Annotated in this window: 110 protein-coding genes and 1 rRNA gene (1 of these 111 cut by a window edge); 65 read left to right on the top strand and 46 right to left on the bottom strand. The window is 70.6% G+C overall.

Translation table 11 applies throughout. The annotated features are described in order from the left end of the window. Positions 1-85: ribosomal RNA gene (gene rrf / locus FVP77_RS00005) — 5S ribosomal RNA — on the top strand; the annotation flags it as partial. Positions 86-216: 131 nt separating this feature from the next. Here rrf and FVP77_RS00010 read toward each other — a convergent pair. Beyond that, on the bottom strand, positions 217-1,248 hold the full coding sequence (locus FVP77_RS00010) for a methionine synthase (RefSeq protein ID WP_147892676.1): 1,032 nt from the start codon (positions 1,246-1,248) through the stop codon (positions 217-219). A gap of 20 nt (positions 1,249-1,268) precedes the next feature. Then, complete coding sequence (locus FVP77_RS00015; protein WP_147892677.1) at positions 1,269-2,261, bottom strand: putative oxygenase MesX; 993 nt, start codon at positions 2,259-2,261, stop codon at positions 1,269-1,271. A gap of 122 nt (positions 2,262-2,383) precedes the next feature. Between FVP77_RS00015 and FVP77_RS00020 the strand changes: the two genes are divergently transcribed. The 4 genes from FVP77_RS00020 to FVP77_RS00035 all read left to right on the top strand — a co-directional run bounded on the left by FVP77_RS00020 (position 2,384) and on the right by FVP77_RS00035 (position 7,986). Beyond that, entirely contained in the window at positions 2,384-3,325 is a 942-nt protein-coding gene (locus FVP77_RS00020; protein WP_147892678.1) for a LysR family transcriptional regulator, read from the top strand. A 220-nt stretch (positions 3,326-3,545) separates the two neighbouring features. Further along, positions 3,546-4,754, top strand: a complete 1,209-nt coding sequence (locus tag FVP77_RS00025; RefSeq protein ID WP_147892679.1) for an LLM class flavin-dependent oxidoreductase — start codon at positions 3,546-3,548, stop codon at positions 4,752-4,754. After that, on the top strand, positions 4,751-6,115 hold the full coding sequence (locus FVP77_RS00030; RefSeq protein WP_147892680.1) for an NtaA/DmoA family FMN-dependent monooxygenase: 1,365 nt from the start codon (positions 4,751-4,753) through the stop codon (positions 6,113-6,115). Before FVP77_RS00025 ends, FVP77_RS00030 begins: the two co-directional genes overlap by 4 nt. After that, positions 6,112-7,986 carry an FAD/NAD(P)-binding protein gene (locus FVP77_RS00035; protein ID WP_147892681.1) on the top strand — a complete coding sequence of 625 codons (1,875 nt, stop codon included), beginning with the start codon at positions 6,112-6,114 and terminating at the stop codon, positions 7,984-7,986. The genes FVP77_RS00030 and FVP77_RS00035 overlap by 4 nt, the downstream gene beginning before the upstream one ends. A 16-nt stretch (positions 7,987-8,002) precedes the next feature. On the opposite strand, the gene FVP77_RS00040 is transcribed toward FVP77_RS00035, so the two are convergent. After that, on the bottom strand, positions 8,003-8,749 hold the full coding sequence (locus tag FVP77_RS00040) for a GNAT family N-acetyltransferase (RefSeq protein ID WP_147892682.1): 747 nt from the start codon (positions 8,747-8,749) through the stop codon (positions 8,003-8,005). A gap of 182 nt (positions 8,750-8,931) precedes the next feature. Here FVP77_RS00040 and FVP77_RS00045 point away from each other — a divergent pair, with 182 nt between their 5' ends. Both FVP77_RS00045 and FVP77_RS00050 read left to right on the top strand, forming a co-directional pair. Continuing rightward, positions 8,932-9,474, top strand: a complete 543-nt coding sequence (locus tag FVP77_RS00045; RefSeq protein WP_246133909.1) for a GNAT family N-acetyltransferase — start codon at positions 8,932-8,934, stop codon at positions 9,472-9,474. Continuing rightward, positions 9,471-10,574 (top strand): FAD-dependent oxidoreductase, encoded by a 1,104-nt coding sequence (locus FVP77_RS00050; RefSeq protein WP_147892683.1) that lies wholly within the window; start codon positions 9,471-9,473, stop codon positions 10,572-10,574. Before FVP77_RS00045 ends, FVP77_RS00050 begins: the two co-directional genes overlap by 4 nt. 62 nt (positions 10,575-10,636) lie before the next feature. Here the strand turns inward: FVP77_RS00050 and FVP77_RS00055 are convergent, their stop codons facing one another. The 3 genes from FVP77_RS00055 to FVP77_RS00065 are packed head-to-tail and all read right to left on the bottom strand — an operon-like array spanning position 10,637 to position 13,567. Beyond that, entirely contained in the window at positions 10,637-11,647 is a 1,011-nt protein-coding gene (locus tag FVP77_RS00055) for an ABC transporter substrate-binding protein (protein ID WP_147892684.1), read from the bottom strand. 46 nt (positions 11,648-11,693) lie between these two features. After that, positions 11,694-12,482, bottom strand: coding sequence for an amino acid ABC transporter ATP-binding protein (locus tag FVP77_RS00060; RefSeq protein WP_147892685.1), 789 nt, complete (start codon positions 12,480-12,482; stop codon positions 11,694-11,696). After that, positions 12,479-13,567, bottom strand: coding sequence for an amino acid ABC transporter permease (locus FVP77_RS00065; protein WP_147892686.1), 1,089 nt, complete (start codon positions 13,565-13,567; stop codon positions 12,479-12,481). The genes FVP77_RS00060 and FVP77_RS00065 overlap by 4 nt, the downstream gene beginning before the upstream one ends. Positions 13,568-13,796: 229 nt before the next feature. Here FVP77_RS00065 and FVP77_RS00070 point away from each other — a divergent pair, with 229 nt between their 5' ends. The 5 genes from FVP77_RS00070 to FVP77_RS00090 all read left to right on the top strand — a co-directional run bounded on the left by FVP77_RS00070 (position 13,797) and on the right by FVP77_RS00090 (position 17,558). Then, the gene (locus FVP77_RS00070; RefSeq protein ID WP_147892687.1) at positions 13,797-14,651 is read left to right on the top strand and encodes a sulfurtransferase; all 855 of its coding nucleotides are present in this window, start codon (positions 13,797-13,799) and stop codon (positions 14,649-14,651) included. A 113-nt stretch (positions 14,652-14,764) separates the two neighbouring features. After that, positions 14,765-15,598, top strand: coding sequence for a DUF4397 domain-containing protein (locus FVP77_RS00075; RefSeq protein ID WP_147892688.1), 834 nt, complete (start codon positions 14,765-14,767; stop codon positions 15,596-15,598). Positions 15,599-15,626: 28 nt separating this feature from the next. Then, positions 15,627-16,262 (top strand): class F sortase, encoded by a 636-nt coding sequence (locus tag FVP77_RS00080; RefSeq protein ID WP_246133910.1) that lies wholly within the window; start codon positions 15,627-15,629, stop codon positions 16,260-16,262. Continuing rightward, entirely contained in the window at positions 16,259-16,849 is a 591-nt protein-coding gene (locus tag FVP77_RS00085) for an RNA polymerase sigma factor (RefSeq protein WP_147892689.1), read from the top strand. Before FVP77_RS00080 ends, FVP77_RS00085 begins: the two co-directional genes overlap by 4 nt. Next, entirely contained in the window at positions 16,830-17,558 is a 729-nt protein-coding gene (locus tag FVP77_RS00090; RefSeq protein ID WP_147892690.1) for an anti-sigma factor, read from the top strand. Before FVP77_RS00085 ends, FVP77_RS00090 begins: the two co-directional genes overlap by 20 nt. A gap of 30 nt (positions 17,559-17,588) precedes the next feature. Here FVP77_RS00090 and FVP77_RS16660 read toward each other — a convergent pair whose 3' ends face one another. Beyond that, the gene (locus tag FVP77_RS16660; RefSeq protein WP_187266755.1) at positions 17,589-18,104 is read right to left on the bottom strand and encodes a hypothetical protein; all 516 of its coding nucleotides are present in this window, start codon (positions 18,102-18,104) and stop codon (positions 17,589-17,591) included. A gap of 150 nt (positions 18,105-18,254) precedes the next feature. Here FVP77_RS16660 and FVP77_RS00100 point away from each other — a divergent pair, with 150 nt between their 5' ends. The 3 genes from FVP77_RS00100 to FVP77_RS00110 all read left to right on the top strand — a co-directional run bounded on the left by FVP77_RS00100 (position 18,255) and on the right by FVP77_RS00110 (position 20,889). Then, positions 18,255-19,958 carry a long-chain-fatty-acid--CoA ligase gene (locus tag FVP77_RS00100; protein ID WP_147892692.1) on the top strand — a complete coding sequence of 568 codons (1,704 nt, stop codon included), beginning with the start codon at positions 18,255-18,257 and terminating at the stop codon, positions 19,956-19,958. 57 nt (positions 19,959-20,015) lie between these two features. Beyond that, positions 20,016-20,552, top strand: coding sequence for a MarR family winged helix-turn-helix transcriptional regulator (locus FVP77_RS00105; protein WP_147892693.1), 537 nt, complete (start codon positions 20,016-20,018; stop codon positions 20,550-20,552). A gap of 85 nt (positions 20,553-20,637) precedes the next feature. Further along, on the top strand, positions 20,638-20,889 hold the full coding sequence (locus tag FVP77_RS00110) for a hypothetical protein (RefSeq protein ID WP_147892694.1): 252 nt from the start codon (positions 20,638-20,640) through the stop codon (positions 20,887-20,889). 9 nt (positions 20,890-20,898) lie between these two features. On the opposite strand, the gene FVP77_RS00115 is transcribed toward FVP77_RS00110, so the two are convergent. Beyond that, positions 20,899-21,219 (bottom strand): DUF7882 family protein, encoded by a 321-nt coding sequence (locus FVP77_RS00115; RefSeq protein WP_147892695.1) that lies wholly within the window; start codon positions 21,217-21,219, stop codon positions 20,899-20,901. Positions 21,220-21,318: 99 nt separating this feature from the next. On the opposite strand from FVP77_RS00115, the gene FVP77_RS00120 reads away from it, so the two are divergent. Then, the gene (locus FVP77_RS00120; protein WP_147892696.1) at positions 21,319-21,636 is read left to right on the top strand and encodes a DUF7882 family protein; all 318 of its coding nucleotides are present in this window, start codon (positions 21,319-21,321) and stop codon (positions 21,634-21,636) included. A 14-nt stretch (positions 21,637-21,650) separates the two neighbouring features. Here the strand turns inward: FVP77_RS00120 and FVP77_RS00125 are convergent, their stop codons facing one another. Then, positions 21,651-21,980, bottom strand: coding sequence for a DUF7882 family protein (locus FVP77_RS00125; protein ID WP_147892697.1), 330 nt, complete (start codon positions 21,978-21,980; stop codon positions 21,651-21,653). A 120-nt stretch (positions 21,981-22,100) separates the two neighbouring features. Here FVP77_RS00125 and FVP77_RS16665 point away from each other — a divergent pair, with 120 nt between their 5' ends. Continuing rightward, a complete protein-coding gene (locus tag FVP77_RS16665; protein ID WP_187266756.1) occupies positions 22,101-22,247 on the top strand; it encodes a hypothetical protein in 147 nt (48 codons plus the stop codon). Between the two features lie 9 nt (positions 22,248-22,256). Here FVP77_RS16665 and FVP77_RS00130 read toward each other — a convergent pair whose 3' ends face one another. After that, complete coding sequence (locus FVP77_RS00130; protein ID WP_147892698.1) at positions 22,257-23,282, bottom strand: LacI family DNA-binding transcriptional regulator; 1,026 nt, start codon at positions 23,280-23,282, stop codon at positions 22,257-22,259. Between the two features lie 170 nt (positions 23,283-23,452). On the opposite strand from FVP77_RS00130, the gene FVP77_RS00135 reads away from it, so the two are divergent. Genes FVP77_RS00135 through FVP77_RS00150 form a run of 4 tightly spaced genes read left to right on the top strand, consistent with a single transcriptional unit; the run spans position 23,453 to position 28,956 of the window. Next, complete coding sequence (locus tag FVP77_RS00135) at positions 23,453-24,739, top strand: ABC transporter substrate-binding protein (RefSeq protein WP_147892699.1); 1,287 nt, start codon at positions 23,453-23,455, stop codon at positions 24,737-24,739. 10 nt (positions 24,740-24,749) lie between these two features. Further along, positions 24,750-25,769, top strand: a complete 1,020-nt coding sequence (locus FVP77_RS00140) for a carbohydrate ABC transporter permease (protein WP_147892700.1) — start codon at positions 24,750-24,752, stop codon at positions 25,767-25,769. After that, positions 25,766-26,647, top strand: coding sequence for a carbohydrate ABC transporter permease (locus FVP77_RS00145; RefSeq protein ID WP_147892701.1), 882 nt, complete (start codon positions 25,766-25,768; stop codon positions 26,645-26,647). Before FVP77_RS00140 ends, FVP77_RS00145 begins: the two co-directional genes overlap by 4 nt. 26 nt (positions 26,648-26,673) lie before the next feature. Further along, positions 26,674-28,956: a beta-xylosidase/alpha-l-arabinosidase gene (locus tag FVP77_RS00150; protein WP_147892702.1), complete on the top strand. Its 2,283-nt coding sequence runs from the start codon at positions 26,674-26,676 to the stop codon at positions 28,954-28,956. Positions 28,957-28,963: 7 nt separating this feature from the next. Here the strand turns inward: FVP77_RS00150 and FVP77_RS00155 are convergent, their stop codons facing one another. Then, positions 28,964-30,124: an ROK family transcriptional regulator gene (locus FVP77_RS00155; protein WP_147892703.1), complete on the bottom strand. Its 1,161-nt coding sequence runs from the start codon at positions 30,122-30,124 to the stop codon at positions 28,964-28,966. A 109-nt stretch (positions 30,125-30,233) separates the two neighbouring features. Between FVP77_RS00155 and xylA the strand changes: the two genes are divergently transcribed. Together xylA and xylB are read left to right on the top strand one after the other, a co-directional pair. Continuing rightward, positions 30,234-31,424, top strand: coding sequence for a xylose isomerase (gene xylA / locus FVP77_RS00160; RefSeq protein ID WP_147892704.1), 1,191 nt, complete (start codon positions 30,234-30,236; stop codon positions 31,422-31,424). A 112-nt stretch (positions 31,425-31,536) separates the two neighbouring features. After that, positions 31,537-32,934 carry a xylulokinase gene (xylB, locus tag FVP77_RS00165; RefSeq protein ID WP_147892705.1) on the top strand — a complete coding sequence of 466 codons (1,398 nt, stop codon included), beginning with the start codon at positions 31,537-31,539 and terminating at the stop codon, positions 32,932-32,934. A gap of 100 nt (positions 32,935-33,034) precedes the next feature. On the opposite strand, the gene FVP77_RS00170 is transcribed toward xylB, so the two are convergent. Beyond that, positions 33,035-33,607 carry a TetR/AcrR family transcriptional regulator gene (locus FVP77_RS00170; RefSeq protein ID WP_147892706.1) on the bottom strand — a complete coding sequence of 191 codons (573 nt, stop codon included), beginning with the start codon at positions 33,605-33,607 and terminating at the stop codon, positions 33,035-33,037. 106 nt (positions 33,608-33,713) lie between these two features. On the opposite strand from FVP77_RS00170, the gene FVP77_RS00175 reads away from it, so the two are divergent. Together FVP77_RS00175 and FVP77_RS00180 are read left to right on the top strand one after the other, a co-directional pair. Then, positions 33,714-36,224 carry an MMPL family transporter gene (locus FVP77_RS00175; RefSeq protein WP_147892707.1) on the top strand — a complete coding sequence of 837 codons (2,511 nt, stop codon included), beginning with the start codon at positions 33,714-33,716 and terminating at the stop codon, positions 36,222-36,224. Positions 36,225-36,312: 88 nt separating this feature from the next. Beyond that, positions 36,313-36,987 carry a GTP pyrophosphokinase gene (locus FVP77_RS00180; protein WP_147892708.1) on the top strand — a complete coding sequence of 225 codons (675 nt, stop codon included), beginning with the start codon at positions 36,313-36,315 and terminating at the stop codon, positions 36,985-36,987. 24 nt (positions 36,988-37,011) lie between these two features. On the opposite strand, the gene FVP77_RS00185 is transcribed toward FVP77_RS00180, so the two are convergent. Together FVP77_RS00185 and FVP77_RS00190 are read right to left on the bottom strand one after the other, a co-directional pair. Beyond that, on the bottom strand, positions 37,012-38,139 hold the full coding sequence (locus FVP77_RS00185) for a Gfo/Idh/MocA family protein (protein WP_147892709.1): 1,128 nt from the start codon (positions 38,137-38,139) through the stop codon (positions 37,012-37,014). Next, entirely contained in the window at positions 38,136-38,951 is an 816-nt protein-coding gene (locus FVP77_RS00190) for a sugar phosphate isomerase/epimerase family protein (RefSeq protein WP_147892710.1), read from the bottom strand. The genes FVP77_RS00185 and FVP77_RS00190 overlap by 4 nt, the downstream gene beginning before the upstream one ends. Before the next feature lie 118 nt (positions 38,952-39,069). On the opposite strand from FVP77_RS00190, the gene FVP77_RS00195 reads away from it, so the two are divergent. The 9 genes from FVP77_RS00195 (at position 39,070) to FVP77_RS00235 (ending at position 50,862) form a co-directional block, all read left to right on the top strand. Beyond that, positions 39,070-39,669, top strand: a complete 600-nt coding sequence (locus tag FVP77_RS00195; RefSeq protein WP_147892711.1) for a TetR/AcrR family transcriptional regulator — start codon at positions 39,070-39,072, stop codon at positions 39,667-39,669. Between the two features lie 38 nt (positions 39,670-39,707). Then, positions 39,708-40,568 (top strand): transposase, encoded by an 861-nt coding sequence (locus tag FVP77_RS00200; RefSeq protein ID WP_147892712.1) that lies wholly within the window; start codon positions 39,708-39,710, stop codon positions 40,566-40,568. A gap of 39 nt (positions 40,569-40,607) precedes the next feature. Continuing rightward, on the top strand, positions 40,608-41,864 hold the full coding sequence (locus tag FVP77_RS00205) for a cation:proton antiporter (protein WP_147892713.1): 1,257 nt from the start codon (positions 40,608-40,610) through the stop codon (positions 41,862-41,864). Next, positions 41,861-42,337: a glutaminase gene (locus FVP77_RS00210; protein ID WP_147892714.1), complete on the top strand. Its 477-nt coding sequence runs from the start codon at positions 41,861-41,863 to the stop codon at positions 42,335-42,337. The genes FVP77_RS00205 and FVP77_RS00210 overlap by 4 nt, the downstream gene beginning before the upstream one ends. An 80-nt stretch (positions 42,338-42,417) precedes the next feature. Continuing rightward, entirely contained in the window at positions 42,418-44,631 is a 2,214-nt protein-coding gene (glgX, locus tag FVP77_RS00215) for a glycogen debranching protein GlgX (RefSeq protein WP_147892715.1), read from the top strand. A 3-nt stretch (positions 44,632-44,634) separates the two neighbouring features. Then, positions 44,635-47,070, top strand: coding sequence for a malto-oligosyltrehalose synthase (gene treY / locus FVP77_RS00220; protein ID WP_147892716.1), 2,436 nt, complete (start codon positions 44,635-44,637; stop codon positions 47,068-47,070). Next, entirely contained in the window at positions 47,067-48,803 is a 1,737-nt protein-coding gene (gene treZ, locus FVP77_RS00225; RefSeq protein ID WP_147892717.1) for a malto-oligosyltrehalose trehalohydrolase, read from the top strand. Before treY ends, treZ begins: the two co-directional genes overlap by 4 nt. Before the next feature lie 138 nt (positions 48,804-48,941). Next, positions 48,942-49,985 (top strand): isopenicillin N synthase family dioxygenase, encoded by a 1,044-nt coding sequence (locus tag FVP77_RS00230; protein ID WP_147892718.1) that lies wholly within the window; start codon positions 48,942-48,944, stop codon positions 49,983-49,985. A gap of 61 nt (positions 49,986-50,046) precedes the next feature. After that, positions 50,047-50,862 (top strand): tryptophan-rich sensory protein, encoded by an 816-nt coding sequence (locus FVP77_RS00235; protein ID WP_147892719.1) that lies wholly within the window; start codon positions 50,047-50,049, stop codon positions 50,860-50,862. 6 nt (positions 50,863-50,868) lie between these two features. Here FVP77_RS00235 and FVP77_RS00240 read toward each other — a convergent pair whose 3' ends face one another. Together FVP77_RS00240 and FVP77_RS00245 are read right to left on the bottom strand one after the other, a co-directional pair. Then, positions 50,869-51,603, bottom strand: coding sequence for a glutamine amidotransferase-related protein (locus tag FVP77_RS00240; RefSeq protein ID WP_246133912.1), 735 nt, complete (start codon positions 51,601-51,603; stop codon positions 50,869-50,871). A 64-nt stretch (positions 51,604-51,667) separates the two neighbouring features. Next, positions 51,668-52,402, bottom strand: a complete 735-nt coding sequence (locus FVP77_RS00245; protein WP_147892720.1) for a LysR family substrate-binding domain-containing protein — start codon at positions 52,400-52,402, stop codon at positions 51,668-51,670. A gap of 33 nt (positions 52,403-52,435) precedes the next feature. On the opposite strand from FVP77_RS00245, the gene FVP77_RS00250 reads away from it, so the two are divergent. Further along, complete coding sequence (locus tag FVP77_RS00250; protein ID WP_147892721.1) at positions 52,436-52,834, top strand: DUF1304 domain-containing protein; 399 nt, start codon at positions 52,436-52,438, stop codon at positions 52,832-52,834. 17 nt (positions 52,835-52,851) lie between these two features. Here FVP77_RS00250 and FVP77_RS00255 read toward each other — a convergent pair whose 3' ends face one another. Continuing rightward, positions 52,852-53,259 carry a transferase gene (locus tag FVP77_RS00255; RefSeq protein WP_147894371.1) on the bottom strand — a complete coding sequence of 136 codons (408 nt, stop codon included), beginning with the start codon at positions 53,257-53,259 and terminating at the stop codon, positions 52,852-52,854. Between the two features lie 151 nt (positions 53,260-53,410). Here FVP77_RS00255 and FVP77_RS00260 point away from each other — a divergent pair, with 151 nt between their 5' ends. Further along, positions 53,411-54,088: a YitT family protein gene (locus FVP77_RS00260; RefSeq protein ID WP_147892722.1), complete on the top strand. Its 678-nt coding sequence runs from the start codon at positions 53,411-53,413 to the stop codon at positions 54,086-54,088. A gap of 5 nt (positions 54,089-54,093) precedes the next feature. Here FVP77_RS00260 and FVP77_RS00265 read toward each other — a convergent pair whose 3' ends face one another. Next, complete coding sequence (locus tag FVP77_RS00265; protein ID WP_147892723.1) at positions 54,094-54,870, bottom strand: DNA-formamidopyrimidine glycosylase family protein; 777 nt, start codon at positions 54,868-54,870, stop codon at positions 54,094-54,096. Further along, positions 54,863-59,632 (bottom strand): ATP-dependent helicase, encoded by a 4,770-nt coding sequence (locus tag FVP77_RS00270; RefSeq protein ID WP_147892724.1) that lies wholly within the window; start codon positions 59,630-59,632, stop codon positions 54,863-54,865. The genes FVP77_RS00265 and FVP77_RS00270 overlap by 8 nt, the downstream gene beginning before the upstream one ends. Positions 59,633-59,752: 120 nt before the next feature. Between FVP77_RS00270 and FVP77_RS00275 the strand changes: the two genes are divergently transcribed. Further along, positions 59,753-60,094 (top strand): hypothetical protein, encoded by a 342-nt coding sequence (locus FVP77_RS00275; protein WP_147892725.1) that lies wholly within the window; start codon positions 59,753-59,755, stop codon positions 60,092-60,094. A gap of 3 nt (positions 60,095-60,097) precedes the next feature. Here FVP77_RS00275 and FVP77_RS00280 read toward each other — a convergent pair whose 3' ends face one another. Continuing rightward, complete coding sequence (locus FVP77_RS00280) at positions 60,098-61,744, bottom strand: ABC-F family ATP-binding cassette domain-containing protein (protein ID WP_147892726.1); 1,647 nt, start codon at positions 61,742-61,744, stop codon at positions 60,098-60,100. A gap of 160 nt (positions 61,745-61,904) precedes the next feature. Then, the gene (locus FVP77_RS00285) at positions 61,905-62,627 is read right to left on the bottom strand and encodes an alpha/beta hydrolase (protein ID WP_147892727.1); all 723 of its coding nucleotides are present in this window, start codon (positions 62,625-62,627) and stop codon (positions 61,905-61,907) included. 89 nt (positions 62,628-62,716) lie between these two features. On the opposite strand from FVP77_RS00285, the gene FVP77_RS00290 reads away from it, so the two are divergent. Further along, a complete protein-coding gene (locus FVP77_RS00290) occupies positions 62,717-63,337 on the top strand; it encodes an NUDIX hydrolase family protein (protein WP_147892728.1) in 621 nt (206 codons plus the stop codon). A gap of 3 nt (positions 63,338-63,340) precedes the next feature. On the opposite strand, the gene FVP77_RS00295 is transcribed toward FVP77_RS00290, so the two are convergent. Then, a complete protein-coding gene (locus FVP77_RS00295) occupies positions 63,341-64,402 on the bottom strand; it encodes a threonine aldolase family protein (protein WP_147892729.1) in 1,062 nt (353 codons plus the stop codon). Between the two features lie 85 nt (positions 64,403-64,487). On the opposite strand from FVP77_RS00295, the gene FVP77_RS00300 reads away from it, so the two are divergent. After that, entirely contained in the window at positions 64,488-65,954 is a 1,467-nt protein-coding gene (locus FVP77_RS00300) for an MFS transporter (RefSeq protein WP_147892730.1), read from the top strand. On the opposite strand, the gene FVP77_RS00305 is transcribed toward FVP77_RS00300, so the two are convergent. Then, positions 65,955-66,671, bottom strand: coding sequence for an SDR family NAD(P)-dependent oxidoreductase (locus FVP77_RS00305; RefSeq protein ID WP_147892731.1), 717 nt, complete (start codon positions 66,669-66,671; stop codon positions 65,955-65,957). Positions 66,672-66,726: 55 nt separating this feature from the next. Next, positions 66,727-67,446, bottom strand: a complete 720-nt coding sequence (locus FVP77_RS00310) for an NRDE family protein (protein WP_246133914.1) — start codon at positions 67,444-67,446, stop codon at positions 66,727-66,729. A gap of 57 nt (positions 67,447-67,503) precedes the next feature. Between FVP77_RS00310 and coaBC the strand changes: the two genes are divergently transcribed. Continuing rightward, positions 67,504-68,718 carry a bifunctional phosphopantothenoylcysteine decarboxylase/phosphopantothenate--cysteine ligase CoaBC gene (gene coaBC / locus FVP77_RS00315; RefSeq protein WP_147892733.1) on the top strand — a complete coding sequence of 405 codons (1,215 nt, stop codon included), beginning with the start codon at positions 67,504-67,506 and terminating at the stop codon, positions 68,716-68,718. A 54-nt stretch (positions 68,719-68,772) separates the two neighbouring features. Here coaBC and FVP77_RS00320 read toward each other — a convergent pair whose 3' ends face one another. Together FVP77_RS00320 and FVP77_RS00325 are read right to left on the bottom strand one after the other, a co-directional pair. Beyond that, positions 68,773-70,239, bottom strand: coding sequence for a DUF6421 family protein (locus tag FVP77_RS00320; protein WP_147892734.1), 1,467 nt, complete (start codon positions 70,237-70,239; stop codon positions 68,773-68,775). A gap of 106 nt (positions 70,240-70,345) precedes the next feature. Next, on the bottom strand, positions 70,346-70,786 hold the full coding sequence (locus FVP77_RS00325) for a MarR family winged helix-turn-helix transcriptional regulator (RefSeq protein WP_147892735.1): 441 nt from the start codon (positions 70,784-70,786) through the stop codon (positions 70,346-70,348). Between the two features lie 207 nt (positions 70,787-70,993). Here FVP77_RS00325 and FVP77_RS16670 point away from each other — a divergent pair, with 207 nt between their 5' ends. Then, positions 70,994-76,150 (top strand): lamin tail domain-containing protein, encoded by a 5,157-nt coding sequence (locus FVP77_RS16670; RefSeq protein WP_187266757.1) that lies wholly within the window; start codon positions 70,994-70,996, stop codon positions 76,148-76,150. Positions 76,151-76,395: 245 nt separating this feature from the next. Here the strand turns inward: FVP77_RS16670 and FVP77_RS00340 are convergent, their stop codons facing one another. From FVP77_RS00340 to FVP77_RS00370, 7 genes are all read right to left on the bottom strand, one after another. Then, entirely contained in the window at positions 76,396-77,655 is a 1,260-nt protein-coding gene (locus tag FVP77_RS00340) for an HNH endonuclease signature motif containing protein (protein ID WP_147892736.1), read from the bottom strand. Positions 77,656-77,975: 320 nt separating this feature from the next. After that, complete coding sequence (locus FVP77_RS00345; RefSeq protein WP_246133915.1) at positions 77,976-78,401, bottom strand: nuclear transport factor 2 family protein; 426 nt, start codon at positions 78,399-78,401, stop codon at positions 77,976-77,978. Further along, on the bottom strand, positions 78,392-79,198 hold the full coding sequence (locus FVP77_RS00350; protein WP_147892737.1) for an MBL fold metallo-hydrolase: 807 nt from the start codon (positions 79,196-79,198) through the stop codon (positions 78,392-78,394). The genes FVP77_RS00345 and FVP77_RS00350 overlap by 10 nt, the downstream gene beginning before the upstream one ends. Positions 79,199-79,327: 129 nt before the next feature. Further along, a complete protein-coding gene (locus FVP77_RS00355) occupies positions 79,328-79,822 on the bottom strand; it encodes a MarR family winged helix-turn-helix transcriptional regulator (RefSeq protein ID WP_147892738.1) in 495 nt (164 codons plus the stop codon). Continuing rightward, positions 79,819-80,493, bottom strand: a complete 675-nt coding sequence (locus tag FVP77_RS00360; RefSeq protein WP_246133916.1) for a cation diffusion facilitator family transporter — start codon at positions 80,491-80,493, stop codon at positions 79,819-79,821. Before FVP77_RS00360 ends, FVP77_RS00355 begins: the two co-directional genes overlap by 4 nt. Next, positions 80,490-80,837, bottom strand: coding sequence for an ArsR/SmtB family transcription factor (locus FVP77_RS00365; RefSeq protein ID WP_147892739.1), 348 nt, complete (start codon positions 80,835-80,837; stop codon positions 80,490-80,492). Before FVP77_RS00365 ends, FVP77_RS00360 begins: the two co-directional genes overlap by 4 nt. 112 nt (positions 80,838-80,949) lie before the next feature. Further along, entirely contained in the window at positions 80,950-81,396 is a 447-nt protein-coding gene (locus FVP77_RS00370; RefSeq protein ID WP_147892740.1) for an SRPBCC family protein, read from the bottom strand. Between the two features lie 98 nt (positions 81,397-81,494). On the opposite strand from FVP77_RS00370, the gene FVP77_RS00375 reads away from it, so the two are divergent. After that, positions 81,495-82,319: a phosphotransferase family protein gene (locus FVP77_RS00375; RefSeq protein WP_147892741.1), complete on the top strand. Its 825-nt coding sequence runs from the start codon at positions 81,495-81,497 to the stop codon at positions 82,317-82,319. A 36-nt stretch (positions 82,320-82,355) separates the two neighbouring features. On the opposite strand, the gene FVP77_RS00380 is transcribed toward FVP77_RS00375, so the two are convergent. Continuing rightward, positions 82,356-82,973 carry a GNAT family N-acetyltransferase gene (locus FVP77_RS00380; RefSeq protein ID WP_147892742.1) on the bottom strand — a complete coding sequence of 206 codons (618 nt, stop codon included), beginning with the start codon at positions 82,971-82,973 and terminating at the stop codon, positions 82,356-82,358. 77 nt (positions 82,974-83,050) lie between these two features. Here FVP77_RS00380 and FVP77_RS00385 point away from each other — a divergent pair, with 77 nt between their 5' ends. Beyond that, complete coding sequence (locus FVP77_RS00385; protein WP_147892743.1) at positions 83,051-83,650, top strand: TetR/AcrR family transcriptional regulator; 600 nt, start codon at positions 83,051-83,053, stop codon at positions 83,648-83,650. A gap of 6 nt (positions 83,651-83,656) precedes the next feature. On the opposite strand, the gene FVP77_RS00390 is transcribed toward FVP77_RS00385, so the two are convergent. Continuing rightward, positions 83,657-83,977, bottom strand: a complete 321-nt coding sequence (locus tag FVP77_RS00390; protein ID WP_147892744.1) for a hypothetical protein — start codon at positions 83,975-83,977, stop codon at positions 83,657-83,659. A gap of 40 nt (positions 83,978-84,017) precedes the next feature. Then, complete coding sequence (locus FVP77_RS00395; protein WP_147892745.1) at positions 84,018-85,013, bottom strand: GTP-binding protein; 996 nt, start codon at positions 85,011-85,013, stop codon at positions 84,018-84,020. Between the two features lie 84 nt (positions 85,014-85,097). Here FVP77_RS00395 and ykgO point away from each other — a divergent pair, with 84 nt between their 5' ends. From ykgO to FVP77_RS00410, 3 genes are all read left to right on the top strand, one after another. Then, positions 85,098-85,220 (top strand): type B 50S ribosomal protein L36, encoded by a 123-nt coding sequence (gene ykgO / locus FVP77_RS00400; RefSeq protein ID WP_147892746.1) that lies wholly within the window; start codon positions 85,098-85,100, stop codon positions 85,218-85,220. Positions 85,221-85,465: 245 nt separating this feature from the next. Further along, positions 85,466-86,407: a DMT family transporter gene (locus FVP77_RS00405; protein WP_147892747.1), complete on the top strand. Its 942-nt coding sequence runs from the start codon at positions 85,466-85,468 to the stop codon at positions 86,405-86,407. Between the two features lie 9 nt (positions 86,408-86,416). Continuing rightward, complete coding sequence (locus FVP77_RS00410) at positions 86,417-86,860, top strand: GNAT family N-acetyltransferase (RefSeq protein ID WP_246133917.1); 444 nt, start codon at positions 86,417-86,419, stop codon at positions 86,858-86,860. Positions 86,861-86,866: 6 nt separating this feature from the next. Here the strand turns inward: FVP77_RS00410 and FVP77_RS00415 are convergent, their stop codons facing one another. Continuing rightward, positions 86,867-87,088 (bottom strand): hypothetical protein, encoded by a 222-nt coding sequence (locus tag FVP77_RS00415; RefSeq protein ID WP_121149851.1) that lies wholly within the window; start codon positions 87,086-87,088, stop codon positions 86,867-86,869. Positions 87,089-87,166: 78 nt separating this feature from the next. On the opposite strand from FVP77_RS00415, the gene FVP77_RS00420 reads away from it, so the two are divergent. Further along, entirely contained in the window at positions 87,167-88,003 is an 837-nt protein-coding gene (locus FVP77_RS00420; protein WP_187266758.1) for a siderophore-interacting protein, read from the top strand. An 18-nt stretch (positions 88,004-88,021) separates the two neighbouring features. Here FVP77_RS00420 and FVP77_RS00425 read toward each other — a convergent pair whose 3' ends face one another. From FVP77_RS00425 to FVP77_RS00435, 3 genes are read right to left on the bottom strand one after another with little or no spacing between them, the layout of a single operon-like run. Then, entirely contained in the window at positions 88,022-88,438 is a 417-nt protein-coding gene (locus FVP77_RS00425) for a VOC family protein (RefSeq protein ID WP_147892748.1), read from the bottom strand. A 45-nt stretch (positions 88,439-88,483) separates the two neighbouring features. Continuing rightward, on the bottom strand, positions 88,484-89,458 hold the full coding sequence (locus FVP77_RS00430; protein ID WP_147892749.1) for a DNA-3-methyladenine glycosylase family protein: 975 nt from the start codon (positions 89,456-89,458) through the stop codon (positions 88,484-88,486). Positions 89,459-89,467: 9 nt separating this feature from the next. Then, positions 89,468-90,064 carry a TetR/AcrR family transcriptional regulator gene (locus FVP77_RS00435; RefSeq protein ID WP_246133918.1) on the bottom strand — a complete coding sequence of 199 codons (597 nt, stop codon included), beginning with the start codon at positions 90,062-90,064 and terminating at the stop codon, positions 89,468-89,470. 23 nt (positions 90,065-90,087) lie between these two features. Here FVP77_RS00435 and FVP77_RS00440 point away from each other — a divergent pair, with 23 nt between their 5' ends. Further along, positions 90,088-90,807 (top strand): MBL fold metallo-hydrolase, encoded by a 720-nt coding sequence (locus tag FVP77_RS00440; protein WP_147892750.1) that lies wholly within the window; start codon positions 90,088-90,090, stop codon positions 90,805-90,807. Between the two features lie 36 nt (positions 90,808-90,843). Here FVP77_RS00440 and FVP77_RS00445 read toward each other — a convergent pair whose 3' ends face one another. Next, entirely contained in the window at positions 90,844-91,563 is a 720-nt protein-coding gene (locus FVP77_RS00445) for a winged helix-turn-helix domain-containing protein (RefSeq protein WP_147892751.1), read from the bottom strand. A gap of 375 nt (positions 91,564-91,938) precedes the next feature. On the opposite strand from FVP77_RS00445, the gene FVP77_RS00450 reads away from it, so the two are divergent. The 16 genes from FVP77_RS00450 (at position 91,939) to FVP77_RS00525 (ending at position 110,280) form a co-directional block, all read left to right on the top strand. Beyond that, a complete protein-coding gene (locus FVP77_RS00450) occupies positions 91,939-93,108 on the top strand; it encodes an ROK family transcriptional regulator (RefSeq protein ID WP_187266759.1) in 1,170 nt (389 codons plus the stop codon). A 163-nt stretch (positions 93,109-93,271) separates the two neighbouring features. Further along, on the top strand, positions 93,272-94,558 hold the full coding sequence (locus tag FVP77_RS00455; protein WP_147892753.1) for an ABC transporter substrate-binding protein: 1,287 nt from the start codon (positions 93,272-93,274) through the stop codon (positions 94,556-94,558). A 65-nt stretch (positions 94,559-94,623) separates the two neighbouring features. Next, positions 94,624-95,553: a carbohydrate ABC transporter permease gene (locus tag FVP77_RS00460; protein ID WP_246133919.1), complete on the top strand. Its 930-nt coding sequence runs from the start codon at positions 94,624-94,626 to the stop codon at positions 95,551-95,553. Continuing rightward, complete coding sequence (locus tag FVP77_RS00465; protein WP_147892754.1) at positions 95,553-96,470, top strand: carbohydrate ABC transporter permease; 918 nt, start codon at positions 95,553-95,555, stop codon at positions 96,468-96,470. Before FVP77_RS00460 ends, FVP77_RS00465 begins: the two co-directional genes overlap by 1 nt. Before the next feature lie 23 nt (positions 96,471-96,493). Continuing rightward, positions 96,494-98,533 carry a beta-galactosidase gene (locus FVP77_RS00470; RefSeq protein ID WP_147892755.1) on the top strand — a complete coding sequence of 680 codons (2,040 nt, stop codon included), beginning with the start codon at positions 96,494-96,496 and terminating at the stop codon, positions 98,531-98,533. Then, positions 98,530-100,752: an alpha-xylosidase gene (gene yicI / locus FVP77_RS00475; protein ID WP_147892756.1), complete on the top strand. Its 2,223-nt coding sequence runs from the start codon at positions 98,530-98,532 to the stop codon at positions 100,750-100,752. Before FVP77_RS00470 ends, yicI begins: the two co-directional genes overlap by 4 nt. Beyond that, positions 100,749-102,179: a GH1 family beta-glucosidase gene (locus FVP77_RS00480; protein WP_147892757.1), complete on the top strand. Its 1,431-nt coding sequence runs from the start codon at positions 100,749-100,751 to the stop codon at positions 102,177-102,179. The genes yicI and FVP77_RS00480 overlap by 4 nt, the downstream gene beginning before the upstream one ends. Positions 102,180-102,323: 144 nt before the next feature. After that, positions 102,324-102,623 (top strand): GNAT family N-acetyltransferase, encoded by a 300-nt coding sequence (locus FVP77_RS00485; protein WP_147892758.1) that lies wholly within the window; start codon positions 102,324-102,326, stop codon positions 102,621-102,623. Positions 102,624-102,656: 33 nt separating this feature from the next. Beyond that, a complete protein-coding gene (locus FVP77_RS00490; protein WP_147894378.1) occupies positions 102,657-103,067 on the top strand; it encodes a DUF1622 domain-containing protein in 411 nt (136 codons plus the stop codon). Positions 103,068-103,145: 78 nt separating this feature from the next. Then, positions 103,146-103,382, top strand: a complete 237-nt coding sequence (locus FVP77_RS00495) for a hypothetical protein (protein ID WP_246133920.1) — start codon at positions 103,146-103,148, stop codon at positions 103,380-103,382. Position 103,383: 1 nt separating this feature from the next. After that, positions 103,384-103,725: a hypothetical protein gene (locus tag FVP77_RS00500; RefSeq protein ID WP_147892760.1), complete on the top strand. Its 342-nt coding sequence runs from the start codon at positions 103,384-103,386 to the stop codon at positions 103,723-103,725. A gap of 160 nt (positions 103,726-103,885) precedes the next feature. After that, entirely contained in the window at positions 103,886-104,200 is a 315-nt protein-coding gene (locus FVP77_RS00505; protein WP_147892761.1) for a DUF2277 domain-containing protein, read from the top strand. 113 nt (positions 104,201-104,313) lie between these two features. After that, a complete protein-coding gene (locus FVP77_RS00510) occupies positions 104,314-105,468 on the top strand; it encodes an exonuclease SbcCD subunit D (RefSeq protein WP_147892762.1) in 1,155 nt (384 codons plus the stop codon). Further along, positions 105,465-108,509 carry an AAA family ATPase gene (locus FVP77_RS00515; protein WP_147892763.1) on the top strand — a complete coding sequence of 1,015 codons (3,045 nt, stop codon included), beginning with the start codon at positions 105,465-105,467 and terminating at the stop codon, positions 108,507-108,509. The genes FVP77_RS00510 and FVP77_RS00515 overlap by 4 nt, the downstream gene beginning before the upstream one ends. A gap of 22 nt (positions 108,510-108,531) precedes the next feature. Next, the gene (locus FVP77_RS00520; RefSeq protein WP_147892764.1) at positions 108,532-108,714 is read left to right on the top strand and encodes a hypothetical protein; all 183 of its coding nucleotides are present in this window, start codon (positions 108,532-108,534) and stop codon (positions 108,712-108,714) included. 60 nt (positions 108,715-108,774) lie between these two features. Further along, positions 108,775-110,280 (top strand): MFS transporter, encoded by a 1,506-nt coding sequence (locus FVP77_RS00525; protein WP_147892765.1) that lies wholly within the window; start codon positions 108,775-108,777, stop codon positions 110,278-110,280. Here the strand turns inward: FVP77_RS00525 and FVP77_RS00530 are convergent. The 3 genes from FVP77_RS00530 to FVP77_RS00535 are packed head-to-tail and all read right to left on the bottom strand — an operon-like array spanning position 110,268 to position 111,170. Continuing rightward, entirely contained in the window at positions 110,268-110,825 is a 558-nt protein-coding gene (locus FVP77_RS00530; protein ID WP_147892766.1) for a phosphorylase family protein, read from the bottom strand. The two genes, FVP77_RS00525 and FVP77_RS00530, sit on opposite strands and share 13 nt — an antisense overlap. A gap of 12 nt (positions 110,826-110,837) precedes the next feature. Continuing rightward, positions 110,838-110,969 carry a hypothetical protein gene (locus tag FVP77_RS17120; RefSeq protein WP_259460095.1) on the bottom strand — a complete coding sequence of 44 codons (132 nt, stop codon included), beginning with the start codon at positions 110,967-110,969 and terminating at the stop codon, positions 110,838-110,840. A gap of 6 nt (positions 110,970-110,975) precedes the next feature. Next, entirely contained in the window at positions 110,976-111,170 is a 195-nt protein-coding gene (locus FVP77_RS00535) for a hypothetical protein (RefSeq protein ID WP_147892767.1), read from the bottom strand. A gap of 87 nt (positions 111,171-111,257) precedes the next feature. Here FVP77_RS00535 and FVP77_RS00540 point away from each other — a divergent pair, with 87 nt between their 5' ends. Beyond that, positions 111,258-111,752, top strand: coding sequence for a DUF427 domain-containing protein (locus FVP77_RS00540; protein WP_147892768.1), 495 nt, complete (start codon positions 111,258-111,260; stop codon positions 111,750-111,752). 20 nt (positions 111,753-111,772) lie between these two features. Here the strand turns inward: FVP77_RS00540 and FVP77_RS00545 are convergent, their stop codons facing one another. Together FVP77_RS00545 and FVP77_RS00550 are read right to left on the bottom strand one after the other, a co-directional pair. Then, positions 111,773-112,405: a LysE family translocator gene (locus FVP77_RS00545; RefSeq protein WP_147892769.1), complete on the bottom strand. Its 633-nt coding sequence runs from the start codon at positions 112,403-112,405 to the stop codon at positions 111,773-111,775. A gap of 48 nt (positions 112,406-112,453) precedes the next feature. After that, on the bottom strand, positions 112,454-112,930 hold the final stretch of the coding sequence (locus FVP77_RS00550; RefSeq protein WP_147892770.1) for an NAD(+) synthase. Its footprint extends 1,578 nt past the window's final position; 477 of the gene's 2,055 nt are visible here — the last part of the coding sequence; its start codon lies beyond the right edge, outside the window — the gene reads right to left on this strand; it ends in the stop codon at positions 112,454-112,456.

Consider the following 112,930-nt stretch of genomic DNA (forward strand, 5'->3'; position numbering starts at 1 on the left):
TTACATTCCGAACCCGGAAGCTAAGCCTCACAGCGCCGATGGTACTGCAGGGGGGACCCTGTGGGAGAGTAGGACACCGCCGGACTTCTTTTCAGTGAAATGGCCACCCAAAGCTGGGTGGCCATTTCCATGTGCGGACTGTTTCGCAGTCCGAGAGAAAGGCCCCGCCATCGGCGGGGCCTTTCTGCGTTAACGGACGTCACGCGTCGTTGTGTGTCACACGGCTTCGAGTTCGCCGCGCACGATCGCGGTGCCTGCCGACAGAGCGCTCAGCTTGTCGAACGCTATGCTCCGCGGCAAAGGTGCCATGCCGCAGTTCGAGCTCGGGATGAGCTTGTCGGGCGCCACGAATTCGAGAGCTCTCCGAAGGGTACCGGCTACCTCCTCCGGGGTCTCGACTCGCTCGGTGGCGACGTCGATCGCGCCGAGCATGACTTTCTTGCCGCGGAGGAGTTCGACGAGGTCCATCGGTACGTGGGAGTTGTGGCTCTCCAGCGACACGGTGTCGATGACGGATCGCTGCAGGAGCGGGAACGACTCCTCGTACTGGCGCCACTCCGACCCCAGGGTGGCCTTCCACGCGGTGTTCGCGGCGATCCCATAGCCGTAGCAGATGTGCACGACGGTCTCCGCACGGAGTCCTTGGGCCGCCCTCTCGAGTGTCGCGACGCCCCAGTCGCGCATGTCGTCGAAGAAGACATTGAATGCGGGTTCGTCGAACTGGATGATGTCGACTCCCGCCGCCTCGAGTTCCCTCGCCTCCTCGTTGAGGATCGTCGCGAACTCCCAGGCCAGCTTCTCTCGGCTTCGGTAGTGGCGGTCGTACAGCGTGTCGATCATCGTCATCGGCCCGGGGAGCGCCCACTTGATCGGCTGATCGGTCTGCGTCCTCAGGAATGCCGCGTCGCGCACGAACACGGGCTCGCGGCGGCTGACGGCGCCGACGACGGTCGGTACGCTCGCGTCGTATCGATCACGGATCCGCACCGTCTCGCGCTGCTCGAAATCGACCCCGCTCAGGTGCTCGATGAATGTCGTGACGAAGTGCTGGCGGGTCTGCTCCCCGTCGCTGATGATGTCGAGGCCGCGGCGATGCTGTTCGTGCACCGCGATCCGCAAGGCGTCGTGCGTGCCCTCGCGCAGCGCCTCACCCTGCAGCGCCCACGGAGACCAGAGGGTCTCCGGCTGCGCGAGCCACGCGGGTTTCGGCAGACTGCCCACGATCGAGGTGGGAAGGAGCGTGTGCATGATCGAGGATCCTCCGTCGCTCATCGGGCCGGTACCGCGTCGCCGGCGGCCCACTGGTCAAGCACGTGTCCGTACGGCCTCATGAAATGCTCCTCCGCGTAGGTGCCCTGCGTGATCGCCAGCTGACTGCGCTCCACCCGGTCGTAGGCGATCTGCGTCCGCGAGAAGTCCTGGTGCTCCAGGCTCGGTCGATAGATGCGGCCGGCGAACGAGTTCGAGTTGTAGATCTCGGGCCGGTAGATCTTCTGGAACGTCTCCATCGTGCTGATCGTGCCGATCAGCTGCAGGTCGGAGTAGTCGCTCAACAGATCGCCACGGAAGTAGAAGGCCAGCGGCGCGACGCTGCCGCGAGGCATGAAGTATCGGACCTGCAGTCCCATCTTGGCGAAGTACTGGTCCGTCATCGAGAACTCGTCCTGCTCGTACTCGACGCCGAGCACTGCGTGCCGGTTCTCGGTGCGGCGATACGTCTTGCTCGTCGAGACGCTGATGCAGATCACGGGCGACATCGGGAATCGTTCCCGGTACGCCTCCGACTGGAGGAAGCGTCGGAACAGCTTGCCGTGCAGATCTCCGAAGTCGTCGGGCACGGTGGCGCCGGTCTCGGTAGCGCGGGATCGGGGCAGGAGCACGCTGAAGTCGTAGTCGCGGATGTACGACGAGAAGTTGTTCCCCACGATTCCCTGGTGGCGTTCGCCGGTCCGGAGGTCGACGATCCGGATGTCAAGCACCTCGAGCAGCGGGAAGTCCTGGTCGCCGCTGCCGTCGCCGAACCGCAGGTACACCGAGACGATCTCGAGCTCGACGGTGTATCGATCCTGCGTCGGGTTGTCCGAGCGTGCGAGATCGTTGAAGCGTCGGTCGATCATGTTCAGCGCGTTGCGGAGGTTCTGCTGACGATGCTCGCCCCGTGCGAGATTCGCGAAGTTGGTCGTCGCGCGCGAGCTGTGCGACGGGGCGTAGTCGTCGTCGAAGCTCGTGGTGGTGATGCGGAATGCGAGTGCGTTCGCCATGACTGGCCAATCCGGTAACGGGAGGCCGGCCTGGCCTCGCGGACGTCGATGCCCCCATCGTGCGATGACACCGGAGCCATCGGGTAACTCGCTCGATCTATGGTTGCCTATAGGCTTGATCTATGGCTCGAAGAGGAAGCGGCATCACGCTGCAGCACCTCCAGGCGTTCGTCGAGGTGGCCGCCGAGGGGTCGATCACAGCGGCCGCCGACCTGCTCTACGTCGCCCAGCCGACCATGTCCGCCGCGATGAAGGATCTCGAGTCACGGGTGGGTCGCCCCCTGCTCGCGCGGTCCGCCCGCGGTGTCACGCTCACGGCCGACGGCACGGAGTTCCTCGGCTACGCGAAACAGGTCGTCGAGCAGGTCGCGCTCCTGGAGCAGCATTACCTGGGTCGTCCGCCGTCGCGACGTCTGCTCGGTGTGTCGACGCAGCACTACTCCTTCGCGGTCGACGCGTTCGTCAGGATGGTCCGAGCGACAGGAGTGGCCGAATACGAGTTCTCGCTGCGCGAGACCCGCACCTGGGACATCATCGAGGACGTCAGAACGCTCCGCAGTGAGCTCGGCATCCTCTATCGGAACGACTTCAACCGGAATGTCCTCGACAAACTGCTGCGGGACTCTGGTCTCGTCTTCCACCCGCTCTTCGTCGCGGAGCCGCACATCTTCATCTCACGGAGGAATCCGCTCGCCTCCCGAAGCCGCGCGACGCTCGACGACCTCGCCGACCTGCCGCGGCTCACGTTCGACCAGGGGGCGAACAACTCGTTCTACTTCGCCGAAGAGATCCTCTCGACGCTGTCGAGCAAGCAGGAGATCCGGGTGTCCGATCGTGCGACGATCTTCAACCTGATGATCGGTCTCGACGGCTACACGATCTCGACGGGCATCATCAGCGACGACCTCGACCCCGAGATCGTCGCCGTCCCCCTCGACGTCGACGAACGCATCGAGATCGGCTGGATCGGCCATTCCGCGATCCCCCTCACCGAGCAGGCGCAGCGGTATCTCGCCGAGGTGCGGGCCGTGGTCACCGGCTTCGGCGTGGCGGTGCTCGGGTAGCGGCGACGGCGAGCAGACGCGCGGGCGTCGGGAAGCGCGCGTCGTCCACCGACGCGACGAGCCGCACGCGCGGAACGTGGTCGGCGGGCGTCAGGCGGGTCGCTCGCGCGTTACGGCATCTGGCGTCGTGAGTCGTCGTGTGTCACGCAACGTTGGCGCGTGCCGGCGCGCGCGGCGAGGGTGAATCCTGCGGACAGTCGCACGGAGGAAGGACGCGTTCATGACCGATCAGGTGCATCTGGCCATCGCCCTCGAACGGGCGGGCTGGCATCCCGCCGCGTGGCGCGAGTCCACCGCGCGTCCGCACGAACTGCTGTCGCCGCGCTACTGGGCGGAGCTGCTGCGGACGGTGGACGACGCCGGCATCGCGCTGGCGACGATCGAGGACGCCCTGTCGCTTCCCGACAGGTTCGACGCATCCGAGCCCCTCCGGCGCGACCGCGTCCGCGGGCGCCTGGACGCATCGCTGATCGCGTCGTTCGTCGCGCCGCTCACGCGCCGCATCGGTCTCGTGCCGACGGTCACGACGTCGCACACCGAGCCCTTCCACGTCGCGACCGCCCTGCAGACGCTCGACTTCGCGAGCCGGGGGCGTGCGGGTGTGCGACTGGTCGCCGGTGCGTCGTCGGCCGAGCGAGCCAATTTCGGCCGCCGTTCGTCGGGTGTCGACACCCTGCCGCCATCGGGCCGCGTCGAGGACTCCCCGGAGCTGCTCGCCGCGTTCCGGGAGGCCGGCGAGTTCGCCGACGTGCTCTCGCGCCTCTGGGATTCCTGGCAAGACGACGCGATCATCCGCGACGTCTCGTCCGGCCGTTTCCTCGACGCCGATCGCGTGCACGCCATCGAGTACGAGGGGGAGTTCTTCTCGGTCACCGGTGCCTCGATCGTGCCCCGTTCGCCGCAGGGGCGACCCCTGATCACGGTGCTCGCACACCAGAGCGTCCCCTACCGCCTCGCCGCGGAACGCGCCGACCTCGTCTACATCACGCCGCACGACGAACGCGGACTCGCTGCCATCCGCGCGGAGCTCCAGGCTGCATCGGACGAGCTCCGCGGCCCGGGGGAGCGCCTGCGTGTCTATGCCGACCTGCTCGTGCTGATCGAGGAGACGTCCTCCGCGGCCCGCGACGCCGCCGCGAGGCTGGACGATCGGGCAGGCGAGCCTCTCGCCTCCGACGCACGCATCGTCGTCGGATCCGCGGCCGACGTCGCCGAGGCCGTGCGCGAGCTCGCCGCTGCGGGGGTCGACGGAGTGCGGTTGCGCCCGGCCCGCCAGCCCGCCGACGTCGCGGCGATCGCCGAGCAGGTGGTGCCGCTCCTCCGATCCACCCAGACCCTCCGCGAGGACGACGGCGCCGGAACACTCCGGGCCCGCCTCGGTCTCGCCCGACCGGAGAGCCGTTACGTCCGAGAGAAGGTCGCGCTGTGAGCAGCCCCGTACGTCAGATCCACCTCGCCGCGCACTTCCCCGGCGTCAACAGCACGACCGTGTGGACCGATCCGACCGCCGGCAGCCAGGTCGACTTCGCGTCGTTCGAGCACTTCTCCCGCACCGCCGAACGCGGGTTGTTCGACTACGTCTTCCTCGCGGAAGGTCTGCGGCTGCGCGAACACAAGGGCCGCGTTCACGAGCTCGATGTGCTCGGACGACCGCACACGCTGTCGATCCTCGCCGCGATCGCGGCGATCACCGAGCACGTCGGCCTCGTCGGCACGCTCAACACGACTTTCAACGAACCGTACGAACTCGCTCGCGCCCTCGCGACCCTCGACCACCTCTCGGGAGGCAGGGCCGGGTGGAACGCGGTGACGAGCTCGGACGCGTTCCACGGCGCGAACTTCCGCCGCGGCGGATACCTCGACCACGCCGACCGGTACGAGCGCGCGAGGGAGTTCGCCTCACTCGCGAAGGAGCTGTGGGACTCGTGGCCCGACGACGGCGTACGGGCGGATGCGTCGGGCGGCGTCTTCCTCGACGACGGGGTTCCCTCGCGGGTGCGTCACCGCGGGGCGCAGTTCGACGTCGACGCCGTGTTCGACGTGCCGCGTTCGCCCCAGGGCCGCCCGGTCATCGTGCAGGCGGGCGACTCCGCCGACGGGCGCGGCTTCGGTGCCGAGCACGCGGAGGTGATCTTCTCGCTGCACACGAGGTTCGATGACGCCCGCGCGTTCTACGACGATGTCAAAGGGCAGCTGGGTGCGTGGGGACGCGACGAGGAGTCGCTCAAGATCCTGCCGGCGGCGACCTTCGCCATCGGCGACACCGCGGAGGAGGCGCGCGAGAGGTCGCGGGAGATCGCGCTCTCACAGGTACGCCCGGAGACCGCGCTCACGTACGTCGAGCAGGTCTGGGGGAGCGACCTGTCGGGCTACGATCCCGACGGACCGCTCCCCGACATCGATCCCGACACCGGGGCCGAGACGGCGAAAGGCTGGGCCAACCGGCACGCGTCGGCGCGGAAGCGCGTCGCGGCGCTGCGCGAGCTGTCCGAGAGCGAGGGCCTCAGCATCCGCGAGACCGTCATCCGTCTCACGGCCAACCACACCTTCGTGGGCACGCCCGACCGCATCGCGGCGGAGATCGACCGGTACGTGCAGGAGCGCGCCACCGACGGCTTCACGCTCGTCGGGCACCTCACCCCGCACGGGCTCGACGAGTTCGCCGATCGCGTCGTGCCCCTGCTGCAGGAGCGGGGTTCGTACCGCGAGTCGTACCCCGAGGGCGCGACGCTCCGAGACCTCCTGGGTCTCCCGGCAGCCCGTCGGGTGCCCGCGTTCGCGACGCCGTGACCGGCCGCGCGCGCCTGCTGATCGTGGGGGCCGGTCCTCGAGCGGCGATGCTGCTCGAGCGCCTTCTGGCACGTGCGGATGCGCATACGCGGCTCGACATCGACCTCGTAGACCCCCACCCGCCGGGTGCCGGCCGCATCTGGCGCCACACCCAGTCGCCGCTCCTGAAGCTCAATTCGATGACGCGTGACGTCACGGTGTTCACCGACGACACCTCGACCATCGAGGGACCGGTGCGCCCGGGACCGTCGTTGAGCCAATGGATCGAGCAGTGGCGCGAGGGCGCACTCCCCGACGTCGAGCTCGACGAGCTGTCGGCGGCCGAGGCCCGGTCGCTCAGCTCCGACGGGTTCCCGTCGCGGCGACTGCACAGCCACTACCTCGACTGGTTCTTCCGGCAGACCGTCGCGAGCGCCCCCGGCGGCGTCACCGTACGTCTGCATGTGGGTGCCGTCCGCAGCGTGCGGTCGACCAGCGGCGGGCGGTACGCGGCCTCGATCTCGAACGGTGCAGAGGTGGAGGCGGATGCTGTCGCCTACTGTCTCGGCCACACCGAGCGCGATCTCGACGCGGGCTCCGCGTCGTTGGTCGAGGCGGCCGCGAACTTCGGGCTCGCCTACGTACCGCCGGCCTTCACCGCGGACGCCGATCTGTCGGACGTGCCGGAGGGCGAGGACGTGATCGTCCGCGGCATGGGGCTGGCCGCGATCGACCTCGTCGTACTCCTCACCCAAGGACGCGGCGGTCGATTCGACCGGGCCCCCGACGGGACGCTGCGATACGTCGCGTCGGGGCGCGAACCGAGACTGCACCTGGGCTCGCGCCGCGGCGTGCCGTACCGCTCGAAGGCCACCTCGACGATCCAGGGCGAGCCGCCGCGACGAGACGTGCTGACTGCCGAGGTGATCGCGGAGCTCGCCTCGTCCGACGTCCCGCTCGACTTCGAGCGCGACGCCTGGCCCCTCATCGCCTCGGAACTGCTGCACGGGCATTATCGCGAGCTGTTCACCGGGCATCCCGATCGCGTCACGACGACGTGGGCGGACTTCCGACCCGTGCTGGCCGCGCACCGTTGGGACGATCCGGAGCTGCGCACACGGATCGAGTCGGTCGTACCCGACCCGCTCGACCGGTTCGATGTCGCCCTTTTCGACCGGCCGTTCGCCCACGCACGCTTCGTCGACGCGGACGACGTGCAGCGCAGGGTCCGTGCGCACATCGTCGAGGATCTGCGGCTGCGCACCGAGCAGCGGCACAGCCCGTCGCAGGCCCTCTTCATCGCCGCGCTCCTGTCGTTCATGGCACTCGCGGAGATTCCCAAGGACCGATGGAACGCCCGCTCGCGCGCCCACGCACTGCCGGTGCGCTGGCACACCTTCTTCAGCTACCTCGCGAGCGGTCCGCCGCCGCACCGTCTCGAGGAGCTGCTCGCGCTCGCCGAGGCCGGGATCGTGGCCTTCCTCGGACCGGACGTCGCCGTCACCGTCGACGACGGCGGCTTCGCCGCATCCAGTCCTCAGGTTCCGGGCAGGACCACGGCGAGGGTCATGATCGACGCGTGGCTGCCCGCCGCCGACGCCACACTCAGCACCGACGGGGCGCTGCGCGAGCTCGCGACGGTGCACGGCAGCGAGCTGCGCGTCGCGGACTCCGACTACCAGGGCTCGCTCGGACGCGTGCGCGTGACCGAGGACGGTCGAGTCTTGAGAGCCGATGACACGGCGCACGACGCACTGTTCGCGATCGGACCGTTCACGTCGCTCCCCGAAGCGGGGGCCTTCACCCGCCCCGCGTCGGATTCGCTGTCTTTGCGGCAGACCGACCGGGTCGCCGGGGCGCTCTCCGCGCGACTGGGGGTCGCGAGCGTCTGACCGGGAACGACGGATGCTACGCGCGCGCCGCCTGTGAGTCGACGGGGGTCCGCACGCCCGCGAAGGTCGTGGTGCGGCGCAGCGCGAAGCCGAGGCGCTCGTAGGTCGCGATGGCGTTCACGTTCGTGGCGGCGGCGTGCATGAGCGCGCGGTCGCCGCGCTCGCGGATATGGAAGGCCACGTCGAGGACGAGGCGCGAGGCGAGCCCGCGCCGACGGAAGTCCGGATCGGTCGAGACGGCACTGATCTCGGTCCACCCGGTGGGGTGCAGGCGTTCGCCGGCCATCGCGACGAGGCGCCCCTCCCGTCGGATGCCGACGTAGCGGCCGAGCTCGTACGTGCGAGGGCGGAAGGGGCCGGGCTGGTTGCGCTCCACGATCGCGAGCATCTCGGCGACGTCGGCGGCGCCGAGCTCGACGGCCTCGTCGTCGGGGCGGGGGTCGAGCGCCGGCGTCTCGACGAGCTGCACCCCTGCGCCGCGCCACAGGACGTCCCACCCCGGCGGAAGATCGGGGTCGGCGCCCGAGAACCCGACCTCGCCGCCGGGACCGACGAGGTCGATGAGGGCGTCCCACACATCGGGGTCGTCCCACGAGCGCACGGCCAGGAAGGGCGCGACGTCGTCGGGATACTTGCGCACCAGATCGTTGCCGATGGCGAAATGCGCGTGCGGGCCGGTGAGGGCGTGCCAGGCCGGATTGTCGAGAACCGTCGCCTCGGCGTGAGGTGATGCGTCGTCGGGGGCTCGGGGAGGAAGTGCCACGCCCCCAGCATCCGCGCCTGCCCCCCGCCTGGCAAACCGGCGTCGTCATCGCGGGCAACGAGGCGACGGATCCGCGCCCGCCGTTACGGCCCGTGAAGCGGAGTGACGGGCTGTGACGCCCGCAACCGGTTCATCGTGACCGTCGACGCCCGCGATCGCCGCGGCGTGGCACACTCTCTCCGGTGAGCTCGAATCCTCTGACCGGCGGCGGCGTCCCTCCCGTGCGCGGCTCCGTGTCGTTCGAGGTCGTCCCCTGGGCCGACCCGCGTGCGGTCGCGTTGCGCGCATCGATGGACGACGAGATCGCACCGCGCTACGCGGGACGGCTCGATCACGTCGACCCCGTCGAGGCGGAGCGGATGTCTCGCGCGCTCGCCGTCGACCCCGACACGATCGCGGCGACCGTGCTCGTGCTCGCGGACGGGCGTGCGGTCGGTCATGCGGCGCTCCGCGATCTGGGCGACGACTTCGCCGGATCGCTGGAGGTCAAGCGCGTCTACGTCGTGCCCGATGCGCGGGGGACGGGGATCAGCCGGCGACTCATGGCAGAACTCGAACGGCTCGCGGCGGTCGCCGGCGCGCACCGGCTCATCCTGCAGACGGGCGATCGGCAGCCCGAGGCCGTCGCGCTCTACGAGCGGATCGGCTACTCCCGCATCCCGATCTACCCGCCCTACCTGCCCATCTCGTTCTCGCAGTGCTTCGAGAAGACGATCGGACGATGAGGCTCGATGCGCAGGTCGTCATCGTCGGCGGCGGCGTGATGGGATCAGCCACCGCCTGGCAGCTCGCCCGCCGCGGCGTGGACGTGCTGCTGGTCGAACGGTTCCGCATCGGCCACGCGCACGGCGCCTCGCACGGGACGTCACGGAACTTCAACATCGCCGCGTACACCGACCCGACCTCGCTCGCCTGGCTGCATGAGGCGGCGCGCGACTGGCGCGAGCTCGAGCGCGCCAGCGGCGCGACCATCCTCACCCGCACGGGCATCGTCAATCACGGCACGGGGCGCGAGGCGGACGTGGCGGCGGCGATCACCGCCGGCGGCTTCGCCGCCGAACTCCTCGACCCGCCCGCAGCAGCCGCTCGCTGGCCGGGGCTGCGATTCACGGGTGCGGTGCTCCACACGCCCGAGGCGGGTCGGCTCCACGCCGACCGCGCCGTGGGCGCGTTCATCGCCGCGGCGAGGGCCCTGGGCGCGCGCGTGGTCGACGAGACACGGGTCGTGGGCGGATCGATCGAGGACGACCGAGCGACGCTGCTCGTGCAGGACGCCTCCGGCGACGAGACCGAGATCGCGGCCCGGCGGGTCGTCGTGACCGCCGGTGCCTGGACGACGAGCGTGCTCCACACGCTCGGTGCCGTCTTCGCTCTGCCGCCGCTGAGGGTGACGCAGGAGCAACCGGCGACGTTCGCTGCGCTGTCACCGCCGGACGGCTGGCCCGGCTTCAACCACGCCCCCACCGTCGACCATCCCGATACCGCGTGGTTTCCGAGCGGCGTGTACGGCATGGGCGTCCCCGGTGAAGGGGTCAAGTTCGGCTGGCACGGCGTAGGCCCCGAGGTGCACCCCGACCGTCGGTCGTATCTCCCCGATCCGGAGCTGGCGGCGCTTCTGCGCCGCTACGCGCGCGAGTGGGTGCCCGGTGTCGACCCCGACCGGGCCGTCGACATCTCGTGCACCTACACGTCGACGCCCGATTCCGCGTTCGTGTTCGACCGGATCGGACCGGTCAGTCTCGGCGCGGGCTTCTCGGGTCACGGCTTCAAGTTCGCCCCCACGGTGGGGCGGATGCTGGCCGACCTCGCCACGCGCGACTCCTGAGACGGGTCCCGGGGGACGAGAAGGGCGGGGCGACGCCGTAGCGCCGCCCCGCCGCATCCGCCTCAGGACTTCGGGAGTCCTGCCGGATTCACGTCGGACTCCTCGACCGCCTCGCTGTCGAGACCCCAGAACTCCAGCAGATCGGTGTAGGTGCCGTCCTCGATGATCGTGTTGAGCACGATGCTCACGGCGTCGATGAGGCCGTTGCCCTTCGCCGTGGCCGCGGCGATCGACGCCGTCTGCGGCCAGCCGCCGGGCACGATGCCCACGAGCTTCGTGTCACCGGTCTCGCGCGCCGCCCAGGCCGACGTCGCATTCGGGCCGAAGTTCGCGTCGGCGCGTCCCGACTGGATCGCCAGCGTCGCGGCCGCCGTGTCGTCGAAGTACTGCAGTTCGGCCGGCGGCTCGCCCGAGGCCTCCAGCTCCTCGTTCCAGGCCAGGAGCACCTGCTCCTGATTCGTGCCCGAGCCGACGATGATCTTCAGACCCGAGATGTCAGCGGCCTCGGTGATGGAGTCGATCGCACTGTCGGCCTTCACGTAGAAGCCGAGGAGGTCCTGCCGGTAGCTCGCGAAGTCGTAGAGCTCCTTGCGCTCCTCGGTGACCGTCACGTTCGCTGCGATGAGGTCGTACTTGCCCGACTGGATGCCCAGCGGCCAGTCGGCCCACGCGACGACCTGCGGGTTGTACTCGAGACCCAGACCCTCGGCGATGAGCGAGCCGATGTTCGGCTCGGTGCCCGCGACCTCGGTCGGGGCGGAGGTGCCGTCGGGCTGGTAGCTCAGCGGTGGTGTGAAGGCCCCGACGGCGACGGTGAGCTTCCCCGCTTCGATGGGTTCGAACCCGCTCGCCTCGAGCGCTTCGACGGCCTCGGGGACGGGGCCGTCGAGGTGGAACCACTCGATCTCGTCGGTGGTGGTGTTAGCCGCCTCCGCGATCGCCCCGTCGGCGGGCGCCGCCGCTTCCGCGGTGCCGCCGTTCAGGTTGACCGCGGCGATGACGCCGCCCACGATCGCCGCCACGACGACGACACCCGCTCCGAGGGCGATGCCTTGCTTCGTGCTGATGGCCATGCTGTGTCTCTCTTTCACTGATGGATGCCGGAACCCGCGCGACGCGTCAGGCCAGGACTTTGGCGAGGAACTCCCGCGTACGCGGGTGCTCCGGGTCGACGAGCACCCGGCTCGGCGGGCCTTCCTCGAGGATTCGGCCGGCGTCGATGAAGACGATCCGATCGGCGACCTCCCGGGCGAACCCGATCTCGTGCGTGACGATGACGAGGGTCGTGCCGCTCTGCGCCAGGGCGCGGATGACGTCGAGCACCTCGCCGACGAGCTCGGGGTCGAGCGCGCTCGTGGGCTCGTCGAAGAGCAGCACCTTCGGGTCCAGCGCGAGGGCACGGGCGATGGCGACGCGTTGCTGCTGGCCCCCGGACAACTGCCTCGGGAAGTGGTCGGCCTTGTCGCTCAAGCCCACGCGGCCCAGCAGCCGCTCTGCGAGGTTCCGCGCCCCGGCTCTCGTGGTGCGCCCGAGGGCCAACGGCGCCTCGACGATGTTCTCGAGCGCGGTCAGGTGCGGGAAGAGGTTGAAGTTCTGGAACACGATGCCGACCTGGGTGCGACGGCGCAGGATGTCCTTCTCGCGGAGCTCGTGGAGCCTGCCGCCGCGCAGTTCGTAGCCGATGAGCTGCCCGTCGACCGTGACCGATCCGCGGTCGACGCTCTCGAGGTGGTTGATCGTGCGCAGCAGGGTGGACTTGCCCGAGCCACTCGGACCGAGGATCGCCACGACCTCGCCGGGCGCGATCGTCAGGTCGATGCCGGCGAGCACCTCGACGCCCCCGTAGCTCTTGTGCACGTTGTGGATCTCGACGAGCCCCGTGGTGGGGGCGGGTGCGGCGATGCTCATCGTGTCTCCTCGGTGGCGTCGATGCCGGCACCCGGGCGGGGCGGCGGGCTCGGGGCTGCGGGAGGCTTCGCCGAGGGGGCGGGCGAGTCCCCGAGACGCGCCCACTGCGCGGCGATCCAGCGTCGGACGCGCTGGAAGGGCGTCGGCGGCAGCGTGCGCACCGATCCCCGGGCGTAGTGCCGCTCGATGTAGTACTGCGCGACGCTGAGGATCGTCGTGATGATCGTGTACCAGACGACGGCGACGAGCAGGAGCGGGATGACGCGGCTGTTGCGCATGTAGATCACCTGGACGGCGTAGAAGAGCTCGGGGATCGCGATGACGAACACCACCGAGGCGCCCTTGACCAGGCCGATCACCTCGTTCGTCGCGTTCGGCACGATCGAACGCATCGCCTGCGGCAGGATGATGCGGCGCAGCCGTTTGCCGGCGGGGATGCCGAGGGCCGCAGCTGCTTCGAGCTGGCCCTGATCGACGGAGAGGATGCCGCCTCGGACGATCTCGGCGGAGTAGGCGGCCTGGTGGAGGCTGAGTCCGAGGATCGCCGCGGCGAAGGCGCTGATCAGCTGAACGGTCGGGAACTCCACGATCCAGAAGTCGGTGGTGAAGGGTGTGCCGAGGCCCAGCGTCGGGTAGAGGTACCCCAGGTTGTACCAGACGACCAGCTGCACCACGAGGGGCACCGAGCGGAAGAACCAGATGTACAGCCACGCGGCCGACTGCAGCAGCGGCGACTTCGACAACCGGCCGAGGGCGAGCACCGTGCCCAGGACGAAGCCGATGGACGCGGAGATCGCCGTCAGCGAGAGCGTGTAGCCCACGCCGATGAGCACCGGCTCGGTGAAGAAGTATCCGGCGAAGACCTCCCACTCGTAGTTCGGGTTCGTGATCAACGACCAGACGAACTGCGCGACGGCGAAGGCGATGATCGCGCTGAGGGTCCACCGGAACCAGTGGCGGGTGTGGATCACGCGGACCGTGCCGAGGTCGACGCGGTCGCGGTCGAGCACCGGGGCGTCGTCGGCGGCGCCGCGGTCATCGCCGCGGGCGTTCTCACGCAGGCGATCGTGTGCTGTCGTGCTCATGGCGTCCTCATTCGTGTCGGCGCGGCTTCGGGGCCGAGTTTTCGATCACGGTAGGCGGGCGTCGACAGCGCGTGAGGCGGGCCGGATCACATCCCGACACGCAGCGTCTTTCGCGTTAACAGTGGCCATGAGCCCGCGGTGTGAAGCAATGTGTCGTGGTCTTTCGGCGTCTTGCGCTGCGTGTCGACGCATCTCGCCAGGAGCCCCCGCAGCATCCGACTCTGGAGACATGGCCCACGTGATCGATGTCCCCGCCCTCGGCGCGGCGCTCGCCGGAGACCGACCGGTGCGGTTGCTCGACGTGCGCTGGCGTCTCGATCTGCCGGAGGGAAGGCCGGCCTACCTCGCCGCGCACATACCGGGCGCGGTCTACGTCGATCTCGAACGCGACCTGTCCCGTGCAGGACACCCGGAGGAAGGGCGGTACCCCCTCCCCTCGCTGACCGACCTGCAGCACGCGGCACGTCGATGGGGTGTGGACGACGGAGATCTGGTCGTCGCCTACGACGACAACGACGCGGTGGCCGCCTCCCGCGCGTGGTGGCTGCTGCGTCGGCGCGGGCTGGATGTGCGGGTGCTCGACGGCGGGATCCGCGCGTGGATCGCCTATGGCCTCCCGGTGGAGATCGGCGATCACGGTTCGCGGCCGGGGAACGTGCGCCTGGTCGACGCCGATCCCGGCATCGCGACGATCGACGATGCGGCGCGGGCGCCGTCCTCGGGGGTGCTCCTCGATGTGCGGGCCCCCGAGCACTACCGGGGGCAGGCAGCCGGTGTCGATCCGGCGGCGGGCCACATCCCCGGCGCGGTCAACCTGCCCACCATCGCCCACATCGGTCGCGACGGGATGCTGCGATCACCGGACGAGATCCGCGGGATCATCCGGTCGATCGGCGTCGACGTCGACCGCGACATCGTGCTCTACTGCGGAGTCGGGATCGCGTCCGCGCACTCCGCGCTGGCATTCGCCGAGGCCGGGATCGACACGCGGGTCTACGCCGGGGCGTGGAGCCAGTGGTCGCGCAGCAGGGGGCGCCCGGTCGCCGTGGGGCGCACGCCGTCGGGCGCGCTCCGGGGCTGGTGACCGCGGCGCTCGAAACGAATCCGAGAAAATCTCCTCCTCCCTGCATCCGCCGGGGCCCCTCGGCCGGAAGTACTGGGTGCGGGTGTTCGGCCCGCTCCGATGAAGGAGGAAACGTGCGCAAGACACTCGCAGCCGGCGCGATCGCCGGTCTCGCCCTCGCGGCGGGCTTCGCAGCCCCCGCGCAGGCCATCTCGGCCACGACGGCCGATCTCTCCGTACTCCACGCCATCCCCGACACACCAGTGGACGTGTACGTCAACGGTGCGTTGACCCTCGACGACTTCCAGCCCGGCACTCTCGCGGGCCCGCTCGACCTGGCCGCCGGGTCGTACGACATCGCCATCACGGCGCCGGACGCCGCTGACGCCAGCGCCCCGATCCTCGCGGCGACCGTCGAACTCGCCGCCAATACGAGCTACACCGCCGTCGCTCACCTCAGTGAGGCCGGTGCTCCCACGGTCACCCCGTTCGTCAACGACACCAAGACGACGGCGGCAGGCGAAGGGCGCCTCACGGTCCGTCACGTCGCCGCGGCCCCCGCGGTGGACATCCTCGCCGGTGGATCGCCGGTCGTGGAAGACCTCGTGAACCCGAAGGAGGCGACCCTCGACCTCCCCGTCGGGACCGTCTCGGCGGCCGTCGCCCTCGCCGGCACCACCGACCCCGTGATCGGCCCGGCAGACGTCGCCATTCAGGACGGCGTGCTGACGGTGGTCTACGCCTGGGGCAGCGCGGCGGACGGCAACCTCGCCCTCGCCACGCAGACCGTGACGGTCGGTCACACCGTTCCGGGTGCCGTCATCTCGGGTACCGCCGGGTACGCGGCACAGCGCGACGCGACCACGCAGGGTCTGTGGGCGATCGGATTCGCAGCGCTCGCGGGTGCTGTGGTGGTAGCCGCCACCGCGATCGTCCGACGCTCGCGCGGTGCGAAGCACACCGTCTGACCTGGCACCGAGACCGGAGAGCCCTCTTATGAACCTGCGACGCACAGCTCCCCTCGCACTGGTTCTCATGCTCTCCGCCTGCGCGCCCGCCCCGACCCCCCTCGGGGCGGGCGCACCCACCGCCTCCACGTCGACCCCGTCCGCGACTCCCTCCGCCCCGGTCGTCGACATCCCCCGCGTCGACAGCTCACTGCGCGCCCCCCGTGCTGCAGTGCCCCCGGTGCGGGTGAGCATCGCGGATGCGCGCGTCGACGTGGAGGTGGTACCCGTCGGCGTCGAGACCGGCGGTTTCATGGAGCTGCCCGTCGACCCGGCGATCGCCGGGTGGTACAGGTTCGGTTCAGACCCGTGGAGCCCGGACGGCAACACCGTGATCTCGGCGCACATCGATGCGCCGGACTATCCGATCGGTCCGTTCGCGGTGCTGCGCGATCTCGCACCGGCGACACAGGTCGAGGTCGTCGGACAGGACGGCCGGAGCGCCCTGTACGCCGTCGAGTCCGTCACCTACTATCCGAAGGACGCCCTGCCGACGGAGGATCTCTTCGCCCGGGAGGGTACGAACGATCTCGTCCTCATCACGTGCGGCGGGGAGTTCGACAGCCGAACGGGCCACTACGACGACAACGTCGTGGTCGTCGCCGCACCGGTGGCTGCACGATGAACCGACAGGGAGGCCGTGACCCCGTGGCAGACCCTGATGGCGAGCTCTCGGCGGAGGAGGCGTTCGCCGCCGGCGACGAGGTCGCCCTCGCCCATGCCTATCGGCGGTGGTCACCGGTGGTGTACACCCTCGCGCTGCGCTCGCTCGGCGACCGCGCCGACGCGGAGGACGTCACGCAGAAGACCTTCGTCTCGGCGTGGACGTCGAGGACCACGTACGACCCGGCGCGAGCGCGCCTGTCGACGTGGATCATCGCGATCGCCAAGCGTCGCATCGCCGACACGCACGAGGCTCGGCGCCGCATCCGTGCACTGCAGGAGGAACTGCAGCGCGTGACGATCCCCGACGATCTGAGAGCATCGCTGCCGGTCGACCTCGGGGACACGCTCTTGGTCGCGCAGGAGATCGATCGTCTCGAACCCGATGCCCGAAAAGTGATGCGGTTGGCGTTCTTCGACGACCTGACCCACGACGAGATCTCCCGTCGCATCGGGATGCCGCTGGGTACCGTCAAGAGCCATATCCGTCGCAGCCTGGAACGCATGCGCACTCGACTGGAGGTGACACATGGAGCACATCGATCCTGAGATGCTCGCGCTGATCGCGCTCGGCGAGCCCGTCGCGACGTCGGAGGTCGAGCGTCATCTCGACGCGTGCGACGAGTGCGCCGACGACCTCGCCGGCCTCCGTCGTGCGGCGCTCGCCGGGAGGGCGACCCTCGACGCGGGTGACCTCGAGCGACCGCGCGAGGTCGTCTGGGAGCGCATCTCCGCCGAACTCGCGCTCGGAACGACCGCAGGGCCGGCCGCCCCCGCCCCGGAGCCGTCCCGCTCTGCCACACGCAGACGCTCCGTCGGGCGCAGGCGCTCCGGCCGGAACTGGGGCCTCGCCGCCGTCGCACTCCTCGTCGCCGGTGCGAGTCTGGGAACCTGGGCGTGGACGAGGTCGACGGCACCCATCGAGGTGGCGCAGGCTTCGCTCGCCGCTTTCCCCGATCACCCCGGCGCCGAGGGCACCGCGGTCGTGGAGGAGAACCCGGACGGCTCACGATTCGTGCGGGTGGAGGTATCGGCGGATGCGGCGCCCGACACCTATCGGGAGGTGTGGCTCATCGCCCCCGATGCGTCCGAGCTGGTGAGCCTCGGTGTCCTCGACGACGACACGGGTACGTTGACCGTGCCCGCGGGAGTGGATCTCGCCCGTTTCCCGTTGGTGGACGTCTCGCAGGAACCCGTGGACGGCGACCCCGACCATTCGGGCGACTCGATCGTGCGGGGCGAGCTCTCCTTCTCCTGACCTCCGGGGTCGTGCCCGGGCGGGGCGCCGTCAGGGGGTGGCGGCGGGGAGGATCCGCACCCATCCCGTCTCGATGAGGTCGGTGTCGGTGAAGCTCAATTGCACGACCCCGTCGTAGCCCGTGACGGTGAACGTGCCGCGGTACGGCTCGTCGCACCGCAGAGACGACGACGTCAGGTTGCGGCGCTCATCGCCGGAGACGGCCGTCTCGACCTTGTAGGCGGCGCGGGTGCCGATGCACGCTCCCTCCACGGTGTAGGTGCCGCCGTCGGCCACCGTGTCCTCCGCGATCGAGCTCGCGCTGGGGATCCCGTCCGCGCCGATCACGAACTCCGCGCGGGCCACCTCGCCCTCGGCCACCTCGGGAATGACGAGGGACGTGGGCTCCGGGGAGGCTGGGGACGCCGAAGAGGGTGCGGCCGGGGGAGTGGTCGTGGGCTCGGAATCCGACTCCGTCGTGCCGCCCGCCGTGCACGCGCCCAGCAGGAGCGCAACCGGGAGCAGTGAGACGGCCAGCCGCAGCCGACGCTTCTGTGTGTCCGTCATCCCTCCACGCTAGGCAGCCCCTCAGCGACCGCAACCCCCTGCCGCTCCACCTCGATCCCCTGCACGCGCGCCCGAGATGCGCAAGCGAAGGCGGCGCACACCCGGGCCGTCTACCCTGGAATCCCGCTTCTACCCCAGGGAGGCCCGCCCGTGGCGACGTCCAATCCGCACGAGTCGAAGGTCTGGCTCGCCGCATACGCTCCGGGGGTCCCCGCCGAGATCGACGAGGTCGTCGAAACGCTCCCCGATATGATCGAGGCGAGCGTCAAGACGCACGGCAAGGCTCCCGCTCTGGAGTTCTTCGGCGCGGTCACCTCCTATCGCGATCTGGGCGAGCAGATCGAGAGGGCCGCCGAGGGACTCTGTCGTCTGGGGGTCGCCAAGGGCGATCGGGTCGCCCTTATCCTCCCGAACTGCCCGCAGCACGTGGTGGCCTTCTACGCGGTGCTGCGCCTGGGGGCGATCGTCGTCGAGCACAACCCGCTCTACACCCCGCGGGAGCTGCGTCACCAGTTCGAAGACCACGAGGCGAAGTTCGCCATCGTCTGGGACAAGGTCTACGACGTCGTCGACGACTTCCCGCAGGACGTCCGTCCCGAGCAGATCGTCGCGGTCGACATGACCGAGGCCTTCCCGTGGTCCAAGCGGGTGGCGCTGCGCCTCCCGGTGGCGAAGGCGCGCGAAGCGCGGGCCAAGCTCACCGCGAAGCCGCGGGCGAAGCATCCCGTCTCGTGGGACTCGCTCGTCGGCGGCCGGCGCCTTCCCCGGCGCACGCCTCGTCCGTCGGTCGACGACATCGCGCTGCTGCAGTACACCAGCGGGACGACGGGGTCGCCGAAGGGGGCGATCCTCACGCACGGCAATCTGCGCGCGAACGCGATGCAGGGACGGGCGTGGGTGCCGGGTCTGCGCGAGGGCGAGGAGACCTTCTACGGCGTGCTGCCGCTCTTCCACGCCTATGGCATGACCCTCTGCCTCACCTTCGCGATGAGCATCGGAGCCCGTCTCGTGCTGTTCCCCACCTTCGACGTGTCGCTGGTGTCGGAGGCGGCGAAGAAGAGCCCGCCGACGTTCCTCCCCGCCGTGCCGCCCATCTACGATCAGCTCTCGCGGGCCTCCGCGCAGGGGTCGATCGACCTGACATCGGTGAGATTCGCCATCTCGGGGGCGATGAGCCTCCCGGTCGCGACCGTCGAGAGGTGGGAGGAGGCCACCGGTGGTCTGCTCGTCGAGGGTTACGGCATGACCGAGACCTCGCCCGTCGCGCTCGGCAACCCCATCGGCCCCTCGCGACGTCCGGGGACGGTCGGGGTCCCGTTCCCGAGCACCGAGATCCGGGTGGTCGACCCCGACGACCCGTCGGTCGACGTCGAGGCCGGCGAGCCGGGTGAACTGCTCATCCGCGGCCCCCAGGTCTTCCAGGGCTACTGGCGCCGACCGGGGGAGTCGGCCGACTCCCTCCTCGAGGGAGGGTGGGTGCGCTCCGGCGACATCGTCACGGTCGCGCCCGACGGCTTCGTCACGATCGTCGACCGGCTGAAGGAGCTCATCATCACGGGGGGCTTCAACGTGTCGCCGACCGAAGTCGAGGAGACGCTGCAGCAGCATCCCGACGTCGCCGACGCCGCCGTCGTCGCCCTCCCGCGACGCGACGGCGGAGAGATCGTCGCGGCGGCCGTCGTGCTGCGACCCGGTGCGACGATCGACGTCAACACCCTGCGCGATTTCTGCCGCACCCGACTGGCGGCCTACAAGGTGCCCAAGCGCGTCTTCGTCGTCGAGGATCTGCCTCGTTCGCTCATCGGCAAGGTGCTGCGGCGCGAGGTGCGGTCGCGTCTGCTCGGCGAGGCATAGGGGCGATGTCGGCACTCGCCCGGCCCCGCCGGCGAGCGCTGACATAGAATTTGCTCCGTGGAACACGCACAGACCGACTCGCGCTACTGGTACGGCGCGACCGAAGCGGGGCAGCGCCAGCGCGCGGTGGAGGTGCTCCAGGCCTTCCGCCTGTACCGCGCCGCCGAGGTCGCGATGCGTCGCCGCACCCGCGACTCGATGTCGATGGGCGAGAACGAACTGCTCGTCCTCCGATACCTCCTGAAGGCGGCACGCGAGGACCGCCAGGTCACACCGAGCGAGCTGACCCGCTACCTCGGCGTCTCGACGGCCTCCACGACGGCCATCATCGATCGCCTCGAGCGGTCGAAGCACGTCGTCCGGGTGCCGCATCCCACCGATCGTCGAAGTGTCCGGGTCGTGGCCACCGCCCGTTCTGACGAAGAGGTGCGCGCGACGCTCGGCGATATGCACGGGCGCATGATGGCCGCCGTCATCGACATGACCCCGGAGGAGAGCGCCGCCGTGGTGTCGTGCCTCTCCCGGTTGCAGGAAGCCGTCGACCGGGTGGACGCGCACCCGGCGGAGGACGACGCATCCGACGTTCTGCCGTGAGGTCGTGAGGCGGGCAAGTAGCTCGCTTGACTAGGCATCGAAATAACATTCGACTGTCCGGCGAGGCCGTGGAACCATGGCTCGTATGGAGACCAGAAGTGCGGATGCGGCGACGCCCGCCTCCTCGGACGACGACGGGCGCGTCGTCATCGAGGGCGTCGAAGTCGTGCCGTTCGCGACCGTCGTCTCACGCCTGTGCATCGACTACCCGACCGTGTCGGTCACAAGGATCGAGACGATCATCATGCGCGAGTGGGAGGCCTTCACCGCCGGCCGGCCGCTCGTCGTGCCGGCAGCGCTCGAGGACGGCGTGCGCGAGATGCTCGACCAGCGCTGACCTCTCGGTTCAGGCGGATCGGCTGCTGTCATCGGTGGGTTCGGCGACCAGCATGAGGCCGCCGGAGGAGTTCGCCGATGCCGCGAGCTCCTCGATCCAGGCGCGGCTCAACAGCGTCGGCTCGGGGTCGTCGAACACGAACCGCAGAGGGATCGACGGGTGCAGCCAGACCGTGCTGCGTCCGGGCTCGGCGTCGTCGGTGTGCGTCCACGAGAGGGTGAAGCTCTCGCCCCTGCGCAGTTTGGTCGCTATGACCACCTTGAGGTGCGCCAGCGCGCGGTCCTCGATCTCGATCGGCGCCGAGGAGTCTCCGTAGTAGATCGTTCCCACCCGGTCACGCTACCCCGTCGTCGCATCCTCGGAGGGGGCTTGCGAGCGGTGCGTCGGGATGACAAGAGGGACGACCGCGACGACGGGTAGGCTCGCCATATGGGCAGATTCATCTACGACACGATGGCCAACTCGGTCGACATCGATGACCGCACGCTGGCGCACCTTCGCATCGTGGTGATGAACAAGCTGCGACGCTCCGAGTCGTTCATGTTCGACATCGAGGTGGGCGACGGCAGCGGGCGGCGCAGCTTCTGGATGCACCCGTCGGTGCCGATCCAGTTCCACTTCTTCGGCAGCCGCAGCCCCCGCATCAATCGGGCATGGGTCGAGGAGCTGATGCTCGTCGCCAGCGGCCCGAACGGGCTGGCGATCGTGCCGGAGCCCTCCGAGGACTCCTTCGTCGAAGAGGGCTGACCCCGCCGTCGGCCTCAGCTGGCGCTGGGCTCCGGCGTCGCGACGTCGAAGAGCTCGGCGACGAGCATGATCCCGCCCGAGGAGTTGGCGGAATTGGCGAGCTCCTCCACCCATTCCCGGCTCAGGAGCGCGGGCTCGGGGTCGTCGAAGACGAAGCGCAGGGGGATCGACGGGTGCAGCCACAGGGTGCTGCGGCCGTGCGGCTGGTCGTCGGGATGGCGCCAGGAGACCGTGAAGCTCTCGCCACGACGCAGCTTCGTGGCGATCACGACCTTCAGATGCGCGAGCGCGCGGTCCTCGATCTGGATGGGAGTCGCCGACCCGCCGTAGTAGATGGTGCCCATACGCCTCACCCTAATGGGCGGTGCGAGGGGATGCGCATCGCCTGCGAGCTTGTCAAGGGGACCGGCCGTTCGAGACGCGGCTGTCATTGTGGGGTGATGACCGGAAGGGAGAACCCGGCTGTGACGACACACCCTGGCCCCACGGCGTCCGACAACGACGGGCACCCCAACGACGCAACCGACCCCGCGGATGTCTTCGCGGGTCTGACGGCTATCGACGTCGTCGACGGCGAGCTCGTGCCCCGCCGCGCGCGCGTCTCTCGCTGAACCCGCCGATCAGGCGATCGTCCGTGCGGTGATGGCGCCGCGCGGAGGCGCCGTCGTCGCGCGTGGAACGAGGCGCGTGGGCAGCTCGACGTGCGTCTGCTCCGGAGCCTGTCCCGCCATGAGTGCGACCAGCATCGCGGCAGCAGTGGCTCCGAGCCGCTGCATCGGCTGGCGGACGGTCGTGAGGGGGATCGCGGACTGCGAAGCGTCGGGGATGTCGTCGAATCCGATCACCGACAGGTCTTCGGGAACCCCGATGCCGAGTTGCTCGGCCACGCGGATGAGCCCGAGTGCCGACATGTCGTTGGCTGCGAAGACCGCGGTGGGCGGCCGGTCTGTCTCCAGGAGGATGCGGGCCTCGACGGCCACCGCATCGGCGAGGTAGCCGCCCACGCGCGTGAGACGCGGATCGTGGAGGAGCCCGGCATCCGAGAGCGCTCGACGGTACCCGGCTTCGCGCAGGATCGACGAGCGCAGGTCGGGGCGCCCGGCGAGGAAACCGATGCGGGTGTGGCCGAGCTCGACGAGATAGGTGGTCGCCTGGTGGGCGCCGGCGAAGCTGTCGGATTCGACGGTCGGGAGATCGGCGTGACCGGTGTGCGGGTCGACCGCGACGATCGGCACCTCGGTGTTCACCTCGAGCACGGTGGGGGTGACCATGATGACGCCGTCGATGAGCGTGCCGCTGAGGCGGCTGAGCGATCGGCGCTCCCACCCCTGGTCGGAGTGCTGTCTCGAGCCGCTGTAGGCGAGGAGATCGTAGTGCGTCTCGCGCAGGCCCCACCCGACGCCCTTGAGGATCTCGGCGCTGAAGGGCTCGAAATCGGCGACGAGGACGCCGATCACCCCGGTGCGTCTCGACCGCATGCTGCTGGCCACGAGGCTCGACTCGTATCCGAGATCGGACACCGCCTGGAGCACGCGCGCGGCGGTCGCGTCGGCCACGCCGTACCGGCCGTTCACCGCCTTCGACACCGTCGCGACCGAGACGCCGGCCGCCGCGGCCACGTCGTGAATCGTCGCTCTTCTCGCCATGAGACCCGATCCTAGGACCATTGAAAATGATTTCGAAAACGTTTGACGGTCTCGAAACGCCGGGTGACACTGGACGCGTCCGCAGGCCCTCGCACCGCACCATCGGCACGGACAGGACCCGGCCGCTCGTCGACAGAGCGCGCACTCAATGAAGAGAACAGGTGGATCACATGAAGCTCAGCAGAATCGGGGCAGGCGTCGCCGTCGCCCTCACCGGAGCGCTCGCGCTCGCCGGATGCTCGGGAGGCGGCTCCGAGTCCGCCGACGGCAGCGTCTCGATGACCCTCTGGCACAACTCCTCGACCGGCCCGGGACAGGAGTTCTGGAAGAAGACGGTCGCCGATTTCGAAGCGGCCAACCCCGGCGTGACGATCGAGATCCAGGCGCTCCAGAACGAGGAGCTCGACGGCAAGCTGCAGACGGCGCTCAACTCCGGCGATGCGCCCGATCTCTTCCTGCAGCGCGGCGGCGGGAAGATGGCGGCCATGGTCGAAGCAGGTCAGGTCAAGGACCTCACGGGCCTCCTCTCGGACACCGCGACCAGCGAGATCCCCGAGGCGTCGTTCGGCGCCAACACGCTCGACGGCAAGGTCTACGCGATGCCCGTCGCCGTGCTCCCCGGCGGCATCTTCTACAGCCAGGATCTGTTCGACGCCGCGGGAATCGAGGGCACCCCCGAGACGATCGACGACCTCGAGGCCGATGTCGAGGCACTGAAGGCCACCGGCGTGTCGCCGATCGCCCTCGGCGGCAAGGATGCCTGGCCCGCTGCGCACTGGTACTACTTCTTCGCGCTGCGCGCCTGCAGCCCCGAAGCGATGGCGGATGCCGCCTCGGAGATGAACTTCGACGACCCGTGCTGGCTGGAGGCCGCGGAGAACCTCCAGAGCTTCGCCGACACCGAGCCGTACAACGAGGGCTTCCTGTCGACGTCCGCTCAGCAGGGCGCCGGCTCGTCGGCCGGTCTGCTGGCGAACCGCCAGGCGGGCATGGAGCTCATGGGCGCCTGGAACCCGGGTGTCATCAGCTCGCTCACGCCCGACCAGCAGCCGCTGCCGGACCTCGCCTGGTTCCCGTTCCCCGAGGTCTCGGGCGGTGACGGCGAGCCCGGCTCGATCATGGGCGGTGTCGACGGGTACTCGTGCTCTGTCGGTGCTCCCGACGCGTGCGTCGACTTCCTGAACTATCTCGCCACGTCCGACGTGCAGGTGGAGTACTACAAGGCCTTCGCCGCTCCGCCGGTGAACACGGTCGCTCAGGAGGCCGTCACCGAGCCCTACCTGCAGCAGATCATCGAGGCGTACAGCGCAGCCCCGTACGTGTCGCAGTGGCTCGACACCGTGTACGGACTCAACGTCGGCAACGCGCTGAACGTCGCCGTGGTCGACCTGCTGGCCGGACAGAGCGGGCCGCAGGAGCTCGTCGACGCGGTCAACGCCGCCGCGGCGAAGGGCTAGGACACCGCACATGCACGTCCGCGACACATCGACCACGGAGCCCCCGGCTTCCGTCGAGGTCGCGGGACACGGCGGGGGCGACGTCACCACGTCGCTCCCGCCGGTCGGCCGGCGCCCCAAGGGCATCGGCTGGGCGGGGCGCATCGAGATCGCGCTCCTCGTCGGTCCCGCGCTCCTCGTCTTCCTCGGCTTCGTCATCTTCCCCGTCGTCGCCGCCGCCTACTACGGCTTTTTCAACTGGAAGGGCTACGGGGCGCCGACCGATTTCGTCGGGTTCGACAACTACCTGATCATCCTGCAGGACAGGAACTTCCACGAAGCCCTGGGGCACAACGCCTTCATCGTCGTTGCCTCCCTCGTGCTGCAGGGCCCGGTGGCGCTCATCCTCGCGCTGCTGCTGAACCGCCGGATGCGCGGGCAGTCGATCATCCGCGTGCTCATCTTCGTCCCCTACGTCATCGCCGAAGTGGTGGTCGGGGTCGGCTGGAGTCTCATGCTCCAGCAGCAGGGGGCCCTGAACGGCCTGCTCGCGAACCTCGGTCTGAGCAGCCTCGAGCAGGACTGGCTCGCCAACCCGTCTCTCGCCATCTGGACCCTCATGGTCATCATCACGTGGAAGTACGTCGGCTTCGCCGTCATCCTCTTCCTCGCCGGGCTCCAGGGCATCCCCGAGGAGCTCTCGGAGGCGGCCGCCATCGACGGTGCCTCGTACTGGCAGATCCAGTGGCGGATCACGCTTCCGCTGCTCGGACCCACGCTGCGCATCTGGGCGTTCCTGTCGATCATCGGCTCGCTGCAGCTGTTCGATCTCGTGTACATCATCTGGGGGCAGTACGTGGCCTCCACGGCGGGGACGTCCACCATGGCGACCTACATGGTCTCCGAGGGACGCAACGCCGGCAACTACGGCTACGGCAACGCCGTCGCCGTCGTCATCTTCGTGATCTCGCTCGTCGTCGCGCTGATCTATCAGCGCTTCGTGCTGCGGCGCGACACGCAGGGCGCACTGACCGGAGGGAAACGCCGATGAGCACTGCGACAGCCGTCGTGACGACGCGCACCGGCGGGCGGAAGAACCGCGACCGTCCGAAGCTTCCGTGGGGGAACCCGTTCGTCTACTTCCTCGCGCTCGTGGTGATCGCGCTGCTCCTGGCTCCCGTCGCCTACATCGTGCTCGGCGGATTCCGGTCGAACTCGCAGATCACCACCGACCCCGCAGGATTCCCCGGTCCGTGGCTGGTGGAGAACTACCTCAGCGTGCTGCAGGGCGGGATCTTCTGGCGACAGGTGCTCAACTCCGCCATCGCCGCTCTGACCACGACGGCCGGGGCGGTCATCCTCGGCCTCATGGCGAGCTACGTGCTCGCGCGGTACCGATTCCGCGGACGCGGGGTGCTCTACGCGCTCTTCGCCGCCGGTCTGATGTTCCCCATCACGGTCGCGATCACGCCGCTGTACATCGTGGTGCGCAACCTCGGACTGATGAACTCGCTCCCCGGGGTGATCCTCCCGCAGATCGCGTTCGCGCTGCCGACGACGATCATCATCCTCGTGCCGTTCCTGCGGGCCATTCCCGACGAGATCGAAGAGGCCGCCTTCATCGACGGGGCGAGCCGCATCGGGTTCTTCTGGCGGATGGTGATCCCGCTGTCGATGCCCGGCGTCATCACCACCGGCATCCTCGCGTTCATCGGCAGCTGGAACAGCTACCTCCTGCCGCTGTTCATCCTGAACAACGAGGCGACGTTCACTCTGCCGCTGGGGGTGCAGGCGTTCTCGTCGCAGTACTCGGTCGACACCGCCCGGGTGCTCGCCTTCACCTCGTTGTCGATGATCCCGGCGCTGGTGTTCTTCAGCCTGTTCGAGCGCCGCATCGTCGGCGGACTGACCGGCGCGGTCAAGGGCTGAGAGGGCTCGCAGTGATAGATCCGACGATGACCGGCGCTTCGCCGCGCGTACGCGCGCTGTGGGCGCAGATGACACTCGACGAGAAGCTCGGCCAGCTGGTCGGCTTCTGGGTGGACCAGGGCGACGAGGTCGTGGCGCCGATGGCCGGCGAGATGGCCACGGCCACCACCTACGCCGACGCCACCGTGCACGGCCTCGGGCACCTGACCCGCGTCTACGGCACACGTCCGGTCGACCCGGTCGAGCGCGCCGCCTGGCTGTGGGGCGAGCAGCGGCGGCTGAAGACCGAGACCCGACTGGGCATCCCCGCGCTCGTGCACGAGGAGTGCCTCACCGGGCTCGCGGCGTGGACAGCCGCGACCTTCCCGACCCCGCTCGCGTGGGGAGCAGCGTTCGACCCCGACCTCGTCGAGGAGATGGGTCGTGCGATCGGGGGATCGATGCGGGAGCTCGGGATCCATCAGGGTCTCGCGCCGGTGCTCGACGTCGTCCGCGATCCCCGGTGGGGGCGGGTCGACGAGTGCATCGGCGAAGACCCGTACCTGGTCGGAACGGTGGGGTCGGCGTACGTGAGCGGCCTGCAGAGCACCGGTGTGCACGCCACGCTGAAGCACTTCGTGGGGTACTCGGCGTCGCAGGCGGGGCGCAACCACGCCCCGGTGCACGCCGGTCCGCGGGAGATCGCCGACGTCTTCCTGCCGCCGTTCGAGATGGCGATCCGCGACGGAGGGGCGCGGTCGGTCATGAACTCCTACGCCGAGATCGACGGCGAGCCCGTCGGAGCGACCCCGCGCTACCTCGAGGGGATCCTCCGCGACCAGTGGGGTTTCGACGGCGTGGTCGTGTCGGACTACTTCTCGGTGGCGTTCCTCCACACGATGCACGCCGTCGCCGCCGACCTGGGCGCGGCCGCCGAGCTCGCCCTCCGGGCGGGCATCGACGTCGAGCTCCCCACCGGCGACGCGTTCCTCGCCCCGCTGGCGGAGGGGGTGCGCTCGGGAAGGATCGACGAGGCGCTCGTCGATCGTGCCGTGCTGCGGGTGCTCGCTCAGAAGGAACAGCTCGGGCTGCTCGACGAGACCTTCGCCGAGCCTCCGACGTCGGTCGACCTCGACACCCCCGCTCATCGCGACATCGCCCGGCGCCTCGCCGAGGAGTCGGTCGTTCTGCTCGCCAACGATGGGACGCTGCCCGTGACCGGGCCGCGGCGGGTCGCCGTCATCGGCCCGAACGCCGCAGCATCCGAGCCCCTGATGGGCTGCTACTCGTTCGTCAACCACGTGCTCGCCCACCACCCGGGCACCCCGCTCGGCATCGAGATCCCGACAGTGCTCGACGCCCTCCGTCTCGAATTCGCCGGGGCGGAGATCACCGCGGCGACCGGATGCGACGTCGAGGGCGCCGATCGAACGGGCTTCGCCGAAGCGGAGAGGATCGCGCGCGAGGCAGACGTCGCGATCGTCGTCGTCGGCGACCGCGCCGGACTCTTCGGCCGCGGAACCGTCGGTGAGGGCAACGACCGCGAGAGCCTCGACCTCCCCGGGCTGCAGCGAGAGCTCGTCGAGGCGCTCGTCGCCACCGGAACGCCGGTGGTCGCGGTGCTGCTCACCGGTCGCCCGTACGCCATCGACTGGGCGTTCGACGGCGACCGCCGCCCCGCAGCCGTCCTGCAGGCGTTCTTCCCGGGCGAGGCCGGGGGTGAGGCCATCGCCGCGGTTCTCTCGGGCCGTGTGAACCCGTCGGGGCATCTGCCGGTGTCGCTGCCCCGCTCAGCCGGTGCGCAGCCGTTCAGCTACCTGCATCCGATCCTCGGCGGGGATTCGGAGATCACGAGCGCCGACAGCTCCCCGACGCTGCCGTTCGGTCATGGGCTGGGCTACACCACGTTCGAGCGCCGCGATCTCCGCATCCCCGACGAGGCGCCGGCGGGGGCGTCGTTCTCGGCCGCGGTGACCGTGCGCAACACCGGTGCCGTCGCGGGGACCGAGCTGGTGCAGCTCTACGCGCGCGATCTGTTCGCCAGCGTCACCCGCCCGGTGGCGCAGCTCGTCGGCTACCAGCGAGTGGACCTCGCCCCGGGCGAAGAGGTGCGGGTGGTGTTCGAGGTTCCCACGACGCGCCTGGCCTTCAGCGATGCATCGATGCGCCGCATCGTCGAGCCCGGCGACGTCGAGCTGTGGGTCGGTCCCTCGTGCGCCGAGAAGGAGGCGACCGCCCTGCTGCGCGTCGTCGGCGACGTCCACGAGGTCGCACCGGCCGACGCGCGTCTCGTGGTCGCCCGCATCGATCGCGCGTCGGTGTCGGTCTGAGCAGCGCTCAGGCGGGCGAGGGTGCGCGAAGGAGCTCGGCGAAGGCGAGCTCGGCGGCTCCGATGAGCAGCCGATCCTCGGCGAGCACCGCGAGCCGCAGCTCGAGCGCGTCGGCCACTCCGGGCATGGACTGAGCCCGGACGCCCTCGACGAGGGAGGGGATCGCATCGGCGGCGATCGTGGCCAGGAACCCGCCGAGCACCACCACGGCCGGGTTCAGGACGTTGACGGCGTTGGCGAGGGCGGTGACGAGGATGCGGCGCTGCCGGGCGACCTCCTCGGCCACGCCGGGCGCCGTCGCCGAGGCGAGGGCCGCCGCGAGCGTGGGTTCGTCGGAGCTCTCCAGGCCCACCGCCGCGAGCAGCCGCGAACGGCTGACCTCGTCTTCGAGCACGCCCTCCGTCGCGCGGCGGTCGCCACCGGCCGCGGGGCGGTTCTGGCCGAACTCGCCCGCGTAGCCGCCGGCGCCCCCGACGGGCACCCCGTGCACGATCAGCCCGCCGCCGATGCCGCTCGCTCCGCCGTTGAGGTAGATGACGTCGTCGGCCCCGCGGGCGGCGCCGAACAGGTGCTCGGCCAGTGCTCCGAGGCTCGCGTCGTTGCCGACCGCGGTGTACAGGCCCGTCGCTTCGGCCACGAGGTCGCGCAGCGGTGCGTCGGTCCATCCGAGGTGCGGGGCGATCCGGACGAGCCCGTCCGCGGAGCGCACGAGCCCCGGCACCGCGAGCCCGATGCCCTCGATGCGGCTGTCGCGGAGGATGCCGGTGCGCCACGCGCCGAGGTGCGTCGCGACGAGGGCCGCGGTCTCCTCGGGCGTGGGGGGCCCCGCCGTCTCGATGCGGTCGCGTGCGACCACGCGCCGGTCGAGACCGACGGCGGCGATCGTCGTCGCATCGACTTCGGGGTTGACGGCGATCGCGACCACGCGGCCGTCGGGCGCGACGACGGGGGAGGGGCGCCCGACACGGCCGAGCGAATCGGGCGCGAGCTCCTCGACGAGACCCGCGTCGACGAGCTCGCCGACGAGCGCGGCGATCGTGGATCGGTTCAGGCCCGTCGCCTCGGTGAGGGCGGCCCGCGACCGCGGTCCGTCGAGGTGCACGAGGCGCAGGATGCGCGAGAGGTTGGCGCGCCGGACGCCGTCCCCTCTCGCCGCCGCTTCGCTCACGCCTCTACTGTGCCAGAGGACGGCCGCCGCGCCGGTACTGGACGCGACCGATCGGATGGATTAGGTTGTTAAGGCCAACATATTTGTTCAAGGTCGAGCAGGAGCCCCCATGACCACCCCCACCCGCGCTGACAAGTTCTCCTTCGGTCTCTGGACCGTCGGCTACAACGGCACCGACCCCTTCGGCGGTCCCACCCGCCCCGCCCTCGACGTGGTGCACGCCGTGGAGAAGCTCGCCGAGCTGGGCGCCTACGGCCTCACGTTCCACGACGACGACCTGTTCGCGTTCGGGTCGACCGACGCCGAGCGCCAGACGCAGATCGACCGCCTCAAGGGCGCGCTGTCCGACACCGGCCTGATCGTCCCGATGGTCACGACCAACCTCTTCAGCGCTCCGGTCTTCAAAGACGGCGGCTTCACCTCCAACGACCGCGACGTGCGTCGCTTCGCCCTGCGCAAGGTCTTCCGCCAGCTCGACCTCGGTGCCGAGCTCGGCGCCAAGACGTTCGTCATGTGGGGCGGCCGCGAGGGTGCCGAGTACGACTCGGCGAAAGACATCCGCGCCGCGCTCGAGCGCTACCGCGAGGCCGTGAACCTCCTCGGCGACTACGTCACCGACAAGGGATACGACATCCGGTTCGCGATCGAGCCCAAGCCCAACGAGCCCCGCGGCGACATCCTCCTGCCGACGCTCGGACACGCGATCGCCTTCATCGACTCGCTCGAGCGCCCCGAGCTCGTGGGCGTCAACCCGGAGGTCGGCCACGAGCAGATGGCCGGGCTCAACTTCTCCGCCGGCATCGCCCAGGCGCTGTACCACGGCAAGCTCTTCCACATCGACCTCAACGGCCAGCGCGGCATCAAGTACGACCAGGACCTCGTCTTCGGTCACGGCGACCTGCACAACGCGTTCGCGCTGGTCGATCTGCTCGAGAACGGCGGCCCGGGCGGCGTCCCCGCCTACGACGGTCCGCGTCACTTCGACTACAAGCCCAGCCGCACCGAGGACGAGACGGGCGTGTGGGACTCCGCCAAGGCGAACATGCACACCTACCTCCTTCTGAAGGAGCGCGCCGCGGCCTTCCGCGCCGACCCCGAGGTGCAGGAGGCGCTCGCCGCGGCTAAGGTCGCCGAGCTGTCGCAGCCCACCCTCAACGAGGGCGAGACCTACGACGACTTCCTCGCCGATCGCTCGGCCTACGAGGACTTCGACGCCGATGCGTACCTCGGCGGACACGGCTTCGGCTTCGTGCGCCTGCAGCAGCTCGCGACCGAGCACCTGCTCGGCGCCCGCGGCTGACCCCGCATCCGCCACCCATCGAGAGTCCAAGACACCCGGGCGCGACCATCGCGCCGCCCGGGTGTCTTGGGCTTTCAGTCGAGACGTTCGACGTGAACAGAAGGAGAGCGCGATGACGCTCGTCGCAGGAGTCGATTCGTCGACGCAGTCGTGCAAGGTCGTCGTGGTGGATGCTGCCACCGGGCTCATCGTGCGGGAGGGGCGCGCGTCGCACCCCGACGGCACCGAGGTCGATCCCGAGGCGTGGTGGACGGCCCTGCAGTCGGCGATCGCCGATGCCGGCGGGTTCGCCGACATCGCCGCGGTGTCGGTCGCGGGACAGCAGCACGGCATGGTCGCGCTCGATGCCGACGGTCGTGTGATCCGACCCGCGCTGCTGTGGAACGACACGCGTTCGGGACAGGCGGCCGCCGACCTCGTCGCCGAGGTGGGCGCCGGAGAGTACGCACGCCGCACCGGCGTGGTGCCGGTGGCCTCCTTCACCGCGACGAAGCTCCGCTGGCTGCGCGACGCCGAGCCCGAGGCGGCTGCGCGCGTGGCCGCCGTCGCCCTGCCGCACGACTGGCTGACCTGGCGCCTGCGGGGCTACGGCCCCGGGCGACCCGACCTCGACGCGCTGACCACCGACAGGTCGGAGGCGTCGGGCACGGCCTACTGGGGGGCCGCGGGCTACGACCGCGAGCTGCTCGTGCGAGCGCTCGGTCACGATGCGGTGCTGCCGCGTGTGCTCGACCCGCAGGAGAGCGCGGGGACGACGGCCGACGGCGCGGTCGTCGCCGCGGGCGCCGGCGACAACGCGGGAGCTGCCCTCGGACTCGACGCGAAGCCCGGCGACGTGGTCGTCTCGCTGGGCACGTCGGGGACGGTGTTCGCGGTGACCGAGGATCCGGTGACGGATGCATCGGGGACCGTCGCCGGATTCGCCGACGCCGCCGGAGGCTATCTGCCGCTGGTGGCCACCCTCAACGCGGCACGCGTGCTCGATGCCACCGCACGGCTCCTCGACGTCTCGCACGAGAGGCTGGGCGCCCTCGCGCTGGAGGCGGAGCCCGGCGCGGGCGGAATGGTGCTCGTCCCGTGGTTCGAGGGCGAGCGCACGCCGAACCTGCCGGGGGCGCGGGCGTCGATCTCGGGCCTGTCGCTGGCGAACACCACGCGATCCGACCTGGCCCGTGCGGCGATCGAGGGCATGCTCGCGGGGCTCGCGACCGGGCTCGACGCGATCCGTTCGCTCGGCGTCGAGGCGCGACGCGTGCTGCTCGTGGGGGGCGCCGCGCGCAATGAGGGTGTCGCCGTGATCGCCGGGCAGGTCTTCGATGCCCCCGTCGCCGTCCCGGCGCCGGGGGAGTACGTGGCCCTGGGGGCTGCGCGCCAGGCGGCGTGGGCGCTCACGGGTGCGCGCCCGGGATGGCCGGTCGCGGTCGACCGCGAACCTCCGCACGACACGCGTCGCAGCATCCGTTCCCGCTACGACGAGATCGCCGCCCTTCGCGCCGCCGAGTCGCGCTGACGCTCCTTCGCCGCCGACGGTGCCCGTTTCGGCCGAACGTGCCCGCTTTTTCGGGCGCCGATGGCAGGAACGGGCACTCTCGGCGACGGCGCGCTGAGGCTCAGCGCCCGAGCACCGCGTCGAGGAGGCGCTCGGCGTCGCCGGGGGCGACCGGCTCGCGGCTCAGGGCGCGCAGCAGCACCGCACCGATGAGCGCCTCGGCGAGCTCTTCGACGGGGGCGTCGGGCGGCAGGTTCGAGGTCGTGCCGATGGCCGCCGTGAGGCGCGCTGAGAGCGAGTCGGCGCGGAAGAGCGCGTCGCGAAGGCGTCGACCGACGTCGGCGTTCTCGGCGGCGGCGCCGATCAGCGAGCGCAGGATGCTCTCGCCCTGCTCGCTGCCGAGATAGCCGAAGATCTCTCCCAGCCAACTCGCGAGGTCGCGTCGGACGTCACCGGTGTGCGGCAGCTGAAACCGCCCGGGAACGAGCATCCCCTCGAAGAGGCACTCCGCCGTCACGGCGCCCTTCGACGGCCACCAGCGGTAGATCGTCTGCTTGCCGACACCCGCGCGAGCGGCGATGCCCTCCATCGTGAGGTGGTCGTAGCCGCGCTCGGCGATGAGGGCGGCGGTCGCCTCGAGGATCGATAGACGCGCGGCTTCGCTGCGCACGGGTCCGCTGCGGGGAAGGGGCATACGGGCTCCTCTCACTGAAGACGAGACGGTCCGTGTTATCTTAGCCACGCTTATCGGAGTCGAGGCGCCTCCTCCGTGGGGTCTGCCCGCGGATCAGAGGACGACAATGGCCGAGCTGCTTCACCGCCTGGGAACCTTCGCCGCGCGCCGCGCGTGGACGGTGATCGTCGCGTGGTTGGTGATCCTCGGGATCGCCGGCGCCGGCTTCGCCGTCGGCTTCAAGGGGCTCAGCTCGAGCTTCGACATCCCCGGCACCGCTTCGGGCGACGTCATCGCCCAACTGCAGGAGGACCTGCCCGACTTCAGCGGCGCCTCGGGTCAGGTCGTCTTCCACACCACCGACGGATCGCCGTTCACCGACGCGCAGCGCGCCGAGATCACCTCTCTCGCCGAGTCGGCGACAGACCTCCCCGACGTCGCCGACGTGATCGATCCGTTCGCCGCCGCGCAGCAACTCGCCGACCAGGCCGCCCAGGTCACCGACGGTCAGGCGCAGATCGACGCCGCGCGTGAGCAGGCGGAGAACGGCCAGGCCCAGCTCGACGCCGGCCGCGCCCAGCTCGAGGCGGGCCAGGCCCAGCTCGACGCGGCGAAGGCGCAGGCCGAGGCGGCCGGGTTCCCCACGACCGAGATCGATGCGCAGCAGGCGCAGCTCGACGCGCAGCGCGCCCAGCTCGACGCCCAGCAGCAGCAGCTGACCGACGGTCTCGCCACGATCGACGAGAACGAGGCCGAGCTCCAACGTGGAGCGGATCTGCTCTCGCTCGCCGACGGCATCGGCGTGCTGTCGGACGACGGAGCCACGGCGCTCGTCAACGTCTCCTTCACCGAGCCCCGGCTCGAACTGTCCCAGGAGTCGAAGGATGCTGTCGTGGAGCACTTCGAGTCCGCACCCGTCGATGGGGTCGAGGTCGCCTTCTCGACCGACATCTCGCAGGGAGTGCCGGAGATCCTCGGTGTCGGCGAGGTCGTCGGCGTCGCGATCGCCGCGATCGTGCTCGTCGTCGTGCTCGGATCGCTCCTGGCCGCCGCCTTCCCCCTCATCACCGCGATCGTGGGGGTCGGCATCGGCGCGATGGCGACGCTGTCGTTCTCGGGCGTCGTGCAGATGGCCTCGGTCACCCCGATCCTCGGTGTCATGCTCGGCCTCGCGGTGGGCATCGACTACTCCCTCTTCATCCTCTACCGACACCGCAAGCAGCTTCTCCAGGGCGCCGAGGTGCGCGAGTCGGTGGGGCTCGCGAACGGCACCGCCGGCAACGCGGTGGTCTTCGCCGGCACCACGGTGATCGTGGCGCTCCTGGCGCTCAACATCACCGGCATCCCGTTCCTCGGGCTGATGGGCACGGCGGGCGCGATCAGTGTCGCGGTGGCCGTGCTGATCGCGGTCTCGCTCACCCCGGCGCTGCTCGGTCTCGCCGGCACCCGGGTGCTCGGACGCCGCGCCCGCGCCCGCGCCGAAGCTGCGGCCGCAGCATCCGCCTCGGGGCAGCCCGAGACGCCGCGCACGCGCGTTCGTCCGATGTCGACTCTGCGGGCGGTCGTGACCGCCGTCGTCGCCGTGGTGGCGCTGCTCGTCGTCGCGATCCCCGCGCTGTCGATGCGTCTCGGTCTTCCCGACGGCGGCTCGGAGGCCGAGGACTCCACCGCGTACCGCGCCTACACGCTTACGCAGGACGCGTTCGGCGAGGGCGTGAACGGACCGCTGCTCGTGGTCGCGACCTTCCCCGACGGCCTCGACGACGACCAGGTGCTCGACGCGCAGCTGAACGTCGCCCGGACGCTCGCCGATCAGGACGCCGTCGTCGCGGTCGCCCCGGTGGCCGTCTCGGACGACAACCGCATCGGCGCGTTCCAGGTGGTTCCCGCCGAGGGCCCGAACAGCGTCTCGACCGAGACGCTCGTGCGCGACCTCCGCCAGCTCCCGCCCGTCGACGGCGACATCGCGCTCGGGGTCGCGGGCCAGGCGGCGATCAACATCGACATCTCGGAGGGCCTCGCCGACGTGCTGCCGGTCTACCTCGTCGTGGTGGTCGGGCTGTCGTTCCTCATCATGATCATGGTGTTCCGCTCGATCCTCGTTCCGCTCATCGCCACCGCCGGGTTCGTGCTCTCGCTGTTCGCGACGTACGGCGCGGTGACCGCGGTGTTCCAGTGGGGCTGGTTCGCCGACCTGCTCGGCGTGCACAACCCCGGACCGATCCTGAGCTTCCTGCCGGTGATCCTCGTCGGCATCCTCTTCGGGCTGGCGATGGACTATCAGCTGTTCCTGGCCACGGGCATGCGCGAGGCGTACATGCACGGCGCCCCCGCGCGTCTCGCGGTCGCCCAGGGCTTCCGCGCCGGTCGCACGGTCGTCATCGCCGCGGCGCTGATCATGATCGCGGTGTTCGGCGGCTTCATCACGAGCGAGTCGGTGATCATCAAATCGATGGGTCTCGGGCTCTCGCTCGGCGTGCTGTTCGACGCGTTCATCGTTCGGATGCTGTTGATGCCCGCGATCATGCACCTGCTCGGCCGTTCCGCGTGGTGGCTGCCCCGCTGGCTCGACAGGATCACGCCCAACGTCGACGTCGAGGGCTCGGCACTGGAGCGCCGCCACCCCGTGCATCACTGACCCCCGACGGTGGGCGCGAGGCGGTGGGCGCGAGGCGGTGGGCGCAGCTCACAGCCCCTTCGTAGCCGTCGTCGATAGCGTGGAGACCATGCCCGAGCGCGACGAGCAGCAGATCACCGTCTCGGCCACGGCTCTGCGCGCGATGCGCGACGAGTTCCAGCGCTTCCTCATGGAGTACCGCTTCGGACTGCAGGAGATCGAGACGAAGATCTCGATCCTCCGCGAGGAGTTCGAGGAGGTGCACGACTACAACCCGATCGAGCACGTCTCGGGTCGCGTCAAGTCGCCCGACAGCCTCGCGGAGAAGGTGCGCCGCAAGGGCGTCGACGCCGATTTCGAGAGCATCCGCGCATCGATCACCGACATCGCCGGCGTGCGCATCACCTGCAGCTTCACCACCGACGCCTATCGGCTGTTCGATCTCCTGACGCAGCAGGACGACATCACCGTCATCAGCGTCAAGGACTACATCGCCGAGCCCAAGCCCAACGGCTACAAGAGCCTGCACGCGATCGTCTCGGTGCCGGTCTTCCTGTCGACGGGTCGGGTCGACGTTCCGGTCGAGGTGCAGTTCCGCACGATCGCGATGGATTTCTGGGCGAGCCTCGAGCACAAGATCTACTACAAGTACGACCGCCTCGTGCCCGACGAGCTGCTCGCCGGACTCAAGGATGCTGCCGACACGGCCGCCGAGCTCGACCAGCGCATGGAGCGGCTGCACCGCGAGATCCGCGGCGGCGCTCCCGGGGTCGTCTCGATCTGACCCGGGCCGCCGCCGCGGAGAGCCTCAGAGCGTGCGGGCGAAGGGGTCGAAGTCGACCGGCATCGATGCGATCGGGCCGACGCGGCTCTCGACGTCGACGAACTCGCCGCGCTCCGCCGACTCCTCGGCCGACAGCATGATGTCGAGCACGTGGTATCCGACGGTGCCGCTGGCGCGATGGTCGCGTCCTTCGGCGATCGCGCGCACCATGTCGAGCAGACCCAGACCGCGGCCGGCCACGACGCCCTCCTGCTCGATCTCGATCCAGTCCTGCTCGGCCGGGCCGTCGATCCCGATCTCGGCGAGCGGTCGCACGTAGGCGACGCGGCCCTCGAACATGTTGGGGTCGGGCAGCACGAGGGTTCCTTCGGTGCCGTTGATCTCCACGATGCCCTGCCGGGCGAGCGCCGAGTCGAAGCTGAGGAGGCTCTGGGCCTGCTGTCCCGCCTCAAACGCGGTCAGCAGCGACATCGTCGAGGGGACCTCGACGGGGAAGGAGCTGCCGGCGTCGGGGCCGACCTTGACGGTCCGCTCGGCGAGGCCCTTGAGGCCGAGGGCGGCGACCTTCGTCGCGGAGCCGAAGAGGTTCACGAGCGCCGTGATGTAGTACGGCCCGATGTCGAGGAGCGGCCCCGCGCCCTTCGCGAACAGGAACCCGGGGTTGGGGTGGAACAGGTCGGGGCCCTGGTACTGCATCGAGGTCGAGGCGAACAGCGGCGTGCCGATGACGCCGCGCTCGATCGCGCGCTTGGCGGTCTGCAGACCCGGGCCGAGCACGGTGTCGGGGGCGACGCCGATGCGCACCCCCGCAGCATCCGCCTCGCGCAACAGGGCGGCGGTGCTCTCGCGGTCGAGCCCGATGGGCTTCTCGACCCACACGTGCTTGCCCGCCGCGATCGCGCGGGAGGTGACCTCGGCGTGCGCCGCCGGGATCGTCAGGTTCACGACGACCTCGACCTCGGGGTGGGTCAGCACGTCGTCGGGGGAGCCGTGGGAGGTGATGCCGTACTTCTCGGCCTGTGCCTTCGCGCGCTCGGGAACGAGGTCGCCGAGGGCGACGACCTTCACATCGGGGAACGAGGTCAGGTTCTCGAGGTAGGTGTCGCTGATCATCCCCGTGCCGATGAAGCCGACACCGATGGGCCCGGTCACGCGACGAGTCCTTCCGCGCGGAGGAACGCCAGGCTCGCGGCGATGTCGTCGAACACGTCGCCGGGGGCCTGGTCGTACTCGATGACCGCGAGCTCGATCGCGTCGTTGGCACGGAGCGCGTCAGTGAGCGGCACGTCGCCCGTTCCCGCGGGGCGCTGGTCGAGATCGCCGACCGATCCGCCCTCGGCCCACGGGTTCTCGGTGGGCACCACGCCGTCCTTGACGTGCACGGCGAGGAGGCGATCGCCCAGGCGCGCGGCGAGCGCGGGCACGTCCTGTCCGCCGGTGAGGGCCCAGAAGAGGTCGAGCTCGAGGGCCACGCGCTCGTCGAGCTGAGCCACCACGTGCTCGTAAGCGCTCACGCCGTCGAACGAGGCCACGAACTCCTGCGCGTGGTTGTGGTATCCGACGCGCAGGCCGAAGCCGGCCGCGACGTCGGCGACGGCGTTCAGCCGCGCGGCGATGTCATCGGCGCCCTCGCGGGTGAGCCAGCGCTCGGGGGCGACGAACGGGTCGATGACGGTCCGGATGCCGGCGACCGCGGCCGCTTCGAAGACCTTCTCGGGAGCGGGAGACGGGACGACCCCCTTCGGGGTCCAGAGCTCGTCGGAGAGTAGCGGTGCGTGGCCGGTCGGGGCGAGGAGCCCGCTGGCGTCGAGGGCGGCGCGGAGCTCGGGCGCCCGGTCGACGAAGGCGAAGGCTTCGACGCGTGTCAGGCCGATGGCCGCCAGCTTGTCGAGCGAGCCGCCCATGTCGGCGAAGAACGCGTCGGCCAGGGAGTACAGCTGCACGGAGGCAGTGGGGAGGGCCACTCGGGCACCTTCTTTCGGGGGGATCGTCGTCGATGGGCGACCGGCTCGGGGGCCGGATGCGTCGAGCATAACAGGCAATCCCACCGCATGGAGGTTTTCTCCCGGATACTGTGGACCCATGACGACCGACCCGCCGCCGATCGGGCGCCCCGGCGCATACGGCAAGGGCGTGGCGCGCCGTCGCGAGATCCTCGACAAGGCCATCGAGGTGTTCGCGGCGAGGGGGTCGCAGGCGACCTCCCTGCGTCAGATCGCCCAGGCGATCGGGGTCTCCCACGCCGCTCTCCTGCACTACTTCGACTCGCGCGAGCAGCTGCTGGTCGCCGTCTACGACCACGCCTCACGGCTGAGCCCGCCGCACGCGGCCTTCGACGAGCGCCCGGGCGCGGTCGAGGAACTCGTCGAAGCGGCCTCCCGCAACGTCGGGATGCCGGGCATGGTGCTCCTCTACTCCACCCTGGTCGCCGCCTCGCTCGAGGAGTCGAGCGGTGTCACCACCGAGTACTTCTCCACCCGGTTCGAGCGCGTGCGGTCGGACCTCACCGCCCTCCTCGTCCGCGATCAGGCGCGCGGTCTCATCCGGCAGGACGTGGATGCCGCGGAGATCGCGGCGCTCCTGGTCGCCGCATCCGACGGCCTGCAGATCCAGTGGTTGCTCACCCCGTCGATGCATCTGGAGTCGACGCTCCGCGTCTTCGCCACCCTCCTGAAGCCCTGACCTCGTCGAGCGACAGCGCGCGGGAGCACAATGGAGCCATGGTGAGCACCGCCGCGCCCGACGACGTCGATGCGGTCGCCGACGACCTCTACGCCGTCACGCCCGGCGAATTCACCTCCGCGCGCAACGCGCGGGCCGCCGAGGTCACCGGTCCGTTGGCCGCTCGGATCAAGGCACTGCGCAAGCCGACGGTCGCCGCGTGGGCGGTGAACCTCCTCGTGCGCGACGGTCAGCTGGGGCAGGCGGTCGAGCTCTCGCAGGCGCTGCGCGAGGCGCAGGACGACCTCGACGCCGCCGAGCTCGCCCGGCTCGGGAAGCAGCGGCGGGCGCTCGTGGCCGGGCTCGCCCGGCGCGCGGCCGCGCTCGCCGCAGACGAGGGGACGACCCTCAGCGCGGCGGCGCGCGACGAGGTGGAGAAGACGGTGAACGCGGCGGTGGTGGATGCTGCCGCGGCCGCCGTCGTGCTGACGGGGCGGCTCGTCCGCACCCTGGAGGCGAACGGGTTCGGCGGGTCGCCGCCGCCCGACGACCTCGTCGCAGGATCGGTGCCGGGGCTCGCACCGGCGGCTCCGGCGCGCTCGCGCGACGACCTCGCCGAGCGTCGGAGGCGCAAGGCCGCCGAGGCGGCCGCACGGGAGGCGCAGCGTGCCGCGGCTGACGCCGGCCGCGAGCTCGCGCGCGCGGAGGAGCGCCGGGCGAAGCGGCGGGAGCGCGCCGACCGCCTGCACGAGCGCGTGGAGGACCTGCGCGGCGAACTGGCGAGGATGACGGCGGACGCGGAGGCCGCCGACGAGGAGGTCGCCCGACTCGACGAGGAGCACGCCCGGCTTCTCGAGCGGTCGAAGAAGGCGGAGAAGGAGGCCGAGCGGGCGGCAGCCGCCGTACCCGCTGCCGACTGAACAGGTGTCCGGCCCTCGCGCCCTCGATAGTGTGTGCCCATGGCGCTCCTCGACGCGGGATTCTTCCTCCTCCCGCTGCTCGCGGTGCTCGCCCCGCTCGCCGCCCGGGGTCTCGGGCGATGGGTTCGCGTACCGATCGTCGTGTTCGAGCTGGCTCTCGGCATCATCGTCGGCCCGAGCGTGCTCGGGTGGATCGCGCCGTCCGACATCGTCGGCATCTTCGCGGCGTTCGGGCTCGCCATGCTCTTCTTCATGGCCGGGAACGAGATCGACTTCGCGGCCATCCGTGGGCGGTCGGGGGCGCGGGCCGGAGCCGGGTGGGTGGTGAGCCTGGTGGCGGGACTCGGCGTCGGATGGCTCGTCGCGCCCGGCGAACCCGCCGTCTTCATCGGCATCGCGCTGGCCTCGACCGCGCTCGGCGCGCTCATGCCGATCCTCCGCGATGCCGGTGAGCTCGGCACACCCTGGGGGCGTGCGGTCACCGCGGTGGGGGCGGTGGGCGAATTCGGGCCGCTCCTGGCGATCTCGCTCTTCCTCGGCACCCGCGACTTCGGCACCGCGTCGATCGTCCTGGGCGTGTTCGTCGTCGTGGCGGCGGGAGCCGTCTTCCTCGCCGCGCGCTTCGAGCACGGACGCATCCACCGGCTCGTCAACGCCACTCTGCACACGTCGGGACAGATGGCTGTGCGGATCGTCTTCCTCATCGTCGGGGCTCTCGTCGCGCTGAGCATCTGGCTCCAGCTGGACATGCTGCTCGGCGCCTTCGTCGCCGGTGTGCTGTGGAAGCTCGTCATGCGCAACGCGCGGCCGCCGCTGCGCGAGGCGGTGGAGAGCAAGGTCGAGGCCGTGGCATTCGGCTTCCTCGTGCCGGTCTTCTTCCTCTACACCGGCATCACGTTCGACCTGCAGGCGATGGTGTCCTCGCCGCGCACGATCGCCCTGGTTCCGCTGTTCCTCGTCGTCCTGCTCGTGGTGCGCGGCATTCCCGCCTCGTTCGCCGCTCCCGCCGGCTCCTCTCGCCGCGATCGGGCCGCGCTCGGGTTGCTCGGGGCGACCGCCCTCCCGATCGTCGTCGCGGTGACGGGCATCGGCGTGGCCGACGGCACCCTGGACTCGGGGACGGCCGCGGCCCTCGTGGGAGCCGCGATGCTGTCGGTGCTGCTGTACCCCTTCCTCGGGATGGCGGTCCGCGGAGACCGGTCGGTCGTGACGAAGCCCGCCTTCGATCCCGTCGTGCTCGACACGCGCCCCGCCACGCGCACCCGCCGCGCCGACGACGGGGCGGGCGACCGGTGATCGCCGACATCCTCGAGACCGCGCGACGCCGCCTCGGCGGTGCGCCGAAGGAGGCGCTGGGTGAACTGCGCGCTCCGCGCCCCATCCTCGGCATCGCCCGTGCCCCGCGGATCGTGCCGGTGGGGGAGGCGTGGCACCTGGGCGTGCTGCTGCTCGCCGACGAGCAGCTGGCCGCGACGGGTCGGATCGTGCGCGCCCGCGAGGAGGCTCGGCGCGGCTACACGGCCGAGTCGCAACGCGAGCGCGCGGCGCTGGCCGCCGCGGCGTTCCGCGGTGGTTTCGGCGAGGGGAGCACCGTTCACGTCGACTGGCACCTCATCGACGTCGACGCCCTGGACGCTGCGAGCTCGCCCGTCGCTCTCGTCGACGGGCAGCCGATGGTGCGGTGGAGCGCGACCGGCGGCCTGATGCCGCTCGAGCGCTACCTCGACGAACGCATCGGGCTGCTGCAGCATCCGCCCGAGCGCGCCTGAGGCCTACTCGACGACCCGGGTCTCGTCAACGGCCTCCCCCCGGACGGGGCCGTTCCGATCCCTCGGCTATCTTTAGCCACGTGCAGCAGGTATGGCCGGGATCCAGTTATCCCCTTGGAGCGACCTTTGACGGCAACGGGACGAATTTCGCCCTGTTCAGTGAAGGGGCGGAACGCGTCGAGCTCTGCCTCTTCGGCGAGCGGGGGCATGAGACCCGCATCGAGCTCGTGGACGTGGATGCCTACGTCTGGCATGCCTACCTGCCGAACGTGCAGCCCGGTCAGCACTACGGCTACCGCGTGCACGGCCCCTACGACCCGGCGAACGGTCAGCGGTTCAACCCGAACAAGCTGCTGCTCGACCCCTACGCCAAGGCCGTCGACGGCGACATCCGCTGGGGACAGTCGGTCTTCTCGTACAACTTCGGCGATCCCGACTCGCGCAACGACGAGGATTCGGCCGCCGACATGATGAAGGGCGTCGTCATCAACCCGTTCTTCGACTGGTCGGGCGACCGCCAGCCGAAGACGCCGTACGCCGAGTCGTTCATCTACGAGGCGCACGTGAAGGGCCTCACCCAGCTCTACGACCTCGTGCCCGAGGAACTCCGCGGCACCTACAGCGGCATCGCGCACCCCGCCGTGATCGACCACCTCACCAAGCTCGGCGTCACGGCCATCGAGCTCATGCCGGTGCACCAGTTCGTCAACGACTCGACCCTTCAGGAGAAGGGACTGTCGAACTACTGGGGGTACAACACCATCGCGTTCTTCGCGCCGCAGAACAGCTACGCCTCCGCTGGCCACCACGGCCAGCAGGTGCAGGAGTTCAAGGGCATGGTGCGCGCCCTCCACGAGGCGAACATCGAGGTCATCCTCGACGTGGTCTACAACCACACCGCCGAGGGCAACCACATGGGCCCGACGCTCTCGATGCGCGGCATCGACAACGAGGCCTACTACCGTCTCGAAGACGACGACAAGCGCTACTACACCGACTACACCGGCACCGGCAACAGCATGAACGTGGGCAACCCCCACACGCTGCAGCTGATCATGGACTCCCTGCGCTACTGGGTGCTCGACATGCACGTCGACGGTTTCCGCTTCGACCTGGCCTCGACCCTGGCCCGCGAGTTCTACGAGGTCGACCGGCTGTCGGCCTTCTTCGAGCTCGTGCAGCAGGATCCGGTGGTCTCGCAGGTCAAGCTCATCGCCGAGCCCTGGGACATCGGTCCCGGCGGCTACCAGGTGGGCAACTTCCCCCCGCAGTGGACGGAGTGGAACGGCAAGTACCGCGACACCGTGCGCGACTTCTGGCGCGGCGAGCCCCAGGCGCTCGGAGAGTTCGCTTCGCGCCTGATCGGCTCGGCCGACCTCTACGAGCACTCCGGCCGCCGGCCGGTCGCATCCATCAACTTCGTCACGGCGCACGACGGCTTCACGATCCGCGACCTCGTGTCGTACAACGAGAAGCACAACGAGGCCAACGGCGAGGACAACAACGACGGCGAATCGCACAACCGCTCGAACAACCTCGGCGTCGAAGGCGAGACCGATGACCCCGAGATCTTGAAGATGCGGGCCCGTCAGCAGCGCAACTTCATCGCCACGCTCATGCTCTCGCAGGGTGTGCCGATGCTGCTGCACGGCGACGAGCTCGGTCGCACGCAGGGCGGCAACAACAACGGCTACGCGCAGGACAACGAGATCACGTGGGTCGACTGGTCCACCGCCGATCACCCGCTCATCGAGTTCACCGCCGCCCTCGCGCGCCTGCGCAAGGAGCACCCGATCTTCCGCCGCAGCCGCTTCTTCGACGGCCGCCCCGTGAAGATGGAGGAGGGCGCTCCCGTTCCCGACGTGGTGTGGCTGCGACCCGACGGCTCGGTCATGGAGCCCGACGACTGGGACTCCGGCTTCGGCCGGGCGATCGGGGTGTTCCTCAACGGCCGCGGCATCCGCGAGCGCGACCGTCGCGGCGAGCAGATCACCGACCAGCACTTCATCGTGCTCTTCAACGCCGGTGACGAGTCCGTCGACTTCCAGATCCCCGATGTGAAGTACAGCCCCGAATGGGACGTGATGGTCGACACCGCGGGTGAGCGGGCGAACACCGAGCCGATCGAGCCCGGGTCGATCCTGCCGGTCGCCGCGAAGTCGATCATGGTGCTGTGCGAGCACGATCTGCCCGACCCCGAGGTCGATCACTCGGTGGCGGCATCGCTCACGGCCAACGCCGCGAGCTCGGGCCCCGACGATCTGCCCGGCAAAGCGCCGAAGCCGGAGCTCTGACCGGTGGCCGCGCATCCGCTGTCGACCTACCGTCTGCAGATCCGCAAGGGCTTCGATCTGGATGCTGCGGCCGCCGTCACCGGCTACCTCCGCGATCTGGGGGTGTCGTGGGCGTACCTGTCGCCGATCCTGACGGCGACGCCGGGCTCCGACCACGGCTACGACGTCGTCGACGTCACCCGGATCGATCCCGACCGCGGGGGCGCTGAGGGGCTCGATCGCTTCGCCGCCGCCGCCCGTGCCGACGGACTCGGCATCCTCATCGACATCGTGCCCAACCACATGGGGGTCGCCGAACCGCGAGAGAACCCGTGGTGGTGGGACGTGCTGCGGCAGGGTCGGGCCTCCGCCCGCGCCGACGCGTTCGACATCGACTGGGAGTTCGGCGGGGGGCGGGTGCGCGTACCCGTCCTCGGCTCGTCGCTCGATGAGGTGACCGCGGCGGGCGAGCTGAGCGTCGACCTCGAGCCCGCGCCCGACGCGCCCGACGGGGTGCTCCGCTACTTCGATCACGTGTTCCCGCTGGCGCCGGGTTCGGTGACCGACGTCGAGCGCGCCTCGGGCGACGTCGACGCGCGCACCGTGCACGACCGCCAGCACTACGAGCTGCGCTTCTGGAAGGACGAAGCGGCCGAGCTCAACTACCGCCGCTTCTTCGCCGTGACCACGCTCGCCGGTGTGCGGGTCGAGATCCCGGAGGTGTTCGCCGACGCCCATGCCGAGATCCTGCGATGGATCTCCGAGGGACTGGCCGACGGTCTGCGCGTGGACCATCCCGACGGCCTGCTCGATCCGGGCGGCTACCTCGAGCAGCTCGGCGCGGCATTGCGTGCCACCGGCCGGGGATCGTACGTGCTGATCGAGAAGATCCTCGAGCACGGCGAGCTGCTCCCGTCGTGGTGGGAGACAGACGGTACGACCGGGTACGACGCTCTGGCCGAGTTCGGCCGGGTGCTCGTCGACCCGGACGGCGAGGCGCCCCTCGACGCCCTCGACGTGCGGCTGCGCACCGAGACCGGAACGCTCCCCGCACAGGAGTGGCACGACCTCATCCACGACACCAAGCGCATGATCGCCGAGACGATCCAGATCGCCGAGATCCGTCGTCTCGTCCGAGGCCTCAGCCCGGCCGCGCCCGACGTCGTCGAGGATTTCACCGACGAGGTGCTGCACGACGCGCTCGCCGAGCTTCTCGTCTGCTTCCCGGTCTACCGTTCCTACCTGCCCGCCGGACGCGACGAGCTCGATCGTGCGGCGGTGGAAGCATCCGACCGTCGTCCGGAGCTCTTCGACGCGATCGCCGCGCTCGTGCCGGTGCTCGCCGACCCCGCGCACGAGGTGGCGCGACGGTTCCAGCAGACCACGGGGCCCGTGATGGCCAAGGGCGTGGAAGACACGGCCTTCTACCGGTACAACAGGCTCGGCGCCCTCACCGAGGTCGGCGGGGATCCGTCGGAGTTCGCCCTTCCCGTCGCCGGGTTCCACGCCGCGCAGGCATCACGCCAGGCCTCGTGGCCCCGCGCCATGACCGCGCTGTCGACGCACGACACGAAGCGCGGCGAGGACGTGCGCGCCCGCCTCACCGTGCTCGCCGAGGTGCCCGACCGCTGGGAGGCGGCGCTCGAGGAGTTCCGCGGCATCGCCTCGACCGGTCACGGCCCCTTCGACACCCTGCTGTGGCAGGCGATCGTCGGGGCGTGGCCCACGGCCTCGGCGCCGCTCCCCGAGGACTTCGCCGACCGCCTTCACGCCTACGCCGAGAAGGCGGCGCGCGAAGCGGCCGACGCCACCGGGTGGTGGGAGCCTAACGACGCGTTCGAGAAGCGCATGCACGCGCTCGTCGACTCCGCCACCGGCGACGCCGCCGCGAGCGTAGCGGCCTTCGTCGCAGAGATCGAGCCGTTCGGGTGGACCAACTCGCTGTCGCAGAAGCTGCTGCAGCTGGCCGGCCCCGGGGTACCCGACGTCTACCAGGGATCGGAGTCGTGGGAGCAGTCGCTCGTCGACCCCGACAACCGTCGTCCGGTGGACTTCGTCGCGCGCGCGGCGACGCTCACCGCCATCGACGCCGGGTTCGCCCGGGGGGACCTCCCCGCGGTCGACGCCACGGGCGACGCCAAGGTGCTCGTGACCTCGCGCGCCCTGCGCACACGGCGCGACCGCCCCGAACTGTTCTCGGGGTACGTGCCGGTCACCGTGGTCGGCGAGGGCGCGGCGCACGCGATCGCCTTCGACCGCGGCGGTGCGCTCGCCATCGCGACGCGCCTGCCCGTCGGCCTCGACGCGCGCGGCGGGTGGGGCGATACGGTGCTGCTTCGTCGCCCCGGCACCTCCGTCGACGTCTTCACCGGACGGCGGTACGAGGGATCGGAGATCCTCGTCGCCGAGCTCCTCTCGACCTATCCCGTTGCCCTGCTCGTCTCGGAGGAAGAATCATGACGATCGACGTCTGGGCGCCGAAGGCGCGACGCGTCCGACTGCGCCGGCCCGGTCAGGAGTCCGATCTCGACCTCGCCGTCCGTGACGGCGGCTGGTGGAGCGCCGACATCGCGCTGGCCGACGGCGAGGAGTACGGGTTCGTGCTCGACGAGTCCGACGACCTGCGGCCCGACCCCCGATCGCGTCGTCAGCCGCGCGGGGTCCACGACGCCTCCGCCTTCTTCGACCCGTCGGCGCACGAGTGGCAGGACTCCGCGTGGACCGGCCGTCCGCTCGCGGGTGGCGTGATCTACGAACTCCACCTGGGGACCTTCACCTCGGAGGGAACGCTGGATGCTGCGGTCGGCAAGCTCGACCACCTCGTCGACCTCGGCGTCACCCACATCGAGCTGCTGCCGGTGAACGGCTTCAACGGCGTGTGGAACTGGGGCTACGACGGGGTGCTCTGGTACACGGTGCACGAGGCCTACGGTGGACCCGCCGCCTACCAGCGGTTCGTCGACGCCGCTCACGCAGCCGGTCTCGCCGTGATCCAGGACGTCGTCTACAACCACCTGGGTCCGAGCGGCAACTACCTCCCCGAGTACGGTCCCTACCTCCGCGAAGGCAGCCGGAACACCTGGGGCGACTCGGTGAACCTCGATGAGGACGCCGTGCGCGACTACATCGTCGACAACGCCCTGATGTGGCTGCGCGACTACCACGTCGACGGTCTGCGCCTCGATGCCGTGCATGCCCTTCACGACGAGCGCCCCGTGCACATCCTGCAGGAGCTGGCCGAAGCATCCGACGCCCTCTCGGCCCACCTCCAGCGCCCGCTGACCCTGATCGCGGAGTCGGATCTCAACGACCCGACGCTGATCCTCCCGCGCGAAGCGGGCGGCTACGGACTCACCGCGCAGTGGTCCGACGACTGGCACCATGCCGTGCACGTCGCCGTGAGCGGCGAGACGGTCGGCTACTACGAGGACTTCGCCGATCTCGGCGCGTTCGGCAAGGTCACGACCGAGGGGTTCTTCCACAACGGCACCTTCTCGTCGTTCCGCGGGGAGGACCACGGGTTCCCCATCCCCGACGCGGTGCCGACGTGGCGCCTGGTGACGTTCGCTCAGGACCACGATCAGATCGGCAACCGCGCAGCCGGCGACCGGCTCTCGCAGACGCTGTCGTACGGGCGCCTCGCGGTCACCGCCGTGCTCACGCTCACCGCCCCCGGCACGCCGATGCTGTTCATGGGCGAGGAGTGGGGTGCCACCACGCCGTGGCAGTTCTTCACCTCGCACCCCGAGCTCGAGCTCGGCGAGGCGACCGCCAAGGGGCGCATCGAGGAGTTCGCGAAGATGGGGTGGGACCCGGCGACGGTTCCCGACCCGCAGGACCCCGCGACCTTCGAGCGGTCCAAGCTCGACTGGAACGAAGCGCTCGACGGCGATCACGCCCGCCTGCTGCAGCTCTACCGCGATCTCGCGCACCTGCGTCGCGAATTGCCGGAGCTCACCGATCCGACCTTCGCCGACCGGGCGGCCGGAGCGACCGAGGCGCCGGGCGGCCGCGTGTACGGACTGTGGTCGGGGGCGGTCGCGGTGCTCGCCAACCTCTCGGCCGAGCCCGCGGTCTTCGACGTCGATTCCGACGTCGTCGTCCTGCTCGCCACGGACGCCGGGGTGTCGCTCGAGGGTGGGCGCGTCACGCTCCCGTCCGAGACGGCGGTGATCGTCGGACCCGCCCTCTGAGGCGTAACGCGGAGGAAACGCGCAGCGGGTACGGTGAGCGCGACGCTCATGAAAGCAGAGCACCCGTCCGGGTGCGGAAAGCGTGAAGCGGCTGCCTGACCCGGCCGCCGATCGGCGGCCTCCGACAGAGGAGTTGCCATGACCTTCCACGTTCCACTCGTCGACATCGCGCCGTACGTCGGCGACGGTTCCCCCGAGGCCCGAGCTGAGGTGGCGCGTCGTATCGACGACGCGTGCCGCACGGTCGGATTCATCCAGATCACCGGCCACGGCATCCCCGAGGTTGTGATCGATGGGTTGACCGGGGCGATCGACGCGTTCTTCGCGCTCGACCTCGAGGAGAAGAAGCGCTACCGCACGCCACCGCAGATCAATCGCGGCTACAGCCCGCCGAAGTCCGAATCGCTCAGCCTCTCGCTGGGAGTCGAGTCGGCCAACCGCATGAACGACTTCTTCGAGGCGTTCAACGTCGGCGCCACGCAGGCGACTTACCCCGACTCGCCCGGCCTCCCGCAGCCCGACTACGCCGACAATGTCTGGCCCGACGTCGATGGCTTCGAGGCGGGGGTGTCGGCGTACTTCGCCGAAGCCGCGCGCGTCGCGCGGGTGATGACGCGCATCTTCGCCGATGCGCTGGATCTGCCCGCCGACTTCTTCGCGGAGCGCACGGGGCACTCCCTCGACGTGATGCGCATGAACAACTACGCGCTGCCGCCCGGCACCGACGTGACGTTGGACGGCGACCTCGTCGGGATGGGCGAGCACACCGACTACGGGATCGTGACGATCCTGTGGGCGGATCGCGTGCGCGGACTGCAGGTGCTCGGATCGGACGGGTCCTGGAACGACGTGGCGCCGGCGGACGGTGCGCTCCTCATCAACCTGGGCGATGTGACGGCCCGCTGGACGAACGAGCGGTGGATGTCGACGCTGCACCGGGTGAAGCCGCCCGTGATCGACGGCACGATCGAGCGGCGCCGATCGGTGGCGTTCTTCCACGACGGCGACGTGGACGCGCTGATCGAGACGCTTCCGTCGTGCGTCGACGCGCAGCATCCCGACCTGTACGAACCCGTCACCGTGGGAGACCACATCGCCGCGAAGCTCGCCGGTTCGCGGGCGGGTGTGAGCAACGCCGCCGCGGAGCGCGAATCGGCGCGCGTCCTCGCCAGCCGGCGCTGAGACGAGGTCGGCGGACTGTCAAGCTGTTGCCGGAGATCGCTAGATTATCTAGTGTTCTTGCATGAGCACAGTGACAGCCCGCCGCTCCTCGGACCTCCTCCGCCAGATCGTCGTGTTGTCGGCGGTGACCTTCATGCTCATCGCCGCCATGGTCGGCGTGGGTCTGTTCGGCGGCACCGCCGTGCAGGACCTTCAGGGCGGAGCGCTCGATTCGGATGCGTCGTACCTGGCTCCGGCGTCGAGCGCGTTCTCGATCTGGTCGGTCATCTACATCGGTCTGATCGCCTATGCGATCTGGCAGGCGCTGCCCGGCCAGCGGACGAACGACCGCCAGCGCGCCCTGGGGTGGCTCGTGGCCGTCACCGCGGTGCTGAACGGCGTCTGGCTCGTCGTCGCCCAGTATGCGACGCTGCCACTGACCGTCGTCGCGATCGTCGCGCTCCTGGTGGCACTGGCCATCACCTTCCGGCGGGCGGTGTCGACCCGCAGCCGTGGCGACGGAGCGATCGACGCCATCCTCCTCGACGGAGTCACCGGACTGCACCTCGGTTGGGTGACGGTGGCGACCGTCGCGAACACCGCGGCGCTGCTCACCCAGTCCGGGCCGGAGTCGTGGGCGTCGGCCGCCGATGTTCTCGGCGTCGTCGTGCTGATCGTCGTCGGGGCGATCGGGCTCGGCATCGCCTTCGCGAGCACGTGGCGTGTGACGCCGTCCCTGGCGATCGGCTGGGGAGTGTTCTGGCTCGGCATCGGCCGCCTGGGGGGTGAGCCGTCCAGCACCGTCATCGGGGTGACGGCGATGGTCGTCGCGGCGCTCGTCGTGGTCGTCCCGATCATCGTCGCCGGTCTGCGTCTGATCCGCCCGTCGACCGATTGAGCCGGGTCAGGCGGCGAAGCGCTCGGCGAACGCCTCGAGAAGGCGCGGCGGTTCCGTGACGGATGCCCGCAGCACGCGCGCCGCGATGACGTCGTAGTCCTTCGCGGGGAAGTAGCCGCCGTCGCGGTAGACGGCCATCCGCTCGGTGAACGCGCGAGGGGTGGACTCCGGGTGGAACTGCGTCGCGTAGAGGCGCTCGCCCACGCGGTAGGCCTGCACCGGGCACCCGTCGTTCGTCGCCAGCAGCACGGCACCCGGGGGTACGGCGGCGGCCCCCTCCTTGTGCGCGGTGAGGGCGGCGAACCGCAGGGCCAGGTCGCCCAGCAGCGCGTCGGCGCGGCCGTCGGCGGTCAGTTCGATCGTGGTGGCGCCGGTGGGCTCCGGGTGTTCGCGGGTCACCTCGCCGCCGAGCAGACGCGTGACGACACCGATGCCGTAGCAGGTGAACAGCGCCGCCGTGCGCGAATCGGCGGCCGCGGCGGCGATCTTCTCGAGGTCGGATTCGAGCCGGAGCTGCGCCTCGGACTTCGACGACGCGGGGTCGGTGACGTTGAACGGGCTCCCGCCGACGACGAATCCGCTGTACCGCTCGAAGGCGTCGGCGGGCAGCGCCTCGCGCACCAGGTCGTGGCGGGCGAGGGACTCCGGACCGACCCGCATGCCGGAGAGGAACGACGCGTACTCGGCATCGGCCGCATCACGTTGCGGCCGGGCCGAGACGTAGAGCAGCGGGGCGGGCACCCGGGAAGTCTAAAGCGGATGCTGCGGGTCGATGGCGGGGCTTGTCATGCGGCGAAAAGAACGGTCACCGCGAGGAGTTGGCCGTCCGCCCCCGGACGATGCCGACGAAGGCGTCGACGTCGGCGGTGGTCGCCTCGCGCGGCCACGCGAGCGCGACCGTCGAGACGGGCGCGTCGCGGACGGGTCGGGCGGCGACGTCTTTGCGCGCGTGCAGGCGTGCCAGCGACATCGGCGCGAGCACGACCCCGATGCCGGCAGCCACCGTCTCCACAGCATCCTGAATTGCCGCCGGGGGTGCGAAGGCGGGCGAGACTGCTCCGGGCACCGTGGCGGAGAGCACGTCGTCCCCGGGCACGATGATGATCTCACCGGCGAGGTCGGCCAGTTCGAGCTCGTCCGTCGCGGTGAGGTGCGAGTCCGCCGGCACGATCGCGACCGGCACCTCGTCGTACAGCCGCACGATGTGGAGGTCGTCGTCGTCGAGCGGGAGGCGCACCAGCGCGGCGTCGACGCGGCGCTCGCGGAGCGCGTCGTGCTGGTCCGCCACGGCGAGAGGGAGGAGGGCGAGTTCGACCCGCGGCATCCGCTCCCGCCAGGCCGAGATCCACTTCCCCGGCGTCGTCCCGGGGACGAGTCCGAGGGTGAAGGTGCGCGGGGCTTCGTCGGGCGCGGGCACCGCCCTCGAGGCGGTCGGTCTCTTCTTCGCCGCGACGGTCTTCTTCGCGCCGGGAGCCTTCTTCGCCCCGGGCGCGGGCCTCCGGGGAGTCGGACGGCGGCGCGACCCACCGTTACCTGCCATGACCACAGCGTAGCCGGGCGCTATGGTTCGATCATGGTCGCCATCGTCGCAACCGTGTTCGCAGCGCTCGCGGCGCTCCTGCACGTCTACATCTTCCTGCTCGAGAGCGTGCAATGGCAGCGTCCTCGGGTATGGCGACGATTCGGTGTCGCCAGCCAGGAAGATGCCGACACCACGAGGCCGATGGCCTACAACCAGGGGTTCTACAACCTGTTCCTGGCGATCGGAGCGATGATCGGCATCGTGCTGTTCTGGGTCGACGGCTCGGGCACCGTCGCGGATGTGGCCGGACGCACGCTGGCGCTCTTCAGTCTGGGCTCGATGGTCGCGGCATCGCTCGTGCTCGTGACGTCGGGTCGGAAGTATCTCGCGCCCGCCTTGACGCAGGGCACGCTGCCGCTGATCGGGTTCGTCTTCTTCCTGCTGGCCTGATCCGGACGACGTCGCCGTCAGGCGGCGAGGTGCAGTCCGCGCGGGTCGGTGGCCACGGCGTCGCCGTCGGCGACGTTCTCGTCGTCGCGGATGAGCGAGCCCACCGCGACGCGTGCGTTCGTGCCGACGTGCGCACGCACGCCGATCTTCGCCTTCGCGCCGATGGCCGCACCCGAACCGATGTGTGCGTGCGGGGCGATGCGAGCCTCCGGCCCGATCACCGCGTCGCTCTCGATCCACGCGCCGCGCCCGACTTCGGCGCCCGCGGCGATCTGCACGCCCGGCTCGACGTACGCGCCGGCTTCGACCACCGCGGTCGGGTGCACCTTGGCGCCGTTCGCGATGAGTCCTCGGCCGTTGGTGTGCTTGCGGTAGCGCAGCGTCTCACCACGGTCGTTCTCGATGTCGATGTAGTTTTTACCCACGATCCCCTCCGGCGGCACCGTCGGTGCCGACAGTGATTGCAACGGCACGTTCTCGATATTCATTCCCCCGCATGATCTCTTCGGAGCCGCTATCGCGCCGGATGTCTCGACGTCGAGATGAGACGATGGAGGTTCCTACCCGGAGACCGTGATGACCGCTGCCGACACCACCCCTGACGACGCGCCCGATGCCGATCCGCCCTCGACCACCCCGACGCTCGTCTTCGACGACCGCGCGACCGCCCACAGCATCCCCGAAGACGTCCTCGGCCTCCTCACGGGCACGTTCACGGCCGCTTTCGGGCTGTACCTCCTCGCCTCGAGCGACGCGGTCACCGGCGGTACGGCCGGTCTCGCCCTCCTCGTCACGTACGCCTCGCCGCTGCCGTTCTGGCTCGTCTACGCGCTGGTCAATCTCCCCTTCGCCGCGCTCGCGCTGTGGAAGAAGGGGGTGAGCTTCACGATCCGCACCGTGGTCTCGATCGCCCTGGTCTCGGGCTTCACCGTGCTGGATGCCGCGATGCTCCCGATCGAGCGGGTCGACCCCGTGTTCGGCGTTCTCGCCGGGAACCTGTTCGCCGGGGTGGGTCTGCTGATCCTGTTCCGTCATCGTGCCAGCCTCGGCGGGATCAACATCATCGCGCTGATCGTGCAGGACAAGACCGGGTTCCGCGCCGGATGGACGCAGATGGTGTTCGACGTGGCGATCATCGCGGTGTCTTTCGCGCTGCTCCCCTGGGAGGTCGTGCTGCTCAGTGCCGGCGGCGCGGTGGTGCTCAACCTCGTGCTCGCGATGAACCACCGGCCGGGCCGCTACATCGGTCACTGACCCGCTCAGCCCGCCTGGCACCTCGGGCACCAGAACACGTTGCGCTCGCTCGTGGCGTTCGCGCCGAGCGATCCGGCGCGGATCAGCGTGCCGCACCGGCGGCATGCCTTGCCGTCGCGCCCGTACACCCAGAACCGGCGTCCCGGGCGGGTGTCGCCGGTGAAGGTGCGCTCGGGGCGCGGCAGATTGGCGCGGATCATCCGCGCGCCCAGGTCGATGAGGGCGGTGACGTCGATCTCGCTCGCGGGGGTCGTGGGCGCGATGCCGCGCACGAACAGCATCTCGTTGGCGTAGACGTTGCCGAAACCGGCGACGTTGCGCTGATCGAGAAGGGCGACGTGGGCCGCGCGCGAATCGGCGCTCACGCGCCGCACCGCTTCGACGGCGTCCCACTCGTCGGCCAGGGGATCGGGGCCGAGGTGCCCGACGATGCGGTCTTCATCGTCGGTGCGCAGCACCTCGACCATGGCCAGGTCGAAGCCGACCGTCTCCCAGCGGGCGTTGCCGACGATCGCGCGAGCCGTATAGGCCGGACGCCGCCACCGGCCGCCCACCGGGTAGACGTCCCACCGGCCCTCCATCTTGAGATGCGAGTGGAGGGTGTATCCGCCGATGCGTTCGAGCAGGTGCTTGCCGCGGGGGATGACGCTGCGCACGGTCTCGCCGCGAAGGTCGGCCGTGGCGCTGCCGGGCACCCGGATGTCGAACCGGGTCACGACCGTGCCGGTGAGCGCCTCGGCCAGCTTCGCGGCGGCCCGGTGCACGGTATCGCCCTCAGGCACGCGTCGCCTCTCGCAGTGCGTCGCCCGCGGTGACGCGTCGGAGCGTGAGACCCCGCGGCGACTCGACGAAGCCGGCGTCGCGCAGTGCCCGCCCCACGGCCGTGCCGTAGACGAAGGCGCCGTTGACCTGCTCGATCGTGAGGGTGTCGAGCCGCCGCGCCTTCGCCGTGCCCGCGAGATCGCGAGTGGCCGCCTGCAGCACGGCCTCGTCGTCGGTGAAGGCGAGGGCGGTGCGCCCGCCGCGCTCGAGGTAGAGCACGAGAGAGCCGTCCACGAGCACGACGAGACCGCCGGCCTTCCGACCGGGGCGGTGGGTGATCCCGTCGAGCGCGGGCCACGCGAGCGCGGCGCCGTACGGGTTGGCGGGATCGGTCGCCGCGAGGGTGACCGAGCGCAGCGGCGCGGGGTCGGGGAGCGCGGCGAACTCGCGCAGCCGGTCGACCGTGGCGGAGGCGGCGAACTGCGCGGCGCCGAGCTTCTCGATGACGTACCCGCGGCGGCAGTGCCCGGCCTCTTCGAAGCCGGCGAGCACGCGGTAGACCTGCGCGAATCCGCCCGGCACGCCCTCGGCCTGCACCGCGCCCCGGGTGACGACGCCGTAGCGGTCGAGCAGCAGGCTGCCCGTCGCCGTCGCCCGCACCGCGGGGTCGGCCTCGCGGCCGGGCAGCAGCGACCACCGCCCGCCGAGAGCGGGCGGACGCGGCGGTGCCGACGCGCGGGGGATCGCCGCGCCGCGGTACATCCGCGCCCGCGGAGCCTTGCGAGCCACCCGGTGGGCCTGCCCGCCCCCGCCGACGAGCGTGCGGATGGGTGCGAAGGTGTCGTTCGTCACCCGACCCGCCCATGTCAGCGACCACAGTGCGTCGACGATCGACTGCTCGTTGTCGGCGCCCGCTGCCTGCTTCAGCTGGGCGGCGAAGTAGGCGCCGCCTCCGGTGAGGGCCTCGATCACCCGTGCTTCGAGCGAATCGGCGGCGACGTCCTCCTCCGGCTCGGCGAGCGTGAGGGCGGCGGCGTCGGCGGGATGCAGCGCGACCCACCCGTCGCGGCCGGGGAGCGTGCCCGTGCCCGACCAGACGATCTCTCCCGTCGCCGTCAGCTCGTCGAGCATGGCCGGCGTGTAGTCGCGCACCCGCGACGGCAGGATCAGCGATTCCCACGCGCTCGCCGGGATCGGCACGCCCGCGAGCTGCTCGACGACGGCGGCCACCCCGTCGATCCCTTCGAGCGGACGCTGCAGGTGCTGCCAGACGGGGAGGAACCGGGCGTACGCGGTCGGCGGAACCGGCTCGACGCTCCCGCGGATCGCCGCGAGCGACCGCATCCGGAGCCGCCTCAGCACCTCGGTGTCGCACCACTCGGTCTCGTCGCCGCGCCCCTCGGCGCCGCCGGACTCGGACGAGGGCAGGAAGAATCCGCTCGACACGCGTCCCTGCGACTCGAGGCGCTGCAGCGTGTGGCGGGCGACCGCGATGCCGACGCCCAGCCGGCGAGCGACCGCGTCGGCGGTGAACGGACCGTGGGTGCGCGCGTGCCGGGCGACGAGGTCGCCGAGCGGGTCGGGCATCGGCTCGAGGAACGCGTTGGGCAGTCCGACCGGAAGCGCCGCGCCCAGCGCGTCGCGCAGGCGCGCCGCGTCTTCGATCGCGGCCACCCTCGCCTCGCCCGCGATCGTCACGCGGATCGCGCGGCGCTCGTCGACGAGAGCGTCGAGATGGGCGGATGCTTCGGCCGCCGTTGCGGGCGGCGCCGCGGTCTCGTCGTCGGTCGTCACCGCGTCGGCGGACGCGAGGCGCAGGGCCGCCTCATCGGCGCTCAGCGGACCGAGGATGCGGATGAGGTCGGCGACCCCTTCGATCCCACGGGCGCGGCGTTCGGGGTCGAGCCGCTGCGCCTCGCGTTCGAACTGCGCGATGACGTCGGGGTCGAGGAGCTCCCGCATCTCGACGCGGCCCAGCAGTTCGCTCAGCAGGGCCGGGTCGACCGAGAGGGCGGCGGCCCGACGCTCGGCGAGCGGCGAGTCGCCCTCGTACATGAAGGCGCCGACGTACCCGAAGAGCAGGTCGCGGGCGTAGGGCGACGGCTGCGAGGTGGTGATCTCGACCAGCCGGATGCGTCGGTCGGCGATGCTGCGTGAGATGCGCAGGAGAGCGGGGAGGTCGTAGACGTCCTGCAGCACTTCGCGGAGGGTCTCGAGGATGATCGGGAACGTCGGATGCCGGCGGGCGACTTCGAGAAGCTGCGCCGAGCGCTGACGCTGCTGCCACAGCGGCGACCGTCGGTTGGGGTTGATGCGGGGGAGCAGCAGCGCGCGCGCCGCGCACTCGCGGAAGCGGGAGGCGAACAGCGCCGAGCCGCCGACCTCGTCGGTGACGATCTGCTCGAGCTCGGCCGCATCGAAGACGAAGAGCTCGGCCCCCGGGGGCTCGGCCGTCGCATCGGGGATGCGCGCGATGATGCCGTCGTCGCTCGCCACGGCGGACCCTTCGACACCGAGACGCTCGCGGATGCGGGCGTTGACCGCCAGCGCCCAGGGCGAGTGCACCTGCATGCCGTACGGGGAATGCAGGATCACACGCCAGTCGCCGACCTCGTCGCGACTGCGCTCGACCGTCAGGGTCTTGTCGGTGGGCAGGGTGCCGGTGGCCTCCCGCTGCTCCGCGATGTAGGAGAGGAGGTTCGTGATCGCGTTGTCGTCGAGGCCCGACTCGCGCAGACGAGCCTCGGCCTTCGAGTGCTCGGCCGCAGAGACGTCGCGCGAGAATCTGCCCAGCGCCTCGCCGAGCTCGGCGGGCCGGCCGATGCCGTCGCCGTGCCAGAACGGGAGCTTCCCGGGCTGCCCGAACGCCGGCAGCACGTTCACGCGATCGTGCGTGATCTCGACGATGCGCCAGCTCGTGGTGCCGAGGGTGAAGATGTCGTTCACACGCGACTCGTAGACCATCTCCTCGTCGAGCTCGCCGACGCGGGCGTTCTGCGACTCGCCCGCGATGAACACGCCGAACAGGCCGCGGTCGGGGATCGTGCCTCCGCTCGTCACCGCGATGCGCTGGGCTCCGGGGCGCCCGGTGAGCGTGCCGGCGTCGCGATCCCAGACGACGCGGGGGCGGAGCTCGGCGAACTCGTCGGACGGGTAGCGGCCGGCGAGCAGGTCGAGGGTCGCCTCGTACGCCGAACGGGGGAGCGAGCGGAACGGCGCGCTGCGCTTGACGGTCTCGAACCACTCCTCGACGTCGATCGCCCCCAGCGCGCAGGCGGCGACGGTCTGCTGCGCGAGGATGTCGAGGGGATTCTGCGGCACCGAGATCGCCTCGATCTGGCCCGCCAGCATCCGTTCCGTCACGACCGCGGTGTGGAGCACGTCGCTGCGGTGCTTGGGGAAGAGGGCGGCGCGGCTGACCTCGCCGACCTGGTGCCCGGCTCGTCCGATGCGCTGCAGCCCCGAGGCCGCGCTCGGCGGTGCCTCGACCTGGATCACGAGGTCGACCGCACCCATGTCGATGCCCAGCTCGAGGCTGCTCGTCGCGACGACGCAGCGCAGCACGCCCGACTTCAGCTCGTCTTCGACCTGGGCGCGCTGCTCTTTGGAGACCGAGCCGTGGTGCGCCTTCGCGAGCACGGGATCGGCGCCGGCCGACGAACCGGCCTGCGCCATCATGGCTGCGGGCACGGTCGGGTCGGGCAGGTCGAGACCGAGACGCTCGGCGTAGATCTCGTTCAGCCGACCCGTCAGTCGCTCGGCGAGGCGGCGGGAGTTGGAGAAGACGATGGTCGAGCGGTGTTTCAGGATGCGGTCGACGATCGCCTCTTCGACGTGCGGCCACACCGACCCCGTGACCTCGGTGTTCTCGCTCGGCGACCCTTCGGCGAACCAATCCTCCCCGCCCGGTGCCGGCGCGTCGGAGCCCGGGGGCGGAGGCGGATTCATCATGTCGTCGACGGGGACGACGACCGAGAGATCGAAGGCCTTGGTCGCCCGCGGCGCGACGATGTCGACGGGAGCCGCCCCGCCGAGGAAGCGGGCGACCTCGTCGATCGGCCGCACGGTCGCGGAGAGCCCGATGCGCTGGGCGGGCGCGACGTCGGGGTCATGGCTGCGCCGCAGCGCGTCGAGACGTTCCAGGCTCACCGCCAGGTGCGCGCCGCGCTTGGTGGCGGCGACGGCGTGCACCTCGTCGATGATGACCGTGTGAACCCCGCGAAGGGTGTCGCCCGCCTGGCTGGTGAGCATCAGGTAGAGCGATTCGGGGGTCGTGATGAGGATGTCGGGCGGGTCGGAGACGAGCTTGCGGCGGTCGCTCGACGTCGTATCGCCCGAGCGCACCCCGACGGTGACGGCGGGGGCTTCGAGACCCAGCCGTCGGGCGGACTGCCCGATTCCCACGAGCGGGGAGCGGAGGTTGCGCTCGACGTCGACGCCCAGCGCCTTCAGCGGTGAGATGTAGAGCACACGGGTGCGGGGTTCGCCGGGCGTCTTCGCATCGCGGGCCGTCGACGCGCCGCGACGTCGGCCGTTCGCGGTGGCCGCAGCATCCGACTTCTTCTCGCGCCGGTCGGCGGCGACGCGGTCGCGGAACACCCGGTCGATCGCCCAGAGGAAGGCCGACAGCGTCTTTCCCGACCCGGTCGGGGCGACGACGAGCGCGCTGCGGCCCGCGGAGATGGCCTCCCAGGCGCCGGTCTGGGCGCTCGTGGGCGCGGGGAACGCTCCCCGGAACCAGTCCTGCGTCGCGGGGCTGAAACGCTCGAGCACGTCGCTCATCCGTCCATCTTCTCCCGCCCCTCCGACATCGGCTCGGGCTTGACGGCTCCGACCCCCGGAGGAGCGGATCTCCCCCGCCCGGGGGACGCCTCGATGTCTCCGGATCCGTAGGTTCGACGCATGACCAGACGGATGAGTCCCGGAGGAAGGCGGGCGACCCTCATCGCCCTCGGCGGTCTCGCCGCCGGGGCGGTGACGGCGATCATCATCGTGTCGACGACGGGCAACATCGGCCTGGGGTTCGCCGTCGGCGGGGCGCTGGCGCTGCTGCTGGGCGGCTCGGGGGCAGCGGCCGCCACCGGTTCCCCGCCGCGTCGGAGCCGAGGCGGCTCGGACTCCGGGGCATCCGTCGCCACGGGCGACTCGTCGCGAGACACCCACGACACCGGGTCCGACGGAGGCGCCGGGTCGGAGGGTGGGGCATCGGGCGGTGGCGATGGCGGCGGGGGCGGCGGCGACTGACCGTCAGCGCACGGCGAGACCCTCCGGCGTGAGAGTGAGCGTCGTGTCGATGCCGAGCCGGTCGAGGAACCCCCGGTCGTGGCTGACGACGAGCACGGCTCCGCGGTAGGCGGCGAGCGCTTCGACGAGTCGGTCGACCGTGTCGAGGTCGAGGTTGTTCGTCGGTTCGTCGAGGACGAGCAGCTGCGCCGGTGGCTCGGCCAGGAGCAGCCGGGCGAGCGCCACGCGGAACCGTTCCCCGCCCGAGAGCGTCCGCACCGGCCTCTCGACGGCGTCGCCGCGGATGAGGAACCGTGCGAGCCGATTGCGCAGTTCTCCCGTCGGCACGTCGGGGGCCGCCTGGCGGACGACGGCGAGCACCGAGGCGTCGTCGTCGAGCCCGTCCACGCGCTGCGGCAGGTACCCCACCCGGTCGGTGTGCAGCGCCGCGAAGACACAGCTCCTGCATTCCGCGCCCGGATCGGTCGCGGAGGGCGTAACGGCGGGGAGATCGCGCGGATCGCAGGAGTCGTGTCCGCCCCGCACCAGCTGCTCGAGCAGGCGTGTCTTGCCGACGCCGTTCGCCCCGACCAGGGCCACCCGCTCGGGGCCCTGGATCACCCATTCGCCGAGCGTTGCGATGCGGCGCCCCGCGGCGACCCCGGGGTTGGGGAGGTCGATGCGGATCGCGTCGTCGTCGCGCACCCGGCGCTCGGCCGCCTCGCGGGCGGACCGGGCCGCGGCCTCCTTCTCGCGCACCTCGGTGCGGAGCCTGCCTGCCGACACCTGGGCGGCGCGTTTGCGGGCGCCCATGACGATCTTCGGCTCCCGCTTCTCGGCGAAGGCCTTCTCACCCATCTGGCGCCGGCGCGAGATCGTCGTCTCCGCCTCGATGCGCTGCCGCTTCTCACGGCGTTCCGATTGGACGGCGTCGCGTTCTGCCCGGCGCGCCGCCTCCTGCTCGGCGTCCGACCACGCGCGCCACGCGGAGTAGGGCCCGCCGAAGACCGACAGCTCGTTCTCGTAGAGCTCGGCGGTGTCGTCCATCAGATCGAGCAGCTCGGTGTCGTGGCTGACGACCACCAGCGCCCCGCGCCATCCGCGCACGATCTGCCCGAGGCGTTCGCGCGCATCGCGGTCGAGGTTGTTCGTCGGCTCGTCGAACAGCGCGATCGCTGCTCCGCTCAGTCGGATGCCGGTGATCGCGGCGAGCACCGCTTCGCCGCCCGAGAGCTCGCCCACCCGTCGGTCGAGCGCGGTCGGGTCGAGACCCGCCTCGGCCAGGGCGGCGTGAGAGCGCGCCTCGACGTCCCAGTCGTCGCCGACCGCGTCGAAGTGATGGGGGGCGACGTCACCCGATTCGATCGACCGCAGTGCCGCGAGCGTCGGCGCGACGCCGAGGAGATCCGCGACCGGTCGGTCGACGTCGAGCGTCAGCCGCTGCGGCAGGTAGGCGGTGGCGCCCACCCGGTGCACCGCGCCGGAGGTGGGCACGAGTTCGCCCGAGGCGAGACGCAGGAGGGTGGACTTGCCCGAGCCGTTGCGGCCGATGAGGCCGGTGCGTCCGGGGCCGAACGCCCCGGAGAGGCCGCGGAGGGCGAGGGTGCCGTCGTCCCACTCGAGGGAGACGGCGTCGAAGAGGAGGGCAGGGGTGTGGGAGGGGGTGGGCACGATGCTCCGATGGTGTGCAAGCACTGACACCGGACCAGGCCCTCGAGGGGCGGGTCTACCGAGTTACGGCGGGTCGACGGTTCAGCGCGCGGACAGGGGCGCGGAAGCAGCGTCGATCTTCACCGGAGGGATCCTCTTGCTCGGGACGGGGACTCCGATGCTAGCCGAGCGGATGCTGCGGCGCACGCTCTTCTTCGGCGGGCGGCACCCGCTCGGCGCCGGCGCTCGACCCCGCGGCATCCGCCAACCGCCTCCCGAGGAACCCGCGCACGTCGTCGAGCTCGGGGCCGGAGACGCCGTGGGTGAGCCCCGGGTAGACACGTCCGCTGAGGTCGCAGTGGCGGGGGAGCCAGTCGATCGTGTGATCGACGAGAGCACCCGGGATGACGTCGTCGTGCGTGCCCCGCCCCCAGAAGACGGGCGGTCGCCGCTCGGCGAGCGCGGCGTCGCCGGGCAGCTCGCCCGGGGAGGCGTAGCCGGAGAGGTTGACGGCGAAGGCGAACCGCTCGGGGGAGACCCGCAGCGCCTGCAGCGACACCGCACCGCCCTGCGAGAAGCCCAGGAGACCCACGGTGGCGGCATCGGTCGACGCGTCGACCCACTCGATCAGCCGCTCGGCCGCGGCGGTGACGTCGGCGGAGTCGCGGCCGTTCAGCCCCTCGATCGGGTACCACGAGAACCCGGGCGCGGGAAAGGGCGGGGTCAGCGGCGCGCGCACCGCCGCGACCACGAACTCGGGCGGCAGGTGCACCGCGAGGGCGAACAGATCGGCCTCGTCGGCGCCGTAGCCGTGCAGCACGACGAGCACCGGACGGTCGGAGCGCTCGGCCGGTTCGGCGGACCAGAGCACGGCGGACGGGTCGAGAGGCGCGATCTCGCTCATGACTCCAGTGTCGCAGGACGCCCCGACATCCGCCTCCCTGGTGGAGCGTGCCCTCGGCGGATGCGCGCCGGTCTTGATATACAGGGAGCATGCCCGTGCGCACCCCCGATCCCGAACCCGACGACAGCGGCGACGAGAGCCCGCGCGACCCGTTGGGCTCGACCTTCGGCACTCCGTCGACGCAGAGCAACGGGAACCCCGGGTGGCTGAGCGACATCGAGCTCACCGAGGCGCGCCGCCGGCTGCCGATGATCTACGTCGAGGCCCTCCCCGTGCGCACCGACGGCATGGGTGCGGTCGTGCAGGTCGGCATCCTCCTGCGCGCGACCCCGATCGGCGAGATGACCCGCACGCTCGTGTCGGGGCGCATCCGGTACGGCGAGACCGTGCGCGACGCGCTCTTCCGCCACCTCGAGAACGACCTCGGGCCGATGGCCTTCCCCCTGCTGCCGCCCTCGCCGACCCCGTTCACGGTCGCCGAGTACTTCCCGATGCCGGGGCTCAGTCCCTTCCACGACGATCGTCAGCACGCCGTCTCGCTGGCATTCGTCGTGCCCGTGACCGGCACGTGCGAGCCGCGTCAGGACGCGCTCGAGGTCACGTGGCTCTCGCCCGAGGAGGCGGCATCCGACGCCCTCGCCGACGAGATGGAGGGCGGGCGCGGAACCCTCATCCGTCTGGCCCTGGCGAGCGTGGGCGCCCTGCGCTGACGCTCAGGTGAGCTCGGCCACGGCGGCGACGAACGCGTCGACGTCTCCCTCGGTCGTGTCGAAGCTGCACATCCAGCGCACCTCGCGGCGCGCCTCGTCCCAGTCGTAGAAGCGGAAGCGCTCGCGCAGACGGTCGGCCACGCCCCCGGGCAGCACCGCGAAGACGCCGTTCGCCTGCGTGGGCTGCGTGAACGACACCCCGGTGATCGATCCATCGGCGATTCCGGCCTCCACGCCCGCGCGCAGACGCTGGGCCATCGCATTGGAGTGCCGGGCGTTCTGCAGCCAGAGATCGCCGTCGAGCAGCGCGATGAGCTGCGCCGAGACGAAGCGCATCTTGCTCGAGAGCTGCATGTTGAGCTTGCGGAGGAAGGGGAGGCCCTCGGATGCCGCGGGGTCGAGCACGACGACGGCCTCGCCGATCATGGCGCCGTTCTTCGTGCCGCCGAAGCTCAGCACGTCGACGCCCGCGTCGCGCGTGAAGGCGCGCAGCGGCAGGTCGAGGGCGGCGGCGGCGTTGGCGATGCGCGCGCCGTCGAGGTGCAGGCGCATGCCGAGCGGGTGGATGTGATCGGCGATCGCACGGATCTCGTCGGGGGTGTAGAGCGTGCCGAGCTCGGTCGACTGGGTGATCGAGACGACCAGGGGCTGCGCCCGGTGCTCGTCGCCCCAGCCCCACGCCTCGCGATCGATGAGCTCGGGCGTGAGCTTGCCGTCGTCGGTCGGCACGGTGAGGAGCTTGATGCCGGCGACCCGCTCGGGCGCGCCGCCCTCGTCGACGTTGATGTGCGCGGTCGTGGCGGTCACCACGGCGCCCCAGCGGGGGAGCATCGACTGCAGGCCGACGACGTTGGCGCCCGTGCCGTTGAACACCGGGAACGCCTCGACGCCCTCGCCGAGGTGGCGGACGAAGACCTCCTGCAAGCGGGTCGTGTAGACGTCCTCGCCGTAGGCCACCTGGTGGCCGTCGTTGGCTGCGGCGATCGCCGCCAGCACCTCGGGGTGCACGCCGGAGTAGTTGTCGGAGGCGAAGCCGCGCACGGCCGGATCGTGGAGGGTGGTCACGGCAACCCAGCCTAGGCGCGGTGCCCCGACGGATGCGCGCGCATGGACGCTCGCCGATGTCCGAACCGCTCGGTACCCTTCCCTCATGTCCGCCCGCCTCGAACCCGACGTGCCCGTCACGGCACCGTCGCCGATCGTGCCGCCGGCGAACGGGCCGCGGACGTTCGCGCAGATCCTCGTCAACACCGCCGTGGCGAACGTCACCACGAGCTACCTCTGGTTCGCGCTGACCTTCTGGGTCTACATCGAGACCGAGTCGGTGCTGGCGACCGGCATCATCGGCGGCGCGTACATGCTGCTGCTCGCGGTGTTCGCGATGCTCTTCGGGTCGATCGTCGACCGCAACCGCAAGCATCGCGTGATGGTGTTCTCGAGCGTGGTGACCCTCGTCGCCTTCGTCGTCGGGGGCTCTCTCTACCTCCTCTTCCCCGAGAGCTCGCTGCTCGACCTCGGCGGTCCGTGGTTCTGGCTGTTCTCGGGAATCATCCTGTTCGGCGCGGTGATCGAGAACATGCGCAACATCGCGCTGTCGACCACGGTGACCCTGCTCATGCCCGTGGAGCGCCACGCCAACGCCAACGGCCTCGTGGGAACGGTGCAGGGCATCGCCTTCGTCGTCACGAGCGTGTTCAGCGGTCTGTCGATCGGGCTGCTCGGCATGGGGTGGACGCTCGCGATCGCCGTGTCGATGACGCTCGTCGCCCTCGTGCACCTGCTCACGCTGCGCATCCCCGAGGAGAAGCCCTCGCTCGACGGCCAGAAGAGGTCGGGCATCGATCTGCGCGGCAGCATCTCGGCCGTGATGGCCGCGTCGGGGCTGTTCGCCCTCATCATCTTCTCGACGTTCAACAACCTCATCGGCGGCGTCTACATGGCGCTGATGGATCCCTACGGGCTCGAGCTGTTCAGCGTCGAGGTGTGGGGGATCGTGCTGGGCGTATCGGCGACCGGGTTCATCGCCGGCGGCCTCATCATCGCGAAGTTCGGGCTCGGAAAGAATCCCATCCGCACGATGCTGCTCGTGGTCATCGGCATGGGCGTGCTCGGGGCGGTGTTCACGATCCGCGACTGGTGGTGGCTCTACGCCGCGGGCATCTTCGTCTACATGGCCCTCGTCCCCGCCGTCGAGGCGGCGGAGCAGACAGTGATCCAGCGCGTGGTGCCGTTCCGCCAGCAGGGGCGCGTGTTCGGGTTCGCGGCGGCGTTCGAATCGGCCGCCGCGCCCATCACGGCGTTCCTCATCGCCCCGCTCGCGGAGTTCCTGATCATCCCGTACATGAATGACGACACCGGCCGCGCGACGTGGGGCTGGCTCCTCGGCGACGGGGAGGCGCGCGGGATCGCCCTGGTCTTCGCCGGCGCGGGTCTCGTGATGGTCGTGCTCGGCGTGCTGGCGTTCCTCACCCGGTCGTACCGCATCCTGTCGGTGCAGTACCAGCAGGCGCCCGAACCTGTCGAGGGCGACGTGGCCGACGCCGAGTCGACGCCCGGCACAGCGACGGCTGAGACCGACCCGGCCGGTCGGGCGGCTCCGGCGGCCGAGAAGCGCTGATCAGCCGCCGTCGCCGAGCTCCACGATCACGTCGTTCCAGTCCTCGGCGTCGTCCGACCACAGGGCGATGAACGCGTCGGCGAGTGCCCCCTCGAGTCCTTCGAGACTCTTGGTGCGGAAGATCACCGCGGCCGCGTTCAGCTCTCGCGAACCGTCGCGGGCGCCCTTGGCGAACCCCTGCCCCACGGCGCGGGTCCACGCCTCGCTCGCGGCCTTGATCGCGGCGTAGTTCGCACCGCCCGCGAGGGGTCGCGCGACGGCCGTCGACGAGACGATGGCCAGACGGCCGGCAGATGACTCCCGGAGGTCGGCGTCGAACGCGCGGGACACGTGCCGGAGCGCGGTCAGAGAACGCTCGAGGAAGCGGTAATCGCTGTCGCTCTGCCCGGCGAGCCCGCCGCCGCCGCGCCATCCGCCCACGAGGTGCAGGACGCCGTCGACGGCGCCCCTCTCATCGTGCACGGTGCGGGCGAGATCGGCGATGGCGTCTTCGTCGGTCAGGTCGGCAGCGATCGTGAGAGTTCCGGGCGCCTCGGCGACCACGGTCGCGAGTTTCTCCGGATCGCGACCTGCGACGATCACTCGCGCACCGGCGCGGGTCAGCGCGACGGCGGACGCGATACCGGCCGCGCTCGTGCCGCCGGCGAGCAGGATCGTTCGTCCGGCGACGCCGGATGCGGGAGCGGATGCTGCGGAGGGCGCGACGTCGTTGTCCATGGCCCCAGTCTCCCAGTGCGGCACTCCGGCTGCACCCCCTGCGGGTGCGGGCGTGTCAGTCGGACACGTGGTGGAGAGCGGGACGGTTCCAGGCACCGGGTGCGTCGAGCTCGCCGTAGACGATGTCGACGCCGCTCGCGTCGATCGACGCGGCGCACATGAGCAGCGACAGCGTCGGGATCCCGTGCGGGCGGTTGTCGCGCACGATCGCCCGGTCGTCGGTCGGGGGCAGCGACGCGCTCCGTTCGAGAACCGCGAGCCACTCGGCGTACCAGGGGCCGTCGGCGGCGTCGCTGGGCGCCGCGTCGAACGCGGTCAGCCACGCCGCGATCCGCGGGGTCGCTGCGTCGTCGACCTCGTCGTGGGCGATCATGTGCACTCCCGGCTCGAGCCGGACGGAGCGCACCGCATCGCCGTCCCACGACGTCACCCGTGCTCCGCTCGCGTCGATGTCGACCAGGTTGAACCCGTGCGTGGGCGGCGCCGCCACGGGAGCCCGCCCGACGACGGCGTCGAGCACGACGGCGCCCCGCGAACCGGTGGCGCCCTCCACCTCGTGGCGGTTCAGGATCACCGATACGCGCGAGCGAGACGGGTCGGCGGCGAGCCAGGCTCCTCCGGCGCGCGCGTCGCGGACTCCGACGACCCCGGGGTGCGAATCGGGCCACCACGGGCCGAGCGGGTCCCAGGCCCGTCGGGGATCCTCATCGCGGACCGCCAGCATCCGCACGGGTTCGTCGGTGTGCGCGGGTACGCGCACGATCACCGTGCACACGGGGGCTCCGGCGTCATGTCTGGCTCCTCGTCGGGGTGGGCGTGGAAGGATGGGCGGGTGTTCATCGTCGTGGGGGTCACCGGTGGCATCGCCGCCTACAAGACCGTGCACCTCGTGCGCCTGCTCGTCACGCGAGGCCACGACGTGCATGTCGTCCCCACCGAGGACGCCCTGCGTTTCGTGGGGCTCACCACGTGGGAGGCGATCAGCCGGCACCCCGTCACCACCAGTGTGCACGACGACGTCGCCGAGGTGCGTCACGTCGCGCTCGGCCGCTCGGCCGACCTCGTGGTCGTCGCGCCGGCGACCGCGAACACCCTGGCGGGCATGGCGGCGGGTCTCGCGAGAGACCTCCTCGGCACCACTCTCCTCGCGACCTCGGCCCCGGTGCTGGTCGCTCCGGCCATGCACACGGAGATGTGGAACCATCCCGCGACCCGTGCCAACGTCGAGACCCTCCGTGCTCGGGGAGTGCACCTGATCGGCCCGGAGAGCGGGCCGTTGACCGGGGGAGACTCCGGTCCCGGCCGCATGTCGGAGCCCGAGGCGATCGCAGCCGTCGCCCTCGCTCTGCTCGCGCCCCGTGCCGATCTCGACGGTCTCATCGTCGCCGTCTCCACGGGCGGCACCCGCGAGCCGATCGACCCGGTCCGATTCCTCGGGAACCGATCGAGCGGCCGCCAGGGAGCTGCCGTCGCCCTCGCCGCGGCCGACCGCGGTGCGCGGGTGGTGCTCGTCGCCGCCCACGTCGACGACGGGGCGCTCGCCGAGGCGGCGCTGCATCCGCGCATCCGCATCGAACGGGTCAACACCGCCGTGGAGCTCGAGGCCGCCATGGAGCGCGAGGCCGCCGGCGCCGACGCGGTGGTGATGGTGGCCGCCGTCGCGGACTACCGCGCCGCGCACGTGCCCGACCGCAAGCTCAGCAAGGAAGACGCCGAGGGGCCCGGCCTCACTCTCGAACTCGTGCGCACGCCCGACGTGCTCGTCGGGCTCGCCGAGCGACGACGCGGGGGTCAGACGATCGTCGGGTTCGCGGCCGAGACCGCCGCGGGCGAGGACGATCTGCTCGCACGCGCCCGCCGCAAGGCCGCGCGCAAGGGCGTCGACCTGCTCGTCGCGAACGACGTCGCGGGCGCGACGGGATTCGGCACCGCCGACAACGACGTGGTCGTGATCGATGGTGCCGGCGAGGTGGTCGCGCGGGCACGCGGCACCAAGCGCGAGATCGCCGATGTCGTCTGGGGCGCCGTGCTCACGCGGCGCGCCTGAGCGTCCGCGGCATCCGTCGTCCGAGAAGACGAGAATGCCGCGGACGCCCGCCTGTCAGGCGTCGTCGGCGCGGATCCCGGCGGTCGACTCGATCACCGGGCGCATCTTCTTCTCCAGCGCCTCGTAGAACATCGACAGCGGGAACTCGTCGTCACGGACGGCGTCGGTGAACCCCTTCGGGGGCCCGGCCAGCACCTCGTCGGGGAGACCGCGCGCCCATGCCGACGCGGGGTGCGGCTCGAGCGTGCCGCGCACGAGCTCGTACGCGGCGAGCCAGTGCGTCGTCTTCGGGCGGTCGATCGAGCGCCAGTACAGCTCGTCGATCGCGTCGCCGAGGGCGACGACAGCCGCCGGCACGTCGTCCCAGTCGAACGCGAGTGAGGTGTCGGTCCAGTGCAGCACGCCGCGCTGGTGCAGCCAGGCGAACAGCAGCTGTCCTCCGACGCCGTCGTAGTTGCGCACGCGCGTGCCCGTGATCGCGAACCGGAAGATCCGGTCGAAGATCACGGCGTACTGCACGAGCGCGGCGTGCTCGAGCATCGACAGCTCCGCCGCATCCAACGGGAGCGCCGGTTCGCCGACCGCGAGTGCGTCCACGCGGTCCTGCAGTCGCCGCTGGATCGCCACGCACTCGCGGAACGCCGTGAGATCGCAGCGGAGCTCCTCGAGCGAGTAGAGGAAGTACGGCATCCGCTGCTTGATCATGAACGGATCGAACGGCAGGTCGCCGCGCATGTGCGTGCGATCGTGGATGAGGTCCCACATCACGAACGTCTGCTCGGTGAGGGCGCGATCCTCCAGCATCCGCGCGGCGTCGTCGGGCAGGTCGAGCTTCGTGATCTCGGCGGCGGCGCGCACCACCCGGCGGTACCTCGCGGCCTCGCGGTCCTGGAAGATCGCTCCCCACGTGAACGCCGGCACCTCGCGCATCGACACGGTCTCGGGGAACAGCACGGCGGAGTTCGTGTCGTAACCCGGCGTGAAGTCCACCAGGCGCAGTGACACGAACAGGCGGTTGGTGTACTCCGTCTCGAGGCGCGCGATGAAGTCCGGCCAGATCGCCTCGACGAGCACCGCCTCCACGAGGCGGCGGGGCGAGCCGTTCTGCGTGTACATGGGGAAGACCACGAGGTGGCGTGCGCCGTCCACCCGGTGCTGCTGCGGCTGGAAAGCGACCAGCGAATCGAGGAAATCGGGTACCCCGAAGCCCTCCGCACGCCACTTCGCGAAGTCGGCGACGGATGCCGCGAGGTAGCCCGCATCCATGGGGAACCGCGGTGCGAGCTCCTCGATCGCCGTCGTGATGGAGGCGACGTGGGCGCTCGCCGACGGGTGGTCCGCAGCATCCGGGATCGAACCGTCGTCGGCCTGCAGGCCCTGCAGCGCGATCGCCGCGGCCTTCAGCGAGAGCCATTCGGCGCTGGTCTCGACGGCGTCGGTTCCGACCGTGGAGGCGTCCTCGACGACCTCGGGTTCGCCGATGATGACCTTCTCAGTGCGGAGAGGGTGCGTGATGGACATGGAACCTCCGATCCTCGGACTCGAGTCGGGGCAGCGCGGGCGGCTCCGACATCGTCGACGGTGTGCCCTCTCAGGCTACTCGTCGGCGTGGATCAGAGCGGTGCGGTCAGGAGCGGGGTCGCTGGGCGCGCAGCTTGGAGGAGAGATCGCGCAGCTGGGCGAGTTCGTCGTTCGAGAGCAGCGACATGCGCCGGGCGATCGATGCGCCGTGGATAGAGGCGACGCGTCGGAACGACGAGACGCCGGCCTCGGTGGCGCGCACCAGGGTGCCGCGGCCGTCCTCGGGGTCGGGGCACTTCGACAGCAGCCCGTTCGCGACCATGCGGTCGACCAGCCGCGAGACGCTGGGCTGGCTGATGAGCATGTTCGCGGTGACGTCGCGCAGTCGGGCCGTCATGTCGTCGCCGCGGGTGACCGTGAGCAGGACGTCGTACTCCGCCTGCGACATGTCGCTGTCGTCGAAATCGCTGCGCAGTTCGTCGAACACCTCGTGCTGGGCGCGGAACAGGCTCTCCCAGGCCTCCACAGCGAGGCGGCGATCTGTCATGCCTCCCAGATTACGGGTCGGACGCCGGTGAGGGGCCATGGCGGGGCGGTCGGATGCGGCGCGATATGCCTCGGGGCGTATCACACCGAGGTGACGCGTCTCGTCACCTCCCGGCCACGTGCGCTCCGGGCTTCGTTCACGACCGAGCCGTTCGCCGTTCGTAGGTTCGGGAGGTCTCCTTTCCTCCCCCCGGAAGGCCTGGTCCTCGTGCCTGCTCCCCGTTCCCTCCCCGCAGTCGGCGTCGTCGCCGCGCTGGTGTCCGTTCTCGCGCTGAGTCCGTCGGCGGTCGCCGCCCCGGCTGTCGCGCCCTCGATCATCGTGACCGAGATCGTCGGCGACAACGTCGGCGTCGACACCTACGAGTACATCGAGGTGCACAACACCACGGATGCGGCGGTGGACCTCGCCGCCTCCGGCATCTCGTTCGCCTACTCCTACGTCGACTCCGACCTCCGCGACCGCGATGTGCCGCTCACCGTCGCGGAGCCGCTCGTGCTGGGCAGCGGTGAGACGGCTGTGCTGTGGCTGAGCTACACGAGCTCGTCGGTCGATTCCTTCGCCCGTTCGATCGACGAGTTCCGCGCGTACCACTCCGTGCCGGCCGACACCCGGGTAGTGCGCATCACCGGACAGGCTGGCATCGCGAACGCGGGGGACCGCGGGATTCGCGTCGTGCAGGACGACGCGCTCGTCTCGTGGTCGCACGTTCCCGCCGGCGGCTTCGGCGCCGACCTCGCAACGCACTTCCGGCTGCCCCAGGACGCGGCGGATCTCGGGCTCGAGGCGCTGAGCACCTCGGCACCGCGCTCGCCGGGTGTGGTCGACCCCGGGGCTCTCGTGCGCCCGACGCCCGAGCCCGAGCCGCAGCCCGGCGAGGGCAGCCCGTGGCCGCTCGTCGTCACCGAGATCGCCCCCGACAACGCCTCGTTCGACGACTACGAGTTCTTCGAGGTGCACAACACCACCGCGGCCGACATCGACCTGAATGCGGGTTACTCGTTCCGTTACGGGTCCGACCAGTCGGACGCCGTGGACGGCGGTGTCGAGCTGGTGGTCGCCGGCGATACGGTCGTGAGCGCCGGCGAGACGATCGTCTACTGGCTCAGCTATACCTCCGGCAACGTCGACTCCTTCGCCAAGACCGAGGAGCAGTTCCGCGCGCAGTGGAGCGTGCCCGCCGAGACCCGCGTCGTGCGGGTGACGGGTCAGCCCGGCATGGCCAATGGCGGAGACCGCGGCATCCGGATCATCCGCGACGGACAGCTCGTCAGCCGCTCGTTCTACCCCGCCGGCTCTGTCGGGGTCGACCTGACGGCGCACTTCGCCCTCCCCGGCACCCGCGAGGCCAAGGTACTCGACCTGTTCGCATCGAAGGCGGCGCCCAGCCCCGGCGTGGTCGACCCCGCCGCTCTCGTCGTGCCCGCCGTGGAACCCACCCCGACTCCGAACCCCACCGAGACGACGCCGCCGGTCGACGAACCGTTCGACTCGACGCCCGGGTTCGACCCGCAGCCCGACTCCGGAGTGGCGACCGCCCCGCTGCAGGTCACCGAGGTGCTCCCCGATTCGCGCATCAACCTCGCCGGGTCCGACGCGTACGAATTCATCGAGGTCTACAACGCCAGCGACACCGCCATCGACTTCTCCGACTACTCGATCAACTACCTCTATCCCGACAATGGCACCTCGGTGCTGTGGCCGGCCGTCCCCGGCGACGTCGAGATCGCCCCCGGACAGACCCTGGTCTTCTGGATCAAGAACGGCGGCAACGCGGCGCTCGGCGCGTCGGACTTCAACGCGGCGTTCGGCACGTCGCTCACGATGGGCGAGAACCTGGTCGAGATCACCAGCGCGGGCATGGCCAACGGCAGCGCCCGCGGCATCGAAGTGGTGACCAATACCGGTCACACCGTGAGTCGCGCGCTCTACAACATGAACCTCCCGACCAAGGATGTGCAGCCGGATCAGGGGATCCGCTACATCGCCGGGGAGGAAGACGCCGCGCAGGCCCGCCTGCTCGACGTCGTTCCCGCCACTCCCGGCACGGTGCAGGCCGATCAGGTGCCGGCCGGTCTGCAGATCGTTGCCGCCGACACCGTGGCGCCGACGATCGTCGACCGCACCGCCGACTCGATCGACCCCGCGGCCGACTTCGCGATGACCTTCGAGATCGCCGATGACGTCGACGCCCGGACGGCGACCCTGACGCTCGCGAACGACGTCGACCCCGGTTCGCGCACCATCAACCTGCGCGACAACGGCCAGGGCGTCTACACCTTCGTCGTCCCCGCCGTCGACCTGACCGGCAAGGCCTGGTACGAGTACTCCGTGGTGGTGAGCGACGGCACCAACCAGACGACGCTCGAGACGACCCGCGTGGCCGTCGACGGGGCCGACACCTCGCCCGTGCGAATCAACCTCGACGACGACCAGTTCGTCTCGGGGGTCACCGAGGTGATCGCCGCCGGTGAGAGCTACCCCTCCACCGTGCAGCTGTCGATCGGCGGCGAGCAGGTCGCGACCGAGCCGAGCCTGGAGCGCGCGCCCGTCTTCGCCTTCGAGGTGTCGGGGGTCAACTTCTACTTCAAGAACGGCGTGCTCGTCGGCGAGGGTGATGATCGCGATGTGCTGCGCATCTTCGATCACACGATCAACGACTGGGAGACCCTCACCACCGCGGTGCCGTTGGAGCACGTGCGTCAGGGTGATGAGCTCGTCGTCAGCGTGTGGGCCGGCACCAAGAAGGCGCCGGAGATCGACCTCGGCGAGAACAACGACGATTTCGACATCCGCGGCCTCCGGCTCATCCTCCCCGACGGGCGCACCCTGGCCCCGAGCGGCTACGACGACCCGTCGAAGGTGCTCGGCATGGGTGACAGCGTCAACGGTTCGGGCGGGCCTACCGGAAAGCTCGACTACTTCGACGCGCGATTCACGCTGCCCGCGGATGCCTTCTCGGCGGTATCGACCGCGTGGGACACCGCGTCTGCGGCGGACGGGCCGGTCGAGATCGTCGCGTCCGACGGCGACGACACCGCCACTCGCCGCGTGACGGTCGACAACACGGCACCCGTCGTCACCTCCATGGTCGACGACGAGTACCGGGGCGAGTTCGTCCTCGACGCATCCATCACCGATGCCGGAGCAGGCGTCGCCTCGAGCGCCGTCACCCTCGACGGTGCGGCGATCGAGCTGCCCTTCACCACCTCGTCGGTGACCCTGACCCCCGGCGACCACGTGATGGAGGTCACGGCGGCCGACGCCCTCGGCAACTCGACGACCTGGTCGGCGACCTTCCGGACCTACGAGGAGCAGCCGTCCTCCGAGGTCGTCGCGCCGACCGACGGCGCCGAGGTGAAGGCCGGCGACGTGACGCTGCGCGCCACGGTGGATGACCCCATGGGTGATGTGCTCGACGTGCAGTTCCTCGAGGGCGAGCGGTTCGATCTCTCCGACGCCGAGGTGACCGCGCAGTCGGGCACCGTCAACGATGCGCGCGACACTCGACGTGAGGCGGTCGGGGTGTTGTCGGCCGATGAACTGCGAGCTCTCGCGCCGCTGGGCGGCGTCGGAACCGACGTCTCATCGTCGACCGAGTTCCCGTACCAGCTGTTCGACGTCTCGGTGGGCGACGACGTCGCGGGCTCGCAGGTGCGCACCGCGTGGCAGGGGCGCGCGAACGCCGACGCGACCGTCTTCCTCTACGCGCTCCGCGGCGACGGCTCGGGCTGGGACGAGGTCGACCGCCACGTCGCGACGACGGACGGCGAGCAGTTCGAGCTGTCGGGGATCGTCACGGCGGCCGACCATCTGCGTGACGGCAAGGTGCGAATGCTGGTGCAGCACTCGGAGGGATTCGCCGGCGAGGACCTGAGCACTCGCGACTCGGTGATCACGCCGAACAACCCCGACGACGTGGCGCGGTCGGACTACGACTTCACCCTCGCGTGGGAGTCGGACACCCAGTACTACAACGAGAACACCGTGGCCGGTAACCCGTTGAAGCACCAGGAGGCGATCCATTCGTACCTGCTCGACCAGCGCGACGAGCTTAACCTGCAGTACCTGTTCCACACCGGCGACATCGTCGACGACTGGGACCAGGAGTACCAGTGGAAGGACAACGCCGACCCGCAGTACGCGCGTCTGGATGAGGCGGGTCTGCCGTACGGCGTTCTCGCCGGCAACCACGACGTCGGATCGGAACTGGCCGACTACAGCGAATACGCGAAGTGGTTCGGCGCGGCCCGGTTCGCGGGCAACCCCTGGTACGGCGAGAGCTACCAGGACAACCGCGGACACTACGACCTGATCTCGGCCGGCGGCATCGACTTCATCATGGTGTACCAGGGGTGGGGCCCGGGTGATGAGGAGATCGACTGGATGAACGAGGTGCTCGCGCGGTACCCCGATCGGGTCGCGATCCTCGCGCAGCACGAGTTCATCCTCACCACGGGCGGTCTCGGCGACATCCCGCAACGCATCCTCGACGAGGTCGTGGCCACCAACCCGAACGTCAAGATGGTGTTCTCGGGCCACTACCACGACGCCCTCACCCGTGAGGACTCGTTCGACGACGACGGCGACGGGGTCAACGACCGCACCGTGTACTCGATGCTGTTCGACTACCAGGGTCTGCCCGAGGGCGGCCTCGGGTACCTCCGTCTGCTGCACTTCGACAACGAGGGCGAGAAGATGATGGTGCGCACCTACTCGCCGTCGCTCGATGACTACAACTCCGACGACGCGGGCCTGCTCGACCCGGTCATCGATCCGAGCGACCCGTACGTGCACCAGCAGTTCGAGCTGACGTACGACCAGCTCGGCATCGTGCCGGGCGTACGCACCCTGGGCACCGACTCGTTCACCGCCGAGGTGCTCTCCCCGACGCAGATCGCCTCGTTCGAGAACGTCGCGAGCGGCACCACGGTGGAGGCGACGTGGTCGGTGACGCAGCTCGGCGAGCACGGCTGGTACGTGCGCACGACCGATCCGTACGGCGCGATCGACTACTCGCCGGTGTCGACGTTCACGGTGGTCGACGCCGCCGTGGAGCCGGAGCCGGAGGAGCCCGGCACGGGTGAGCCGGGTACGGGTGGGCCGGGTACGGGTGAGCCGGGTACGGGTGGACCCGGGACCGGTCAGCCCGGGACGGGTGAACCGGGTTCGAGTGGTCCTGGATCGGGTGGCGCGGGTGGTTCGAGCGGCTCGGGTACTGCGGGGGACACCGCGGCCGGAGGTGATCGCGATCTGGCGACCACGGGTTCCGACGCGGCCGATCTCGCCCCGTGGGTGCTCGGGGCGTTCGGGCTCGCGGTCGCCGGTGCCCTCCTCCTCCTGCTGCGCCGACGTCGCGTGATGTAGGCGACGTCGAGGAATCGAGCGGCGGATGCTGCGGGCTCACGAAGGCTCGCAGCATCCGCTGCTTTGTCGGTGCGGGGTCAGGGGCCGGTGGCTGCTCTCGACAGCGACGACAGTCGTCGTTGCGGCGAGCCCGCGGTCGTGTGCCAGCGTTGCGCCGGGTCGAGCCATCTCGGCGCCTTGACCCAGGGGACTCCGCGGACCATCCGTATCTGCCAGCCGGCGGTCTCGAGCGTCCGGTGATGGTGTCAGCACAGCAGCACGCCGTTGTCGGTATGGGTCGGGCCGCCCCGCGCGGCAGGCGTGACGTGGTGCACCTCGCACCAGGGAGCGGGAACTCCGCATCCGGGAATGATGCAACCGCCGTCGCGGACGCCGATCGCGCGCCGCGTGTGAGCGGGGAAGATGCGCTGCGGCGAGCCGAGTTCGACGATGCGTCCGCCGGGGGAGATCACCAGGCGCTGAACCGCCCCGGCGCACCCGATGTGGCGTGCGACCGAGATCGGCACGGCACCCGTGTCGCGCGCCCCGGAGATGACGGCGACGCCGTCTTCGCGGGCTAGCTGCGCATCGGTCGTCGTGACGACGAGAGTCGGGGCAGCGCCGCCCAGGAGCGGCATGTCCTTCGCTCCTGCGGCGACCTGCAGGATGCCCGAGAGGGCGTCATGGCGTCGCTGCGCCTGCGTTCGCGGGTCGATCAGCGGGTCGTCGCCGTCGAGGTCCGCGTCGTCGGGGACGAAGGTCGGCCCAGCGGTGACGCGCGGGTTGAGATAGGCATCCAACATTCTCTGGAGCTGGGCTGCGACCTCGGGGAGCAGGTCGCCGCGAAGGGAGACGATCCCATCGCGTTCGCGGCCCACGGCGAGCGAGCGTCGGCGTTCTGCGTGATCGCGGTCGGGAAGCGCGCCGTCGGGGTCGAGGTGGAGCGCCCAGACCCTCGCCATGACCGATGTCTCGTCGGCGGATGCGGCGAGGGCGTCGTCTGACCCGACGGCGGCTTCGACGAGCGCGCGCTCTGCGGCGTCGACATCAGTCGCGGTCGCGACGCCGCGGTCGCGGACGGGAGTCAGCGCGTCGACGATCGCCGCAGCGGTATCGACACCGATCTCGCCCGCGCGGAAGGCGACCCCGACGTGCTCGAACGTCGCGGGGCGCGTCTCGCCGGAGAGGGAGGTGCGCCCACGCAGCGGCACCGCCGCCCTCAGGCGTCGTCGAGCGGTCGCGGCGGAGACGAGCGCCACCCGCTCGAGCAGCTCGGAGGCCGATCGGCAGCCGCGGACACGTGCGAGGCTCTCGTCGCCCCGGTCGGGTCGAGATCGATGGCCGATCTCACCGGCGATCTCGCCCCGGAGCGCATCGATGAGCCGGCCGAGAGCTTCGGCATCGGCGGCCAGATCGAGAAGTCGATCGTCACTCGCCCCTCTGATCGCCGCACCCGCGAGCACCGGCTCGAGCAGCGCGCGCAGCTCGTCGCGCGCCTCGCCGATCTCGGTTGCTCGGTGCCTCATGCATACATTCTGCCCAGGGGTCCCGACATCGAAAGGCGCTGATCAGCCGTGGAAAGAAGGCTGTGGACAACGTGCCGCTCGCTGGGTCCGGGTAGGAGAGGACGTCTCATCGCCGGGTACAAGTAAGGGCCGGTCGGAGAGGCTTCCGACCGGCCCTTGTCCCTTGCACCAAGAGTGTCCTGCAATCACATGTAGGTAGCTGCCACAGCAAAACAACTACCGTGCTTGAACTCTATAACGGTGAGGTAACGGAAGGGAAGAGGTGTCGTTATGTTTCTGTGATTTGTTTTCCGGCCCCGCCTCGTCATCCGAGACCAGCGTCAGGCGGTGGCGGCCTCGGCGACCTTGGCCGTGTCGACGAACTGTTCGAAGCGGACGATGAGCCCGCCGCGAACGGTGAAGGCATGGGCGACGCGGACGTTCAGCCTCTTGCTGGTACCGCGGTGCGTCGCCGTGTAGCGGGCGAGCACGACGACGTTCTCGCCGTCGACGACGTAGGTGTCGTCGTGGGCGGTCCAGCCCTCCCAATCGCGCCCGAGGATCTCCATGACGTTCGAGGTGACGCCTTCCGGGGTGCGGTAGGTGCCGGCCAGGGGGAATCCCGCCATCTCGGTCCATTCCACGTCGGGGGCGAGCGTCGCGCGCAGCGCGTCGAGGTCTCCTGCCGCGGATGCGAGGTACTGGCGGCGCACCACGTCGCGCGGAGCGACGGATGCGTGCGGATCGGTCTGCTCGTTCAGCCCCACGTCATCTCCCCCTTCGCGACCTTCGGCCCGATCTGTGCGGCGATCAGCATGCCGGACTCGGGGTAGGCCTCCACCAGGGCGGACGTCGCGCCTGCGCCGTCGGACGCAGCATCCACGATCCTCTCGAAATCCTGCAGATAGGCGCGCGTATAGGAGATCGCGGTCGCGTCGTTCGGGGTTCCGGGCAGCCGGTGCCCTGCGACGACGAACCGGGGGTCCAACGCCGACATCTCATCGAGCAGATCCACCCACGCGGCGCGCTGGGCGGGGGTTGCGGTGTCCGCCGTCCACACGTGCTCCTGCTGGAAGAGCAGAACACCCCCGAGGATCGCGCGGTCCTGCGCCACCCAGAGATACGCGCGATCGGGAAGGGTGGCCGACCCTCCTCTGAGCTCCAGCCGCTGGCCGTCCACGACGAGGTCGTCATCGCCGACGGCGGTGATCTCCGCGAGGCGCGTCGGAAGGTTGGGTCCGAGCGCCGACCAGGCGCCCAGTTTGCCCGGGAACGAATCGCGGATGTGCTCGATCACGATCGGTGTCGCGACGATGGCCGCATCCGGGAACGCGTCGGCGATGGCTTCGAGGCCGAAGTAGAAGTCGGGGTCGGCATGGCTGACGAAGACGGTCTTCAGGGTCTTGCCGGAATCGAGCACGGCGGCGACGAGGCGGTGCCCGTCGGCGCGGGTGAAGCCGGCGTCGATGAGCAGGGCCTCGGTGTCGCCGGTCACGAGGACCGCCGACTTGTTCTTCGAGCCCGCGGGGAAGTCGAGGTCGAAGACCTCGTAGGAAAGAGGCATGGGGCAGCCTTTCGTGGGTGAGGTCGGCAGTGCCGAGTGCCGCGGTTCGATTCGCGGTACGAAGGTGCCAACAATAGCTGACGAGTCAGCTATTCCCGCCGCGGGAACTCGCCGTGATCTTCGGTCGCCCTACGGCATGACGGGGAGAGCCCGCGCGGCGTTGCGGCTCAGAGTCCGTACGGCGGCGGCGAGAGCCTCCGCCTGATCGGCTGGAAGCGCGTCGATCAGGTAGGTCTCGATGTTTCGGGCGTGCAGATCGCTCGCGCGGGTGACGACCTCCTCACCGTGCGGGGTGAGCTCTACCAGCTGCACGCGAGCGTCGTGCGATGCGGCGTGCCGCGTCACCAGGCCGTCCGCGACGGCACGCTGCACCAGGCGGGTCGCCCCGCCGGAGGTCAGCACGCGGGATTGGGCGATATCGCGGAGCGCGATCCCCCCGTCACCAGCCCGCCCCACGAGCAGGAGCAGCTCGTAGATCGAGTGCGTGATGCCCACGTTCTCCTCCAGCGACCGGCCGAGGAGGTACTCCAGTCCGTTCGCCGCACCCAGCAGCCGGCCGAAGACGAGGATCCGAGGATCATTGGCGGCGGCCTTCGCTGAAGGGAACCCGGTTCGATCGCTCACGACTCCACCGTAGGCTCGGCGGCCATCTCGTCGTCGTCCATGAGCATCCCGATCGACGTGGCGCAGGCATCTCCCCGCCACGCCTCGATTCCCTCGCGGATCGCGAAGGCCGCGATGACCAGCCCCGCGACGGCGTCGGCCCACCACCACCCGAGGAGGCTGTTGGCGACCAGCCCGATCAGCACGGCCGCCGACAGGTAGGTGCACAGCAGTGTCTGCTTCGAGTCCGCGACCGCGCTGGCGGAGCCGAGCTCGCGCCCCGCGCGCCGCTCGGCCAGCGAGAGGAACGGCATGATCACCACGCTCAGCGCCGTGATGACGATGCCCACGGTCGAGTGCTCGACGTCGGCCCGGCCGACGAGGGCGGCCACCGAGGTCGCGGTGACGTAGAGGGCGAGGGCGAAGAAGGAGATCGCGATCACGCGAAGAGTGCCCTTCTCCCATCGCTCCGGGTCGCGGCGGCTGAACTGCCACGCCACGGCGGCGGCCGACAGGACCTCGATCGTGGAGTCGAGCCCGAACCCGACCAGTGCCGCCGATGACGCGATCGAGCCCGCCGTGATCGCGACGACGGCCTCGATCACGTTGTAGCCGATCGTGGCGGCGACGATCCAGCGGATACGACGGTGCAGGACCTGCACGCGGTCGCGGGTGAGAGGGGCGATGGTCACGAGCAGGTGCACCCGTCTCCCGCGCAGCAGTCGGGCTCGACGTAGAGCACGACTCGAAGGAGCTCGTCCAGCGCGGGGGTCAGATGAGGGTCGGCGAGGCGGTACCAGGTGCGTCGCCCCTCGGGCACGGCCTCGACCAGCCCGCATCCGCGGAGGCACGCGAGTTGATTCGACATGACCTGTCGCGAGACGCCGAGGGCGTCGGCGAGGTCGGACGGATACGCGGGGGCCTCACGGAGGGCCAGAAGCACGCCCGCCCGGGTGGGGTCGGAGAGCGCGTGACCGAGTCGCGCGAGAGCGGCGGTGTGCGTCACGGTGGCGGTGGCGTTCGCGGTCTTCGACATGACGATGACAGTACATCAAGCGATGAATTAACGAAACGCTGAACTCAGGTGACGAGCGGATGCTTCCTCCGGGCGCCGAGAGGGTGCGAGGGTCTTCCCGCGGATCCCCGCGTCACGTAGAGGAGCTGTCCGACTCCAGCAGTTCGCGGGCGCGGGCCAGGCCCGCGGCGAGCGTCGACGACGCGGTCTGGGCCACGATGGGCTCGACCAGCCGCAGCATGCCGGCTGGACTGGCCTCGATCGTCGCCGTCACGCGGCACCAGCCGTCCTGCTCGGCGAAGGTGAAGCGAAGCGAGGTCGGCATCGTGCCGGAGGTGGTTGTCGCGGCCATGGCCCGCGGCGCCTGGAATTCCGTCACGCGCCAATCGAAGGCGATGGGTCGACCCATGACGCTCATCCGGGTGCGGATGGCGCTGCCCTCCTTCACCGGCGGGGGCGTCAGGAGCTCTTCGGAGACGACGGAGGCATCCCACCGCGCCCGGTTCGCAGGATCTGTGAGGAACGCGAAGACCTCCTCGCGGTCCTTGCCGATATCGATGCGCTCGGTGATGGTGAACATGGCGCCCCTCCCGTGTCCTCAGCCTGGCAGAGATCGTCACGGACGAGGCCGGAAGAGGCCGACGCGGGGGCCTTCGCCGAGCCGGGTACCGTCGAAGGATGTCGCACTCCTCCCTCACGCTCGCCGCCCAGGTCGCCGATCTTCTCGGCGAGCCGGTCGAGTCGGTGCGGATGCTGCCCGGAGGAACTCACGCCGAGACGGCCCTGGTCGCTGCATCCGGCCGACTGCTCGTCGCGCGCCGATTCCCGGAGGGCGACGACGCTGTGCAGCGCGAGGTGCGGGTGCTCGAACGGGTGCGTCCGCTCGGAGTTCTCGTGCCCGAGCTCGTCGCCCACCGGGTCGACGCGGCGGGGTCGGTCATCGTGACGACTCTCGTCGACGGCGGTCCGCCGGCCCCTGGCCTCGACCCGGAGATGATCGCCCGCGAGATGGCCGCCGTGCTGGCGCGGGTGCACGCACTCGACGGGGTGGGGCTGCCTGCCGCGCCCAAGCCCCTCCCGCCGGGCGACAGCGCGATCGCGAGACGCGCGCGCATCGAGCAGCCCGATCTCGGCCCGGCCGGGCGCGTGATGGTGCACAACGACTTCTGGTGCGGAAACGCACTGTGGCGCGGCGATCGCCTCACCGGCGTCGTCGACTGGTCGGACGCGCGATGGGGCCCGCGCGGCGTAGATGTCGCCTGGTGCCGCCAAGACCTGGTCCTGCTCGGTGCTCCCGACGCCGCGGACGTGTTCCTCCGCGCGTACGAGGACGAGACGGGGATCCTGATCGCCGACATCCACGCGTGGGACCTCCGGGTCGGAGCGTACGCCGAGCCCGTCGTGGAGACGTGGGCTCCGAACTACGACGGGATCGGACGCGTCGACGTCACCGCGGACGTCCTGCGCCGCCGGCTCGACGAATGGAACCTCGCGCTCCTCTGATCTCGATCGTGGATCGGAGAAGCCCGGCGGACGGGCTCATGCGGCGACAGGTCGGCGCAGCATCGCCGCGGGGCGGGCGCCCCGAAGACCCTCGATGAGGGTCACCTCCTCGAAGCCGTGGCGGAGGTACAAACGGCGGTTGTCGGGCGTCGACGACTCGAGATACGCCCACTGGCGCATCGCGTCGACGGCGCGCAGCTGCGTGGTCAGCAGCATCCGTCCGACGCCGAGGCCGCGCGCGCCCGCGCTCACTCCGATCTCGGCGAGGTACCAGTGCGGGGTCCGCGGGCGGTGCCTCTCGAGGCGGGCCGCGAGGCCGGCTGCACCTGCCAGGCCGGGCCACCCGAGAGCGCGTACGAGGCGCGGCAGCTCGCGAAGCAGGCGGCCGGTCGATCCGCGGCGGCCGCTCGGGCCCTCCCAAGCGGCGGCTCCCACGACCTCGCCGTTCTCGCGACGAGCGATATCGACGGTGCCGGTGCGGAACGGTCCCGCCGCGATGGTCGCTCCGAACAGGTCGGTCAGTCGCGCTCGCCGGTTGCGGCCGTCGGGCACGATCGTCGCCATCACGGGATCGTTCTCGAAGGCCTCGGCGAGCACGGCGGCCGCGAGCGGCAGTTCGTCTTCACGAGCGGCGGTGACGGTGATGGTCGACATGGGTGCATCCCCTCTTTGATCCGACTGGATAAAACTAGTATGAACAGGAACGACCGACGTCGAACCCGGAGGATGCTGTGAACGCGGACGCTCCCAAGCGCGAGTACCTCGATGCGACCCGTCGCCGCCAGAGCCTGCTGGACGCGGCCGTCGACGTCATGCTCGACGATGGGGTGGAGGCGCTCTCGCTGCGATCCGTGGCCCAGCGCGCAGGAGTCGCCCACCGGCTCGTCAGTTACGCGTTCGGGTCGAAGGGGGCGCTCGTATCAGCCCTTCTCGAGAGGGAGTCCGCGCGCACGATCGCCCGGGTGTGGTCGTCGCCGATGATCGCCGCGTCGCTGCCCGACGCACTGCGCGAGGCACTGCTGGCATTCCTCGACGAGGTGCGAGCCGACCCCCGACGGTTCGAGTGCATGGCCGCCCTCACCGCTACGGCCCGGCTCTCTCCCGAGCTCGTCGACGCCGCCCGCGCGGAGGCGGAGGCCGACCGGCAGGAGATCGCCGATCGCGTCACGCGGTGGCGGGAGCGGGGCGGCGTGCTCGAGGCGGATGCGGGCGACGTCGTCGCGGCCATCCAGGCGGCTGCGAACGGATTGGCCGCGTGGTGGCTCGCGTCGCGCGACGACGAGCGGGCGCCGCGGGTCGTCGCGATGCTCGCCGCAGGGATCGCGAGCTGACCCGCCTCAGCCGGCCGCCGGGCCGTCGATGATCTCGCGCATCGTCTCCAGCGAGATCCGGTCGCTCCGACCATCGGTCAGCTCGTGGATCGTGACGGAGAGCCCGAGCTGGTCGAGGAGGGCGATCGTCTTCTCCAGTCGCGGCACGACGTCGATGTGGTCGGGGCCGAACAGGTCTGCGACGAAGACCGGCTCCTCGACCGCGATCGCGCGGCGCAGTTCGACGGTCGAGCGCCCGGTCGTCCGGTACAGCGCCTTGACGACCTCACCCGGAAGGTCGGGCGTGCCCTCGATCGAGACGGACAGGGCGGTCGTCGGTTCGTTCACCCGTCCATCCCACCACGCTCGACGGGGCGCTGGTCGTCCCCTACCGGGTATCGCGCTCCGCGTCGGTGACGTCGTATCCCGGCCACGGAGGCAGCGGGTCGTCAAATCGTCGCCACCCTGCCGGCCCCGATGTCAGTTCGCGGTCGGTGACGCCTGCTTCATCGAGGGCTGCGAACAGAAGGGGCGCGTGCAGGTCGATGCCCGTGAACGCGATGTCTTGACCGGTCGAACCGTCGTGCAGGCTCGTCGTCAACGGGTCGATCCACATGGCCGATCCCACGTGGTCCCACCGCGCAAGAGTGTGCGGCCGGGTGGCGATACGGCAGAAGCCTGCGGAGCGCACGACCATTCCGAAGCGTCCGGCGTCGATCTCGTCGAGGGTTCGCGAAAGCCGGCCGGGGTGGAAGGGCCTCAGTCGTTCGTACCGGACGGTGGCTACGCGGATGTCGGTCATGTAGGGATCGTGCTCGTGATTCGACGCGCATACCCATCCCGCCCGCTCAGGGAATGGCGGGAGAGGGAGCGGTGATGCTTCGAGAGATCGCACGTCATCTTCGGGATCGTGCGACAGTCGCACGCGGGCGTGAGGATTCAGGTGTGAGGTGAGGGCCATCAGCATCGACAGGGTCGCGGTCTCGAGCTCCTCCCAGCCCACGAGACACACGAGCGACGCGATCTCCACGAGCGATGCCGCGCGTCGCGCTCGTGCCCCGTGGTCGCCGTCGTCGTCGCCGGGCGGCGCCTGCTCGCTCAGCGGATCGCCGCTGAGGAAGTCGTCGATCATGTGCGTGGCGTCGACGACGCAGACGATCGGTAACGGCGGCGTCCGGGCGGCCAGGGCGCTGTGCACGACGTCGGCTTCGGTCGCCATCTCGGCGATGAACGCTGCGGGGCCGAGGAGCGGCGCGTCCACCGCGGTGCTGTCGCGGCTGCCGATCGTGACGACGGCACGCCCGGTCACGGCGGACAGTCGCTCGGCGTATCGACGTCGCTCGGGCGCGCAGACGCCGACGATGATGAGGGGATCGGACAGCACTGGCGACCTTCTCTCGTTCTGTTGACGCGTCGTGAACGTCCACCCTAACCTGTTAATGAGAACTATTATCAATAGGGAGTGCACATGAAGGTACGCGCGTCGTTGAAGTCGCTCAAGGATCAGCCGGGTGCCCAGGTGGTGCGTCGTCGGGGGCGGATCTTCGTCATCAACAAGCTGAATCCCCGTTTCAAGGGGCGACAGGGGTGAGGCCGGGGGCGCTATGAGGTGACACCGTCGATCCGGATGCACAGACGCCTCGAAGCGGGCACAGAGCGCGTGCCGGGTTTCGACAGCGATCATGAGAGAAGGGATTCCCCTTCCACGCCGTCGGTCGTCGCGTCCCCCCACGTGACGGCCGGCGGTCCGCCGGTCGCAGCGCCCAGGCCACGGGCGCGCGAGTGGCCACCTCCGCCGACCCGGTTCGCGTCGGTGGCATCCGGCACACTCGGACGATGTCGTCCCCACGTCCCGCGTCGCCCGCGACCCTCACGCGAGGTCTCTGGTGGGGGATGCTGGGTGTCACCGCCTTCTCGTTCACGGTGCCCCTCACTCACATCGCCGTCGAGACGCTGCCGCCGGTGTTCGTCGGCGCGGGCCGAGCGGTGGTCGCGGCGGTCCTCGCTGCCATCGCTCTGGTCGTCACGCGGCAACGTCGTCCCTCGGGTCGGCAATGGGCCCGCCTCGCGGTGGTGGCGGCGGGCGTCGTCGTCGGCTTCCCGATGCTGACCTCCCTCGCTCTGACGACGGCGTCGGCCAGCCATGGCGCGGTCGTCATCGCCGTGCTGCCGGCGGCCACAGCCGTCGCCGCGGTCGTGCGCGGCCGCGAGAGGCCCTCGCGATCGTTCTGGATCGCGGCCGGGCTCGGGGCCGTCGCCGCGATCGCGTTCGCGGCGCTCAACGGAGGGGCGTTCGCCCCGTTGCAGGGCTCCGATCTGCTGCTGCTCGCGGCGGTGGTCGCCGCGGCCATCGGATACGCCGAGGGAGGGATGCTGTCGCGCGAGCTCGGATCGTGGCAGACCGTCTCGTGGGCGCTGGTTCTCGCCTCGCCGCTGATGGTCTCGCTCGCCGCGGGGTCGGCGTGGGCCGCCGCACCCGTTTCCGCGCCGCCGGAGGCGTGGCTGTCGTTCGCCTATCTTTCGGTGATCAGCATGTTCCTCGGATTCTTCGCCTGGTACCGGGGACTCGCGATCGGTCCGATGGCGCAGGTCAGCCAGGTGCAGCTGGTGCAACCCGTGCTCACGCTGGCGTGGGTGGCGCTCATCCTGCACGAGCACATCACGGCGCTCACCGTGATCGGCGGGCTGGCGGTCATCGCGTGCGCCGGGATCGCGGTACGCACGCGAGCGCGCCCGACGGGTAGGCGCCGCGACGAGCACCGCGCCGCCGCAGGGTAGCGTCGGAGCGTGACCGTCGACTACGTCCTCGCGCCCGTCGCCGAGATGGATCCGCTGACCCTCTACCGCGTGCTGTGGCTGCGGGTCGGCGTGTTCGTCGTCGAGCAGGAGGCGGCCTATCCCGAGATCGACGGGCGCGACATCGAGCCCGGTGCGGAGCTGATGTGGGCCCAGGCGGACGGCGACGTCGTCTCGACGCTGCGGGTGCTCGCCGAACCCGACGCGATGCGCATCGGCCGGGTCGCGACGGCGGCATCGGCCCGAGGGAGAGGCGTCGCGGCCGAACTCATGCGGCGCGCGGTCGCGCGATGCGAGGAGAGGGCGCCGGGCCTGCCGATCGTGCTCGACGCGCAGGCGCAGCTCGAGGGGTGGTACGCCCGCTTCGGTTTCGCGGTCGCCGGGGCGCCGTTCTCGGAGGACGGCATCCCGCACCTCCCGATGCGCCGGGGCTAGCGTCGGCTACAGCTCGATGCCGTTGCTCTCGTCGTTGACGCCGGAGTTGCGGCCGCGCCACGATTCGTAGGCGATGAGCCAGCCGATGGAGACGACGGCGGCGAGCACCAGGCCGAGCCAGACGTTTCCGAAGACCAGGCCGAACAGCACGCCGAGCGCGAGCACCAGCACCGTTCCGAGAAGCCAGTTCGTGCGGCCGCGGGGCCATCCGGTGCGGGGTTCGCTCATGCGCCCAGCTTAGGGCGTCCGGTGGTCGGGATCACGGGGAACACCTTAGAGTTAGGGTCACCTAACTTCGGAGGATCCATGGCTCGCACCAACATGAATGCGACACGCGTCAAGCCCGACGCGGCACGCCTCCTCACGCTCCGGGTGCTGCGCCGCGAACGCCTCTCGCCTCACATCGTGAGGGTCACCCTCGGCGACGGCGACATCGCCCACTTCGTGCCGATGGGGTTCGATCAGTGGTTCCGCCTGTTCCTCCCGGTGTCCGAGGCCTCGCTCGAACGACTGCCGAACAAGCTCGACACGCTCTCCTACCTGCGGTTCCTCGCGATCGCGAAGACCGAGCGCCCGGTGCTGCGCAACTACACCGTGCGCGCCCACCGCGTCGACGGGTCGGAGGGCCCCGAGCTCGACGTCGACTTCGTCGTCCACGGGTCGATCGACGACGGCACCTCGGGACCGGCCGCGACCTGGGCCCAGACATGTCGCCCCGGCGACTCGGTCGCCCTCCTCGACGAGGGGATCGCCTACAACCCGCCGCCCACCGTGGCCGGGGAGGTCGAGCTCGTCGGTGACGAGACCGCGATGCCGGCGGTGGCGGGCGTCCTCGCCTCCTTGCCGCGGTCGGTCACCGGGCGGGCGTTCATCGAGATCCCGCACGCCGACGACCGGCAGGAGCTCGACGCGCCGGCGGGAGTCGACGTGCGCTGGGTGGTGCGGGACGACCGTCGTGCCGTACCGGGTGCCGCCGTGATGGCGACCGCGATCGAGGCGGCTCCGCATCCGGGCGGCAGGTTCCATTGGGCCGCGGGGGAGCAGTCGCTGCCCGCCGCGATGCGGCGGCACTGGGTGCGTGCGGGCGTGGAGAAGGGCCACATCAGTTTCACCGGCTACTGGAAGCACGGCGGCTCGCACTGAGGGCCGCCTCCGCCCGGATCAGGCCGCGACGGGCGCGATGCTCACCATCCAGGCGATGCCGAACCGGTCGGTCAGCATCCCGAAGCGGCCGCCCCACGGCGGAACGTCGAGGGGCATGGTCACCTGACCGCCGTCGCTCAGCGCAGCCCACCAGGCGGAGAGCGCCTCGTCGTCGTCCCCGCTGAGCGAGATCGAGAAGCCCGCCGCCGGCGCGTACGGCATGGAGCTGGGGGTGTCAGACCCCATGAGCGTGAAGCCCGCCGGCGTCTCGAGCTGCGCGTGCATGACGAGATCGTTCTCGGACGGCTCCTGGCCCATCTCGTAGGAGGCGAACGTGTCGATGGTGAGCTCTCCGCCGAAGACGTCGCGATAGAACTCCATGGCGGCGCGCGCGTCGTCTCGGAAGGACAGATAGGGGTTGAGGGTCGTGGACATGCCGTCAGTGTCCCGCCGCCTCACGGGGCCCGCAAGACCCCCCGCTCACCGGTCGCGGTGGTCTTCGGGGTGCAGTCTCGGGCCGCGCCGGGGCTCGATCACGCCGCTCGCGTAGATGAGCCGGATCACCCGCTGGCGGTGGCCCGCCCAGGGGGCGAGCAGCTCCAGCATCCCGTCGTCGTCGACCCGTGAGCCGGTCAGGGCGTATCCGACGTGATGCGCGAGGTGGTAGTCGCCCACGCTGACCGCATCGGGATCGCCGAACGCCCGGATGCGCGTCTCCGCCGAGGTCCACGGCCCGACCCCGCGCAGACTCGTGAGGACGCGCTCACGGTCGTCGGCGTCGAAGGCGGATGCGGCGGCACGCGCGATCGCGTCGCCACGGCGCGCGGCCTCGACGATCGTGCGCGCCTGCGGAGGTTCGAGGCCGGCGCGGTGCCAGGCCCAGGACGGCACGTGCCGCCAGCCGTCTACCGTCGGAGGCACGAACATGGGTTTCGGCGTGGGTCCCGGGGCGCGCTCGCCGTACCAGGTGACGATCCGGCGCCAGGCGGCGAAGGCCTGCAGGCCTGTCACCTTCTGCTCGACGATCGCGCTGACGAGAGCGTCGAAGACGAGATCGGTGCGCCCGATGCGCAGATCGGGATTGCGTCGATGAGCCTCCGCGATCAGCGGGTGGGAGCGCGCGTCGAAGCCGGACGGCTCATCGTGCGCGCCGCAGAGCGCAGGCAGCTGGTCGAGGGCCCACTCGGCGCCGGGCCCCCAAGCGGCGGCGCGGACGACTCCGCCCGGCGCTCCCCGCAGGGCGAGGGTCGCGGGACCGTCGGGCGTGCGGCTCGCGCGCCAGATCACCGGGCCCGCGGTCGTCATGGTCGGATCGCCGGCCCCGTGGCGCTGGGGGAGCACGGCCCGCGCGAGATCGAGCGGGTGCGCAGGGCGGTACTCGGTCTCGCGGGGCCGGGCGTGCGGCGGTCGCGCCTCGCGGGCGGTCGACCGCGCGCGCACCCCGGTCGACCTCATGCCGACACCCTACGTCCGGTCGTCGACATCGCGGCCGGCCGTCAACGCCGCGACGATCGTGGTCACCCCGAAGTCCCACGCCTCGTCGACGTCGCCGCCGAGGTTGAACCCGCCGTTCAGCTCCATCGAGATGAAGCCGGTGGCCCAGGCCGTGAGCGTGCGCGCCGCCTCGAGGGCTCGCTCCGCGCCCGCCAGCCGTGACGACAGGAGCAGGATCGGTTCGCTGGCGGCGGCACCGAACTGCGGCCGCGCCACGGGCACGCCCGCACCGGGCGACATGACCAGCCGGAACGCCGCGGGGCGCTCGGTGCCGAAGCCGCGCAGGGTGTCGGCGAGCCGCCGGGCGTCGGCCTCCGGATCGGCCTCGAGGCGCAGGGTCAGCTCGACCAGTGCCGCCTCGGCGACGAGCTGCAGGAGGTCGTCACGGCTGGCGACCCTCTTGTAGAGGGAGGGCGCGCGGACACCGACGCGATGTGCGACCGCCTGCATCGTGACGCCGGCGAGTCCCTCCTCCTCGAGCAGGGCGCTCGCCGCGCGCACGATCGCGTCGAGCGAGGTTCGTTCGGGAGTGGGCACGATCCAAGTATAGCTATTGACGATAGCCATGATAGCTATGTATCGTAGCCATCATGGAACTCGAACCCGGCCTGCACCGCATCGGCAATGACATCGTCGCCGCGTATATCGTCGTCACCCCGGCGGGGGTGACGGTCATCGACGCCGGTCTCGCCGGCCATTGGCGTGACCTTCTGTCCGAGTTGGCATCGATCGGGCGCAGCCTGGACGACGTGAAGGGCGTCATCCTCACCCATGGCGACGCCGATCACGTCGGCTTCGCCGAGCGACTGAGGCGGGAGTGCGGGGTCCCGGTGTACATCCACCCCGATGATGCGGACCGGGCGAAGGGCGGGGAGAAGCCGGCGAACGCGAAGCAGACGATGAAGCTCGGTGCCACCGCCGGGTTCGCGCTGTACTCGGTGCGCAAGGGCGGTCTTCGCACGACGTGGTTGACCGAGACCGTCGACGTCCGCGACGGCGACACCCTCGACCTCCCCGGCTCCCCGCGGATCATCGGGCTCCCCGGGCACTCGGCCGGCAGCATCGCCGTCCACGTCCCCGACCTGAGCGCCGTCTTCGTGGGTGACGCGCTCACGACCCGGCACGTGCTCACGGGTCGCGTGGGTGCTCAGCCGGCGCCGTTCACCGACGAGCCCGATCGGGCGATCGCGTCGCTCCGGGCGCTTCTTCCGACGCGCGCGACGTGGGTCCTTCCCGGGCACGGCGCTCCGTGGCGCGGCGGCGTCGAGGCCGCGGTCGCGTCGGTCGAGAAGGCGGCCGCGGCGCGCTGAGGCCTGCGCCGCAGCATCCGCCCGAGACGGCGTGATTCAGAAGCGGTCGGGCGAAGGTGTGCCGTGGCCGTACCGGATCGCGACGTCGGCGTGACGGTCGAAGCGGTAGCCGACCCCCCGGACGGTGCGGACGATGTCTTCGTAGGCACCGAGCTTCGCCCGCAGGCGGCGCACGTGCACGTCGATCGTGCGCTCGCCGGGCGCCTCGTCGTCGGTCGAGCCCTCCCAGAGCGACGAGACGAGCTCGGTGCGCTCGATGGTGCGCCCCTCGCGCAGCACGAGGTACTGCAGGAGCTCGAACTCCTTGAACGTGAACGCGGCCGATTCGCCGTCGATGAGCACGCGCTTGCGCGAGATGTCGACCACCACGCCGCCGGGCGCGCGGTCCTCGTCGGCGGGTTCGTCCTTCGTGCGGGCGATCGCCGACGGCTCGTGCAGCGCCAGGCGCACCACGTCGACGTCGCGGCCGCCGGCGCCCACCGGGGCCAGGGCGACGGTCGCGTAGGTCTCGGCGGCGGGAGCGAGTTCGTTCAACGTGCGGCGCAGTGCGTCGACGAGGACGCCCAGGCTGACACCGGCGCTGGCGGCGGTCGCTTCGTCGATGCCGACGTAGAGGGCGAATCCGCGCGGGGTCGTTCCGGCGGGGAGGGCGGCACGCGGGGCGGGAGCGACGGGGGCGGATGCTTCGTCGCCGGTCACCGCGTGGAGGTGACGGGTCTGCGTGGTCGGGCGTTCGAGGAGAGCGGTGTTCGACATGGGAGATGGAGGTCCTTGCGTGGGAACCCGGGCTGAGCCTCGCGGGTTCGGAATGTGTGCGGGACGGCCGTGCGGGCCGGTGGCAAGACGGTCGGATACGCGTGATCGACGCGAGACCGATGTCTCGGGGGACGAGCGCTCGAGGTTCAGAAGTCGAGCGTGGTCCTGGCGGGGGTCACCGAGTCAGCGACACATTCGACAGCACATCGCAACGCGGTCGGCCATCATGCCGACGGTTCCGTTCGCCTCCACGGCGGACAGAGTGCGTGCGTTGAGAGTCATGCTGGCGATTATCTCCAGCATGGGCTGTCAGGTCAAGTCGAAGGTCGCCTCCGGCTGATCGGTGGCGCGTGCTCGCGGGCGTAGCCTCTTCTGGTGACGTCCAGCCCTGTCGATCTCGTATCGGCCCCGCCCCCGCAGTGGTCGGATCTGAGCGCGACCGGACGGCGCGTGCTTCTCGACCTCCTCGTGCACGGCCCCCGCTCCCGCATCCGCATCGCCGAGCGTCTGGGTCTGTCCCGTGCGAGCCTCACCCGTGTGGCGCGCGAGCTCGTCGACAGCGGTGTGGTGCTCCAGGGCGACACGCTGCCGAGCGCGACGCGGGGGCGCCCCGCGGAGGAGCTGCAGCTGCGGCCGCAGGCGGCCCACTTCATCGGCGTGAAGATCACCGCCGAGCGCATCTACGTCGTCGCCACCGATCTCGCCGCCGAGGTGGTCGACGAGATCAGTGCTCCGCTGATCTCGCCCGACGTCGAGACCGTGGTCGACGAGATCTCCGCCGCGGCGGCCAGCCTGATCCGCCGCTTCGGCAACGTGTCGGCGGTGGGGGTCGGCCTCGCGGCAGACGTGCTGCGCCGCGACGGCGAGGCGGTCGTCAAGGCATCGCCGCTGCTCGGGTGGAGCGAGCCCATCCCCCTCCCGCGCCTTCTCGAGGAGCGGATCGGTCTGCCCATCACGGTCACCAACGACGTCCACGCACTCACCGCCGCCCACCACTGGTTCGGCAGCGGGGTCAACCACCGCTCGCTCGTCGTGTACGGCGTCGGAGCCGGTATCGGAAGCGGCGCGGTGATCGACGACGAGCTCGTCGAGGGGGCGAACGGACGCAGCGGCCGTGTCGGTCACACGCGCGTCGGCGGCACGGGGCGGGTGTGCGCGAACGGCCACACCGACTGCGTGCACAGCTTCGTGAGCATGCCGGCCATCGAGCTCAATGCGGGGGTCGCGCCCGGGGAGTACCCCCTCGCCGTCGCCCGCGCGAGAGCCGGCGGCGTGCGCGAGGCGGAGGCGTTCTCGTCGGCGGCATACGCGCTCGGGGCGGTGGTGGCGGAGTCGGTCAATCTCTTCGACCCCGAGCTGGTCTCGCTCATGGGGGAGGGCCTCGACATGCTCGACCTCGCACCCGGCGCCTACCGCGACGGCCTCGTCGCGCACCTCGAGCAGGTGCCGATCGAGAGCGTCCGCACAGAGCGTCCCCCCTTCACTTTCGGCCTGTACGCGCGCGGTGCGTCGGCCACGGCGATCCGCGATCTCCTCTCGGAGTGAGTTCGCCGGAGGCGTCTCACGGACGCTTCCATGTTTTTGTTTCACTAGTTGACAAATGAGCGCGGGTCGCTGAAGGTGGGTATCGGCAAGCCGGTCGAACGCCGGCCGCCGACCCGCACTGAGACCAATCGCGGCGTTCGTCGCGACTACAAGGGAGTAGAAAGTGAAGCGCACCACTTCTCTTCGCATCGGCGCAGCAGCCGTTGCGAGCGCAGCAATCCTCGTCACCGCCGGTTGCGCCGGCGGGTCGGGTGAAGAGTCCGGCCCCGTCACGCTCGAGTATTGGGCGTGGGCGCCCGGCATCGAAGACGTCGTGGCGGTGTGGAACGAGAACAACCCCGACATCCAGGTGAACGTCGTCGAGGCCGCCGGTGCCGACGACATGGTCGCCAAGCTCCTCGCCGCCCAGCGCGCCGGAGAGGGCCCCGACCTCGCTCAGGCCGAGTACCAGAAGCTTCCGAACCTCGTCGTGAGCGACGTGGCCATGGACATCAGCGAGTACGCCGACCAGTTCACGGGCGACTACACCGAGGGCGCTCTCAGCCTCGTGACCGTCGGCGAGGGCATCTACGCCGTGCCGCAGGACACCGGGCCCATGATCTTCATGTACCGCAAGGACATCTTCGACGCCAACGGGTGGGCGCCGCCCACCACGTGGGACGAGTACGCCGCGTTGGCCGCGGCCGTCAAGACCACGCTGCCGGGGTCGTTCCTCGGCGGGTACCCCGATGACGCCTCGACCATGGCCGCCTATGCGCAGCCGCTCGGCGCGCAGTGGTGGGCCACCGAGGGCGACGCGTGGAAGGTGGGAGTCGATGACACCGAGACCCAGCGCGTGGTGAACTTCTGGCAGCCGCTCGTCGAGGAGGGCCTGGTCGACACCACGCACTTCTTCACCCCCGAGTGGGGCACGATGATGAACGACGGCACGCTCCTCAGCTGGACCGCCGGAGCATGGGCGCCGGCCTCGGCGTTCTCGGTCGCCCCCGACACCGCGGGCCTGTGGGCCGCCGCCGAGATGCCCACCTGGGACGGCGAGTCCGAAACCGGGTTCATGGGCGGATCGTCGGTCATGGTGACCCAGAACTCCGAGCACCCCGAAGAGGCCGTGAAGTTCCTGCAGTGGCTCAACGGCAGTGAAGAGGGCGGCAGTGGCCTCATCGACATCGGTCTGTTCCCCGCGTCGTCGGCAGGACAGGCGGAACTGGCGGGTCGCCCTGTGCCCGACCTCGTGAGCGGTCAGAGCGACTTCTGGGATCTCGCGGTCGACATCGCAGGCAACAGCGCGACGTTCACGTGGGGTCCGAACGTGCAGGTCGCGTTCGACGCCTGGTCGGACGGCGTGAAGGCCGCCGCGCAGAACGGCGGTTCGTTCGCCGACGTGCTGTCCGCCGCGCAGTCCGCGGTCATCGCGGATCTCGAAAGCTCCGGCTTCACGGTCGCCGACTGACCTACCCGATCGGAGGGAGGGCGCGTCCACGGGCGCGCCCTCCCGCCACCTAGGAGACCCACGACGTGACGACCTTGACCCCCCGCGGCGCCGCCCGGCGGACGACCCTGCGGCCCCGCGTGGCCCCGTGGATGTTCCTCGCCCCCGCGCTCATCCTCTTCGTGATGTTCCTGATCGTCCCGATCGGGTACGCGATCTATCTGAGCGTGATGCAGCTGAGGTCCTCCGGCGGCGCGTTCGGCATCCGCCGGCAGACGTTCGTCGGCCTCGACAACTACATCGCCACCCTCACCGACCCCGAACTGCTCGCCTCGCTCGGGCGTCTCGGGATCTTCGCGATCATCTCGGTTCCGCTCACCCTCGGACTCGCCCTGATGTTCGCCCTGCTCCTGGATCTCCCGCGTGTGCGCTTCCAGCGGTTCTCGCGGCTGGCGATCTTCCTCCCCTACGCGGTCCCCGGCGTGATCGGCGCCCTCCTGTGGGGCTTCCTCTACCTCCCGCGGACGAGCCCGGTCAGTTATGCCCTGGCGGCCGTGGGCCTCCCGTCGATCGACTTCCTCAACGGCTCGTGGCTCTACCTCTCGCTGTCGAACATCGCGGTGTGGGCGGGCGTCGGGTTCAACATGATCGTGATGTACACCGCTCTGCGCTCCATCCCGGCCGAGCTCTACGAGGCGGCCAAGATCGACGGCGCCAACGAATGGCAGATCGCGTGGCGGATCAAGGTGCCGCTCCTGACCCCCGCGCTCATCCTGACCTTCCTCTTCTCGATCATCGCCACGTTGCAGGCCTACTCGGAGCCGACGACCCTCCGGGCCATGTCGAACTCCATCTCGTTCAACTTCTTCCCGCTCATGAAGATCTATCGCGATGCGTTCAACCTGGACAACACCTCCGGCGCCGCCGCCGCGTCGGTCATCCTGGCGCTGGGAACGCTGATCATCTCGCTCGGGCTCCTTCGCCTCCTGCAGCGCCGCACCTTCGGAGAGAACTGATGACCACCCTCACCGAGCGGACGCCCCGCTCCGCGCGCACTCCTCGTTCCACGGGCCCCTCCCGACCGGCGGGCACGCCCCGCTCGGCGCGTCGCACCCGTGTGATCCCGACCCTCGTGCTGATCGTCGGTGCGATCTACACGCTCATCCCGATCGTCTGGGTCTTCACCGCGTCGACCAAGACCCGCGGCGAGCTCTTCAGCACGTTCTCGTTCGTCCCGGGCACCGGGTTCTGGCAGAACCTCGTCGACCTGTCCACCTACGGCGGCGGCGTCTACTGGAAGTGGGCGCTGAACAGCATCCTGTACGCCGGCGGCGGCGCGGTGCTCTCGACCCTCGTCTCGGCCGCCGCGGGCTACGCCCTGGCCCGGTACCGCTTCCGCGGTCGCGCGCTCGTGTTCAACGTGCTGCTCGCGGGCGTCATGCTGCCTCAGATCACGCTCGCGATCCCGCAGTACTTCCTCATGGCCGAGATCGGCCTGGCGAACACGTACTGGGCCGTGCTGCTGCCGAGCATCATCAACCCGTTCGGCATCTACCTGGCGACGATCTATGCGCAGTCCTCCGTGCCCGAGGACACGGTGGAGGCGGCCCGACTCGACGGCGCGAGCGAGCTGCGCATCTTCCGCTCCATCGCGATGCCGCTCATGATCCCGGGCCTCATCACCGTGTTCCTCCTGCAGTTCGTCGGCATCTGGAACAACTTCCTGCTGCCGTTCATCATGCTCAGCAACGAGGAGCTCTACCCGCTGACGACCGGTCTCTACCTGCTGCTCAACCGCGGCACCGGTACCCCCGCGCTCTACTCGCTCGCGATCATCGGCGCTCTGCTGGCACTCATCCCGCTCCTGCTGATGGTGCTCGTGCTGCAGCGCTTCTGGCGACTCGACCTCATCAGCGGCAGCCTCAAGGGCTGATCGCACTCGATCACGAAAGAACCATGAACGACTTCATCTCGCACGCCGCCGATCTCCCGGCTCCCACCCGTTTCCCCTGGATCGCCGAGGGCATCGCCTTCGGCGGCGACTACAACCCCGAGCAGTGGCCGGAGGAGCTCTGGCCCGAAGACATCGCCCTCATGCAGCGCGCGGGCGTCACCTCGGTCTCGCTCGGCATCTTCTCCTGGGGCATGCTCGAGGTCGCCGACGACGTCTGGGAGTGGGGGTGGCTCGACCGCATCATGGACCTGCTGCACGCCGGCGGGATCGGTGTGAACCTGGCCACGCCGACGGCCGCGCCTCCGATCTGGCTGCTGCAGTCGCATCCGGAGATCGCGACGGTGGATGCCGACGGTCACCGCACCGCGCAGGGAGGGCGGCTCGCGTGGTCGCCGAGCTCCGCGGTGTTCCGGCGCTACGCCGTGCGGGTCGTCCGGGCCGTGGCCGAGCGCTACGGCACCCACCCCGCGCTGCGCATGTGGCACGTCAGCAACGAGATCGGCAACGAGAACGGGCGCTGCTTCAGCGAGGAGACGGGAGCGGCCTTCCGCGTCTGGCTCGCCGCGCGCTTCGGTGACGTCGAACAGCTCAACGCCGCCTGGGGCACCGCCTTCTGGGGGCACCACTACACCTCGTTCGATCAGATCGAGCCTCCTCGCGGTGCGCGGACCGGTCACAACCCGGCCCTCCTGCTCGACTTCGAACGGTTCACCTCCGACGCCCTCATCGGCCACTACCGCGCCGAGCGCGACGTGCTGCGCGAGATCACGCCCGACGTGCCGATCACCACGAACTTCATGGTCATGAACACCCCCGGCGCGACCGATCACGAGGTGTGGGCGCGCGAGGTCGACATCGTCGCGAACGACCACTACACGATCGGCGCCGACCCGCACCGGCACAGCGAGCTCGCCTTCAGCGCAGACCGCGTGCGCGGTCTCGTGGACGGGCGGCCCTGGATGCTGATGGAGCACTCCACCGCGGCGGTGAACTGGCAGGGCGTGAACCGCGCGAAGTCCGCCGGCGAGATGGCGCGCGATTCGCTCGCACACGTCGCCCGCGGCTCCGACGGCGTGCTGTTCTTCCAGTGGCGCGCCTCCACCGCGGGAGCCGAGCAGTTCCACTCCGCGATGATCCCGCATGCGGGCGTCGACTCGCAGATCTTCCGCGATGTCGAGCAGCTGGGTGCGACGCTCACGGCACTCGCACCAGTGCGGGGCAGCCGGGTCGAGAAGGCCCGCGTCGCGCTGCTCTTCGACCACGACACGGTCGCGGCGCTGCGTTCGGGCCGCAAGCCCAGCACCCGCGTCGATCCGATCGATATGCCCATCGCGATCCACCGCGCGTTGACCCAGCGGGGGATCGCGGTGGACGTGCTGCCCTCGTCGGCCGACCTCGATGGATACGCCGCGGTCGTCGTACCCACGCTGTACCTCGTCGACGACGCACTGCCGGCGCGCGTCGAGCGCTTCGCGGCGGCGGGCGGGCACGTGCTCGTGACCTACTTCTCCGGCATCGCCGATGTGAACAACCGGGTGCGCACCGGAGGCTACCCCGGCGCATTCCGCGACCTCCTCGGTGTGCGCGTCGACGAGTTCTTCCCGCTGATGGCGGACGAGAGCGTCGAGCTCGACAACGGCTGGACCGCCGACGTCTGGCTCGAGAACGTCGACGCCCACGATGCAGAGGTGCTCGCCCGCGTCGCGACCGGCGAGCGGGCCGGTGTGCCCGCCTACACCCGCCGCACCGTGGGAGCGGGATCGGCCGCCTACCTGGCCACCCGCCCCGACGAAGCGGGTCTCGACGCGGTCGTGGGCGATCTCGTCGACATCGCCGGCGTTCAGCCGGTGGCCGTCGTCGACGCCGGCCTCGAGGTGACGCGGCGCACCGCCGACGACCGGTCGTACCTGTTCCTGATCAACCAGACGGGCCACGAGCGCCGGGCCGAAGCATCCGGTCGCGATCTCGTCTCGGGCGAGAGCTACGAGGGGTCTGTGCGCGTCGCGCCCGGCGCCGTCGTCGTCATCGAGGAGTCACGGTGAAGTTCACCGACGGGTTCTGGCAGCTGCGTCCCGGAGTCGCGGCCCTCTACGCCCAGGAGGCGTACGACATCTGGCCCACCGACGACTCCGCGGGGCTCGTCGTCACGGCCCCCACGAAGGTCGTCGCCGGGCGCGGCGACACGCTCAACCGGGCGACGCTGACGGTCGCGCTGTCGTCGCCCGCCGAGGGGGTCGTGCGCGTGCGGATCGCGCACCACCTCGGCGGTGCGGCCCCCCGGTCGTTCGACCTCCCCGGTGAGTCGTCCGCGGGCGAGACCGTGCTCGACGCCACCGGCGGGGAGCTGCGGACCGGCTCACTCGTCGCGCGCATCGAGCAGGGCGCCCCGTGGTCGCTCTCGTTCTCGTCGAACGGGCGTCGGCTCACCGGCAGCGGTGCGAAGGCGGCGGGATACATGACTCTCGCCGACGACGCGCAGGTCGACCCGGGAATCGTCGGCAACGCCCGTGCGGGCACGCCGGTCGGGCGCCCCCGCACGTTCGTGCACGAGCAGCTCGACCTCGGCGTCGGCGAACTGGTCTACGGTCTCGGCGAGCGCTTCGGCCCCCTCGTCAAGAACGGCCAGACGGTCGACATCTGGAACGCCGACGGCGGCACGTCGAGCGAGCAGGCGTACAAGAACGTGCCGTTCTACATCTCGAGCCGCGGGTACGGCGTGCTCGTGAACGACCCCGGTCACGTCTCGTTCGAGATCGGCTCGGAGGCGGTCGAGCGCGTGCAGTTCTCGGTGCCCGGCGAGGTGCTGGAGTACTTCGTGATCGACGGCCCGACCCCGAAGGACGTGCTCGAGCGCTACACCGCTCTCACCGGCCGCCCCCCGGTCGTGCCCGCGTGGTCGTACGGCCTGTGGCTGTCGACGAGCTTCACCACCGACTACGACGAGGCGACGGTCACCTCCTTCATCGATGAGATGGCCCGACGCGAGCTGCCGGTATCGGTCTTCCACTTCGACTGCTTCTGGATGCGCGAGTTCAACTGGTGCGACTTCGAATGGGATCCGCGGGTCTTCCCCGATCCCGACGGGATGCTGCAGCGCCTCCACGAGCGGGACCTCCGGGTGTCGGTGTGGATTAATCCCTACATCGGACAGCGGTCGCCGCTGTTCGCCGAGGCGGCCTCGCAGGGTTTCCTGGTGAGCCGCGCCGACGGCTCGGTATGGCAGTGGGACCTCTGGCAGGCGGGGATGGGGCTGGTCGACTTCACCAACCCCGACGCGACGCGCTGGTACCAGGACAAGCTGCGCGACCTCATCGCGCAGGGCGTCGACTGCTTCAAGACCGACTTCGGCGAGCGCATCCCGCTCGATGTCGAGTACTTCGACGGCAGCGCGCCCGACCGCATGCACAACCTCTACACGCATCTCTACAACAAGGCCGTCTACGACGTGCTGGTCGAGACGCGCGGTGAGGGCGAGGCGGTGCTGTTCGCACGGTCGGCCACGACCGGCGGGCAGACCATGCCGGTGCACTGGGGAGGCGATTCGACCTCGACCTTCCCGTCGATGGCCGAGACGCTCCGCGGCGGTCTCTCGCTCGCGCTGAGCGGCTTCGCGCACTGGAGCCATGACATCGGCGGCTTCGAGGGCACCCCCGACGCGACGGTGTTCAAGCGGTGGACCGCCTTCGGGATGCTGGGCACCCACAGCCGGTTCCACGGGTCGCAGTCGTACCGGGTGCCGTGGCAGTTCGACGACGAGGCGGTGGAGGTCACCCGCATCTTCACGCGGCTGAAGATGCGGCTGATGCCCTACCTCTTCCAGCAGGGGCTGGATGCGGCCGCCACCGGGGTCCCGGTGATGCGGCCCATGGTGCTCGAATTCCCCGACGACCCCGCGGCGGCCTATCTCGACAGGCAGTACATGCTGGGCGCCGACCTGCTCGTCGCGCCCGTCTTCTCGGAGTCGGGCGAGGTGGAGTTCTACCTTCCCGCGGGCGACTGGACGTCTCTGCTTACGGGCGCGACCGTCCGCGGGGGAGGATGGCGTCGCGAGACGCACGGTTTCGACAGCATCCCGCTGTACGCCCGCCCCGGCGCGGTCATCCCGTGGGGGGCTCGCTCCGACAGGCCGGACTACGACTATCTCGACGGGCTCACCCTCCGGGTGTTCCCCGGCGGTGAGGGTGAGGCAGAGGTGACGGTGACCACTCCCGACGGGAGAAGCGAGACGCTCCGCGCCGACCGTGGGGACGTGACCCGGTGAGCGCGGGGAACGCCGATTACCGCGACAGCGGACTCGTCTTCCCCGAGGGGTTCACCTTCGGGTCGGCGACCGCGTCGTACCAGGTCGAGGGCGGGGCCCGTGAAGACGGGCGCCTCCCGTCGATCTGGGACACCTTCAGCGGGACGCCCGGGCGCGTGTGGAACGGCGACACCGGCGACGTGGCGTGCGACCACTACCACCGGTGGGAATCCGACCTCGACCTGATGAAGGATCTCGGGCTCGACGCCTACCGGTTCTCGATCGCCTGGCCGCGGATCGTGCCGGCCGGCACGGGCGCCGTGAACCAGGCCGGCATCGACTTCTACTCGCGACTGGTCGACGGGCTGCTCGAACGCGGGATCCGTCCCGTCGCGACGCTGTACCACTGGGATCTGCCGCAGCCGCTCGAGGACGCCGGCGGGTGGCCGGTGCGGGCGACGGCCGACGCCTTCGAGCGGTACGCGGAGATCATGGGGACGGCGCTCGGCGACCGCATCCACACCTGGACGACCCTGAACGAGCCGTGGTGCTCGGCCTACCTCGGCTACGGCCAGGGCGGGCATGCCCCCGGCCGTGCCGAACCCGCGTCGGCGCTCGCCGCGGTGCACCACCTGAACCTCGCCCACGGGCGCGCGGTGCAGGCGCTGCGCGCGACCTCGACCGGCGACCCCGACTACTCCGTGACGCTCAACTTCCACGTGGCGCGCGGCCGCGGAGATCAGGCCGCGGAGGCGATCCGTCGCGTCGATGCGCTCGCCAATCGCGCCTTCACCGGGCCGATGCTGCGGGGCGAGTACCCGGCGGATCTGCTGCAGGACACCGCATCCGTCACCGACTGGTCGTTCGTGCAGGAGGGCGACCTGGAGGCCATCCACCAGCCGATCGACGTGCTGGGCGTCAACTACTACTCCACCGTCACGGTGCGGCTCTGGGACGGTGTCTCGCCCCGCCAGGTGAACGACGGGCACAAGGCCACCGCCGGCGGCACCGCCTGGCCCGGCAGCGACGGGGTGCTCGAATTCCTCGAGCAGCCCGGTCCGTACACCGAGATGGGCTGGAACATCGCACCCGAGGGGCTCGAGGAGCTCCTGCTGTCGCTCCGCGAGCAGTTCCCCGACCAGGCGCTCATGGTCACCGAGAACGGCGCCGCGTTCGCCGACGAGGTCGCCGAGGACGGATCCGTCCCCGACGCCGACCGGCTCGACTACCTCAGGCGTCACTTCACCGCCGCGCACCGGGCGATGCAGCAGGGCGTCGACCTGCGCGGATACTTCGTCTGGTCGCTGCTCGACAACTTCGAGTGGGGGTACGGGTACGCCAAGCGGTTCGGCATCGTGCGGGTCGACTTCGACACGCTCGAGCGCACCGTCAAGCAGAGCGGTGAGTGGTACGCGCGACTGGCGAAGACGGGCACGCTTCCGGAGTAGGGCGGCGACGCAGCATCCGCTCGTGTCGGCCGCTGCGTCGGCGAACGGCGCCGTCGTCGGAGCTACCGCCCGGAAAGCTCCGACCTCGGTGTGATTCTCCGACGGCGAAGGCATCTCCGCGCCGGTCGAGCGTAGCCTGGAGTGATGGCTGATCTGCGATTCACCGACGAGAAGGACGCCTCGCGGTACACGCTGCACAACGGCGACGACCTCGTCTCGGTGCTCGACTACCGCGACGATGGGCGCACGGTCGCGATGACCCGCGCCTACACGATCCCCACCTTCCGCGGGCACGGGTACGCCGGCGAGCTCGTCGAGCGCGCGGTCGCCGAGCTCGAGCGCGACGGCTCGCGCCAGGTGAGCCCGGTGTGCTGGTACGTGAACGACTGGTTCGACGCGCGCCCCGAGCGCGCCGGCATCCTGGAAGCGCGCGCCGGAGCGTAGCCGGGGCGCCGGTCCTACACTGGCGACGTGCACATGGAGGATGCCTTCACCGCCGTCGCGATCGGATTCGAGTCGATCGGCGCTCTCGCCATGACGGCGGGGTTCGTGGTCGCGGTCGTCCTCGGCATCCGTTCCCTTCGTCGCGGCGAGGGCGGGTCGCGGGCCTTCGCGGTGCTGCGCACGACCCTCGGCGGGGCGATCCTCCTCGGCCTCGAGGTGCTCGTGGCCGCCGACCTCATCCGCACCATCACGTCGAAGCCCTCGGTCGAGGACGCCCTGATCCTCGGGCTCATCGTGCTCATCCGCACCGTGCTGTCGATGTCGATCCAGATCGAGATCGACGGGGTGCTGCCGTGGCGTCGCGCGCTCCTCACGAGCGGCGGCCAGGTCGTCGCCGGCGCGGTGGCCCGTGACCGGGCCGCAGGCAGGTCCGCCGACGACTGACCCGCCGCGCCCGGGGCGTCAAGCCCCCTCACGTCCGGCGCCTCTGCGGCCAGGGTGGAGGAAACGAGAGGAGCGGTGATGAGCGATCAGAACCTGCCCGAGGGCGTCATCAACGCGAACCCGCCCGGCGGCTACGAGAGCGGCGACGTCGCCGACGGCGAGACGGCGGAGCAGAACCGGGATGCTGCGGGCTCGCCCGGGCTCTCGGAGTCGGGGCTCGCGCCGCAGGGCGGCGACGAGCCGTCCGACCCCATCGAATCCCCGGACGCCACGCAAGGCGCCGACCCCGATCTCGCCGCCGACGAGGAGAGCTGACATGCCCGAGAACCACGACGCAGACCAGAACGAGGGCGTCGCCGCGAACGCCGACCAGGTTCCCGGAGCGGGAGCCTCGGCGGCGGACTCGTACGGCGGAGCGGTCTCGGACGAGCCGACCCCCGTGACCGAGCCCGGCACGCAGAACGAGCCCGTGCAGGACATGCACGACACGACCGACGAGGACAAGATCATCGGCATCGTCGCTCAGACCCGTCAGGACGTCGGCGGCAAGGGCGAGCGTCGCATCGCAGAGGTGCTGCGCCAGCGCTTCCGCGAGACCGGCGTGGACGTAGCCGACGACCGCATCGCCGCCCTGGTCGCCGAGGTCGCCCGGGGCTGACGCGGTCTCCCCGCAGAGTTCTGCGGCGTTCCCTCTCGTCGAGACCGTACGTTCTCGCCGAGCCCGCACGTCATTGCGGACAGTCGCGTGGTGGCTCGGCGGTCTCGTACGGTCTCGACGGGTCTGGAAGCGGGCGAAGAGCGCGCGTATCGTGTGGCGCATGTGCCGCAACATCGTTCCGCTCCACAACTTCGAGCCCGCAGCGACCGACGCGGAATGCCACGACGCCGCGCTCCAGTTCGTCCGCAAGATCGCCGGGACCACCAAGCCGTCCCGCGCCAACCAGGCGGTGTTCGACGAGGCCGTCGAGCAGATCGCTCACGCCACGCGTCATCTCATCGACGGTCTCGTCACCACCGCCGCGCCGAAGACGCGCGAGGACGAGGCCGCAAAACGCCAGGCGCGTTCCGCCGAGCGCTACGAAGCCATCCGCGTGTACCAGCGGGAGAAGCGGGCGGCTCGCGCGGCATCCTGATCCCCTCGCCGTTCGGTGAGGTCGACCACCCGATGGCGCCCCGTGCGGCCTCGCGTCCGGGCTGCTCGGGGAGTCTGAACGCCCGTGTCGGAGGCGGCACGTACCGTGTCGGTATGCGCATCCTGCACACGTCCGACTGGCACATCGGCCGGTCGTTCCACGGCCACAGCACGCTCGACGCGCTGCGCGGCGTGCTCGACGTGCTGGTCGAGCAGGTGAGCGAGCACCGCATCGACGTCGTGGTGCTCGCCGGCGACGTGTTCGACTCCGCTGCTCCGGCGGCAGCCTGCTACTCGCTCCTCAGCGACACCCTCGTGAAGCTCTCCGACGCGGGCGCCCGGGTGATCGTGACGAGCGGCAACCACGACTCCGCCGCCCGGCTCGGGTTCCAGTCGGCGCTCCTGCGGCCGGGCATCAGCGTGGTGACCGACCCTGCCTCCGTCGGTGCCCCCGTCACCATCGACGACGCCGACGGCCCCGTGCACTTCTACGCCATCCCCTATCTCGAACCCGCGATCGTCCGCCACCGGTGGGAGGGCGTCGAGCTGCGCAGTCAGGCCCAGACGCTGGGGCACGTCATGGGCATCGTGCGCGACGACCTCGCCGAGCGCGGCGGTCGGTCGGTCGTCGTCTCCCACTGCTTCACCGCGGGCGTCGAAGCCACACCCGGTGTCGAACGAGAGATCCGCCAGGGCGGTCTCGACGTCGTGCCCGTCTCGGTCTTCGACGGCCCCGACTACGTCGCACTCGGACACATCCACGGCCGCCAGACCCTCACCGATCGTGTGCGCTACGCCGGAGCGCCCCTGCACTACAGCTTCGGCGAGGGCGACAAGCCCCGCGGGTCGTGGCTCGTCGACCTGGATGCTGCGGGCCTGGCGTCCGTCGAATGGCTCGCTCTGCCCGTGCCCCGCCCTCTCGTGACGCTCCGCGGAACGCTCGACGAGCTGCTCGGCGACCCCCGCTTCGCCGAGCACGAGCAGTCGTGGGTGTGCGCGCAGTACACCGACCCCACGCCGCAGCTCGACCCGATGCGGCGCCTGCAGCACCGGTTCACCCACTGCGCGACGGTCATGCACGCGCCCATCGGCGCGGTCGCCGACGACGGGCGGGACTACGCCGGGCGGGTACGAGCGGCGCGTGACGACGTCGAACTCGTCGACGCCTTCCTCGCCCACGTGCGCGCCGGCGAAGGCGCCTCCGCCGACGAGGTGACGCTCATGAGAGAGGTCGTCGACGCGCGCACCCTGACCGAGGCGACGGCGTGAAGCTCCACCGGCTCGAGCTGGCCGGGTTCGGCCCGTTCCTCGAGCGGCAGAGCGTCGACTTCGACGCGTTCGCCGACGACGGCATCTTCCTGATCGCCGGGCGCACCGGTGCCGGCAAGTCGAGCGTGCTCGACGGGGTGTGCTTCGCCCTCTACGGCAGCGTGCCGCGGTACGAGTCCGGCGAGAAGAGGCTGCGCAGCGATCATTGCGGCCCCGAAGACCCCACCGAGGTCACGCTCGAGTTCACCGCCGAGGGCAGCCGATGGCGTGTCCGTCGCTCGCCGGAGTACGAGCGGCCGAAGAAGAACGGCGGCGGATTCACGACACAGGCGCCGCAGGCCCTGCTGGAGGAGTTCTCCTCGGGCACGTGGACCGGCGTCGCCGCCCGACCTCGTGACGTCGCCGCGCGGCTCGACGAGATCCTCGGCCTCACGCAGCAGCAGTTCCTGCAGGTCATCCTGCTCGCACAGAACCGCTTCGCGCGGTTCCTGCTCGCCCGCAACGACGAACGGCAGGCGCTGCTGCGCACCCTGTTCGCCACGCGCACGTACGAGGACTACGAACGCGAGCTCGAGAGCCGCCGCAAAGATGCCGAGCGCGCCCTCGCCGCCGAGGGCGACACGGCCCGTGTGCTGGTCGACGAGGGCGAGCTCCTCGCGCGCGAGTCCGACCTCGACGGGACGACGCACGGTGCGATGGCCGCTGAGTCGACGGATGCTGCCGCGCCGCCCGAGAGCGTCGATGCGGTGCGGCCCCTCGCCGACCGGGTCGTTGCGCTCGTGCGCGCCGTCGAGCGCGCGGAGTATCGCGTCGACACGCTCGCCCGCGCGCGCGACGGCGCCGACGCCGAGCTCGCGGCGGCGACGGAGCGCGAGCGGGCGGCGGCCGCGCTGCGCGCCGCCCAGGAGCAGCGCCTCACCGCTCGGGCGGCCCTCGAGGCGCTCGAGGCTCGGGCGGAACGCATCGCCGAGATGCGCGCCGAGCTGGCGCTCGCCAACGCGGCCGAAGCCCTCCGCTCGTCGATCGAGAACGCCGGTCGTGCCGAGTCCGCGGCGCGACGAGCCGCCGACGCCGAACGCGACGCGCTCGCGCGGTGTTCGGCCCTGGGCGAGGGGTCGCCGACGAACGCCTCCCTCCGTGACCGCGAAGACGAACTGGCCGCGACCATCGCGGCGAGCGACGCCGCGCTCGCCGCCGAGGGGGAGCGCACCGCGATCGACGCCTCTCTCCGCGCGGCGCGCGAGAGCGAACAGGCGATGCTGCGCGAGATGGCCGAGCTCGACGAGCGTCGCCGCCCCGTCCCCGCCCTGCTTGCGCAGCTGTCCGAGCGCCTGACCGCCGTGGCGGGCGCCGCCCGGGGCGCCGAATCTGCGCGCGCGGTCCTCGCCGACACCGAACGCAGGCGTGCCGCCGCCCATGAGGCGGTCGCGCTCGAGGCCAGTGTCCGCACGGCTGAGCGCGAGGCGCTCGAGCGCGGAACGGCCGTGACGACGACGGCCGCGCGCCTGACGGCACTGCTTCAGCGCCGGCTCGACGGTGCGGCGGGCGATCTCGCCGCCGCCCTCGTCGACGGTGAGCCCTGCCCTGTCTGCGGCGCGGTCGACCACCCGCATCCTGCGCCCGTGTCGGACGACCCCGTCGGCGATGACGAGATCGCCGCCGCCGAGGCCGAGAAGGACGCCGCCATCGACGCCGACCGGGCAGCGGCTCTCGCGTGGCGTGCGGCCCGCGACGCGCATGCCCTCATCGCGGTCCGGGCAGGAGGCGACGACGTCGCCACGCTCGACGCGGCTGTCGAATCGGCGGCGGCTGCGCTGTCCCGCGCCGAGGCCGACGTCTCGGCGGCGGAGGCGCTGACCGCCGAGCACGCCGAGCTCTCGGCGCTCGCCGAGGCGGCCGCGCTCGAGCACGCCCGGCTGACCGAGGCGCTGGCCGAGGTGCGGCAGCGGGTCGCGCTCGACGAGCAGCGCGCGACGACCGCCGCAACGATCGTCGACGCCGCGCGCGGCGAGTTCGCCACGGTGGCCGAGCGCCGAGCCGACGCGGTCGGTCGACGCGATGCGGTGCGCGCCCTCGCCGAGGCGCGGGCCGAGCTCGCGCTGCGCACGCAGGTGCTCGCCGATGCTCGCGCCGACCGCGACGCCCGTCTGGCCGCGTCCACGTTCGACGACCCGTCCGCGGTCGAGGCCGCGCTCCGCGACCCCGCCGCGCGGGCGCGGCTCGACGACGCGGTGCGCGAGCACGAAAGCGCCGCCCGTGCGGCGAAGGAGCGCCTGCTCGAGCTCGAGCTCGCCCTCGTCGACGCGCCCGACGAACTCGTCGACCTCGACGGGCCCGCCCGGGCCGTCGCCGTGGCGCGGGAGGCCTTCACCTCCGCGATCTCCGCGCTGGCCGCCGCGACGGGGGTCGCCGAACGCCTCCGCGATCTCACCCAGCGCGCCGACGCCGCGACCGAGGGCATCACCGCCCTCGCCGACCGGCACGCGGTGATCGCCCGACTGGCCAACACGGTCGCCGGGCGCGCGCCCAACACGCACCGCATGACGCTCGAGACGTTCGTGCTGGCCGCCGAGCTCGAAGAGATCGTCGGCGCGGCGAACCTCCGCCTCGCCGAGATGTCGTCGGGGAGGTACCGCCTGCAGCATTCCGACGCGCTCGCGGCTCGCGGCGCGGCATCCGGCCTCGGACTCGAGATCATGGACGCCTTCACCGGCCAGGCGCGCCCACCGCAGTCGCTCTCCGGGGGTGAATCGTTCCTCGCCTCCCTCGCCCTCGCCCTCGGCCTCGCCGAGATCGTCACCGCACGCGCCGGCGGTCTGCGCCTCGACACCCTCTTCATCGACGAGGGCTTCGGGTCGCTCGACGACGACACCCTCGATCTGGCCATGCGCACGCTCGACGAACTGCGCCAGGGCGGGCGCACGGTCGGAGTCATCAGCCACGTCGCATCGATGAAGGAGCAGGTCCCCGCTCAGCTGCTCGTCGAGGCGACGCCGCAGGGGCCGAGCGTGATCCGGCAGCAGTCCACCGTCGCCGTCTGAGTCGCACGGGTAGGCTGGAGGCATGAACAAGTCGACGATCTGGTCCATCCTCGGAGTCATCGTCGCGATCGTGATCGCGTGGTTCCTCGTGAACATCCTGTTCTCGGTGCTCGCGTTCGTCTTCAAGCTGCTCATCGTCGCGGTGGTCGCCGCCGTCGTGTACTTCGCACTGCGGGCGCTCTTCTCCCGCGACCGCGAGGTGTGATTTCCACACGATGAGCAAGGGGGGCCGCGTGCGAGTGATCCGTGGCTACCCTGAAGCGTGATGTCTGACGCGCCCTCCACCCAGAACCGGAAGGGCGCACACCCTCCCACCCAGGACATCCAGCTGAGCCCGAGCCACCGCTGGCGGGCCTACTGGATCGCGGTGTCGGTCGCCGCTCTGACGATCCTCGACCTCAGCAAGGTCAACGTCGCGCTTCCCTCGATCGAGTCGGCGCTCGGGGCGGGGCCGACCGAGCTGCAGCTCATCGTCTCGGGTTACATCCTCACCTTCGGTCTCGTGCTCGTACCCGCAGGACGCCTCGGCGACCAGCGCTCACGACGCGCGCTCTTCCTCATCGGCCTCTCGCTCTTCCTCGTCACCAGCCTCGCTTGTGCGCTCGCGCCCACGGCGCCGATCCTGCTCGTCTCCCGCCTGCTGCAGGGCGTCGCCGCCGGGATCCAGATGCCGCAGGTGCTCGGGCTCATCCAGCAGCTGTTCCAGGGCAAGGAGCGCGGCCGCGCGTTCGGGCTCTTCGGCGCCACCATCGGCATCGCGACCGCCTTCGGTCCTACCCTCGGCGGCCTGATGATCGCCCTCGGTGGAGAGACAGACGGGTGGCGGCTCATCTTCTGGATCAATGTGCCGCTCACCCTCATCGTGATCGTGCTCGCGGCCTTCTTCCTCCCGAGCACGCGCACGAAGTCGCATCGCAAGGTGCAGCTCGACCCCGTCGGCGTGCTGCTGTTCGGGCTCGCGGTCGCCGGTCTCATGCTGCCGTTCCTGCTCACCACGGGCTCGCCGGACGACAACCCCGCGCGGTGGTGGCTGATCGTCGGCGGCGCCGTGTTCGTCGCGGCCTTCATCGCGTGGGAACGCCGCTACTCCGCGCGGGGGCGCGTGCCGCTCATTCCGTTCGAGGTCTTCGCGCACGCCTCGTACCGCAACGGCGTGCTCATCTCGACGACCTACTTCGCCGCGCTCCCGGCGACCTTCATCCTCACGACGCTGTTCCTTCAGAGCGGGCTCGATCTCGAGCCGGTGTTCGCCGGGATGGTGACGATCGGTTTCGCCATCGCCTCGGCCATCTCGTCGTGGATCGGCGGCAACCTGGTCACCCGGCTCGGGCGACCTCTCGTGGTCTGGGGCGTTGCGGGTCTGCTCGTGAGCATCGTCGGCATGGTCTCCGCCGCGATCTTCCTCCCGCCGGAATGGGCTCTGCTCGGAATGGGGTCGATCCTGGCCGTCGGCGGCTTCGCGGGAGGCCTGGTCATCTCCCCGAACCAGACGTTGATGCTCGCCGACATCCCCGTCGCGCAGGGCGGGCTCGCCGGCTCCGTCGGTCAGCTCGGCCAGCGCATCGGAACGGCCATCGGCACGGCCGTCGCGCTCGCGCTGTTCTACTCGACGGTCTACGCCGAGCAGGGCACGCGCACGACGCTCGACGTCTACCACGACGCCTACCTCTACGGCATGATCTCGGTCGCGATCTTCCTCGCGCTCTCGCTCATCGTCGGTGTCGTCGACCTCGCCGGCCGACGACACCGCGGCGAGCCTCAGACGCCGTAGAGCTCGCGGATACTGGTGCGCAGCCACTCGCTGCAGACCAGCGCGGCGTCGTCCCACTCCTCGGTCGCACCGTCCTGCGCCCGGTCGCTGACCGCGCGGAGGATGCGGATCGGCACGTCGAACTGCTGGGCGACCCAGACGAGGGCGTAGGACTCCATGTCGACCATGCGGGCGCCGAGGGAGCGGATCGCGACGACCGCGTCGGCGTCGTCGATGAAGTGGTCACCGGTGGCGATCACGATGCCGTCTGCGGCCAGCTCCACCCGCTCGGGCAGCCAGACGTGGTGGCCGATGATGCCGTCGAGGCCCTTCACATCGTGCTGGAGGGCCGCGCCGATCTCGTGCACGCCCGATTCGAGGTCGGGGTCGATCGCTCCGGCGGTGCCCACGACGACGATCTCGTCGTAGGTGTTCGTCGCAAGGGCTCGCGTGAGGGCGTAGGCGGCGGGGACCTTACCGACGCCGGTGAGCAGTCGGTCGAAACCGGGCAGCTCAGGCTCGAAGGCGACGAGTTCGGACGGATGGGCGGCAACGAGAAGCTTCACCCGCCCATTCTCTCAGCCGCCGTTGACGATGCCGATGATCCCCGAGATGAGGAAGTAGGCGCCGACGCCCGCCACCGCGATCCAGATGCCTATGCGGGTCGGAGACGGCTTCTTCGGGTCGTTGTCGGAGTTCAGGGGCAGCATCCGGTATTACGACCTCACCAAGTCGACGACGGAGACGATGACGGCGAGGGTGCCGCCGATCGCAGCGATGGCGGCGACGAACGGGCCACCGCCGGCGAAGAAGGCGACGACGCCGAAGGCGATCAGCGCGAGCCCGACGACGATGCCGATGATCTGGTACGCGAGGTACCTGCCTCGGCCGAGTCGTTGTTCGTCTTCCACGCTTGCAGGCTACCGGGTCACCCCCGCGATCCCCCTTTCTGCGCGGTAGGGGTTGTCGCGGAAGCGTCGTTTCGCCAGGCTTCGTGGATGAGAACCCCGCGCCCGGATGACATCCGCCCCGGCCAGGAATCGGTCTGGGACTACCCCCGCCCGCCCCGGCTCGAGCACGTCGACGTGCGGGTGCAGATCGATTTCGGCGGCGAGCGCATCGTCGACACCGACGACGTCGTACGCGTGCTCGAGACGAGCCATCCCCCCGTCTACTACCTGCCGATCGCGGCGTTCGGCGAGGCGCTCGTGCCGACCGACGGAGCCTCGTTCTGCGAGTTCAAGGGCGCCGCGCGCTACTTCGACGTGCACGGCGGCGCCGAGCGGGCCGACCACGCCGCGTGGAACTACCCGAGGCCGATGCCCGGGTACGAGGATCTCGACGACCGCGTCGCGGTGTATGCCGCTCCCATGGACCGATGCATCGTCGACGGGGAGGTCGTCGTGCCTCAACCCGGAGGGTTCTACGGCGGCTGGGTGACGGCGGCCATCGCGGGTCCGTTCAAAGGCATTCCCGGCTCGCACGGCTGGTAGCGCCCGCGCGGGCGGCGGGCTCAGCTCTTCGCGCCCGTGAGGGCGAGAGTGCCGCCGAGCCCGATCATCATCACCCCGCCGGTTCCCGACAGGGTGGCGATGCGGCGCGGTGACCGCGCGAACCAGGCGCGGGCGGTGCCGGCGGCGAGGGCCCAGACGCTGTCGCACGCCAGGGCGAGCACCTGGAACGTGAGTCCGAGGATCAGCAGTTGCGCCCAGACGGCCGGTGCGGCGGGGTCGACGAACTGCGGGAGGACGGCGACGAAGAACGCGATGGTCTTGGGGTTCGTGAGCCCGACGACGAAGCCCTGTCGCAGAAGCACCCACGACGAGCGCGTGGCACCCGGCGCTCCCTGCACGTGCGCGTTCCGGTGGCGGATCGCCTGCACGCCGAGCCAGACGAGGTAGATCGCGCCGACGATCTTGATGATCGTGAACGCGACGACCGACGAGGCGACGATCGCTCCGATCCCGAACGCCACCGCGAGAACCGCCGGCACCGTCCCGAGGGCGTTGCCCACGACGCTCAGCACGCCGGCCCGGCGACCCAGCGCGATCGATCGCCCGATCACGAAGAGCACGCTGGGGCCCGGGATCACGATGATCACGACCGAGGCGACGGCGAAGGCGAGGAGGTTCTCGAGCGGCAGCATGAACGAAACGTACCGCCTCCGCAGCGGTGCGGGTGTCGTGTGCGGAGCTCAGCCGAAGTGGTCGGGGAGAGCGGCGTGCAGTTCGTCGACCCAGACGCGGGCGTTGCCGTCCGACGGCGCGCGCCAGTCGCCCCGCGGCGACAGCGAGCCGGCGGGCGAGACCTTCGGACCGTTGGGGATCGCCGAACGCTTGAACTGCGCGAATCCGAAGTAGCGCTGCAGGAACACCTCGAGCCAGCGCACGACCGTCGCCAGGTCGTACGCGGGCCGGTCGTCGACCGGGAATCCCGGGGGCCACGCGCCGGCGTCGGGGTCCGACCACGCGCGCTCCGCGAGGAAGGCGATCTTCGAGGGGCGCAGGCCGTAGCGCAGCACGTGGAACAGCGTGAAGTCGTGGAGGTTGTAGGGCCCGATGCGGTCTTCGGTCGACTGCATGCGCCCATCCTGCCCGGCGGGCACGAGCTCCGGGCTGATCTCGGTGTCGAGAACGGCCTGCAGCACGCCCGCGGTCGACGCATCCATCTC

Origin of the sequence: Microbacterium hatanonis (genome assembly GCF_008017415.1) — a bacterium.
Lineage (GTDB): Bacteria > Actinomycetota > Actinomycetes > Actinomycetales > Microbacteriaceae > Microbacterium > Microbacterium hatanonis.

Excerpts from the sequence above, each read along its gene's own strand:
- FVP77_RS00230 (WP_147892718.1), top strand. The coding sequence starts at position 48,942 with ATGACCTTCCACGTTCCACTCGTCGACATCGCGCCGTACGTCGGCGAC.
- FVP77_RS00195 (WP_147892711.1), top strand. The coding sequence starts at position 39,070 with ATGACGACCGACCCGCCGCCGATCGGGCGCCCCGGCGCATACGGCAAG.
- FVP77_RS00470 (WP_147892755.1), top strand. The coding sequence starts at position 96,494 with ATGAACGACTTCATCTCGCACGCCGCCGATCTCCCGGCTCCCACCCGT.
- FVP77_RS00135 (WP_147892699.1), top strand. The coding sequence starts at position 23,453 with ATGAAGCTCAGCAGAATCGGGGCAGGCGTCGCCGTCGCCCTCACCGGA.
- FVP77_RS00050 (WP_147892683.1), top strand. The coding sequence starts at position 9,471 with ATGAGGCTCGATGCGCAGGTCGTCATCGTCGGCGGCGGCGTGATGGGA.
- FVP77_RS00430 (WP_147892749.1), bottom strand. The coding sequence starts at position 89,458 with ATGAGGTCGACCGGGGTGCGCGCGCGGTCGACCGCCCGCGAGGCGCGA.
- FVP77_RS00110 (WP_147892694.1), top strand. The coding sequence starts at position 20,638 with ATGGAGACCAGAAGTGCGGATGCGGCGACGCCCGCCTCCTCGGACGAC.
- FVP77_RS17120 (WP_259460095.1), bottom strand. The coding sequence starts at position 110,969 with ATGCTGCCCCTGAACTCCGACAACGACCCGAAGAAGCCGTCTCCGACC.
- FVP77_RS00080 (WP_246133910.1), top strand. The coding sequence starts at position 15,627 with ATGAACCTGCGACGCACAGCTCCCCTCGCACTGGTTCTCATGCTCTCC.
- FVP77_RS00010 (WP_147892676.1), bottom strand. The coding sequence starts at position 1,248 with ATGCACACGCTCCTTCCCACCTCGATCGTGGGCAGTCTGCCGAAACCC.
- FVP77_RS00510 (WP_147892762.1), top strand. The coding sequence starts at position 104,314 with ATGCGCATCCTGCACACGTCCGACTGGCACATCGGCCGGTCGTTCCAC.
- FVP77_RS00290 (WP_147892728.1), top strand. The coding sequence starts at position 62,717 with ATGCCCGTGCGCACCCCCGATCCCGAACCCGACGACAGCGGCGACGAG.
- FVP77_RS00490 (WP_147894378.1), top strand. The coding sequence starts at position 102,657 with ATGGAGGATGCCTTCACCGCCGTCGCGATCGGATTCGAGTCGATCGGC.
- FVP77_RS00520 (WP_147892764.1), top strand. The coding sequence starts at position 108,532 with ATGAACAAGTCGACGATCTGGTCCATCCTCGGAGTCATCGTCGCGATC.
- FVP77_RS00170 (WP_147892706.1), bottom strand. The coding sequence starts at position 33,607 with ATGCCCCTTCCCCGCAGCGGACCCGTGCGCAGCGAAGCCGCGCGTCTA.
- FVP77_RS00320 (WP_147892734.1), bottom strand. The coding sequence starts at position 70,239 with ATGTCCATCACGCACCCTCTCCGCACTGAGAAGGTCATCATCGGCGAA.
- FVP77_RS00370 (WP_147892740.1), bottom strand. The coding sequence starts at position 81,396 with ATGTTCACCATCACCGAGCGCATCGATATCGGCAAGGACCGCGAGGAG.
- FVP77_RS00300 (WP_147892730.1), top strand. The coding sequence starts at position 64,488 with ATGTCCGCCCGCCTCGAACCCGACGTGCCCGTCACGGCACCGTCGCCG.
- FVP77_RS00340 (WP_147892736.1), bottom strand. The coding sequence starts at position 77,655 with ATGAGGCACCGAGCAACCGAGATCGGCGAGGCGCGCGACGAGCTGCGC.
- xylA (WP_147892704.1), top strand. The coding sequence starts at position 30,234 with ATGACCACCCCCACCCGCGCTGACAAGTTCTCCTTCGGTCTCTGGACC.
- FVP77_RS00065 (WP_147892686.1), bottom strand. The coding sequence starts at position 13,567 with ATGAGCACGACAGCACACGATCGCCTGCGTGAGAACGCCCGCGGCGAT.
- FVP77_RS16660 (WP_187266755.1), bottom strand. The coding sequence starts at position 18,104 with ATGACGGACACACAGAAGCGTCGGCTGCGGCTGGCCGTCTCACTGCTC.
- FVP77_RS00440 (WP_147892750.1), top strand. The coding sequence starts at position 90,088 with ATGGAACTCGAACCCGGCCTGCACCGCATCGGCAATGACATCGTCGCC.
- FVP77_RS00060 (WP_147892685.1), bottom strand. The coding sequence starts at position 12,482 with ATGAGCATCGCCGCACCCGCCCCCACCACGGGGCTCGTCGAGATCCAC.
- FVP77_RS00270 (WP_147892724.1), bottom strand. The coding sequence starts at position 59,632 with ATGAGCGACGTGCTCGAGCGTTTCAGCCCCGCGACGCAGGACTGGTTC.
- FVP77_RS00500 (WP_147892760.1), top strand. The coding sequence starts at position 103,384 with ATGCCCGAGAACCACGACGCAGACCAGAACGAGGGCGTCGCCGCGAAC.
- FVP77_RS00125 (WP_147892697.1), bottom strand. The coding sequence starts at position 21,980 with ATGGGCACCATCTACTACGGCGGGTCGGCGACTCCCATCCAGATCGAG.
- FVP77_RS00260 (WP_147892722.1), top strand. The coding sequence starts at position 53,411 with ATGACCGCTGCCGACACCACCCCTGACGACGCGCCCGATGCCGATCCG.
- ykgO (WP_147892746.1), top strand. The coding sequence starts at position 85,098 with ATGAAGGTACGCGCGTCGTTGAAGTCGCTCAAGGATCAGCCGGGTGCC.
- FVP77_RS00375 (WP_147892741.1), top strand. The coding sequence starts at position 81,495 with ATGTCGCACTCCTCCCTCACGCTCGCCGCCCAGGTCGCCGATCTTCTC.
- FVP77_RS00415 (WP_121149851.1), bottom strand. The coding sequence starts at position 87,088 with ATGAGCGAACCCCGCACCGGATGGCCCCGCGGCCGCACGAACTGGCTT.
- FVP77_RS00305 (WP_147892731.1), bottom strand. The coding sequence starts at position 66,671 with ATGGACAACGACGTCGCGCCCTCCGCAGCATCCGCTCCCGCATCCGGC.
- FVP77_RS00130 (WP_147892698.1), bottom strand. The coding sequence starts at position 23,282 with ATGGCGAGAAGAGCGACGATTCACGACGTGGCCGCGGCGGCCGGCGTC.
- FVP77_RS00250 (WP_147892721.1), top strand. The coding sequence starts at position 52,436 with ATGGTCGCCATCGTCGCAACCGTGTTCGCAGCGCTCGCGGCGCTCCTG.
- FVP77_RS00435 (WP_246133918.1), bottom strand. The coding sequence starts at position 90,064 with ATGGCTATCGTCAATAGCTATACTTGGATCGTGCCCACTCCCGAACGA.
- FVP77_RS00245 (WP_147892720.1), bottom strand. The coding sequence starts at position 52,402 with ATGGCAGGTAACGGTGGGTCGCGCCGCCGTCCGACTCCCCGGAGGCCC.
- FVP77_RS00495 (WP_246133920.1), top strand. The coding sequence starts at position 103,146 with ATGAGCGATCAGAACCTGCCCGAGGGCGTCATCAACGCGAACCCGCCC.
- FVP77_RS00405 (WP_147892747.1), top strand. The coding sequence starts at position 85,466 with ATGTCGTCCCCACGTCCCGCGTCGCCCGCGACCCTCACGCGAGGTCTC.
- FVP77_RS00445 (WP_147892751.1), bottom strand. The coding sequence starts at position 91,563 with ATGTCGAACACCGCTCTCCTCGAACGCCCGACCACGCAGACCCGTCAC.
- FVP77_RS00150 (WP_147892702.1), top strand. The coding sequence starts at position 26,674 with ATGACCGGCGCTTCGCCGCGCGTACGCGCGCTGTGGGCGCAGATGACA.
- FVP77_RS00175 (WP_147892707.1), top strand. The coding sequence starts at position 33,714 with ATGGCCGAGCTGCTTCACCGCCTGGGAACCTTCGCCGCGCGCCGCGCG.
- FVP77_RS00090 (WP_147892690.1), top strand. The coding sequence starts at position 16,830 with ATGGAGCACATCGATCCTGAGATGCTCGCGCTGATCGCGCTCGGCGAG.
- FVP77_RS00365 (WP_147892739.1), bottom strand. The coding sequence starts at position 80,837 with ATGTCGAAGACCGCGAACGCCACCGCCACCGTGACGCACACCGCCGCT.
- FVP77_RS00275 (WP_147892725.1), top strand. The coding sequence starts at position 59,753 with ATGACCAGACGGATGAGTCCCGGAGGAAGGCGGGCGACCCTCATCGCC.
- FVP77_RS00055 (WP_147892684.1), bottom strand. The coding sequence starts at position 11,647 with ATGGCCATCAGCACGAAGCAAGGCATCGCCCTCGGAGCGGGTGTCGTC.
- FVP77_RS00025 (WP_147892679.1), top strand. The coding sequence starts at position 3,546 with ATGACCGATCAGGTGCATCTGGCCATCGCCCTCGAACGGGCGGGCTGG.
- FVP77_RS00120 (WP_147892696.1), top strand. The coding sequence starts at position 21,319 with ATGGGCAGATTCATCTACGACACGATGGCCAACTCGGTCGACATCGAT.
- FVP77_RS00420 (WP_187266758.1), top strand. The coding sequence starts at position 87,167 with ATGGCTCGCACCAACATGAATGCGACACGCGTCAAGCCCGACGCGGCA.
- FVP77_RS00485 (WP_147892758.1), top strand. The coding sequence starts at position 102,324 with ATGGCTGATCTGCGATTCACCGACGAGAAGGACGCCTCGCGGTACACG.
- FVP77_RS00015 (WP_147892677.1), bottom strand. The coding sequence starts at position 2,261 with ATGGCGAACGCACTCGCATTCCGCATCACCACCACGAGCTTCGACGAC.
- FVP77_RS00235 (WP_147892719.1), top strand. The coding sequence starts at position 50,047 with ATGAGCACAGTGACAGCCCGCCGCTCCTCGGACCTCCTCCGCCAGATC.
- FVP77_RS00070 (WP_147892687.1), top strand. The coding sequence starts at position 13,797 with ATGGCCCACGTGATCGATGTCCCCGCCCTCGGCGCGGCGCTCGCCGGA.
- FVP77_RS00085 (WP_147892689.1), top strand. The coding sequence starts at position 16,259 with ATGAACCGACAGGGAGGCCGTGACCCCGTGGCAGACCCTGATGGCGAG.
- FVP77_RS00465 (WP_147892754.1), top strand. The coding sequence starts at position 95,553 with ATGACCACCCTCACCGAGCGGACGCCCCGCTCCGCGCGCACTCCTCGT.
- xylB (WP_147892705.1), top strand. The coding sequence starts at position 31,537 with ATGACGCTCGTCGCAGGAGTCGATTCGTCGACGCAGTCGTGCAAGGTC.
- FVP77_RS00020 (WP_147892678.1), top strand. The coding sequence starts at position 2,384 with ATGGCTCGAAGAGGAAGCGGCATCACGCTGCAGCACCTCCAGGCGTTC.
- FVP77_RS00350 (WP_147892737.1), bottom strand. The coding sequence starts at position 79,198 with ATGCCTCTTTCCTACGAGGTCTTCGACCTCGACTTCCCCGCGGGCTCG.
- FVP77_RS00545 (WP_147892769.1), bottom strand. The coding sequence starts at position 112,405 with ATGCTGCCGCTCGAGAACCTCCTCGCCTTCGCCGTCGCCTCGGTCGTG.
- FVP77_RS00200 (WP_147892712.1), top strand. The coding sequence starts at position 39,708 with ATGGTGAGCACCGCCGCGCCCGACGACGTCGATGCGGTCGCCGACGAC.
- FVP77_RS00505 (WP_147892761.1), top strand. The coding sequence starts at position 103,886 with ATGTGCCGCAACATCGTTCCGCTCCACAACTTCGAGCCCGCAGCGACC.
- FVP77_RS00325 (WP_147892735.1), bottom strand. The coding sequence starts at position 70,786 with ATGACAGATCGCCGCCTCGCTGTGGAGGCCTGGGAGAGCCTGTTCCGC.
- FVP77_RS00180 (WP_147892708.1), top strand. The coding sequence starts at position 36,313 with ATGCCCGAGCGCGACGAGCAGCAGATCACCGTCTCGGCCACGGCTCTG.
- treZ (WP_147892717.1), top strand. The coding sequence starts at position 47,067 with ATGACGATCGACGTCTGGGCGCCGAAGGCGCGACGCGTCCGACTGCGC.
- FVP77_RS00525 (WP_147892765.1), top strand. The coding sequence starts at position 108,775 with ATGTCTGACGCGCCCTCCACCCAGAACCGGAAGGGCGCACACCCTCCC.
- FVP77_RS00425 (WP_147892748.1), bottom strand. The coding sequence starts at position 88,438 with ATGTCCACGACCCTCAACCCCTATCTGTCCTTCCGAGACGACGCGCGC.
- FVP77_RS00285 (WP_147892727.1), bottom strand. The coding sequence starts at position 62,627 with ATGAGCGAGATCGCGCCTCTCGACCCGTCCGCCGTGCTCTGGTCCGCC.
- FVP77_RS00140 (WP_147892700.1), top strand. The coding sequence starts at position 24,750 with ATGCACGTCCGCGACACATCGACCACGGAGCCCCCGGCTTCCGTCGAG.
- FVP77_RS00380 (WP_147892742.1), bottom strand. The coding sequence starts at position 82,973 with ATGTCGACCATCACCGTCACCGCCGCTCGTGAAGACGAACTGCCGCTC.
- FVP77_RS00145 (WP_147892701.1), top strand. The coding sequence starts at position 25,766 with ATGAGCACTGCGACAGCCGTCGTGACGACGCGCACCGGCGGGCGGAAG.
- FVP77_RS00205 (WP_147892713.1), top strand. The coding sequence starts at position 40,608 with ATGGCGCTCCTCGACGCGGGATTCTTCCTCCTCCCGCTGCTCGCGGTG.
- FVP77_RS00540 (WP_147892768.1), top strand. The coding sequence starts at position 111,258 with ATGAGAACCCCGCGCCCGGATGACATCCGCCCCGGCCAGGAATCGGTC.